This window comes from Blastopirellula marina DSM 3645, from assembly GCF_000153105.1.
Classification (GTDB): Bacteria; Planctomycetota; Planctomycetia; order Pirellulales; family Pirellulaceae; genus Blastopirellula; species Blastopirellula marina.
Genome location: NZ_CH672376.1, coordinates 3,363,148 through 3,478,490, shown reverse-complemented (window position 1 = coordinate 3,478,490; position 115,343 = coordinate 3,363,148). Strand labels below are relative to the sequence as shown.

General features: G+C 56.6%; 78 protein-coding genes (1 of these 78 running past the window's edge). 44 read left to right on the top strand and 34 right to left on the bottom strand.

The annotated features are described in order from the left end of the window. Positions 1-293, bottom strand: partial view of a dihydrodipicolinate synthase family protein gene (locus DSM3645_RS15950; RefSeq protein ID WP_081444849.1) — the beginning only. The gene continues 667 nt to the left of window position 1, outside the view; only the first 293 of its 960 coding nucleotides appear in the window; its start codon is at positions 291-293; its stop codon lies off the left edge, out of view. A 151-nt stretch (positions 294-444) separates the two neighbouring features. On the opposite strand from DSM3645_RS15950, the gene DSM3645_RS15945 reads away from it, so the two are divergent. From DSM3645_RS15945 to DSM3645_RS15910, 8 genes are all read left to right on the top strand, one after another. Then, positions 445-1,125, top strand: coding sequence for a GntR family transcriptional regulator (locus DSM3645_RS15945; protein ID WP_002653261.1), 681 nt, complete (start codon positions 445-447; stop codon positions 1,123-1,125). Between the two features lie 2 nt (positions 1,126-1,127). Then, positions 1,128-1,571 (top strand): hypothetical protein, encoded by a 444-nt coding sequence (locus tag DSM3645_RS15940; protein ID WP_002653260.1) that lies wholly within the window; start codon positions 1,128-1,130, stop codon positions 1,569-1,571. Between the two features lie 161 nt (positions 1,572-1,732). Next, complete coding sequence (locus DSM3645_RS15935) at positions 1,733-2,656, top strand: DUF1559 domain-containing protein (protein ID WP_002653259.1); 924 nt, start codon at positions 1,733-1,735, stop codon at positions 2,654-2,656. Between the two features lie 27 nt (positions 2,657-2,683). Beyond that, positions 2,684-3,853, top strand: coding sequence for a sialidase family protein (locus tag DSM3645_RS15930; protein ID WP_002653258.1), 1,170 nt, complete (start codon positions 2,684-2,686; stop codon positions 3,851-3,853). A gap of 68 nt (positions 3,854-3,921) precedes the next feature. Continuing rightward, positions 3,922-5,517: a sodium:solute symporter gene (locus tag DSM3645_RS15925; protein ID WP_116344419.1), complete on the top strand. Its 1,596-nt coding sequence runs from the start codon at positions 3,922-3,924 to the stop codon at positions 5,515-5,517. An 11-nt stretch (positions 5,518-5,528) separates the two neighbouring features. After that, positions 5,529-6,383, top strand: coding sequence for a sugar phosphate isomerase/epimerase family protein (locus DSM3645_RS15920; RefSeq protein ID WP_002653256.1), 855 nt, complete (start codon positions 5,529-5,531; stop codon positions 6,381-6,383). 56 nt (positions 6,384-6,439) lie between these two features. Further along, positions 6,440-7,456, top strand: a complete 1,017-nt coding sequence (locus DSM3645_RS15915) for a Gfo/Idh/MocA family protein (protein WP_002653255.1) — start codon at positions 6,440-6,442, stop codon at positions 7,454-7,456. A 314-nt stretch (positions 7,457-7,770) separates the two neighbouring features. Continuing rightward, a complete protein-coding gene (locus DSM3645_RS15910; RefSeq protein ID WP_202594951.1) occupies positions 7,771-8,619 on the top strand; it encodes an SGNH/GDSL hydrolase family protein in 849 nt (282 codons plus the stop codon). Positions 8,620-8,695: 76 nt separating this feature from the next. Here DSM3645_RS15910 and DSM3645_RS15905 read toward each other — a convergent pair whose 3' ends face one another. The 6 genes from DSM3645_RS15905 to DSM3645_RS28455 form a co-directional block, all read right to left on the bottom strand. Further along, positions 8,696-9,280, bottom strand: a complete 585-nt coding sequence (locus tag DSM3645_RS15905) for a sulfotransferase domain-containing protein (protein WP_002653253.1) — start codon at positions 9,278-9,280, stop codon at positions 8,696-8,698. Between the two features lie 36 nt (positions 9,281-9,316). Beyond that, complete coding sequence (locus DSM3645_RS15900) at positions 9,317-10,150, bottom strand: hypothetical protein (RefSeq protein ID WP_002653252.1); 834 nt, start codon at positions 10,148-10,150, stop codon at positions 9,317-9,319. A gap of 4 nt (positions 10,151-10,154) precedes the next feature. After that, entirely contained in the window at positions 10,155-10,340 is a 186-nt protein-coding gene (locus DSM3645_RS15895; protein ID WP_002653251.1) for a hypothetical protein, read from the bottom strand. Positions 10,341-10,369: 29 nt separating this feature from the next. Further along, positions 10,370-12,415, bottom strand: a complete 2,046-nt coding sequence (locus DSM3645_RS15890; RefSeq protein WP_002653250.1) for an alkaline phosphatase family protein — start codon at positions 12,413-12,415, stop codon at positions 10,370-10,372. After that, positions 12,412-14,562: an alkaline phosphatase family protein gene (locus tag DSM3645_RS15885; protein WP_002653249.1), complete on the bottom strand. Its 2,151-nt coding sequence runs from the start codon at positions 14,560-14,562 to the stop codon at positions 12,412-12,414. Before DSM3645_RS15885 ends, DSM3645_RS15890 begins: the two co-directional genes overlap by 4 nt. Positions 14,563-14,660: 98 nt before the next feature. Then, on the bottom strand, positions 14,661-16,796 hold the full coding sequence (locus DSM3645_RS28455) for an aryl-sulfate sulfotransferase (RefSeq protein ID WP_050769400.1): 2,136 nt from the start codon (positions 16,794-16,796) through the stop codon (positions 14,661-14,663). 289 nt (positions 16,797-17,085) lie between these two features. On the opposite strand from DSM3645_RS28455, the gene DSM3645_RS30945 reads away from it, so the two are divergent. After that, complete coding sequence (locus tag DSM3645_RS30945) at positions 17,086-17,643, top strand: hypothetical protein (RefSeq protein WP_002653247.1); 558 nt, start codon at positions 17,086-17,088, stop codon at positions 17,641-17,643. Here the strand turns inward: DSM3645_RS30945 and DSM3645_RS28450 are convergent. From DSM3645_RS28450 to DSM3645_RS15835, 7 genes are all read right to left on the bottom strand, one after another. Continuing rightward, complete coding sequence (locus DSM3645_RS28450; RefSeq protein WP_002653246.1) at positions 17,640-18,611, bottom strand: helix-turn-helix domain-containing protein; 972 nt, start codon at positions 18,609-18,611, stop codon at positions 17,640-17,642. The genes DSM3645_RS30945 and DSM3645_RS28450 overlap by 4 nt on opposite strands. A gap of 88 nt (positions 18,612-18,699) precedes the next feature. Then, on the bottom strand, positions 18,700-21,105 hold the full coding sequence (locus tag DSM3645_RS15860) for a serine/threonine protein kinase (RefSeq protein ID WP_131282622.1): 2,406 nt from the start codon (positions 21,103-21,105) through the stop codon (positions 18,700-18,702). Positions 21,106-21,230: 125 nt separating this feature from the next. Then, positions 21,231-21,791: an ECF-type sigma factor gene (locus DSM3645_RS15855; protein WP_002653244.1), complete on the bottom strand. Its 561-nt coding sequence runs from the start codon at positions 21,789-21,791 to the stop codon at positions 21,231-21,233. Between the two features lie 207 nt (positions 21,792-21,998). Continuing rightward, a complete protein-coding gene (locus DSM3645_RS15850; RefSeq protein WP_002653243.1) occupies positions 21,999-24,077 on the bottom strand; it encodes an alpha/beta hydrolase in 2,079 nt (692 codons plus the stop codon). Positions 24,078-24,290: 213 nt separating this feature from the next. Then, complete coding sequence (locus tag DSM3645_RS15845) at positions 24,291-25,430, bottom strand: dihydrodipicolinate synthase family protein (RefSeq protein WP_237564827.1); 1,140 nt, start codon at positions 25,428-25,430, stop codon at positions 24,291-24,293. Continuing rightward, positions 25,417-26,469, bottom strand: a complete 1,053-nt coding sequence (locus DSM3645_RS15840) for an NAD-dependent epimerase/dehydratase family protein (RefSeq protein WP_116344418.1) — start codon at positions 26,467-26,469, stop codon at positions 25,417-25,419. Before DSM3645_RS15840 ends, DSM3645_RS15845 begins: the two co-directional genes overlap by 14 nt. 196 nt (positions 26,470-26,665) lie before the next feature. Then, positions 26,666-27,829 (bottom strand): AraC family transcriptional regulator, encoded by a 1,164-nt coding sequence (locus DSM3645_RS15835; protein WP_002653240.1) that lies wholly within the window; start codon positions 27,827-27,829, stop codon positions 26,666-26,668. 545 nt (positions 27,830-28,374) lie between these two features. Between DSM3645_RS15835 and DSM3645_RS15830 the strand changes: the two genes are divergently transcribed. From DSM3645_RS15830 to DSM3645_RS15795, 8 genes are all read left to right on the top strand, one after another. Then, complete coding sequence (locus DSM3645_RS15830; RefSeq protein ID WP_161603358.1) at positions 28,375-30,933, top strand: tetratricopeptide repeat protein; 2,559 nt, start codon at positions 28,375-28,377, stop codon at positions 30,931-30,933. After that, the gene (locus tag DSM3645_RS15825; protein ID WP_116344417.1) at positions 30,930-31,766 is read left to right on the top strand and encodes a DUF4159 domain-containing protein; all 837 of its coding nucleotides are present in this window, start codon (positions 30,930-30,932) and stop codon (positions 31,764-31,766) included. Before DSM3645_RS15830 ends, DSM3645_RS15825 begins: the two co-directional genes overlap by 4 nt. A 62-nt stretch (positions 31,767-31,828) precedes the next feature. Further along, complete coding sequence (locus tag DSM3645_RS15820; protein ID WP_002653237.1) at positions 31,829-32,842, top strand: AAA family ATPase; 1,014 nt, start codon at positions 31,829-31,831, stop codon at positions 32,840-32,842. Between the two features lie 20 nt (positions 32,843-32,862). Beyond that, complete coding sequence (locus DSM3645_RS15815) at positions 32,863-33,825, top strand: DUF58 domain-containing protein (protein ID WP_002653236.1); 963 nt, start codon at positions 32,863-32,865, stop codon at positions 33,823-33,825. Then, positions 33,822-35,930: a BatA domain-containing protein gene (locus DSM3645_RS15810; RefSeq protein ID WP_002653235.1), complete on the top strand. Its 2,109-nt coding sequence runs from the start codon at positions 33,822-33,824 to the stop codon at positions 35,928-35,930. Before DSM3645_RS15815 ends, DSM3645_RS15810 begins: the two co-directional genes overlap by 4 nt. Further along, entirely contained in the window at positions 35,927-39,649 is a 3,723-nt protein-coding gene (locus tag DSM3645_RS30045; protein WP_040351889.1) for a DUF4175 family protein, read from the top strand. The genes DSM3645_RS15810 and DSM3645_RS30045 overlap by 4 nt, the downstream gene beginning before the upstream one ends. Further along, positions 39,646-42,024, top strand: coding sequence for a glutamine amidotransferase (locus DSM3645_RS15800; protein ID WP_002653233.1), 2,379 nt, complete (start codon positions 39,646-39,648; stop codon positions 42,022-42,024). Before DSM3645_RS30045 ends, DSM3645_RS15800 begins: the two co-directional genes overlap by 4 nt. A gap of 1 nt (position 42,025) precedes the next feature. Beyond that, positions 42,026-43,012: a hypothetical protein gene (locus DSM3645_RS15795; RefSeq protein ID WP_040351888.1), complete on the top strand. Its 987-nt coding sequence runs from the start codon at positions 42,026-42,028 to the stop codon at positions 43,010-43,012. 125 nt (positions 43,013-43,137) lie between these two features. Here the strand turns inward: DSM3645_RS15795 and DSM3645_RS15790 are convergent, their stop codons facing one another. Further along, complete coding sequence (locus DSM3645_RS15790) at positions 43,138-44,619, bottom strand: mechanosensitive ion channel family protein (protein WP_202594950.1); 1,482 nt, start codon at positions 44,617-44,619, stop codon at positions 43,138-43,140. A 562-nt stretch (positions 44,620-45,181) separates the two neighbouring features. Here DSM3645_RS15790 and DSM3645_RS15785 point away from each other — a divergent pair. From DSM3645_RS15785 to DSM3645_RS15745, 9 genes are read left to right on the top strand one after another with little or no spacing between them, the layout of a single operon-like run. Next, a complete protein-coding gene (locus DSM3645_RS15785; RefSeq protein WP_002653230.1) occupies positions 45,182-46,189 on the top strand; it encodes an AAA family ATPase in 1,008 nt (335 codons plus the stop codon). Next, positions 46,186-47,094 carry a DUF58 domain-containing protein gene (locus DSM3645_RS15780; RefSeq protein WP_002653229.1) on the top strand — a complete coding sequence of 303 codons (909 nt, stop codon included), beginning with the start codon at positions 46,186-46,188 and terminating at the stop codon, positions 47,092-47,094. Before DSM3645_RS15785 ends, DSM3645_RS15780 begins: the two co-directional genes overlap by 4 nt. A 41-nt stretch (positions 47,095-47,135) precedes the next feature. Next, positions 47,136-49,244 carry a vWA domain-containing protein gene (locus tag DSM3645_RS15775; RefSeq protein WP_002653228.1) on the top strand — a complete coding sequence of 703 codons (2,109 nt, stop codon included), beginning with the start codon at positions 47,136-47,138 and terminating at the stop codon, positions 49,242-49,244. Between the two features lie 27 nt (positions 49,245-49,271). Continuing rightward, on the top strand, positions 49,272-51,533 hold the full coding sequence (locus DSM3645_RS15770) for a VWA domain-containing protein (protein ID WP_002653227.1): 2,262 nt from the start codon (positions 49,272-49,274) through the stop codon (positions 51,531-51,533). A gap of 19 nt (positions 51,534-51,552) precedes the next feature. Further along, the gene (locus tag DSM3645_RS15765) at positions 51,553-54,342 is read left to right on the top strand and encodes a hypothetical protein (RefSeq protein ID WP_002653226.1); all 2,790 of its coding nucleotides are present in this window, start codon (positions 51,553-51,555) and stop codon (positions 54,340-54,342) included. Beyond that, the gene (locus tag DSM3645_RS15760; protein WP_050769397.1) at positions 54,339-55,067 is read left to right on the top strand and encodes a DUF4159 domain-containing protein; all 729 of its coding nucleotides are present in this window, start codon (positions 54,339-54,341) and stop codon (positions 55,065-55,067) included. Before DSM3645_RS15765 ends, DSM3645_RS15760 begins: the two co-directional genes overlap by 4 nt. A gap of 6 nt (positions 55,068-55,073) precedes the next feature. After that, the gene (locus tag DSM3645_RS15755; RefSeq protein ID WP_040351887.1) at positions 55,074-56,450 is read left to right on the top strand and encodes a multiheme c-type cytochrome; all 1,377 of its coding nucleotides are present in this window, start codon (positions 55,074-55,076) and stop codon (positions 56,448-56,450) included. Further along, complete coding sequence (locus DSM3645_RS15750) at positions 56,447-59,869, top strand: HEAT repeat domain-containing protein (RefSeq protein WP_081444847.1); 3,423 nt, start codon at positions 56,447-56,449, stop codon at positions 59,867-59,869. The genes DSM3645_RS15755 and DSM3645_RS15750 overlap by 4 nt, the downstream gene beginning before the upstream one ends. Before the next feature lie 41 nt (positions 59,870-59,910). Further along, positions 59,911-60,855, top strand: coding sequence for an SIMPL domain-containing protein (locus tag DSM3645_RS15745; protein WP_002653222.1), 945 nt, complete (start codon positions 59,911-59,913; stop codon positions 60,853-60,855). Positions 60,856-60,934: 79 nt separating this feature from the next. Here the strand turns inward: DSM3645_RS15745 and DSM3645_RS15740 are convergent, their stop codons facing one another. From DSM3645_RS15740 to DSM3645_RS28445, 4 genes are all read right to left on the bottom strand, one after another. Next, a complete protein-coding gene (locus tag DSM3645_RS15740; protein ID WP_002653221.1) occupies positions 60,935-61,345 on the bottom strand; it encodes a hypothetical protein in 411 nt (136 codons plus the stop codon). A 94-nt stretch (positions 61,346-61,439) separates the two neighbouring features. After that, positions 61,440-62,303 carry a DUF1559 domain-containing protein gene (locus DSM3645_RS15735; RefSeq protein ID WP_081444924.1) on the bottom strand — a complete coding sequence of 288 codons (864 nt, stop codon included), beginning with the start codon at positions 62,301-62,303 and terminating at the stop codon, positions 61,440-61,442. An 88-nt stretch (positions 62,304-62,391) separates the two neighbouring features. After that, entirely contained in the window at positions 62,392-63,696 is a 1,305-nt protein-coding gene (locus DSM3645_RS15730) for a metal-dependent hydrolase family protein (RefSeq protein WP_002653219.1), read from the bottom strand. Further along, on the bottom strand, positions 63,683-64,606 hold the full coding sequence (locus DSM3645_RS28445; protein WP_161603357.1) for an alpha/beta fold hydrolase: 924 nt from the start codon (positions 64,604-64,606) through the stop codon (positions 63,683-63,685). The genes DSM3645_RS15730 and DSM3645_RS28445 overlap by 14 nt, the downstream gene beginning before the upstream one ends. A 334-nt stretch (positions 64,607-64,940) precedes the next feature. Here DSM3645_RS28445 and DSM3645_RS15720 point away from each other — a divergent pair, with 334 nt between their 5' ends. Both DSM3645_RS15720 and DSM3645_RS28440 read left to right on the top strand, forming a co-directional pair. Further along, complete coding sequence (locus DSM3645_RS15720; RefSeq protein ID WP_002653217.1) at positions 64,941-65,648, top strand: GntR family transcriptional regulator; 708 nt, start codon at positions 64,941-64,943, stop codon at positions 65,646-65,648. Between the two features lie 61 nt (positions 65,649-65,709). Continuing rightward, complete coding sequence (locus DSM3645_RS28440; protein ID WP_002653216.1) at positions 65,710-72,180, top strand: ThuA domain-containing protein; 6,471 nt, start codon at positions 65,710-65,712, stop codon at positions 72,178-72,180. Between the two features lie 8 nt (positions 72,181-72,188). Here DSM3645_RS28440 and DSM3645_RS15705 read toward each other — a convergent pair whose 3' ends face one another. Both DSM3645_RS15705 and DSM3645_RS15700 read right to left on the bottom strand, forming a co-directional pair. After that, on the bottom strand, positions 72,189-72,698 hold the full coding sequence (locus DSM3645_RS15705; RefSeq protein WP_002653215.1) for a hypothetical protein: 510 nt from the start codon (positions 72,696-72,698) through the stop codon (positions 72,189-72,191). Further along, positions 72,695-73,648 carry a heme-binding domain-containing protein gene (locus tag DSM3645_RS15700; protein ID WP_202594949.1) on the bottom strand — a complete coding sequence of 318 codons (954 nt, stop codon included), beginning with the start codon at positions 73,646-73,648 and terminating at the stop codon, positions 72,695-72,697. The genes DSM3645_RS15705 and DSM3645_RS15700 overlap by 4 nt, the downstream gene beginning before the upstream one ends. A gap of 308 nt (positions 73,649-73,956) precedes the next feature. Here DSM3645_RS15700 and DSM3645_RS15695 point away from each other — a divergent pair, with 308 nt between their 5' ends. From DSM3645_RS15695 to DSM3645_RS15680, 4 genes are all read left to right on the top strand, one after another. Next, entirely contained in the window at positions 73,957-74,577 is a 621-nt protein-coding gene (locus DSM3645_RS15695; protein ID WP_002653213.1) for a sigma-70 family RNA polymerase sigma factor, read from the top strand. A 77-nt stretch (positions 74,578-74,654) separates the two neighbouring features. Further along, on the top strand, positions 74,655-77,063 hold the full coding sequence (locus DSM3645_RS28435; RefSeq protein ID WP_002653212.1) for a protein kinase domain-containing protein: 2,409 nt from the start codon (positions 74,655-74,657) through the stop codon (positions 77,061-77,063). Between the two features lie 241 nt (positions 77,064-77,304). Continuing rightward, complete coding sequence (locus DSM3645_RS15685) at positions 77,305-77,793, top strand: Dps family protein (protein ID WP_002653211.1); 489 nt, start codon at positions 77,305-77,307, stop codon at positions 77,791-77,793. Between the two features lie 48 nt (positions 77,794-77,841). Continuing rightward, complete coding sequence (locus DSM3645_RS15680) at positions 77,842-79,020, top strand: cupin domain-containing protein (protein WP_002653210.1); 1,179 nt, start codon at positions 77,842-77,844, stop codon at positions 79,018-79,020. A gap of 955 nt (positions 79,021-79,975) precedes the next feature. On the opposite strand, the gene DSM3645_RS15670 is transcribed toward DSM3645_RS15680, so the two are convergent. Together DSM3645_RS15670 and fdhD are read right to left on the bottom strand one after the other, a co-directional pair. Further along, complete coding sequence (locus DSM3645_RS15670) at positions 79,976-82,345, bottom strand: FdhF/YdeP family oxidoreductase (RefSeq protein ID WP_002653207.1); 2,370 nt, start codon at positions 82,343-82,345, stop codon at positions 79,976-79,978. Between the two features lie 42 nt (positions 82,346-82,387). Continuing rightward, positions 82,388-83,251, bottom strand: coding sequence for a formate dehydrogenase accessory sulfurtransferase FdhD (gene fdhD / locus DSM3645_RS15665; protein WP_002653206.1), 864 nt, complete (start codon positions 83,249-83,251; stop codon positions 82,388-82,390). 285 nt (positions 83,252-83,536) lie between these two features. Between fdhD and DSM3645_RS15660 the strand changes: the two genes are divergently transcribed. Together DSM3645_RS15660 and DSM3645_RS15655 are read left to right on the top strand one after the other, a co-directional pair. Then, the gene (locus DSM3645_RS15660; RefSeq protein WP_002653205.1) at positions 83,537-85,081 is read left to right on the top strand and encodes an HlyD family secretion protein; all 1,545 of its coding nucleotides are present in this window, start codon (positions 83,537-83,539) and stop codon (positions 85,079-85,081) included. Continuing rightward, complete coding sequence (locus DSM3645_RS15655) at positions 85,078-86,727, top strand: MDR family MFS transporter (protein ID WP_002653204.1); 1,650 nt, start codon at positions 85,078-85,080, stop codon at positions 86,725-86,727. The genes DSM3645_RS15660 and DSM3645_RS15655 overlap by 4 nt, the downstream gene beginning before the upstream one ends. 91 nt (positions 86,728-86,818) lie before the next feature. On the opposite strand, the gene DSM3645_RS15650 is transcribed toward DSM3645_RS15655, so the two are convergent. After that, positions 86,819-87,460 (bottom strand): bifunctional 4-hydroxy-2-oxoglutarate aldolase/2-dehydro-3-deoxy-phosphogluconate aldolase, encoded by a 642-nt coding sequence (locus DSM3645_RS15650; RefSeq protein ID WP_002653203.1) that lies wholly within the window; start codon positions 87,458-87,460, stop codon positions 86,819-86,821. A gap of 15 nt (positions 87,461-87,475) precedes the next feature. Next, positions 87,476-88,540: a 2-dehydro-3-deoxygalactonokinase gene (locus DSM3645_RS28430; RefSeq protein WP_081444845.1), complete on the bottom strand. Its 1,065-nt coding sequence runs from the start codon at positions 88,538-88,540 to the stop codon at positions 87,476-87,478. 453 nt (positions 88,541-88,993) lie between these two features. Between DSM3645_RS28430 and DSM3645_RS15635 the strand changes: the two genes are divergently transcribed. From DSM3645_RS15635 to DSM3645_RS15605, 8 genes are all read left to right on the top strand, one after another. Continuing rightward, the gene (locus DSM3645_RS15635; protein ID WP_002653201.1) at positions 88,994-89,425 is read left to right on the top strand and encodes a hypothetical protein; all 432 of its coding nucleotides are present in this window, start codon (positions 88,994-88,996) and stop codon (positions 89,423-89,425) included. Between the two features lie 65 nt (positions 89,426-89,490). Next, on the top strand, positions 89,491-90,477 hold the full coding sequence (locus tag DSM3645_RS15630) for a DUF1559 domain-containing protein (RefSeq protein ID WP_002653200.1): 987 nt from the start codon (positions 89,491-89,493) through the stop codon (positions 90,475-90,477). A 92-nt stretch (positions 90,478-90,569) separates the two neighbouring features. Beyond that, complete coding sequence (locus DSM3645_RS15625) at positions 90,570-92,183, top strand: sialidase family protein (protein WP_161603355.1); 1,614 nt, start codon at positions 90,570-90,572, stop codon at positions 92,181-92,183. A 33-nt stretch (positions 92,184-92,216) separates the two neighbouring features. Beyond that, a complete protein-coding gene (locus tag DSM3645_RS15620) occupies positions 92,217-93,545 on the top strand; it encodes an NRAMP family divalent metal transporter (protein WP_002653198.1) in 1,329 nt (442 codons plus the stop codon). Positions 93,546-94,072: 527 nt separating this feature from the next. After that, the gene (locus tag DSM3645_RS28425; protein ID WP_002653197.1) at positions 94,073-94,864 is read left to right on the top strand and encodes a GntR family transcriptional regulator; all 792 of its coding nucleotides are present in this window, start codon (positions 94,073-94,075) and stop codon (positions 94,862-94,864) included. Between the two features lie 99 nt (positions 94,865-94,963). Continuing rightward, positions 94,964-95,137 carry a hypothetical protein gene (locus DSM3645_RS30665; RefSeq protein WP_161603354.1) on the top strand — a complete coding sequence of 58 codons (174 nt, stop codon included), beginning with the start codon at positions 94,964-94,966 and terminating at the stop codon, positions 95,135-95,137. Continuing rightward, the gene (locus DSM3645_RS15610; protein WP_002653196.1) at positions 95,121-95,903 is read left to right on the top strand and encodes a glucose 1-dehydrogenase; all 783 of its coding nucleotides are present in this window, start codon (positions 95,121-95,123) and stop codon (positions 95,901-95,903) included. The genes DSM3645_RS30665 and DSM3645_RS15610 overlap by 17 nt, the downstream gene beginning before the upstream one ends. 82 nt (positions 95,904-95,985) lie before the next feature. Then, positions 95,986-98,358, top strand: a complete 2,373-nt coding sequence (locus tag DSM3645_RS15605) for a glycoside hydrolase family 15 protein (RefSeq protein ID WP_002653195.1) — start codon at positions 95,986-95,988, stop codon at positions 98,356-98,358. A 48-nt stretch (positions 98,359-98,406) separates the two neighbouring features. Here DSM3645_RS15605 and DSM3645_RS30940 read toward each other — a convergent pair whose 3' ends face one another. The 9 genes from DSM3645_RS30940 to DSM3645_RS15560 form a co-directional block, all read right to left on the bottom strand. Next, complete coding sequence (locus tag DSM3645_RS30940) at positions 98,407-99,747, bottom strand: ROK family protein (RefSeq protein ID WP_002653194.1); 1,341 nt, start codon at positions 99,745-99,747, stop codon at positions 98,407-98,409. 113 nt (positions 99,748-99,860) lie between these two features. Then, positions 99,861-100,484, bottom strand: a complete 624-nt coding sequence (locus DSM3645_RS15595; protein WP_002653193.1) for a rhomboid family intramembrane serine protease — start codon at positions 100,482-100,484, stop codon at positions 99,861-99,863. Beyond that, positions 100,472-101,248, bottom strand: a complete 777-nt coding sequence (locus DSM3645_RS15590; RefSeq protein WP_002653192.1) for a M90 family metallopeptidase — start codon at positions 101,246-101,248, stop codon at positions 100,472-100,474. The genes DSM3645_RS15595 and DSM3645_RS15590 overlap by 13 nt, the downstream gene beginning before the upstream one ends. 149 nt (positions 101,249-101,397) lie before the next feature. After that, entirely contained in the window at positions 101,398-103,008 is a 1,611-nt protein-coding gene (locus tag DSM3645_RS15585) for a peptide MFS transporter (RefSeq protein ID WP_002653191.1), read from the bottom strand. 65 nt (positions 103,009-103,073) lie between these two features. After that, positions 103,074-104,288 carry a mandelate racemase/muconate lactonizing enzyme family protein gene (locus tag DSM3645_RS15580; RefSeq protein ID WP_002653190.1) on the bottom strand — a complete coding sequence of 405 codons (1,215 nt, stop codon included), beginning with the start codon at positions 104,286-104,288 and terminating at the stop codon, positions 103,074-103,076. Positions 104,289-104,355: 67 nt separating this feature from the next. Beyond that, on the bottom strand, positions 104,356-105,753 hold the full coding sequence (locus DSM3645_RS15575) for a DUF1501 domain-containing protein (protein ID WP_040351884.1): 1,398 nt from the start codon (positions 105,751-105,753) through the stop codon (positions 104,356-104,358). A 50-nt stretch (positions 105,754-105,803) separates the two neighbouring features. Further along, entirely contained in the window at positions 105,804-108,797 is a 2,994-nt protein-coding gene (locus DSM3645_RS15570) for a DUF1553 domain-containing protein (protein WP_081444843.1), read from the bottom strand. 298 nt (positions 108,798-109,095) lie between these two features. Then, positions 109,096-109,512, bottom strand: coding sequence for a hypothetical protein (locus DSM3645_RS15565; protein ID WP_002653186.1), 417 nt, complete (start codon positions 109,510-109,512; stop codon positions 109,096-109,098). 106 nt (positions 109,513-109,618) lie between these two features. Further along, entirely contained in the window at positions 109,619-110,590 is a 972-nt protein-coding gene (locus tag DSM3645_RS15560) for a DUF1559 domain-containing protein (RefSeq protein ID WP_002653185.1), read from the bottom strand. Positions 110,591-111,135: 545 nt separating this feature from the next. Between DSM3645_RS15560 and DSM3645_RS15555 the strand changes: the two genes are divergently transcribed. Both DSM3645_RS15555 and DSM3645_RS15550 read left to right on the top strand, forming a co-directional pair. Then, the gene (locus tag DSM3645_RS15555; RefSeq protein WP_050769395.1) at positions 111,136-112,614 is read left to right on the top strand and encodes a sulfatase; all 1,479 of its coding nucleotides are present in this window, start codon (positions 111,136-111,138) and stop codon (positions 112,612-112,614) included. Positions 112,615-112,849: 235 nt separating this feature from the next. Then, positions 112,850-114,805, top strand: a complete 1,956-nt coding sequence (locus DSM3645_RS15550; protein ID WP_002653183.1) for an amylosucrase — start codon at positions 112,850-112,852, stop codon at positions 114,803-114,805. Positions 114,806-115,343 lie beyond the last annotated feature (538 nt).

The following is a 115,343-nucleotide window of genomic DNA, read 5'->3' as shown; positions in this document are numbered from 1 at the left end:
ACGCCATAGCCGCCGACGCCGACCATCACCGCCGCCGCGCCAGCGGCGCCTTCGGCGGCCGCAGTAACGATCGCGCGACGGTCCGACTCATCGAGCAGGATCATCTCGCCGGTCGACCCAAGGACGAACAGCCCGTCGCATCCTTGCGACGAGACGAGTTCGGCGAGGCGTCGCATCGCCGACGGATCTACTTCGCCAGGTTCCTTGCAGGGCGTGACCATAGCGGCGACCACATCGGGCGAATGCGGCGCGGGGAAAGGTAGGGGGGGACCAGAAGGGGAAATCTGCGTCATTCTCGATGCTCCAAAATGTGGCTAACAGGTGCATCTTAATCAGTCTTGGAGGACAATGGAATACTGTGTTGACATTTGGTATACCAGGTGATAGTCTGATTTTAACAAAGTACAAATCAGCGCCGACCGTCACAACGAAAGCAGGTTTTTCATGTGGGATAACGAGGTATACGACAAGCTGTCGGATCTGATCTTCTCGGGAGAATTTGAGACCGGAAGCAATCTGATCGAGCGAAATTTGGCGACGCGCCTGGGGGTCAGTCGAGTGCCGGTTCGGGAAACGCTGACCAAGCTCGTCGCTCAAGGAAGCCTGGAAGGGGGCCGAAAAGGAGAGGGGGTTCGCATGCGGCGTTATTCGGCCGACGAGATCCGCCAACTCTACGACTATCGAGCGACGATCGAAGGGGGCATCGCGCGAGCGGCGGCGTTGTCGGCAAGTCTTGCCGACGTGTTGCGGCTCTCAATCATTTGCGACGAAATGGAAGCGACGCTCGAAGAAGACAAGTCGGGTCGATGGGGATCGTTGGATCGACGATTTCACGAGGCCTTGGCCGAGTCGTGCCGCAACGATCGTTATGATCGAGCGCTGAAGAGCTTACTGCACGAGTGCTTCTACGTGTTTTACGTGCTCTCACGCAAACGAAGTCGCAGTGAGTTATCCGTCGAGGATTTGAAGTCTCACCAGCGACTCGCGCTCGCAGATCACCGTGCATTGGTGAAATTTATCGAGACGCATCAGCCGGACGAAGCCGAATCTCAGGCGCGGCTGCATATCCTGCGATCTGCAGATCGAGTCATTCGGGCGGCAATCGAAACAGATCTAGGAGAATAAGCATGGCTTACTTTCTGCAATCGATTCGCCCCGTCGCCAGCGGTTCGGCGTTGTTGCTGTTCTGCCTGATTTCCTTGGGATGCGGTTCGCAAACCGAGGGCCCGTTGCGATTTCGAGTTTCAGGCGACATCACCTTTCAAGGCAATCCGATACCGGCCGGTCTGATCACGTTTAGCCCTGACGCCGCTTTGGGGAATAGCGGTCCACAAGGTGTTGCCCGAATTCGAGACGGCCACTTTGACACCGGTTTCGATGGGGGAAAGGGGGTGCTCTCCGGCCCGCAAATCGTCAAAGTGATCGGCGCGGATGGAGAAACATACACCGACGACGCAGGGATTCAAGCGCCGGAAGGAAAGCCGCTGTTCGCTCCATGGGAAACGAAGCTAGAAGTGCTAAACGAAGACATAAAGATTGATTGGGAGGTGCCGCAGCTCCCCGTTCGTTAATGCGAACGACCATGCCCAAACAAACCAAGATAAACGGCGAAGAAGCATTGCCATCTGTTCAAAGCGCACGTCCATCCGCTGCTATTTTTAAGCGAGAATGCCGTCTTTGGCGACGAATCCGGCGACTCGTAAAATCCTTTTCATCGCTGGGAGAGTCATCCATGTTTAATCAGACTCGGCGTAGCGGCCCTACGGGGTTTACGCTCGTGGAACTACTAGTCGTGATTGCGATTATCGGCATCCTGATTGCGCTCTTGCTGCCGGCCGTGCAACAAGCGCGTGAAGCGGCTCGTCGAATGTCGTGTACGAACAATCTAAAGCAGCTTGGTCTTGCTATCCACAACTATCACGACGTCCATCTTACATTTCCTCCGGGAGGCAATAGCAGTACGACCTGGACTGGTAGGTCCAATCAACTATCCCTCCACACTTTTCTGTTGCCTTACATCGAACAAAAAACGGTGCAGGATACGATCGATTTTTCCGGGAACAGCTACCTTACCGAGAAAGACCATGCCGCGATAAGAGTCGACGCTTTTCTTTGTCCCAGCTCAACCAGAGAATACGACGAAACGGTATCCGGCGGAGCTTTGGCGTATGACAATCCCAGGCTCCATACGATGCACTATTACGGCGTGATGGGGCCCAAGGGGGTAAACGCAGAGTCAGGCGACAATTATGAAACTGAAGACGGCGTTTCTTCCAATGGAGGATTCGGTCGTCAAGGTGTTTTCTTCGATCTGAGTTCGATCAAATTTCGGGACATTACTGATGGGACATCCAGCACGTTCGCGCTGGGTGAACTCTCCTGGAACGACGCAGCGACCGTTTATCGGATGTGGGTCCGTGGGTGCGGCGGTTCGGCCTGTTCCTCGTGCAAAAACATCGTCGACGGAATCAATATCACGCCGGCCGTCTCCGGCAATTTCAATAATGTTAGTTTCGGCAGCCAGCATCCAGGCGGAACGCACTTTTTGATGTGCGACGGCGCCGTTCGTTTTGTTCCGGAAACCGTTGACTTTGGGGTCTACAAAGCGACCGCGAGTCGAAATGGACAAGAAGTCAAAACGGTATTGCAGCCCTAATAACACGTTTCTTAAAGAGATCAACTTATGATTCTAAAACCGTATTTCTTCGCGTTACTCGCGACGCTCACCTGCTACGCGCAGCCAGTATCGGCGCAGATTCCTTCTAAGTCGCCCGCGGCGCTATCAGAGCAGAAGGTGCTCGATTCCAAGTCGTTCGCCGCCGCCAAAGAGAACGCTTACCTAGCGTTTCCCGCTCTGACCGAGACCCGCGGCGGAGACATCTTGATTTCCTACAAGCGGGGACGTCGGCACTCTCAAGATAACGGGGCTCCGCTCGAGATCGTGCGTTTTGATCCGATCCAAAATCGAGTGAAATCGCGGCAGATCCTGGGAAGCGACCCTCAACTGATTTATCAGATGGGCGAATGGATTCGTTTTCCGAGCGGACGAATCGGCAGCTTTGTCGACATGCAAAAGATCGCGAAAGACAAGGGACAAAATCGACACCATCGCGTCGGCGTCTATTATGCCGTTAGTGATGACGAAGGGAAGACGTTCACCGAGATGAAGCCCTGGGGGCCGATCGATGGGGTGGAATATGGCTACGTGTTTGACGCTGTCGAGTCGTCTGAAAAGACGTACGTTTTAGCGATGACGTTTCCTGAATTGTCCGCGCGAAACTCGATGTTCGACGACCAAGGAAAGCGGATTTACGGCACGGTGGCGGTATTGTCGTACGACGAAGAGAAAGACGTTTGGTCGCATATCCGCGATCTCAATCAAGCGTTCGGCGATATCCTGATCAACGAAAGCTGCTTGATTGAATCGGGTGACGGATTCCTGGTGGGAACGCGCGGCTACGACGGCAAGTTTCGACTTCATCGCGTCGACCGAAATTTTCAGGAACAAAAGTCAAACGATTTAACAACGCAGTACGCCGAGTTCGAAAGTCATCTCGGTCGCCCTCGCTTCATCCGCAAGGATGGCGATCTTTATCTGCTGGGGCGTAATTTTATAAACGGCAAGATGGAACTGGCCCTTTTCCGGATCGATGAAGAATCGTTGACCGTCGAGCAGCGCGTGCGTCTCGATCCAGCGTCGGACGAGAAAATCACCGACGGTTACTATGCGATGCATTACTTCCTGAAGCGGGATGGCGAGGAATTGTTCAACGTCATCACTTATCGGCGTTCGGACAAAAGTTCCCATCCCGACCTGATTCGCTTGGAATTTGCCTGGAACGACGTCCGCTAACCTAATCCAGAAATGACGCCATAAGAACGTTCCACTCCAACTCTTAAGCCGGGGTAGTGTGCAGATTGATGTCAATTTATCCGCTAATTTTGGGTGTAGGCACGGCGACTGCAGGAGGTTTGGGCTGGGGCGATTGGAGCGTGATCGCGATCTACGGCCTAGTGGTGATCGCGATTGGCTGGTACGTCGGGCGACGCAACGAATCGGCTCAGGAATATTTCATTGGGTCGGGCCATACCAGCCCGATGTTGATCGGCGTTTCGTTGTTTGTGACGCTGCTCAGCACGATCTCTTACTTGTCGATGCCTGGCGAGATCATCGGCAAGGGCCCTGTTTATATGACACGGATATTTGCGTATCCGCTGGCCTATGTCTTCATCGGGTACGTCCTGTTGCCGATCTACATGCGGCAACGCGTCACCAGCGCCTACGAATTGCTAGAGACGAAGCTCGGCGGCAGCGTCCGCATGCTGGGCGCGGCGTTGTTTATCATTCTGCGCATTATTTGGATGTCGCTGTTGGTGTATCTCTCCGCCAAAACAATGACGGTGATGCTGGGAATCGGCGACGCATGGATACCGGCCCTGGTCGTTACGACTGGCCTAGCGACAGTCCTGTATACGTCGCTGGGCGGATTTCGCGCGGTCATTATTACCGACTTTTTACAAGCTTTGTTTTTGCTGGTTGGAGTATTGTGCGTGTTGGGAGTCATCACTTATCGCGTCGGAGGATTGCAATGGCTGCCGACCGGTTGGGAGCCGCACTGGGATCAGCAACCCCTTTATAGTTTCGATCCGTCGACGCGCGTCACCGTGTTCGGCACAATCCTCTCGACCTGGATGTTTTTAGTTTGCACGTCAGGCGGAGATCAAACTGCGATCCAACGCTTCATGTCTACCAAAGATGCGAGCAGTGCTCGCCGCGCATCGGCCTATCAAGCGATCGCCGCAACGATCGTCAGCTTAATGCTAGGTTTGGCCGGCTTTGCGATGCTCTCTTATTGCCGAATCTTTCATGCACGGATTCCGATTGATTTGTTATCGCCCGAAGGCGCCGATAACGTCTTTCCTTGGTTTATCGCCCACGAACTGCCGATGGGGATCGCGGGTCTCGTCGTTGCGGCGATGTTTGCGGCCGCGATGTCCAGCCTCGATTCAGGCGTCAACTCCATCGCGGCCGTAACGATCACCGACTTTTTCGACCGCTTCGATTGCAAACCGAGCACCGAACGAGGCCATTTGCGGCTCGCTCAAGGGATCGCGCTGGTCGTCGGCGTGCTGGTCGTGCTCGGAAGTTCGCAAGTGGGAAGCGTGCCTGGGAACATCACGGTGGTGACCAGCAAGACGGCGAATCTGCTGGCTCCGACTCTGTTTTGTCTCTTCTTTTTTGCGTTGTTCGTCCCTTTCGCCAACGCGTATGGCGTCTGGGCAGGCGCGATATGCGGCACGCTGGCGGCAATTTTATCGGCCTTTGCTGGGCCTATCTTTGGCGCCTCTTCCACAAACGGTGGCGATCCGATCAGTTTTCAATGGATCGCTCCCCTCTCGCTATCGACCAACATTGCGGTCGGAATGCTGGTGTCGTTCGTCACCAGCGGCCCGAAGCGGAGCGAATCCGCTGCGCTGTCGTCTGACGTTTCTACAACCGCGGCCTCCCAACGATAAGGGGAAGAAGTTTGTTAACCGGAATTAGCTATTGGTCGATGCCTGACGGACTGGCGGGAACTTGTGACATAGCGACGGCGCTGCAATTGGCGAAGCAGCATCAATTTGACGCGCTGGAGTTAGCAATCAGCCCCGGCGGAACTTTGCACGTCGACTTGTCGCAAGCCGAATGCGAACAAATTCGTCGTGAAATCGAAGACTCCGGCGTCATCGTCGAAACGATCGCAAGCGGTATGAGTTGGGGCTGCAATCCCGCTAGCCACGATGAGGGGATTCGCCGCCTGGCGATCGAACTGCATGAAAAAGCGCTGCAACGAGCCGCCTGGCTGGGATGTCAGGCGATGCTGTTTGTGCCGGCCATCGTCACGAGTCCCATCTCGCCGGGCGAACGCGTTCGCTACGATCACGCCTACCAACGCGCTGAGGTCGCGGTGCGCCGCCTGCTCGAAACGGCGGAAAAAGTGGGTGTCGATCTCTGCGTCGAAAACGTCTGGAACGGATTCCTCTATTCTCCGCTCGAGCTAAGGGACTTTGTCGATAGTTTCGCCAGCGATCGTTTGGGGGTCTATTTTGACGCAGGAAATTTGCTTGGCTATCAACAATATCCGCCGGACTGGATCCATCTGCTAGGCTCGCGAATAAAACGCGTGCATGTCAAAGGGTATCGCGATCAGTTTGATTTTTGCGGCAGTTATGAATTTTGCGAGTTAGACGAAGGAGACGTGCCGCTTGTCGAAACGATCGCTGCGCTGTGCGACATCGGTTACGACTCCACGATCGTCGCCGAGATGCTTCCGTTCAAAGAAGATCGATTGCGACGGACTGCCGCGGCGTTAAACGGGTTGGTGCGTCAGGTCGCCGCATAAACGTCTTTGAAATATTTGTTCTCTATCCCAAGTTAGTCCTAGGACGAAGCAGAAGCATGTTAAAAGTCGGCGTCGTTGGTTTAGGAATGATGGGCGCAACCCATCTGGACGTTTATCGAAAGCGAACGGACGTCTGCGTCGTCGCTGTGGCCGATCTCGATAAAGATCGCCGCTGCGGGCGGACAACCGCGGCGGGAAATATCGAAGGACAATCGCAAGGGGGATTTGATTTCTCCACCGTAAAGCAATACGCCGACGGATGCGATTTGATTGCCGACGCTGACGTCGATATTGTTGATCTCTGTTTGCCGACGCCGGCGCACGCTCGACTGGGGGCGCTGACATTGGAAGCTGGAAAGCATCTGATTATCGAGAAGCCGCTGGCGCGATCCTACGCCGAGGCGCTTTGCTTGGCTCAACAAGCGGAGAAATCGCCAGGGCTTTCGTTTTGCGCCATGTGCATGCGATTTTGGCCTGGCTGGGACTGGTTAAAAGAGGCGGTCGACAGTCAGCGCTATGGCGCCGTCCAATCGGCTTCATTTCGTCGGATTACGCAGTTCCCTGGCGGTCCGTTTTATAGCGACGGAAAAGCCTCAGGGGGAGCGCTGTTGGACCTGCATATCCATGACTCGGATTTCGTTCGCTATTTGTTTGGCATGCCGAAAGCCGTTTCTAGCAGCGGTTATTCGCGGCACACGACGCATATAGACCATGTCCTAACGCAATATCACTACGACAACATGGCGATCGTCTCGGCGGAAGGGGCTTGGTCGATGTCGCAGGGCTTCGGCTTTGAAATGGAGTATCTGGTCAATTTTGAACAGGCGACGGCAGTTTATCGTCTCTGCGATTCGCCAAAGGTTGAACTGACGACGCCCGACGCCGGCAAGCAATCAATCCCACTTAGCGCAGCAATGGGATACGAACTGGAGTTAGCGCACTTCATTGACTGTATCCAGCGCGGGATCCCTTCCGACCGCATTTCGCTGGCCGATGCCGCAGAGACGCTCCGTTTAAGCGAAGCTGAGGCCGAAAGCTGCCGGACGGGCCAATGCGTCCAGATCGAGATTTAGTCGCCGGTGTCGAGGAAATCAAGATCATCATCGGTAACAATGGTCGATCCATTTCAGCGTCTCGTCACGAGTTCTCAGTAGATTTGTTTGAGCCGCTTGAGCTCAACTTGCAGTCAACCGACCGTCATCTTTTGACGACTCGACAAACGATCTGTCGATTCGTCGAAGAACGGAAAGACCATCGCCTCGCAGCGGCGCCCTCCATTGCGGTTGCACCTCGGGCGAGGCCGATCAGTGCTAATTGTCGTATAATCGTCACTTCGCTTCCGATGTTCAACGATTTCGAGACGCAATTTTCAAGAAAGACGAGACGGATGATTCATCGTTTTCCTGTGATCAGATTCCATCTTCCTAAGCTGCTAATGCTGCTGGCCGCGATCGTTATCGTTTCCGGGCTCTCGCTTACGGCACAGGCCGAGCACGGCGGGAAGCTGCAGATTCTGTTGCTCGGCGATAGTACTACCGAAGGCTCCATTCCTCGTCTGATCAAGCCGGCGGCGCCTCAGTTAGAGCAAGTGATCGAACAATTGTTGGAAGCGGAAGGGGATCTTCCCCCGACGCATGTCATCAACAACGGCCAGAGCGGCGATACGATCGATCGATTCGTCAATTCAGGTCGATACGACAGGGAAGTTGCCGAACTACCGGGGATTGATTACATCTTCATTCGGTATGGCATCAACGATTACGCGCGTCGAGAGGATTTTGCGACGAACTTCCCCCTCGACTTTCACGGGTTGATCGCGCGGATTCGCAAGAATCACCCGGACGCCCAAATTGTTCTGATGACGGTGACTCCCTTCAGTAAAGCGGAGGTCAGCCAAGAGATCAACTCGCGCGTTCGCCAAGTGGCGGAGAAAGAACAGCTTCCGGTGTTCGACATCTATCCGCTGTACGGCAAAGCTCTCCAAGTGCACGGCGTCAATTCGCTGAGCTACCGGCGTTATTCTGTCGAGAAGGTGCCCTCGAACTATCATGCCTTTGTCGCCCCTTACGTTCATGGTGGACACGTCGTGGTCCTCGATAACGAACTTGACGGAATATTTGGGCATCTGCCAGGTTGGTACGGCGATCGCCATCCCAATCTCGCCGGGTACAACGTGATTGCCGTAGAAACGGCGAAGTACCTGACCGATGACCTGCGCAAGCGGAAAACGGAGTAAAAGGGGGAAGCAGCGGCGCTTGTGCCGCTTTCGACAAACCGACCACATGCAGTTACGTTTGTCTTGCCGCTCAATCTCAGACAGAAATATCGGAACTACGATTGCGATATAGGCCGGGATCGATCACGTCGACCATCGCCGGCAAATCCAATTCGCGATCGAGAAAACGCGTCACTTTCCCAATCTCTTCGTTCGGTGAAACGAAGAGATCGTTGTAGCTCACTTGCAGCACTTGTAGATGTTCTTGCGTCGGCAGCCATTGCAATAGCCGATCGAGATGGACGGAGAACGCCTGTTTGATATCCTCACGGCGCGCGGCTGGTCGACCCAGTCGCGTGAGCATCTTCTCTTGCGAATCGAGAATCTCGTCGATGTCGCGCCGCATGAAGAGGACGCGGCAAGAGTGCGTAGTCGGTAGATCGTAGAGGAGCGACGAGACCATTTTTACGACTTTGCCATCGGCGTGATCCAGCCAAGAGGGATCATCTCTCGTCTGTTTAACGCGTTCGTATTCGAAGTAGCCTTGGGGGTTGTCGGTATCGGCCGTACGGATTTCGTCGGTCAACGCCGGGATCCCTCCGCGATCAAGCATCTGCATCATCAGCGACGTGCCCGAGCGGGGAAGCCCCGAAACAATGGTAATTTCAGTCGAGTCGAACATGCTGTTTCACCTGAATCGCAGTGCGAGTAGCGAGGACTAAATATTGACATTCAGAAAGGGACGAGCGGCGAACGCGGCGACCATCGAAATCAAAAACCAATAGATCAGCCAGCTATCCGTTCCGCTGGTCCACGAGTCGCGATCGGGATAGACGATTTCAATGGATTGCACAGGCGAAGCGGCGCCAAAGGGAGCTTCGCGAGGATGCAGCAATACCTCGCTCCAGTTCCACGCCGGTCGCAGCAGACTGATCGGCATGTAGCCGTCGCCTACCGAGAATTGTTTGGTGAATTGTTGGTCGGCAAGCTCAAATGTGATTTCATGAGTCCCCGGCTGTAGCCCCCTTAATTGCCAACTGACGAAGTCGTCGGCGGGCGCACGTACGGGCCCCTTGGCGACCTCAAAGAACGGCGCCGCCGCGATTTGTACGTTGGCGACGCTATCAGGATCGTGCGCCGTATGGAGCGTGACAATCGCTTCTTCGCCAACTGCCAAGGGCTTCGCTTGGTACCACAGCGCCAATTGACCCAACAAGAGGCAAGTTGGAATCAACATGACCAACATCGGCGCCAGCGAAAGCCCCAGCAGTTGGCCGGCGCCGAGAAGCAGGCTTCCCTGGGCGCGCAGGCCGACTCGCAAATCATCCTTGAACAGCGATAAGGCCAGCAGATTGGCCTTGATTTGATTGCGCGTCCGTTTTATCGCCGATTGATGCGACGTGTACTTGAAGACGATCAGCATCGCGACGCCTGCGAGGGCGCCGATTACGGTGGTCGAAACCCACCCCGGCGTCCAACTGACTGGGCGCAGCACGAGTCCGGCGATCCCGTTCGCCCATTGATTTAACCAGACCACGATCTGCGTCAGCATAGAATCACTCAATGTAGCCCAGGCCTCGTAGTTGATCGGCGACCTGCTTTTCGGCGTCGGCCTCACCGATCCGTTTGATCTCGTTTTCGACAGCCGTCGCGATCAATTCATCAACGCTGCTATAGCCATTCTTGGCCGCGGCCTGTTTGGCGCGATCGTACAGATTGTTGTCGAGCATTACTTTCGCCATGTTCGTCTCCAGTCACAGTGCAGTTGGTTTTAGGTCGTAAAGACGCTGCGGCCCGTCATCGTGGCAGGCGTTTGGATCCCAAAGTCAGCCAGAATCGACGGCGCGATATCGGTCAGCGAAGGATTTGCGGAATGGATCGGTTTGTTGCAGCAGAGGATGCCGGGGACTTCTAGAGCGTCGGCGCAATGATCGGCGCTCCAGGCCGACGTGTTATCAAGCAGGACATCCGGCGTCAGCTCGCCCAGGCAGGTCTCCCACGAGGCCCGATAACCGCGGGCATAGCCGATGATCAGATCAGGCGCCAGCGCGGTCGCATTGCCAGCATAGATTTCGCTGGCCCGATAGACGTTGCGGATGACTTGTTTCCCGTTGAAGTCACGAACGGATTTCAGTCGCGCGATCAATTGTCGCGTCAGCTTTTCCTGCTCTTCGCCGGGTTCCACGATCCCGTCTCGCTCGCGACCTTTGAGGTTCAAATAGAGTCCATTGATGCCCAGACCATAGGCGCGCGTGCGCGACCAATCGGCGTCGGTCAGGATCGACGCGCACTCGCGCGGATTCAAATATCCAAAATCGCGCAGCCAAGAATTGACATTGAACTGGCGGCCAAAATTAGCGAATCCATGATCGCTCATGATGTAGATCGTCGCTTTGTCGCCGTAACGGTCGTAGATATCGCCGATAATTCCATCCAGTCGCTGATACAATTCTTTGACGTACTGAAATCGACTCGCCGCTTCGGGGGACGATCTTGTTGGATGTTGCGGATCTTCGTCGGCGTCCCACCAAAACATGTGCGATTGGAGATCGCTACTGGAGAAGTAGAAGAACAGCAAACCGTCGTCATAGTTTTCGACCGCATACTCAAACAGCGTGAGACGCTCTTCCAGAACGCTGGTCGCTTGGCGCCGGAACTCGTCGTCGTTGAAGACGCCGTTCGATCTCGCTTTGTGATCCTCTTGAAAACCGGTCGTGTAGAACAATCCAAGATCTTGCGAGACATCTTCGATAAAGTTCGACGGCTCCGATAGTTGAACTGCCGGATTTGACGGGTCGACATTGATCGGAGTCACATACAAGCGAAAATTGGGGCCCGATTCTTGTAGAAAGAACCGACAGATCCCGTTGGCATGCTGGCTGGGCAAAGGACGCGGAGTGGAGATGCTGAAATCCAGCTTCGTCCAGCGACTCCATTCGCCCGGTTTTAGCATGATTTTCTGTCCTTGTACTTCCAGGAGAACCGTGCTGGAGGCGCTATCTCGATGCACGTCGACGTCGACTGTAATCGGAGTCGGATGTTTGAGCATGCTGTTTTCAGGACCGATTAGCGTGACGCGAGCCGAGCCGTTTTCAAAGGCGATTTTCGATCGTTTTCCTCCACCTTCATCAAGGCCGCTCGCCGGCGAATCCTCGCTGAAGTATTGATACGTTCCATACGTCCCCTGCATGTCAGGCGTCCCCATTCCGCAGACGCAGCGATGATATCCGTACTGCGACGGACTGGGGGGATAGTTGGACGGCAAGTCGTAAAAGACGGATGTGATTCGCTGTTTGTCGAGAAAATCCCAGAAAGGAACCCCCTGGCGACGCAAGACCGTTTTGGGCGGCTCATGGTTGAACGGCCAAAAGTCTAGTTGCAGACGATGTTCCCCCAATTCGACAAAGCCGTCGCCGGGAAGCGTCTCCGCCGCCGAGTAGAAGGGGACGCACTGATCGTGTGGGTGACGATGGATAAAATCAAAAATCCCGTGCGAACCGGGGCCAGCGCCGTTGATAAAGTTCGCCCATGCGACGGGGCTTTGCGGCGGGCAACTGGTCGCCAAATTGCTGAAGCCGCCGACCGCCGCCATCCGCTTCATGTTCGGCATCTTTCCTGAATTCATGAGGCTGCGACAGAGTCGCGGATCCATTCCGTCCACACCGATCACAATCACTTTTTTGCCGAAGCTGCGCGAGACGCGATTGACCCCGCCCAACCAGTACGACGTGGCGCCAAGCGCGCCGACGCCGGCTGTTGCCGCCGCTCCTTGCAGAATCGCTCGTCGCGAAACGGAGTTGTTAGCGGATTGCGTCATGAGGCCACCTTTTGGGGAGTTTCGATCGGAGCAGGGGTGAACTCGGCGGTTGGAATTTGTGCTTCCTCAAACGTCAGCGGCTCGCCATCCATGTAGTCGGGAATGGGACAGCCGAACAGGTCGAGCACGGTGGGCGCGAGATCGAGTAATCGCGGCGTTTGCGTGCTGATCGCATGATTGCAAAACAGCACGCCTGGCACGACGGCGGGATCGACGCAGTGGTCGCCGCTCCAAGCCTTGGTGTTGTCGTGAAAGATTTCGCGGCTGGTTCGTCCGACCGCTGCGTCCCACGAAACGCGATAACCACTCTCGTAACCGACGATCAGATCGGGGGCGTTCTCTTTGTACGGTCCGCGATAGGCTTTCACCGCTTCGTAGACTCGGCGAACCGCTTTCACATCGGTCTGCGGATCGGTTGCTTGAGCAAGTTGCTGGGCGATTTGTGCACGCAACGCTTCGGCCTCTTCGCCCGGCGCGACCACTCCTTGCTCAAACTTACCGCGTAGATTGATAAAGATGCCGGTCAGTCCGATCGCGAAGGCTTTCGTTCGAGACCAATCGACGCCAGCGAGATAGTCTTCTCCGCGGCGCGCATCATCCACGACCAGATAGCCGTTTTCCTCCAACCAGCGATTGAGATCGACGCCGCGTCGAAAAGTATTGAAACCGTGATCCGACAGGACCATGAGCATGGTGTCGGTCCCTGCACACTTGTCGAGGGTGCGACCGACGAGCTCATCCATGCGAGCGTAAAGGTCTTCGACTGCGTCTTCGAGCACCGGCGGAATGATCGCCGGTCGAGCTGGGTGAGACTTGTCGTGGTATCGCCAGAACATGTGTTGCATTCGATCGACGCCGTCAAAGACGCAGACGCACAGCCCTTGGCGAACCTTGTCTAGGCTGTCGAAGAACATCGTTTCCCGTTCGACATCAATGTCCATGCACTGACGCAGAAAGTGTTCGTCGTTGAGAACTTGCTCGCTCAATCCCCATGTATCTTCCGCTAACCCTAATGTCGCATAGGGACCTTGGCGTTTGGCCAGATAGATCGGATAAACCGCCGGGTAGCCGATCGCCATCGCGGGATGCTCGGGATCAATATTGATCGGCGTGACATAAAGCTCGAAATCCGGTTCGGTGCTTAACAGCATAAATCGACAGACGCCGTGCACCGAAACGGCCCAACTGGCGCGAAACGAAACTTGGATCCAATCGGTGTATTCCCCTTGGGTGAGTCGATGCTTGGCGCCGCCGATGGTTAACCAGGCCGAATTTTTATCGATGATCCGCAGCTGGAACGGCAATTTCAACGCACCCTTGTCACGTGGGTTGCTGCTGGGCGGTCCCAACAGGTGACAATCCAGGCGGTCTCCATGGCGTTGGACGTAATGCACTTCACCGCCGGTCTTGAGCCGGTCTTCACGAGCTTGCGTCGTATATTGCGAGAAGGTTCCTTGCGTTCCCCGCAAGTCAGGCACGCACATCGCGGACAACTGCACCCCGCGAAGTTTTTCGGGCGGAAAAGTAATCGGCACGCGAATGATGGAGTTGAAGACGCCGTAGTCGCTTAGCAGACTCCAAAAGGGCTTGCTCTTACGTAGCATCCTCACATCTGGCTTTGAGTAGTTCCATCGGAGTGGACCAAGCCCGATGCTCTTGCTGGCGGAACGAATTTCTACCGAGCTGAGCTTCGGTTGATAGGTTGTTTCATCCGGCGTTAGAAAATCAAAGATGTTGTGCTTGCCAGGATTCACGCCGGTTTGAAACGTGGACCACGCGACAGGCGAAATCGGCGGCAACGTGCTTCGTAACGATTGGAAGCTCCCCGTTGCTTGGAGCTTGGCGAGATTCGGAAGCTTGCCGGCTGCAAGCATTTGCTGCGTGAGTTTGTGATCCAGACCGTCCAGCCCCAAGATGACGACGCGTTGAAATCGCGGTTTGCGCGGCGGTCGTTTCCGTAGCAGGACTCGCAAGACGCGTCGCAAAGGCCAAAGCAGGACCATCGAGATCGCCGAGACGACGGCGCCAAATACAGCCATAAAAGAGCCTGCCAAAGCGAATCCTGCGCCGGGCCCGATGTACGCGATCAGCGAAAACGAGATCATGCTGATGTGATGGTTCATGATTGGCAAAAAACCGAATGACATGAGACGCTCCCGAGATGCGAAAAAAATGACCCCACGGCACGACGATCGGGGCAACAACCAACGTGCCGCGGGGATCTGGGGATTCGATCACCGCGCACCTAGTTGGAAGGTCGCTGCCCTGGACCGCGTTGGCTTGGCTCACTGGCCGGGGCCATCTCTTCGGTTAACAACTTGCGCGGCGCCAGATCTTTACCAGCAAACGCGGCGTAGTCCATTCCGTAGCGATAGACGCGGAAGACGCCGCCGGGGCCGCCGCCGCGACCACCCGGTCCGCCGCGATCGGGGCGACCTTGTCGATCTCCGCCACGCGGGCGCATTCCGGGAGGGGGACCAAAGCCACCTAGCGGGCCGTTAGCTGGTCCGCCGGCGAATCGTTGTTCCATCTCTTGCAAGGTGGCCTTCTGTTTGTCGGTCCAAACGGCGGCGAGTTGTTGATCAACTTGGCGTTGCAGTTGCTGCAATTCTTCCGTTTGATCCTCGTTGAGATCTAGTCCTGCTAAAACGAAGCGAGGGATCACCTCACCGATCGTCGGCGGTTGAAATCCACGTCGCCCTCCAGGAGCGCCAGGTCCGCCGCCGGGAGCTCGAGGTCCGCCTGGACCAGCGAAGCCAAGCATCGGCGGCTGTTGCAACGATTTGCGCTGGTCGTCTGAAAGGAGGGTTTCTAGCTTGGCGTCAACCTTCGTTTGCAACTTGAGAATCGTCGATTGCTGTTCGTCAGAAATGGCCAAGTCACGTGCGAGAAACTCTGGGACCAGCTGGCCCGGCCGCATTTCTCCAGGCCCACCCATTCCGCCGCCGGGAACTTTGAGCACCCAGACAACTTCGTTATCCGGCGTTACTTCAAAGAGCATCGCTTGGGCGCCGGAGCAAACAAACGTATTGCCGTTGGACAAACGTTGCGCTCCCGAGATCATCATCGAGTAAAAATCGGATTTGGCCGGATCATGGAAGGTCCACTTCGCTTCCGTCGGGCCATAGGCCAAATATTCTTCTTTGTCGTACAGTCCCTGACGGTTGAGCGGCAAGACAATTTGGTCGACGCTGGAATACGCACCATCCTGACGTCCCAGACCGTTGTTAAAAACGAGCATATCGCCGGCGCCGGGAAGTCCATCCGCGATCCAGTGCGCACAATGCTGCGCGAAGAGTCGCTGATCGACGTTCGATCCTGATCGATAGACGCGGGGGTTCCCCCAGCGATAGAGCAAATCGCCGCCGCGGCCGCTCTTGCCGCCGGAATGCGCGGCGGCTTCCTTCGTCGTGGTGCTATGGTCAATGATCCAAACTTCGCTGAACTCATGCACGCTGATCATGATTTGATCCAATTTCTGGTTGTACGCCACCGAGTTGACGTGCATCCAGTCGCCGCCCCTTGGCCCGTGCCCATCGTGACCTGGACGTTGATCGTCGGGCTGCGGATCGCGACCTGATTCTCGCTGCTTTGCTTCCCCGCCGGCCGGCTTGTCTGCGGCCGTTCCGCCGCCGACATAGCCGAGCGAACGGAGTTTTGCGAGCTGGGCGGGATCTTGCATCATGCGGTCCATCATCGCGGTCGAGAAGTTGACGTCGATCAACTCGGGATGTTCAGAAACATCTCCATACCCAGGCTTCAACGGATCGGCGTCCTGCACCAAGTGATCCCAGGCGCGCCATCGCCAAACGATCTCACCGGTCGTTGGGCCGGTTGGCTTAATTTCAAGAATGCAGTCAGGCAAAAGTTGCTCGGTGACGAGCTCGGCGCGGCGGCCCATGGCGAGCGATTCTTCGGCGGTCTTGGGGTCGGAGGCGACGACCAAAACGTTGCCGTTGGGTAACGGGCAGATGTCGTGATGAGGACGCAGCTTGCTTCCTGCAAAGGAGTAGTCCCAAACCAATTCTCCGTCCCAATCAAATTCTTGAATTCGACCGCCGGCGCCTGGTCCGCCAAAGCCGCCGCCGCGCTGCGCGGCGGGGCGAAGTAGGTGACCGTTTTCTAACAGGTAGGCGCTCAATGCCGGCGTGAAATCGCTTTTCCATTGATGGACGACTCGCCCATCCATATCCACGAGATAGGTGCTCGTCGAATTCAACGGAGCGATTAATGAATAGCCGGGAAGCGCCGTCGGCTTGTGGAGCGAGACGCCGTCCCGGGGGGCTTTCAAAGGTGGATCGCTGGTCGTTTCGGCGTTGGCGCCGCGCGATAACAAGGCCAGCACGAGAAGAGTGATGACTGCAGGAGTACGGTAGGCCATGGGAAAAAGCGGCTCCCAGTTTGAGTGACAAGGGGAGAAGAATGACTCACAACCTCCAATGCGAGATTAACGCGTCGATCGTGCCAACGCTTTTGCGAAACTTGGCGCCGCCGAAATCGCCGAACTCTCCGAAATGTCGTTGAATGAGACTCTAGCGATGCAGTTTGAGACGCTGGATGCTACGCTCGGCATGGTGAATGTCCGATCTTAGTAAGTAGACGATCCATGCATTTCAATCTGATGCGTGGGGCTCCATTCGTAACTTCGCAAGATTGAAGCGAGATCCGACATGACAACCATCCAAGGCGCGCAGTCAGCGTCCATCTACAACTTACAGGCGACCGACGGCAGTCAAAAATCTTCCCGTCCAGCGGGGCTGCAACAACAGCTGGGCGACGTTTTAGAATCGGAAGGGCTCAGCTCGGAAGATCAGGCTTCGCTGGAAAACGATCTGGTTGACGCTTTATCGGCGTTGTTTGACTCCAGCGAAGGGCGCCCCGATGCGACCGCGGTCCAACAAACCATTGCCAGCGTGTTCGAAGAGTACGGATTAGATGCCGAGGAATTAGCAGGCCGTCTGGGATCTACCGAAGGTGCGCCTGCTGGTGGAGCGCCAGTCGGCGGGCCGCCGACCGGTGGAAGACCGCCTGGGGGGCCGCGCGGTGGCGGACCACCAGCAGGCGCGACGTCCGAAGAGAGCGCAGACGAGACCGATACGGAATCGACGTTGTTGGAAACTCTTCAGGATCTGCTGGAGCGACTATCCGAAAGTGACGACTCCGAAACGACCAGCAAGATCTCGGACCTGCTGGTATCCGGTTTATTGGGCCTAGACGAAGTCGCCTAGTCCTGCGGCCAGGACGAGAAGAGTAGATCGGATGTCGGCCCGCGCAGATTGCTGCGAAACTGTGCCGGCGAAACGCCAAATCTTCGTCGAAATGCGGAAGTTAACGACTGGATCGAACCATATCCGACACGACGAGCAATGTCCTTCAAGTTGGCGCCGGCCTTGACCAGATCGATGGCAATTTGCATCCGAATCGTGGTTAGCACATCCATGGGAGCTTCGCCGACCACCTCGCGAAATCGGCGCGCAAAGGTCGAGCGAGCCATGCAATTGACGGCCGCCAAGCGTTCGACCGACCAAGGGTATTCCGGCTGTCGCAGCATGGCTGCTAGGATCGGACTGATCGCTTCATCCTGAAACGCTTTCAGCCAGCCAGTCGAGTCAGCTCGCAGCGTCGTTAACTGCTCGCGCAGGATTTCCACAATCACCAAGGTCAGCATCAAGTTGACCACGGCGATCCCTCCTTGCCGATCGCCGATTAGCTCGGGAGTGATCAACGGCAGAATCCGTCCTAAGAGCCCATCATCTCCCCATTCAGCCGCACGAAAGATGCTGTGGGGAACGTTGCAAAGCCCCGGTAAAATCTCGATGCCGCTCGAATGGATCCGGCCTGATAGGATCCGGTTATAGCGCGGTTGCGGCTCTCCGAAGGGACTTTCGGCAGATTCGCCAAACGAGCGCAAGACCTGTCGAACGTTGCGAAAATCGACAATCAGATCGCCTGCGCTGAGAACTGCAGGGGATTGATCTGACAGTTCGACCTGGCAACGTCCCGAGACTACATAGTGAAACATCGGCGCTGCGAGTGTCAGCGTCAGCGGCGCAGCTGGCTGCAGATCCGAAACGTGCGTTACAAGACAACGCATTTTCAGGTGATTGATTAGTGACGCCGTAAGGTCAGGAATCACCTGATTGTCGATTGGATTTGGAGCGGCGCGATCGAAACCCTGGCCTGCAAATTCCTGCATATCTCTCTCGGCTGGTCCGGACAAACGTCAAAAGCGACCGTCGACAGTCAGAGTTCAATGCGAGATTGGGCTAGAAAAGGTGCCAACATTACCTGCGAGCGGGAGAAAGCGTTGGCGCATCGGTCGCGTTGCCGCCCATCAGCAAGGCTCGAGCGTGGGATTCAATCAGCTCGAATCGCCGATCTTGAGCCAACGGTCTGTCGTAGATCTTTTGAAACGCCTCGCGGTGAAGAATATTCATTTCCAAAAAGTCAAACCATGGAATTGTTCCCGATTCGGTTGAATCGACGACCCTATTGTCGAGCCAGCGATCGATAATCTGCTGCGACTTTTCCAAAGCTTCCAACGCCGCGTCGCGGTCGCCTAATTCATGCTGCGCGAGGGCCAAAACGGGCGACGCCAAATCGCTGAGCGGGTGGTCATGCTCGGCGTCGGCAAACTCTTGGAGCAGTTCGATTGCTCGTGCTGGCTGCCCACTGCGGTAGTAGGCCAGGCCGGTGACATAAATACCGATTTCGCGCATCATACCTGGGGGACCGCGAAAGCCGGGAGGTCCTCCGCCCGCAAAGGGCATCGGAAAGTGACCATGGTCTCGCGGGGGAGAAGGATGATCGTCCGCGAAGGGAAGCCCACGCATCCACGGGTGATCTTCCTCGCTTTGTAAAATTGCGTCCATCCGCTTGGTAAGCAAACGCGCTTCGTCGTCGCCCAACGGACGTAGGCAGAGGCCGCGAATATTAAACGCGACTTGGCCATGGTCGTCGGTCGTCGCCAATTGGCTCCGCAGTTCCCGACAGATATTCAAATAAGCGGTTTGATCGTTTGCGTGCAGACAAAGCTGCGGGACTCCCCACCAAGCCGGATTATTTGCAGGGGCTCCTAAAGAAAGCGCCCGAGCGTAGTCCGCCGCCGACGCATTGAAGGCGCCGACGCGAGCGTACAACGAACCTCGGCCAGACCAAGTCAGATAATGCTGCGGCTGCAACTGCGTCGCTCTCGTGTATTGAGCTTGCGCCAACGCCCAACGTTGCTCGTCCGTATTGGCCCGAGCGCTATCCAGCAAAACGTTCGCCTCTTTCAAATGCTCGACCGAAGCGACCGCTTCTTGGCGAAACTTTTCAGTTTCGCGCTGCGCCTGGGTGGCGACGATCGCTTGCCAGGTGCTGATCACCGTGCCGCCGATCAATGACAACAGAATCAGCAGGGTCGATACAAAGGCGACCTTGTTGCGCCGCGCGAATCGCGTCAGACGATACCAATGTGAGGGAGGACGCGCCACCACGGGCTGTTGATCAAGATATCGCTGGACGTCGCGCGCCAAATCCGAGGCCGTTTCGTACCGGCGGCGGCGATCCTTCTCGAGCGCCTTCATCACGATCCAATCAAGATCCCCTCGCAGTTCACTGGCGCGAGAGCGCAGGTTCAGCGCTCTGGGATCGCGGACCATCGCCGCCGCTTGATTACAGGCCGTGAGACGCGCACTGGGGCGCGGCGGGTCTTCTTCGCGAATCATCCGTCGCATCTCGTCAAACGTCGCGGTTTGCAGACGTTTTTGATCGAAAGGCGTTGTTTCTGTCAGCAGTTCGTACAGTAGAACGCCTAACGAATAGATGTCGCTTCGCGTATCGACATCCAGCGCATTCATTTCGGCTTGCTCGGGGCTCATGTACATCGGCGTGCCGATCATCTGGGCGAAGCGAGTATAGATCGTTTTCTCGGTCAAAGGCTCGTTGAGCGCCTTCGCCACGCCAAAATCGATCACCTTGGCGACTGGCGCGACGTCGTGCAGCGTCACCAACACGTTCGACGGTTTCAAGTCGCGATGAATAATCCCTTTTTGATGCGCGTGCTGAACGGCATGGCAAACGTCGACAAACAGTCGCAGACGTCCACCGACCGGCATGCTTTGCTGCTGACAAAACGTGGTGATATGGACGCCGCGCACCAGTTCCATCACAAAGTAAGGCTGATCCGCCGCCGTCGTCCCTGCATCGAAGATGCGCGCGATGTTCGGATGATCCATCATCGCCAAAGCTTGACGCTCGGCTTCAAATCGGGCGACAGAGTCGCGAGACAGCAGACCCGATTTCAACAGTTTGATCGCGACGCGACGGCGGACGGGGACTCTTTGCTCGGCGACGTAAACCTGACCAAATCCCCCTTCGCCCAATTTCTCCAGCAGCAAGTAGTTGTCAATAAATTCGTGCTCCGCCGCATCCGACTCGAGCGCGGGCCCCGAGTTGTCGCTTCCCCAGTTCGCGTTCAAAGCGATCGCCTTCGCGGCCGATTTGACTTGTTGCTGGAGATAGACGCGGTCGTCGGTTTCCTGGTCGAGCACGTTGACCGACCGGTCATGCGCGGCGATCAGCTGTTCGATCGACGCTTGCATGGCCAGATCGCCCTGGCATTGTTGAACGAGAAATTCGGCCCTCTCACGGTCGCTGGAATGCTCCAGCGCCGCTAAAAAGATCGACTTTTCTCGCTCGATGGTCATCGAAACGGCTGATTCTTCACGCAAGGAATTCGAACGGCGAAGAGACGGGCTGGCTCCTGCTGGAACCGTCCAATTAGCAATGCGAAAAGCAGGGAGAGGGAGTGCCAGAAAACATGCCGATCGTCTCAGTTTCGCTCGATTTCTCGCTGCAACCAGGCCCGAGCGAAACTCCAGTGGCGTTTGGCGGTGCGGGGAGAAACCCCCAAAGCAGCGGCCGCCTCGTCTACGGTGAGCCCGCCAAAATAACGTAGCATCACCAGCTTGTAGGAGTCAGGATCGGCGACTTCCAACTTCTGCAGCGCCTCGTCGAGGGCCAGAATTGATTCGCTCTGGTTTTGACGGTCGCCGATCAGGTTGTCGGGCAGTTCTACAATGGCGCGATCGCCTCCCCGCTTGATGCTGGCCCGCCGTCGCGCCTCCTCGATCAGAATGCGACGCATCGCTTCGGCGGCCGCCGCAAAAAAATGGCCACGATTTTCCCAGTTTCCTCCATTCCCGACGAGACGCAAATAGGCTTCGTGCACCAGTGCGGTTGGCTGTAATGTGTGATCGACGACTTCCTGCGCCATCTTGCTGCCGGCCAGCTTCCGCAATTCTTCATAGACGAGCGGCAACAACTGCTCCGCCGCAATCCGCTCTCCTTGATGGAGCGCATTCAGGATCTGAGTTACGTCACTCTTCGTCAAAATGGCGACCGGAAAAAAGAGTTGGGGTACGGAAACTTCGTCGCCTAGGGAGACAAGCGAAGTTTTCTCTGTGAAATTACCAAGCGTCTTATATCTAGGATAATCAGGCCGCGATGAAATTGGCAATTGGAGAGTCCGAATCGCCGCGATCGATAGTAACGACGAATCCTTCATACCCTTAAACTGACCGCTTCGGGGCGCCGCACATCAGGAGTCCATTTTGCCTGCCTTGGGGCCCCAGGGGTCAATTTGTTTCAACCCTTTCGATTTTAGATATCGATAGCAATCTGGCAGATCAAACTGTTGAAGGATGTCGGGCGTCATGGCTGAGAGCGGCCACTCGTAGTCCTCGGCGGCGGCGAGGTCCGTGTACGATGTCAGCGCGTGCTGCAGCGTGACCCGTTTGACGCTGGGGTGGAGAACCGCGGCGAACGTGGACGGGATGGCTCCCCAGCCGTTGGCGATCAGGTGAATCTCTTGATGATCGAATGTATTTAACCAGTTCAACACCGTCAGCACATCGAACGTCCGCTGACGTGGATAAGCGTCGCCGAACATGACTCCATGAATTGCGTAGAGAAAGTCGCAACCGTAGGCGCTGAGGTAGGAGTTCACATCGGCCGTATTGGGCTGTGATTCTCCTACGCCGCGGACATCGAGCGTGTAGACCGGCACGTTTGGATTTTCGCCGATAGTTTGGGCGAGCAACTCATTCTCGCGCAGCTCCGCATCCGCCGAGTGATGTGATACGTACAAGACGGCCTGCTTCGAGCCTTTGGCCGGGCGTGAGAAGTGCCAATCGTCACTGATCCGATAGACGATTGCCTGGACGCCGGGCTCGGACTCAACGGCATAGGACGCAAAATACTTGCGCGGATACTGGCGATCACGCCGATTGCGGAGAATTCGATAGTGCGGGTCGGTGGGCGGATTTCGATCGCCGAGCCAATGTTTTACCAACGTTTTTAGTTCATGAGCAGCGACTTCGCCTCGCTGTTGGGCGAGCGTCTGCGCCTTCTCTCGGGTAAACTGCTGAACCGTCTTTGAGTTCAGCTGACTGACCTGGCCTTCGGGAACGCACCAGAGAGTTTCGTCCTTTTCGATCGTCAAGTCAGGCTCGGCCGGTCCGTTGTCAATTCCGGTCACGCCGTTGAACCAGCCATACATTGCTTCGCGATTCTCTTGCGTGAATCCGTGACGCGTGGGGCCGACAAAAAGTCCAATGTTCTCTTCTTTTCCCAACTTTCCGTACAGACGTTTGAGTCGAACGTAAGCCGCTTCAGCGCCGCGAACGTCGAAGAAATCTTGTTCCTTGGCCAGAATAATCACCGGTTTGGGAGCCAGGGCGGCCAAAAAGTCCTCATGATCGAGTCCCAGCGCGAGCGCGTTGGGAGGACATTGTTCGGTATCGGCGGGCAACTCATTCTCCAGGTTTCGGACGAATGAGGTTACATAACAGGACGGAGCCGACATCGCCCAGCGTGGGTCGATCCCGCTGAGCAACGTGGTCATCGTGCCGCCGCCTGAGTTGCCTGTCACGCCGATCTGCGCCGGGTCGACTTCGTCGCGCGTCAGTAGATAGTCGAGCGCCCGCATGCCGTCCCAGGCGCGCCACATGCTGAACGATTCGCCCACCAAAAACTTTTGATTTCCGGCCAGCAGATGTTCTTGAACCCCGACGCCGACATGCGATTTGAGATGTTCATTGACATACTGAAGTCGCTCTCCTTGTCCGATGGGATCGAAGATCAAGCAGACATAGCCTTTTCTAGCGAGCCCTTGCGAGAACGACTGATAGGCTGCTTCGGCTTTGCCGTTGTGCGAATGTCCGCACGTGCCAACCACCGCGGGACGCGGCCCTTCGATATTCGTGGGGACGTACAGGTTAGACGTGACGAAAAAACCGGGGCGGCTTTCAAAGATCAATTTTTCAATGCGATATCCGTCCCGCTCGATAACTCCCGTGATCTGCGGTTTGAGCGGAGTCCGCTCTGGTTGGGGGCCCAAGCATTCTCGAACGCGTTCTTGGCACGACTTCACATACGCGATGGCGTCTTCCTTGGTTTCAATCGCGTCTAGCCGTGTGATACGTTTGTCGTGAAACGCGCGCATCCGGTCGACGTAGTACTCCTGCATCATCCGGGGAAACCGGTTGAGCGGCGCCATTTCTGTCGGCTGCGGCTGGGCGACAGCTCCGCTGGCCCACCACTGCTGTGCGATCGCTGCTCCTAGGGTGGCGACGGAGGCGGAATGGAGAAACTGACGACGCGATGTCCCGGACGGCATAAACGGCTCCAGAGAAGGAAAGGAGGGAGGGGGAGAGGAATGGAAGGCGGCAGCTAGGTGTGCGAGCGGTGGAAAGGCACGCAATGAATCGAAGCCGCTCCACTGCATCCGCCCATCTTCGATCCTAGTTTACTTCAATACTTCCCGCAATTTGACGATGCCGGACAAATTCTCTTTCCGCGCGATTTCTGCGTCGACGCCGGCGCGAACGGATCAGGCTAGCCATACATCGCGGTTTTCCGCCACAAAGAGATCATCGATCAAATGGGGATAGGCGGCGCGAACGCGATTGATCTCCTCGCGCTGACCGGGCGATAGTCCAACTTGGGGATCGAGACAATGGAGATTGGCCAACAGGCCTTGCTGCTGCAAAACATAGTGAACGCCGGGAATGCAGCCGTGAAAGTCATTTTTGGCGTCAAACAACGCCGCATTGCAATCGGTGACTTGGCCGGCCAGCGTCAATAACTCGGAAGCGACGTCCGGCTGATCCCAGGTCTGCTTGCATTTCTCTAAGAGTTCGACGGCTCTCTTGGTCCAACAGGCCCAATGCCCTAACAGTCCGCCGACAATTCGCAAGCTTTGCAGGCGGTCATTGTTGCGGAACGTATATCTTGTGAGCAGGTCCAGGACGATATTATCATCATTGCCGGTGTACAACACGATCTCGTCACCGCGGCCCGATTCCGCAACGGCCTGGAGGACATCCAGAGTTTTATAGCGGTCGAATGGGGCGATCTTAATTCCAATGAGATTAGGAATCAGGGCCAGACTCCGCCAAAAGTCGACCGACAGTTTTCGTCCCCCTACGGCAGTTTGCAGATAGAATCCAAATATCGGAATCTCATGGGCGATCGCTCGGCAATGTTCGACTAATGCCCGATCATCTAAGTCGGGAAGCGCCGAGAGCGAAATCATTCCGAGATGGTATCCGAGTTCACGCGCCAGCCGCGCTTCTTCGATCGCCTGGCGCGCAGCACCACAGACCCCGGCGATTAACACCGTTTTGCGTCCCTGCTTTTCGTCGCAAGCGCGGATCGTTTCCTGGGCAAGCTCTAGCACCGGTTGCAGCAAGGCATGCTTTGGTTGACGAATTTCAAATTGCGTCGTATGAACTCCCACGGCCAGGCCTTTGGCGCCGGCCGCATGGTAATAGCGGGATAGTCCACGTTGCTTGCGATCATCCAGCTTCAACTGATCGGTTAGCGCCAACGGATGCGCCGGAATTGCGATTCCGGCGCGGAGCGTTTCGACAACCCAATTTGCCGGCATCGGATAGCTCCCATTTTCCAGCGTCGCCTTCTTTTGTGAGGAGGGAAGGCTCGTCAGAGAGGATGCTTTAGAAGACTCCATCACGCACCTCAAAATGGGTGGGCTTGTTGAGTAGCCGACCATTTATATGGATCCAATGCGCCAGCCAGCGAATGATGGTATCGATGGACACGAGGGGTTTTCCCAATACGCGGCAGTATTGAGTTGAGTCGCTCAACAGAGCGTTGGGGGCTTCGGTTCCGGTGAACCGGACCGGCCGATTCAAGAGTCGCCCCAAAGTTTCTGCGACGGATCTTACCGAAACTTTCTCAGGACCTGTCAAATTCATGACGCGCGGCGGAGATTCGGCCAGGGCTAACGACCGCAATATCGCGTCGTTCGCATCCCCTTGCCAAATACAGTTGAGATAGCCTTGCGTCACATTGATCGGCTGTTCTGCAGCGAGTTGAAGGGCGATATCGGTCAACACGCCGTAGCGAAGATCGGTCGCATAGTTCAACCGAATCTGCGTAATGGCCGCGCCCGTTTGACGCGACCAATACTCAAAAATGCGCTCTCGTGCGACTGCGGCGTTGGCATATTCGCCGATGGGGCCCAGCGGCTGCGATTCGGCTGCGCCTTTGCCGGAGGACGGCATCAACGGGTAGACGTTTCCCGTCGACAGAGTGACGAACCTTGCGTTTGGATATCGCTCCATCGCATGTCCAGGAACCAACGTGTTGATCGCCCAAGTCTGCGCCGGGTTACTGCTCGTTCCGAACTTGCAACCGACCAGATAAACAATGTTTTGTGCATCGGGAAGGCGCGCCAGCGAATCGCGGTCGAGCAGGTCAACGCTTTCCGTACGGATGCCTGCCGTCTGCAGCATCTCACGGGAAGCCGGATCAGAAAACCGACTCGCGGCGACGATGCTGGTAGAACATTGAGCCTCATCGATCGCTCTCTGAGCCCGCAGGGCCAAAGAGGGCCCCATTTTTCCACCGGCGCCGAGAATCAACAGGTCCCCGTCCAGGCCGCGCATCATTTCCACCAATTCTGGCGATGGCCTGGTCAGAACCTCGTTCAGTTGCGACTCGTTCTCGATCGTATCGGGGATGGTGTTCCAAAGAGTCATTGGCATGGATGAATTGTTGGCGTATTTCGGGGAGGGGAAATGCAATTTCTTCCGAAGCATTGAAGAGGATCGAATGCGCGTACGAATGTGAATTCGCTATTCCAAATATTCTAGACGTCATCCCAATGGGACGTAGTCCATAAAAGGAACAAATGGGTGCACTTTTGCGACAACCCAGGGGACGAAGCACAACGTTCAGCGACTACCCCTCGTGGGTTGATTTGCGATAGGCGAGGGGAGTGGTTCCGACTCGCGATTGAAACACGCGACTGAAGTAACGGCTATTGGAGAATCCGGCGGCTTGGGCGATATTTTTGATCGACATATCGGTCCGGACCAACAGACGCCGAGACTCTTCGATCTTGATCCGGATCAGTTCGTCTTTTGGCGAACGCCCGAGGGTCGACTTCATGCGTCGCTCAAGAGTCCGCCGCTCCATCCCGGTGGCTTTGGTGATATCAGCCATCCGGATCCCCTGGCAGGCATTCTCGCGAAAGTACCGCAGTACGGCGGCAAACTCTTCGTCTTCGACCGCGAAACTATCCGTCGACCTGCGGGCAATGACGGCCTCCGCCGGAAACAAGACTGGCTCCGAGGGAGCTGGAGCCCCGTTCATCAGCGATTGCAGAAGTTCGGCCGCGTAATAGCCGATGCGTTCCGTATTGATATCGATGCTGCTCAAGGGGGGAGTCGAAAGTCCGCACAGGAATTCGTCATTGTCGACTCCCAATACCGATAGATCATTCGGGACATCCGCTTCGGCGCGACGACATGCGTCTAAGAGTTGTTGCCCGCGACTATCGTTGCAGGCCATGATCGCTACTGGCTTCTCTAATTTTCGAATCCAACGAACGAGTTGTCGCTGATCTTGCTCCCAAGTTCGTGGTTTCGCAATTTTGAGATCTTGCGGAAAAACTTCACAACGATATCCCTTTTGGACCACGAGATCGTGAAACAGCTTGGCGCGCAGATCCATCCAAATAAATTCCCCGGTGGGATATCCGCAAAAAGCGAACCGGGTAAATCCACGATCCAGGAAGTGATCCAGCGCTAGGCTGACGAGAGCGAGATTGTCGACTCCCACGCCAGGCATTTTCAGGTTGGGAACCGCGAAACGCAAGTCAACCGCGGGAACGCCGGTCTTTTGAATCGCCTGCGCCATTCGACGGTCCTCGACTCGCGCTAGGATCCCATCTCCATTCCAATTTGCTAGCCACGTGGGGACCGGTTCGTTGGCGCCACGCGGCTGAAAGTAGATCGACCAAGGCCCATGTTCCCTTTGAAAACGACTAATCCCGCGCAGCAAGCCGCGGCCATACTCTCGCGAGGTCTCGATTAACAGCGCTACCCGTAGTGAACTATTCAAAGAAACGCCTTTCTATTGCGCTCTTGCATTTCGCCAATCCTTTTTACAGTTGATGATTGGAGTGTCGCGACGTTGCCGGAGCTTAGCGGCCTAGGTTACTCTTCGGGAGATTGCTTCGAGTCGATAAACTCAATCAAGGTTAATCAACAATCAGATGCGCAGGAACGTTTCTCCTGCTTCACATCGAGGTTCCCTCATTCGGCCAGCTCCGCCGGTAGTCAACATTCCGCTGGTCCATGAGATAGCAGGATAGTGAGTCAACAGGTTGCAAAGGCAACATGTCTTGTCCCACTTAAACAGGCGCGCCGCTCTGCGGAAGTCCAGAGTCGCTTTCTTGATTTCCCCTCCCATCGGACGAGATCCTCGTTTTGCGCCCCTTTTTTATTGCCGGTCAGGCGCTGTTATGGGCGAATATTTCTTGTCTATCCCGAATCCAGCCTTCTACAATGGCGTCATCGTCGCGGTTCGTCCAAAAGTTCGCGAAGGAGCCGGTTTTGGAAAAGTTGAGCAGCAGTCGAGGGTCGAGATTTTTTCGGCTGTCCCGAATGTTCGGTTGGGGGTTGGCGGTAGCAGGACTCTCTTTCCTGTCGCAGAGTTGCGCGGCGGAAACGTTGGCCGAGGCCAAGGAATTGTTTCGCACCGGTCAATACGCGAAGTGCGTGGACGCAGCGGGTGCGGAAATCGCCGAGGGGACGTTCTCAGAAGAGTGGCGACTACTGAAACTGGAAAGCGAACTAATCCTAGGCCGCTATGCCGATGCGGTGCAGACGCTGGAAGAGGCGAAAAAGGTCAATACGTACAGTATTCGTCTTCGCTGGATCGAGCGTGACGTTCGCCGTTTTCAAGGAGAATCGGCCAAAGCGAAAGAAGTGCTCGCCGAGATCGCCGCCGAGGTCGAACGGTCGAGCGGCCGCTATCGCTCTCCTGAAGACATGGTCGTCATTGGGCAATTCTTCCTCGAAATTGGGGCCGATCCTAAACAGATTCGGACGACGCTCTTCAAGCAGGTTCAGCAACGTGCTCCCCGTTATGCAGGCGCCTACATCACCGCGGCGGAACTGGCGCTGGCCAAGAATGACTTTGCCTTGGCCGCCGAAGATTTTCAAAACGCCCTAAAAATTGATCCTGACAACCCACGGATCCTCTACGGCCTAGCGCGGTCGTTTGAGCCAAGCGATTCGAAAAAAGCGGAGCAGTATCTGAACGAGGCGCTCGCAATCAATCCGCATCATGTACCAAGCCTACTTTTGGCGGCGGAAGAACATCTTCAAGCCGAGCGCTACGAAGAGACTGAAAAATTGCTAGAGCAGGTGCTCAAGATCAATCCTGTCCAGCCGAAAGCCTGGGCGATTCGCGCCGTGTTGGCCCATTTAAGTAGCGATTCTGAACAAGAGACTCAGGCGCGGGCCAAGGCCCTCCAACATTGGACCGACAACCCCGACGTCGACTATCTGATCGGCAAGTTCCTCGCGCAGAAATATCGCTTTGCCGAAGCCGCCGCCGCGCAGCGCCAAGCGCTGACGTTCGACTCCGACTATCTACCGGCCAAAATGGAGCTGTCCAATGATCTGCTGCGCCTGGGAGAAGAAGAAGCAGGCTGGAAACTGGCCGAAGAGGTTTTTGACGCCGACAACTACAACGTGGTCGCGCATAATCTCTCGACCCTGCATGAGCATATGGCGAAATACCGCACGTTAATCAGCGACGGTTTCGTCGTGCGAATGGACGCCCAAGAAGCCGAGATCTATGGGCCGCGGGTACTGGAACTGTTGCGCGAAGCGAAACAGGTGCTCTGCGAAAAGTATGAGGTCGAACTGCCGGAAACGGTCGCGATCGAGATTTTTCCGCGCCAGCAGGACTTTGCGATCCGGACGTTTGGCTTGCCGGGCGGCGCCGGATTTTTGGGAGTCTGTTTTGGCAGCGTGATCACAATGAACTCACCAGCATCACAAGGGAATACCCCTTCTAATTGGGAGGCCGTCTTGTGGCACGAGTTTTGTCATGTCGTCACCTTGACCAAGACCCGTAATAAGATGCCGCGCTGGTTGAGCGAAGGTATTTCGGTCTATGAAGAAGGTTTGCGAGATCGCTCGTGGGGACAGTCGATGTCGCCTACCTATCGGAAAATGATCCTCAGCGACGACCTGACGCCGGTCAGCGAACTGAGCGGTGCGTTTCTCCGTCCTGCCAGCGCCGCTCATTTGATGTTCGCCTACTACGAATCGTCGCTCGTCGTGGAGTTTATCGTCGATCAATTTGGGATCGACGCGCTGCGTGCGATCCTTGACGACCTCGGAAAAGGGCTGCAAATCAACGACGCGATCGCGCGGCATGCGGCGCCCTTAGACGCGATCGACGCAGGCTTCGAGCAATATATTCAAGAGCGGGCCAATGCGTTCGCCGCTGGAGCCGATTTTGCGGAGGAAGAACTGCCGGCCAGGGCGGATGCGGCGACCTGGAAAGATTGGCTTGCGGAGCACCCCGACAACTTCAAGGGTTTGCAACAATATGCGCTGGCCCTGATCAACGAGGAAAAATGGCAAGAGGCGCAGGAGCCAATCGAGCGACTGCTGGAATTAGCGCCAAACTATGCCGGCGAGGGGAGCGGCCTGCCGTTGAAAGCGAAGATTTCTCGCGAAATGAGCGATACCCAACAGGAGATCGCAGTGTTAGAACAATTGGCGGAGCTCAGCGCCGATAGTGTCGCGGTCTATCGACGCTTGGCCCAACTGCATGAAGAGCAAAAGGACTGGGGGGCCGTCGTCGTCGATGCGAAGCGAATCCTAGCGGTTAATCCGCTGATCCCAGAACCGCATCGGTTACTAGCGCTGGCCGGCCAGCGCTGCGGCGACCGAGCTGCGGCGATCGACGGTTTGCAGGCGCTCTCACGGATGGATCCCTATGACCCCGCCGACATTCATTTTCAGGCCGCTCGATTGCTGGAACAAGCGGGACGGCTCGAAGAGGCTCGCAAACAAGTCTTATTGGCGCTGGCCGAAGCTCCCCGCTATCGCGAGGCGCACCAACTGCTGCTTTCGCTGACGGAGACCAGCGATGAAACGCCTGCCACAGACCCTGCGCCATCAACGGAAGAGGTCGAATGATCTTGAAAAAAACATGGATACGGTGGTCTCTGGCGATGGCCGTCGTCGCAATCATCGCAGGCGTCGTCTTTGCTCAGTTTGGGCCAGGCGCGCGATTGGGGGGCCGCCGGGGATTTCGCGGCAGTCCGCCGGAGTTCGGCGCGAAAAATGATTGGGAAATTGACGAGCATTTCCAGCATGACGCGTTCCGCTTTGCGCGGGTCAAATACAGCTCTTACGGTTGGCGCGACAAGTGGGCGGTCGACTTTCCCGAAAGTGATTTGAATCTCCCTCATCGCTTGCGCGAGCTGACTTCGATGGAAGTCCACCCTCAGAGCGTAATCGTCGAGCTGACCGACGAAAAACTGTCGGACTATCCGTTTCTCTATCTGGTCGAACCGGGCGACATGCTGCTATCAGACGACGAAGTCCGCGGGCTGCGTCGCTACCTACTGAACGGCGGCTTCCTGATGGTGGATGACTTTTGGGGAGAGCAAGAGTGGGACAACTTCTATCAGAACATCAAGCGAGTTTTTCCGGATCGTGAGCCGGAAGAACTGCCGCTGGAGCATGACATTTTTCATCTCGTCTACGACCTACAGGAAAAACCGATGATCATCAGCATCGGCGCTTGGATGGGGGGACGACGGACGGAGCGCCCTGATGCCCAAGAGGCGCACTATAAAGGCATCTTTGACGACAAAGGGCGGATGATGGCGATCATTTGCCATAACACCGACTTGGGAGACGGCTGGGAAGAAGAAGGAGTCGACCCGACCTACTTCAAAGAATACTCGGAGCGTTTCGCCTATCCCCTAGGAATCAACATCATTACCTACGCGATGACGCACTAAACCGGCTTTGCCGCAGTCGCGCGATCCTCCTCCTTTGACATCAGCGAGAAAGTCCATCCATCGTGAGTACCGAGACCGAAGCTTACGCCGCCGAACAACAGGCGGTCGAGCAGATCCGAGTCGGCCGTGAACGAATCCTGGCGGAGTTGTCAAAGGCAGTCATCGGACAACAGGAAGTGATCGACCAACTGCTGCTTTGTCTGTTCGCCGGCGGACACTGTTTGATTACCGGCGCGCCGGGCTTGGCGAAGACGCTGCTGGTGAATTCAATTTCGCAGATCTTTGATTTAGAGTTTCGACGGATTCAATTTACGCCAGACCTGATGCCGGCCGACATCACCGGCACTGAAATTCTCGAAGAGACGCACGATGGCAAGCGCAAGTTGCAGTTCGCCAGAGGCCCGATTTTCGCCAACGTGATTCTCGCTGATGAAATCAATCGAACGCCGCCGAAGACGCAAGCGGCGCTGTTGGAAGCGATGCAGGAACACCAGGTGACCGCGGCCGGCGTTCGCTATCCGCTGGAAGAGCCGTTCTTCGTGTTGGCGACGCAGAACCCGATCGAGATGGAGGGAACTTACCCGCTGCCGGAAGCGCAGCTCGATCGCTTCATGTTCAATATCTGGATGGACTATTTGCCCGAAGATGACGAAGTTGCGGTCGTCAGCCAAACGACCTCGCGCAGCAACGAGAAGATCAACTCGCTTTTCTCCGGAGAGGACGTGCTGCGATTTCATCGCGTCGTGAAAAAAGTACCGATCGCCGAAGACCTGGTTCGCTACGCGGTCCGACTTGCGGATGCGTCCAGGCCGGGACGCGCTTCGACGCCGGACTTTGTGAACGATTGGGTCACCTGGGGCGCCGGATTGCGTGCAGCCCAGTATCTGGTTTTGGGAGCGAAGGCGCGCGCCTTGCTTCTTGGTCGTCCGCATGTCGCTGTCGAAGATATCAAGGCGCTGGCGCATGTCACGTTGCGACACCGCATTCTCATCGGCTATCGCGCCGAAGCGGAAGGCGTGACGGTTGAAAAGGTGATCGATAAGTTGCTGAAAACCATTCCAGTGCCGGGGGCTTGATGAGCAGCGCATCCATTCCCATGGAAAACGGATCCAACACCGGCGCGGGACGAAAAAAATCTTCGTTCATCGATCCCGGTTCGTTAATGCGAATGAAGAACCTCGAACTCCGCGCGCGGGCGATTGTCGAAGGTTTTTTATCAGGACTGCATCGTTCGCCCTATCACGGGTTTTCGGTCGAGTTTACCGAATATCGCCAATACTCACCGGGGGATGATCCTCGCTTTCTCGATTGGAAGCTCTTTGCGCGGTCCGACCGTTATTTCATCAAATGCTTTGAGGACGAGACGAATCTGCGCTGCCATTTGCTGGTGGATCTGAGTCGTTCGATGACCTACGGCACCGTTGGCTACAACAAGGCCGACTATGCGAAGACGGCGGCGGCGACGATCGCCTACTTCCTCTCGCTGCAGCGTGACGCGGTCGGTTTGCTGACATTCGACGAGACGATCCTTGACCTGATACCTCCTCGGTTTCGTCCTGGGCAAATTCACCAACTGATGATGAGCTTGGAACGCGCACCCGCCGGCACGGCGACCAATATTGAGAAGCCGCTAGAGCAGGTCGCCGCGACCGTCGCCAAGCGGGGAGTGGTTGTCCTGATCTCGGATTTGCTTACGCCGATTGGATCGCTCCAAAAGAATCTTAGCTACCTACGGACGCGAGGGCACGAAGTCATTCTCCTTCGCGTGTTGGATCCACGAGAAATCGATTTCCGCTTCGATAAGCCGGCGATGTTTCACGACATCGAATCGGGACGCGACCTTTACATTGATCCCGACGCCGCACGAGAAAACTATCTGTCGGCGTTTCAAGAACATGCCGGCGCGGTGCAGACGATTTGCAATCAGCTGGGGATTGAATTGCATCAAATCTCGATCGATCGACCGCTCGAGTTGATCCTCTTTGATCTGCTTGCCGATCGCATGAAACGAGGTCGCGGCGCCGTTCGGCAAAGAAGGCCGGCAGGAGGCTCGTCATGAGTTTGCTGTACGGAGCATTTCTGCTGGGTGCGTTGACCATCGCGGCGCCGCTGTTGTTTCACTTGATCCGGCGGACGCCCAAAGCTCGGTACGAATTTAGTTCGCTGATGTTTCTTCAGCCTTCGCCGCCGCGGTTAACGCGCCGCAGTCGGTTGGATGAATGGTTGCTGCTGCTGTTGCGAGCGCTGGCGATCTTGCTGTTAGCGTTTGCCTTCACGCGCCCCTATTTCCGGACCCAGGCCGAATTATCACTCAGCGACGCGCCGCAGCGGCATGTGGCGATCCTGGTCGATCACAGCGCCAGCATGCGTCGAGGCGCGGTCTGGGACGATGCGATCACCGCGGCGAAGGAAGTAATCGACGGACTCGAACCGACCGACGAAGTCTCGTTGTTCGCCTTTGACGAAAAGCTGGAAATGCTCGTTGCGCCGGAGAGCTTGGCCGGGTTTGATCAAAACCAACGTCGTCAACTGGTTCGCAACAAACTGGCCGAACTATCGCCTACCTGGGGAGCGAGCGATTTAGGATCCGCTTTGCTCGGCGTGGCCGAGCGATTGGAATCCGCTGACGACCTGCACCAAACGCACGCCGCGCTGCAGATCGTTCTGGTAGGCGACGTGCAGGCCGGCTCGCAATTGGATGCGTTACAGACAAGCCAATGGCCCGAGTCGGTCCGTTTGGAGGTTCACAACGTCATTCCCGCTGACATCTCGAACGCTCGTGTCCGTCTTATCGCGTCGCAAGAGGAAGAGACCGACGGCGAGCGAGTTCCGCGCGTTCGCGTCCGAAACGTCGCCGGTTCCCAGATCGAACAGTTCGAGGTCGTCTGGAAAGACGGCGCCGAAGATCGATCGCGGCCTGTTTCGTTTTATGTGCCGCCAGGCGAAAGCCTGGTCTTGGACGTTCCGTTGGAGATCGGCAGCTCGTCGCCCGATCGCTTGCTGCTTCGCGGCGACGGACCGGGGCTCGACTTCGACAATACCTTTTATCAGGTCCCCGCAGTTCAGGAACAAATCAGCCTGGCCTATTTTGGCTCAGACGCAGCAGACGATCCTGAACAGATGCGGTTCTATCTCAGCCGAGCCTTCGACGAAACCCCTGCTCGCAAAATAGAAATCGCGGCAGTCGAGACCGAAGCAATGCCGAACTGGGAGATTGACGCGGCCCCCTACTTCGCAGTGATCGCTCACTCGCTGAGCCAGACGCAGCAAGATGGCGTCAACAAGTTTTTAGAGCAAGGAGGAGACGCGCTGGTCGTACTTAGCAGCGACGACATGGTCCGTGAAATGGGCGCCTGGTTAGGCGGGGTCCAACTTTTGCCGCCCAGCGACCAGAATAGCGCGGCGAAAGATTCATTCGCTCTGCTGGGATATGTTGATTTCCAGCATCCGCTGTTCGTTCCGTTCGCGGGCGCCCGCTACAACGATTTCACGAAGATTCGGTTCTGGCGGCATCGACAAGTTAACCTGGACGAGGTTAAAGGCGCCGCTGTCATCGCACGTTTCAGTGATGATACGCCTGCATTGTGGTCGATCCAGCGCGGCGAGGGAACGTTGTACGTGATGAGCGCCGGTTGGAGTCGCGCGGATAGTCAATTGGCGCTTTCCACCAAGTTTTTACCGTTGCTGTCACGTTGGTTGGAACTGGCCGCCAAAGGGCGTCTCGCGTCGCAATCGTACGTCGTCAATCAACCTGTACCGTTGCCGACAGCCCTAGGGAAACGAGTCGTGCAAACGCCGACTGGCGACAAGATAGAATTGGCTGAGCAAGATACCGTTTTCGCGGCGACCCTTGTTCCCGGCATCTACTCGCTGCTGGACGAAGGTCAGGAAACAAAGTTTGCGGTCAATGTCGCAGATAGCGAAAGCGAAACCGATCCGCTCGATCTCCAGCGGCTGGAGCAGTTTGATATCGCGCTAGGCGCTGCGCCGTCGCAAACCACGCAGCTCGATCGGATGCGACAGCTCCGCGATCTCGAACTTGAAAACCGTCAGAAGATCTGGAAGTGGCTCATCGTCGCCGTGCTGATCTTGTTGGGGGTCGAAACATGGCTCGCAGCTCGTAGAAGTCGTCAACCTGTTCAGGTCATGGGAGACCTCGCATGATGGATCGTCAGCTCAATGGCCAATTGCAAGGCGTCGCCCGGCGGTTACGTCTCTTTCGCATCTGGTGCGGCGTGGGGTTCGTCCTGCTTTCGATCGCGGCGCTATTAGGCGTCGTGTATGGGATCAGCAAATACTACGGCCTGGTGGTAGAAGGGATAATACCGCTCGCCATGATCACGGCGGTGGTCGGTTCGCTTGTCGCGATGATCGTCGGCATCGCCTCGGGGAGGAACGTGCGCCGCTTGGCGCAGCAGATTGAAACGCGGTTCCCGCAACTCAACTCGGCCTTATTGACCGCGGTCGAGCAGGACCCGCATGTTTCGACGCAAGGTTTGGGCTATTTACAACGCGCCGTTGTGGATAAGTCGCTGCACCATGCGCTGCGTCACGACTGGCGAAACTTGATCTCCCGCACGCAGATGGGGATGGCGCGCTGTTGGGCGGTGAGCGGCTGCGTGCTGTTAATCGTCGCTGTCGCCGCACTTCAATCGCTCAACGTCGACCTGATTGCGAAAAATCCTGACGCAACCCTCCAATTTGGCGACGTGGTGCTAAGCGGAACCGAATACGAAGCAAGCATTGAACCTGGCGACACCGAAGTCGAGAAGGGAGCTAGTCTGCTGGTGCTTGCGCGGTTCGCCGATCGCTTGCCGCCGGAAGCGACGCTTCGATATACGACGCAGGATGGCCAAGAGCATTCCGTCGCGATGTCGCAATCGCTGGATGATCCGTTGTTCGGCGGACGAATCGCCGCCGTCGCCGAGCCGCTCCGTTATCGGGTCGCCTTCGGCGATCAAGTCACGCCCGATTATGCAGTGACAGTCTTTGAGTATCCGCAGCTGCTGCAGGCAGACGCCAAGCTGGTCTTCCCCAGCTACACTGGCCAAGCCGAAAAGTTAGTGCAGGATACGCGCCGCGTTTCGGCAGTCGAAGGGACCGAGTTGACCATTTTGTGTCACGTCAACAAACCGCTGGTCAGCGCCCAGTTTGTCGAAGAGACGAAAGCCGGGGAAGAAATTCTCGCGCTCGAGATCGACCCAGCCGATCCGCTGACCTATGCGGTGACGTTTGTCGTCGATAGGTCCCGTCAACTGGCGCTGCGATTGACCGACGACGCAGGGCGAACCGACAAGCATCCGGCCGATTTTCGTGTCGTCATGATTGCGAATCGCCCTCCCGATATCAAGCTCGCTCAGCCGGCCCGCGACATGGAGGTGTCTCCGATCGAGGAAGTTGATTTGGCCGCTTCCGCTTGGGACGACTTTGGTCTCCAGCGCGTCGGCGTCAGCTATTCGATTCCCGGCAAGCTCGAGCGCGAAGTACTGCTCGGTGAAGAGTTTCCGACCAAAGATCGGATTCAGGCCGAGCATCTGCTGGCTTTTGAGGAGTTGGACGCCGAGCCGGATCAACTTCTTTCGTGGTACTTCTGGGCCGAAGACATTGGTCCCAGCGGCGAGAGTCGCCGAACGTCCAGCGATCTCTTCTTCGCCGAGGTTCGCCCCTTCGAGGAAATCTTTCGCCAAGGAGACCAACCCCCGGAAGGCTCGCAGCAACAGCAGCAACAACAAGGGGGCCGGAACGCCGAGCAGGCGCAAGAGCTGGCCGAACTGCAAAAGCAAATCATCAACGCGACCTGGAAAGTGATTCGTCGCGAGAGTCGCGACCAACCAACATCACAGTTTAGCGGCGACCTGCAACTGCTAGTCGAATCGCAACAAGAGGCGCTCGCTCTCGTCGCCGAATTAGAGCAAAATCTGCAAGATTCGCAGTCGCTCGAGCATGTCGGGCAGGTGAAAAAGTCGATGCTGCAAGCGATTTCTACCCTGGAAGCGGCGGCAGGCGGGCCCAAAATATCGGAACTTCAGCCGGCGCTTGGTCACGAACAAGCCGCCTATCAAAGTTTGCTCCGCCTGCGAGCACGCGAACACGAGGTCGTCGAGTCGAGCCAATCGCAGCAGTCCAGTCAGTCTCAGCAATCGCAGAGCAGTCGTTCGCAGCAACAACTACAGCAGTTGCAGCTGAAGGAAGACGAAAACCGCTATGCCCAACAAGAGCAGGCCCAAACCGAGCAACAGCAAGAGGCCCGCGAAGATCGGCAGATTCTGAACCGGTTGAAGGAACTTTCGCAGCGACAAAACGACCTCAACGAACGGATCAAAGAACAGCAAGGGGCGCTTGAAGCGGCCGAGACTGCGGAAGAGCGCGCCGAGGCCGAGCGACAGCTGAAACGCTTACGGGAAGAACAAGAGGAGATTCTCCGCGATACCGAAGAGTTGCAGCAGCGAATGGAGGAGCCTGAAAATCAGGAGCGGATGGCCGAGCAACGCCAGCAATTGGAAGAGGCGCGTGAAAACGTCCGACAGTCGGTTGATGCGTTGCAAGAACAGATGGTCACGCAGGCCGCAAACGCCGGAACTCGCGCTCAGAGCGAACTCAACGAGTTGCAAGATGAATTTCAAAAACGCTCATCCGGAGAATTTCAGCAACAGGTCCGCGATCTGCAACAGCAAGCGGAAGATCTGATGCAGGAAGAAGAAAAACTGGCGGAACAGCTCGAGCAACTCCGTAGCGGCGGCGAAGAAGAGGAAAACTCGCTGCGCGAATCGGGGCAACGTGAAGAGACGCAATCGCAACTTGGCGAGCAACAGCAGCGGCTGGAGCAGCTCTTGAATCAGATGCGAGAAACGATCGAAGAGGCCGAGGATTCGCAACCGCTGTTGGCCGAAAAACTTTACGAATCGATCCGCGACACCCGCAAGACAGATCCGCAGAAAGCGCTCGACGCCGCCGAGTCTTCGCTGCGGCGCGGATTTTTGGAAGACTCGATCCGACAGGAAGCGCAAGCGCGGGAGAGCATCGGTCAACTTGCCGAAGGAGTCCAGCAGGCCGCCGAGCAGATTCTCGGGGACGAGACCGAAACGCTGCGGCGAGCATTGCGTGAACTCGAGCAACTGAACGAAGACCTTGAAGGAGAGATCACCCGCGCCGCAGGACGCGAGCCGAACCAACCCGGCCAAAATCGAGAGGAACAGCCACCGCAAGAGACGCAACCATCCGGCGAACCAGGTGAACAACAACCGGGCCAACAACCGGGCCAACAACCGGGCCAACAACCGGGCCAACAACCGGGCCAACAACCGGGCCAACAACCGGGCCAACAACCGGGCCAACAACCGGGCCAACAACCAGGCCAACAACCGGGCCAACAACCAGGACAACAACCAGGACAACAACCAGGACAACAACCAGGACAACAACCAGGACAACAACCAGGACAACAACCAGGACAACAACCAGGACAAGGTCAGTCGGGCAGTCAGGACGCATCGCCTGGCGGCGGACTGGATCGGTTCTTACAGCAGGGGGGCTTTCAGCCGAATTCTCCTTTTTCCGGCGATGATTTCATCGACTGGTCCGATCGGCTTCGTGATGTCGAAGAGATCGTTGACGATCCGCAACTGCGAGCGGAAGCGGCTCGCATTCGGGATGAAGCCCGCGAGATTCGTCGTGAGATCAAGGGTCAGTCCGAAGCGCCGCAGTGGGACATCATCCAGGAAAAGATCTCCAAACCGTTGACCCGACTCCAAAACCGAGTCGCGGAAGAGCTGCTCAAGCGGACCGCCGACGACGCGAGGGTTCCGATCGACAAAGATCCTGTTCCTGCGCAATACGAGAATGCCGTTCGTCGCTATTACGAACGCTTGGGGAGCAGTGAATGAGCGATTGGATTCGCGAGCAGTTTATTCTTGAGTGGCCGAACGTTTGGGCGGATCAACACTGGTTGGTTCCTGCCTGGTTGCTCGGGGGCGCTCTGTTCTTACTGATCGTCTGGGCGTATCGCACGATCGCAGCGCCGTTGTGGTTGAAGCTAAGCTGCGCCGCACTGAAAACTCTGGCGATCGCCCTGTTGGCGATGATCTTGGTCGAGCCGATGCGGAGCGAATCGAAACCGGTTCCCGGCGCTAATCTGTTCGCGATTCTCGCCGACCGCTCGCAAAGTCTGCAGGTTTCCGATCGCGGTCAGTCAAAGACGCGGGCCGACCTTCTGAAGGCGCGGCTCGATCGCAGCGAAGCCTGGCAAGTTCGCTTGGGGCAAGAGTTTGACGTCCGTCGCTACGAGTTTGACGACCAACTCGCTCCGGTCGCCGATTTTCAAGAGTTCGCCGCCGCCGGCGAGTCTTCGTCGATGGTGAGTTCACTCTCCGCCGTAGCCGATCGTTACGCCGAGCGGCCGATCGCCGGCATCCTGCTCTTTACGGACGGCAATGCAACCGATCTTTCTGAGGCGAATATCGACTGGAGCCAATTTCCGCCGATCTTTCCTGTGATCCTGGGCGCCGAACAAACCGCCAACGATATCGGCGTGCGGCGGGTGACGGCAAGTCAAACCAACTTCGAGGCCGCTCCGGTCACTCTTACCGCCGAGATTGAAGGGGCTGGGTTCGCCGGCAAGTCGGTCGAGGTCGAACTGCTCGACGACAAGGGAGAGCGTCTGCAAACGCAAACGGTCAGCGATATTCGCGACGATCAAATCTTCTCGGTCCGGTTTCAGGTCAAGCCGACGCAGCGAGGAGTTCTCTTTTACCAGGTCCGCGCCTTCGCGAAATCGGAGACCGGATTGTTTGAAGATACGGGCAAAAGCTCCGAAGCGACGCTGCTCAACAACAATCGAATGGTGGTCGTCGACCGAGGTCAGGGCCCATACAAAGTGCTCTACGTGTCAGGGCGACCGAACTGGGAATTCAAGTTTTTGAATCGCGCGCTGGCCGGAGATGACGAGATTAAACTTGACGCATTGGTCCGCATCGCCAAACGAGAGCCCAAATTTCAATTTCGCGATAAGGACTCCAACGCCAACCGAATCTTCACCAACTCGGATGACGAACAGAAAGAGCAGGTCGAACAGTACGACGAAGCGGTGCTGCTGCGCGTAGGAAAGCTTGAACAGGGCGAGTTAACCGGCGGCTTTCCCAAATCGCCGGACGAATTGTTCGAGTATCACGCGCTGATCTTGGACGATCTAGAAGCGGACTTCTTTACGCAGGATCAAAAGTCGCTCGTTCAAGACTTCGTCAGCCTCCGCGGCGGCGGCTTTTTGATGCTCGGCGGAATCGAGTCGTTCAGCGAAGGGGGTTACCATCGCACGCCGATCGGCGAACTGCTGCCGATCTACCTAACGGCCGTCGCCAAACCGCCGCAACAAGCCGAGTTTGCGTTGGAGATGACCCGCGAAGGCTTGTTAGAACCGTGGGTACGCGTCCGCGCGACTGAGCAGGAAGAAGCGCAACGTCTGGAAGAGATGCCGCGACTACGCTCGCTGAATGCGGTCGGCGCGCTCAAGCCGGGGGCGACCCAGTTGTTGACGGCGCCGCTCGAACAAGGCGAGACGCGTCCCGTGCTGGTCACCCAGCGATTTGGAAAAGGACGAACGGCGGCGATGCTGATGGGCGACTTGTGGCGTTGGAAATTGCACCAAAAATCCCCCGACAACGAGGATCTCGAAAAAGCCTGGCGACAGACCGTTCGCTGGCTAGTGGGGGACGTTCCGCAGCGAGTGAAGGTCGAAGCGGTTCGCCAGCAAGCCGATCCCAGTCGTCCGATCGAGATCGCCGTTGAGGTTAACGACGAGAATTTCAAACCGCTCGACAACGCCAGCGTGACGATCGAGGTCAGCACGCCGGACGGGGAGACGCTGACGCTGACCGCCGCAGCGAAGGATGCTGTGTCTGGGCAATATGCGGCCAACTACGTTCCTCGCACGCCGGGCGCGTATCGCGCTCTGGTGACCGCTCGGAATCCCGACGGCAGCGAAATCCAACAAACGGCAACCGGTTGGGTATCGGAACCGGCCGGCGAAGAATTCCTGACCTTGAAACCGAATCGCGACTTTCTAGAAACGATCGCCCAGCAGTCAGGCGGGGAAGTCGTCGATCTAGCCGACCTGGACAATTTTGTGCGGACCTTGTCGGAACGAGACATTCCGATCGTCGAACCAAAAGTTCACGCGGTTTGGCACACTTGGGCTGTTTTTCTGCTGGCGGTTGGTCTGTTGGTATCGGAATGGGGAATTCGACGATGGAAAGGACTTGCCTAAGATGATGTGGTTTGTCGCCTGCTGTGCGCTGATGTCTGGCGCCGATTCGGAGCCGGCCCAGCCGACTCCTTCGACTGCCGTGATCGTGGTTGTCGGCGAACCGGGAGAAGCGCAGTACGCAGAAATGTTCGCCAACTGGGCCGATCGCTGGAAAGAAGCGACCGCCAAAGGGGAGAGTTCGTTCACGTGTATCGGTCTCACTTCCGCAGATCTCGCCAAGCAGGAAGATCGAGAGATCCTGCGCGAGACGCTCGCTGCGCTCGCAAAAGAACCTCCCGAGACATTGTGGGTCGTGCTGATTGGACACGGGACGTTTGACGGCAAGAAAGCGAAATTCAACCTCCGCGGCGCCGATATCACGGCGACCGAATTGGCCGAGCGTCTGGCGCCTCTTTCTTGTCGAACGGCCATCATTAACTGCGCCTCGGCTAGCGGTCCTTTTGTCAGTGAGCTCGCCCAAGCGAACCGGGTTGTCCTAGCGGCGACTCAAAGCGGATACGAGCAAAACTTCGCTCGCTTTGGCGGATACCTCTCCCAAGCAATCGGCGACGCTGCCGGCGATCTCGACAAAGATGGCCAAACATCGCTGCTGGAAGCCTGGCTCGCCGCCGCCCAACAAACGCAAGAGTACTATGACTCCGACGCGCGTTTAGCGACCGAACATTCGCTGCTCGACGACAACGGCGACGACAACGGCGACGGCAAAGGGACGCCGGCCGATTGGTTTCGCGGCATTCACCTTATCAAGAGGTCCAAAGACGCGACCTTGCCCGACGGTACTTTCGCCAACCAATTTATTCTTGTCCCTGGAGAAGATGCGCTGGTTCTCTCCGCAGAACAGCGCGAGCAACGTGACGCTCTTGAACGTCAACTCGCCGAACTCCGTCAACAGAAAGGGGAGCTTGCCGAAGGGGAATATCTCAATCGCCTGGAAGCGATACTCCTGCCGTTGGCGAAAATCTATCAATCGATGGAACAGCCGAAATAAAGCGTTGGATCGTGGCATCGCTGGAAAACGGGGCGACACGATAGTGACGCTCCCGCTCGGTGGTGAACCGCGGAGCGATCTCCTGGGGCCAGTGACAAACTTTATCGGCTCTGTCGTCGGATGTTTTACGAAGCCCCTGGGGGCTTGGTCGAAGCAGTGCTCGTGGGACCTTTCAGGAGATTCTCTTCGTCTTTCAGCGGCTGAACCTGGCGAGCCTGCTCTTTAATGACGCCGGCTTCACTGGATAGGCCACCTTCCGCTTTGGTCGCAGTCTCGTTGCGATCATTCGTGGGTGGTGGAGTGGGGACTCGCTCGACGCGGGGCGACTCTCCCGGCGTCCCGTTGAGCATCGTGACGGGGACTCCGTTAGGAAAGACGACCTCGCGCGCTTCGTCGGGCATTGAGATTCCCTGTTCCTGAAATGCCGACTTCACCAGCCGGATTACAGACGAACGCACCTTCAACCAACTATGTTCGCGGCCGTTGATCCAAAAGTAAACACGCAGGTTGATGGTCGTTCCACCTAAGCTATCGGCAAGCACGGACGGCTCGGGGTCATTTAGAACGGCCGGATGTTCTTCGAGCACTTTCCGCGCGATTTCTTGAGCCTCGTTGATCGAATCGTCATAACCGATGCCGACGACAAAATCTTCGCGCCGGTTAGCGTTGGCCGTGAAATTGCGAAGGTTGCTTTTGTAAACGGCCGCATTGGGGATTTGCACCAAGTTGCCGTCGAGCGTCATCAAGATCGTTGTACGGACATTCAACTGCTGCACGTACCCTGTCACGCCAACCACGTCGACCAGGTCGCCTGTTTCGAATGGCTGTTGCATACTTAAGAAGATGCTGGCCAGAAAGTTTTCGGTGATGTCCCGAAACGCGATTCCAAAGGCCAACCCGATCAGGCCGGTGCCGCCGACGACGGTCAGTGCGAGTTGCGTCAATCCAGAAACCCTGAGGACTACGTACGTGCCGCAAAGGAATGCGATTACGCCCAATCCGCGGGCAAGGACGTTTCGCAGCAGGGTCGCTCGAATTCGCTGGTGAAGTAGGTACCCCGCGAGGCGCGTAGCGAGCAGGCCGGCCCCAACCGAAAGGATCAAAATGCACAGTCCGAATGCAACGAAAGGGAGTGAGCGGATAATGTCTCGCCATAAGACCGTCAGACCGTTCCACGCAGGTTCGAAATCCCAGACCGACGGTTCCGGCACGTCCATGCGGTTGGCCACGGCGACGACATCTTGCGTGTTTCTGGCTAAATCGCCAGCCCATTTTTTGAGTTCATCGGTTTCCGCCTGACCGTTGAGAAAGACGACTCCTTCTTCGACCCGCACCAAGGGCTCCATGAACCAGCCGGTCGCGTTCAGCACGCTCTGGAGGCGCATGCGAATTTCTTCGTCACGTGCAATTGGTTTTACGTCGACTTTGGCGGGCGCGAGCGAAAGTTCTTCCTCATTGGGCGCCTTCTGTTGATTTGGCGCGTCGGTTGGACCGGTCGTTTCGGCCGGCGCTTGGGCGACGAGCGTCGCGGTCAGCATGCCTAGGGGAAGCACTAACAGCGCCGCAAGTAATTTTTGTCGATAACCAGTGGGGGCAGTTCGCCGCACAGGGATACTCTCTTTCTAAATCAGTCAATCGTTACCGTCGGCAGGCGTAAAGCGAGCGGACTACGCGGCGTCTGGGTCTACTCGATTCGCCGGATAGCGTGCGTCGATCTGACATCTTCTAAGTCACCATCTTAGCGTGAAAACGCAACCAGCGGACCGCTCTCCACATCGATCTATTCTAAAACGTCCACCAAGCCGGCGCTTGGATACTTCATCTCTCTACAGGAGTCTCTCGGCCTGACTTGGAAAGAATTGGCAAGCCGTTCGGTGACCGGAACCAAGTTCTTTCCAAAGTGGCAAATGAAGGCGAATTGTCCGTTTTTTATTTGAGTTCTTCAAAATGCGAAGTTGTCGAACCAAAAGTTTGCGGGGCCCCCTCCGGCGCGGTAATATGCCACCAGACGGGTTGCGGGAGACTCGTGAAGTGCGCAAGCGTTTCGCGTGAAATATTAGGTTCCGATCTTGTCACGCTTCTGATCCTTTTCATCAGCGCTAAACTGACACTTCGATCGATCCATTCGGCCTCCTATCTAATCTTCGGCCGTGGAATCAAGGAGAGACAATGAGTGAAGCTACGGTCTCCGCCGCAGCGGAAGCAGACGAAAAGCTAGGTGATTTTACGCAGCGCGTTCAGGCGATTCGTGAGAGTCTGCATCAGGTGGTGGTTGGTCAAGATGATTCGATCGATCAACTGTTGGTCTGTGCGTTGACTGGATCGCATGCGCTGCTGGTCGGCGTACCGGGACTGGCCAAGACCTTGATGGTCAAGGCGCTAGCGTCGGCGTTTGGCTGGAAGTTTTCACGGATTCAGTTCACTCCAGATTTAATGCCATCGGACGTGACCGGCTATGAACTGCTGGGCCGAGGAGAAGAGAACCAAGGTCCAACAATGGTCTTTCGGCCTGGTCCGGTTTTTTCCAACTTGGTGCTAGCGGACGAAATCAATCGTGCGGCGCCCAAGACGCAATCGGCGCTGCTGGAAGCGATGGCCGAGCAACAAGTCTCCGTAGGTGGGCAAACCTATCCGTTGGAGTCGCCGTTTTTGGTGGTCGCGACGCAAAACCCGATCGAGCAGGAAGGGACCTATCCGCTGCCCGAGGCGCAGCTTGACCGTTTTATGATGGAGATCCGGTTCGGCTATCCGACACCGGAGCAGGAAGAAGAGATCGTCTTGAAGACCACCTCGGGGCCGATGGTCATGCCGGCCGCGGCGCTCAACCGAGACGAATTTCTGGAACTGCGCGATCTAGTGCTGGCCGTACCGGTCCCCAAGAATGTCGCCAGCTATGCGGTGCGGTTGTGCGGTGGCAGTCGGCCCGAAGATGATCGAGCTCAGGCGATGGTCCGCGATTACGTCTCGTGGGGCGCCGGCCCCCGCGGCTCGCAAAATCTGGTGCTAGCCGCCAAAGCGTGTGCGCTGCTCGACGGAAGAACGGCGCCGACCGAAGAGGATGTTCGGCGCGTGGCAGGCCCGATTTTGCGGCATCGCATCATTCTCAACCATCGCGCGATCGGCGACTCGGTGACTGCGCTGCAGATCATTGAGGGACTGTTGAAAGACGTCGGATGACATCGCTTGCACAAGGATCGCGATTTTTCGATCGCCGCGCGCTTTCGGCGCTGGCGCACATGCGATTCACGACGGCGCATCGCGTCGAAGGTTCGTATAGCGGCCGACACAAATCGCGCCAACAAGGTGGCGCCGGCGAGTTTGTCGACTTCCGTGAGTACAGCGGTGGAGAAGACCTCCGGCGACTCGATTGGAAACTGCTCGCGCGTACCGGTAAAAGCTTTGTCCGGCTCCACCAGGAAGAAACCAACCTGGTCTGCATGTTGGCCATCGACGCGAGCGAAAGCATGGCTTTCTCGGGCAGTAAGTTGCGCACAGGTTCGAAGCTCGAATACGCTCAATTTCTGACAACGGCGCTCTCCTACATTATTAGTCTCGGCCAGGATCAAGTCGGACTCGCGGTGCTCAAGTCGCGTCTGGAAGATCATCTGTCGCCAGGCGGCACATCGGCGCACGTGATGCGGATCATGGAGCAGATCGAACAGATCAAAACCGTAGCGACCACACAATCGGCTCCAGGCTTACGAGAACTGTTCGAGCGCACGACTCAACGCGGCGTGCTGCTGTTCGTCTCCGACTTTTTGATGGAGGATTTGGACGAGACCTTCGCGGCGCTGCGACTATTTCGCCATCGTGGTCTCGAAGTTCTGACGCTGCACCTGATCCATCCCGAGGAAGAGACGTTGCCGCAAGGCAGCTCGTTTCGGTTTGAAGAGATGGAAAAAGGGGGATCGTTGAGTTGTACGCCGGATGAATTTCGGGACGATTACCAACGGCGATTTTCGGCCCATCAGGCGATGGTCCGGCAGATGACGTTGGCCGCTGGTTGCGACTATCGCCGCATCTCGACCTCGATTCCCTATTTGGAATCGCTCGGCGGATTTTTGATGGAACGCTCTGGATAACCCTACTCGCGACATCGCAACTTCGATCGGAACAGACACGTATGACCTTCGCGGCGCCATGGATCTTCGGTTTAGGCTTATTGGCCGTCGCCGCGCCGGTGCTTATTCATTGGCTTACGCGACCGCGACCGGTCGTCATGCGGCTTTCGACGTTGCGATTTGTCCGTGAAGCGGTGCAAAGTCGCAGCGCCGCTCATCGTCTGCGTGATTGGATCATCCTTGCGCTGCGTTGTGTCGCGATCTTGTTACTAACCGCCGCCTTCGCCGGGCCGCAGTGGGGCGAGCCGCCGCTGATTATCGATGACGGCGGAGACGCCGTTCGCGTTGTGGTGCTGGATGTGAGTCAAAGCATGGCCGCAACCGCTGGCAATACGCCTGGCGTTGAGCGTGCCCGGACGATCGCGGAACGTTATCTGCAATATCGGAGCGGACTGCGCACCAATCTAATCATCGCCGGCGCTCAGCCGCACGCCGTCTTCGAAAATGTCTCTACCAACTTCGAGGCGCTTCGCGAAGAGCTATCCCGCGCCGCAGCCCTTCCAGAGCGGATGGCGGTGGACGCGGCGCTTGAACTAGCGGCTCGTCAGCTTGCTCCACTGGATGAAAACGATCAGCGTCGGCGTGAACTGGTGGTGATTAGCGATTTTCAACGCAGCGGCTGGGGCGCAGCCAATTTTGACGCAATTGCCCCGGCGACGAAAATTCAGTTGGAGTCGACGGCGGCGGAAGAGACGCCAGACAACTTGGCGATTTTGAGCGCCGTTTGTCAACCAATAGGAGCGCGACAAGATCGAGTGCTGTTGACCGTGCGCGTCGGCAATTACAGTCCGACCAGTCGCAACTTGATCGTCGAGGCCGAAATCGGCGACGCCGCGTATCGTCTCTCCGGCGTCTGCGATCCACAGGACGAAGCGCTGTTGAAACAGGAGATTCCGATTCGAATGACCGGCTGGATTGCTGGACAGGTGCGGCTGGTCGATTCGGAAGATACGATACCCGGCGACGATTGGCGACCCGTCGTGGCGCGGCTGCGCGGCGAGCCGCAATATGTGCTGATTACGCAACAGACAGGGGAGGGGACGTCATCGAGTCATATTCTGGCCGTTGCTTTGGCGCCGGAAGACGATTGGGACTCAGCTTCCAGTCGACTGCATCGTATTCCGCCGCGCCTGCTCGACAATCAGTCGCTGACCGATGCGGACCTGATAGTGATCAATGATTGCGGCCAACTGTCGCCGGAACATTTGGAGGTGATCGCTCGACAACTGACGCGGGGACGCTCGCTATTGTATATCGCGAGTGACTCAATCGACGCCGTCAATCTAGCGCGGCTGGTCGAAGCAAGTCAGTTGGAGCTAGCGGTTCGCTTTGCTCCGCCGGCCCCAGGGGCCGATCGTCATGATCTACGACTGGTGACGTTTGAATCTCCGCGTCCGCCGCTCGCGAGCTTTGGCGATAGTTTGCCGGCGCTTATCGAACCGCTTCGATTTGGTGGAGGACTGAGCATTCAAGGGGGCTCGGTCGTCAATCCGGCGGCGGATGATTCGATCCGAGCGATGTATAGCGACGATACGCCGGCGATTGTGGTCGCGTCGACGGTCTCCGGCGGAACGCTAGCGATCGTGAACGCCGATTTGACTAGCTCGAACATCTGGAAGACCGGTGCATTGGTTCCCATTTTGGACGAGTTGGTGCAAGAGCTGCTCGCAACCGACTCAGGATCAGAAACGTATCTTTGCGGTGAAAAACTGGTGGCGCAAGTTGATACAGGTCGCGCGGCCGATACGCTCCGCATCGTACGCGACTCCGACGTACAGCCGGCGACAGACGAATCGTTGGGACGACTGCTTGACGAAGGCAACTCCGTGCTCTGGCAATGGGACGCGCCCGACGTCCAAGGCGTTTATCAAATCCAAGACAACCGCGAGACGCTGTTTGCGGCGGCGATCGCGATCCCTGCCGAAGAGGCCGACCTGGCGACATTGCCTGCCGATGTAGTGCTGGACCGACTGGTCACTGGACACGAAGTGCATTTTTCGGCGCCAGGCGCGAGCGCGGCTTGGGAACATGATTTGTGGAAGTGGTTCGCTGTTGGCGTGCTCGTTTGTCTGCTGGCCGAGGTAGCGACGTTAATGGTTTTTCGAACCTGATTTTCCGTCTGCTTAAGGTTTGTCCTCTTGATCCGTTTTGATCCTCACATTCCGCTCGCACTTTGGTTGCCGCTGGCGATAGCCGCCGCGGCGATTCTGGTGGTCTACGCGCGGCGCACCGCTAGCAAGCTTCCGCGGCGTCGGCTGGCCTGGGTGATGGGATGGATGGGCGTTTGCATGCTGATCCCGCTGGTGATTCTGCTAAATCCGATTTGGGTACGGCGCAGTCCTCCCCCGCCGGGCAAACCGTTGCTGACGGTGTTGATCGATCGTTCGGCAAGTATGGGGACTGCCGATGGAAACGCGACTGGTCAATCGCGTTTGGCGGTTGGACAAGCGATCGCTCAAAGCGTGGTTGACCAGCTAGGCGAGGATTACGAAATTCGACTTCGCGCGTTTGACCAGACGAGTTCGCCAACGGACCTGCAATCGCTCGCGCAGCTCACCCCTGTTGGCGGCGTAACCGATCTGGCCGGCAGTTTGAACCAAGTGTTGGGAGAAGATCGTCCTCCCGGTCAGGCGGTGCTCGTGTTGAGCGACGGGATTGATACGTCGGGCGCTTCGGCGGCTGCGCTGCGGAAGATTGGCGAGCGAGCCAATGCGCTCAGCACGCCGCTGTTTGTTCGTACGATCGGCACGCAAGCCGGAGTGCGCGACCTGCAGATTTCATTACGGCAGTCGCAAGAGTTGGCGTTCGCCGACCAAGAGGTCCCGATCACGGTGCGCCTGTCGCACAGCTACGGCAATCCTCAGACGACAGAGCTTTTGCTGCAGCGCAACGGCGAAACGGTCGAGTCCCGCGTTGTCTCACTCACCGATAACACGCCGATCGAAGAGCGGTTCTACGTCTCGCAAAAGCAGAGCGGGCTCTACAACTACGCCGTTTCCGCCAAACCGCTGGATAACGAAGTCACCGACTTAAACAACTCGTCTACGCTGCAACTGCGAGTGATCGATCAACCGGTGTCGATTTTGCTGTTGGAAGGAAAGCCGTATTGGGATTCGAAGTTTCTCATCCGCACGCTCTCTGCCGATCCATCGGTCGCATTGACCAGCGTCGTACAAATGGCGCCAGGCCGCTTTCTGCAGCGTCAAGTGCAACGTACCTCTGCAATGACAGCCGACGCCGAGTCAGCAGATCCAACAAATGTTTCCAGTGACCAGTGGAAGATTCACAAGGGTGCGTCCCAGGTGCTTTCCGACCCCGAGTTCCTATCGCAATTTCAAATTATCCTGCTCGGCCGCAGCACCGAAGCTTATCTGACCGACGAATCGTTGCGACAACTAAAAAGTTGGCTGACCACCAGCGAAGGCACGCTCGTCTGTTTTCGCGGAGCGCCGGCGTCGCAGTTGAATCAACAGTTGGAGGCGCTGATGCCGGTGGAGTGGTCGCCGGATCGAGAATCGCACTTCCGTCTGGCGCTGACCGACATGGGCGAATCGGCCCAATGGCTGCCGGAGACGGGCCAGAATTTAGCGTTGTTGCCATCGTTGGCCGTGTCAGCGAAGCCAGAGGATGTGAAGCCGCTGACCACCGTATTGGCCACCAGCTCGGGCGAAGCGGAAGCGGTTCCGCTGATCACCTTCCGGCCAACGGGACGAGGGCGAGTCGTCGTGCTTGAGGGCTCCGGCATGTGGCGCTGGGCGTTTCTACCGCCAGAGCATCAGCAACAAGACGCGGTCTATGCGCAACTGTGGCGCAGCTTGGTGCGGTGGTTGGTTTCGCATGCTGGCCTGTTGCCGAATCAACAGATCGCCCTCCGGACCGACGCTGTCACTCTCAGTTCCAGCCAGTCGGCGACGGCCACATTGCTGCTTCGACCCGACGTCTGGAAATCGACGCCCAACGTACAGCTGATCAGCGATTCGCTCGCTAAACCGCAGACCATCGTCCCGATTGGAGACGAAGAGAGCGGCGTTTTTCAGGTTAGTTTCGGCCGACTGCCGCCGGGACACTATACCGCGAGAGCATTGACCGGCGCCGAAACAGAAATGGCTGCGGAGACCAGTTTTGATGTCACCAGCAATTTGAAAGAGCGACTAGATGTGGTCGCGCGTCCGTTGGCGATGCAAGACTTGGCCCTACGGAGCGGCGCCAAAGCGTTGGAAGGGGATGCAGTCGATCAATTGCCAGAGATGCTTCATCAAGCGTTCGTCGAGCACCGTGATCGCAATCGGCCAGAACGAATCGTTCGTACCTCTGCGTGGGATCGCTGGTGGGTGCTAGTGTTGTCGTTTGGACTGTGGGGGTGTACGTGGGCCGTTCGCCGCATGTCAGGGCTCATCTAACACGAAGTACGGCTGACCTATGAATCCTCGACCTCCAATTCCTCCCGAATCAAGCGGCCAGGCGCTTCGCGTCAAGTTGCGGCAAGTGACGCGTCGCTATCGCGAAGTCGCGGCGCTGGCGGCAGCGGCGTGGGGATTGTTGGCTGCCTTGGGCGTGTTGCTGATATCGGTATGGCTCGATCTGGCGTTTGAGTTGACCTCGGTCTGGCGAGCAGCGGTTCCCGGAATCGCTGCGATAGTCGGTCTCACGCTTACCATTGTGTTAATCTATCAGCGATTCCGCTCTTTCACGCCAGCGAAAGCCGCGCGCTTGGTGGACGAAACCGCCCAGGCCCGCGGCATGGTGATTTCGGGTTGGGATTTGCAACAAGCGGATGCGGGGCGAACGCGCGGAAATTTTCGCGCGACAGCCGGGCTCGCCCAGTTGGCGATTGCTAACGCAGGTGTGTTGGCCAAACATATTTCACTACGTCAGGCGGTTCCCTGGAAACCGGCGGCGCGACCGTGGGGGATCGTGCTCGTAATGACTCTGCTCGTTGCCATGGTTGCGCTGTTCGCGTCGCAATTTGCAGCCGGACAGTGGCGACGGTTCGCACATCCGTGGGACGATGCGCCCCCGGCCTTTTACTTGCTGCTGAAGGTCACGCCGGGGGATGCTGACGTTCGCTACGGAGATTCGCTTGATATCTTTGTCGAATCGGCGACGACGCCGCTAGAAGATGTCGAGCTGGTGTTGGTTCGCGCCGAGCAAGAAGAGCGGGTCCCGATGTTCCGCGACAACGATGGCAGTTATCGCGCCGTGCTGACGCGGCTGATGGATCCGGCTGAATATTATGTGCGAGCGTTTCGTGCTCGCAGCGAAAAGCACCGCATTCGCATTTTAACGGCGCCAGAAATTGAATCCGTGCAGGTAGTGGTCACTCCGCCCGAATATGCCGGCGGGATCGGTCGCTACCGGGGCGCACTTCCCCGCGCCGGGGTCGCCGGTTTGCCAGGAACGCAGGTTCAGTTCACCGCGACCAGTCAACGTCCTCTGGCCGGCGGAACGCTTGCGGTGTTCTCGGGGGATCAGATCCAAACCATGGAACTGAAACCGTCGGCCGAGCACCCAGAGATGGTCGCCGGAATATGGACGATTCAAACCGCCGGCAGATTTGAACTGCGAGTCCGTGACATTGACGGCCAAGAGTCGCGTGAATCGGTCGCCGGTACGATCACGCTGATCGCGGATCAACGCCCGTTCGTACGGATCCTGAAACCGCAGCCAAAATCGCTGGCGACTCCGGCGGCGCATCTGCCGATCGAGCTTGCTGCTGAGGATGACTACGGCGTGTCACGGTTCTCGCTCTATCGCAGCTTGAACGGATCGCGACCACTACCGTTGGATATCCCCGTTTTGACGCCGGCGCCGACCAATAAAGTCGAAACGATCTATCTGCCGCTCGCGGCGTATGGTCTCGAGTCCGGCGACGAAATCAAACTGTTTGCTCGTGTCGAAGACAATCATCCTGATCCGGCGCAGAGTGCGGAAACGCCGGTCGTCACGGTGCGAATTATCTCGCAACAAGAGTTTGAACAGATGCTCCGACAGCGCGAGGGGCTTAACGTGTTGATGTCGAAATACCGTCAGGCCCAACGAATGCTGGAAAAGCTGCGACAGAAAGCGCGCGAGTTGCAAGAGAAGAACGCCAACAAGAAAGGACTGATCCCAAAAGAAGATAAGGCCGCGGCCGAAGAGCTTGCCAGACAACTTCGCGAAGCCGCCCAGGCGCTTGCCAAAGCGGCCAAGCATACGTTGCCCTACGATGTGGATCAACAACTGACTCCGAAATTGGCGGAGTTGATCCAACGGCTAGAGCAAGCGGCCGACAATCTGGAGCGAAGCTTGAAGCGTTTGGTCGACATGAGTCAAATTGCCGAACTCAACGCGGAACTCGCGGAATTATCGGCGCTCCTTGGTCAGCAGTCCGATCTGTATGGCGAGTCGGCGATGGCTCCGCTGGAGCAGTTAGAACAAGTCATGCCGATCCTGGTTGGCGTCTCCCGTTTCCAACAATTGGTCAAAGCGCAACGCGATCTGGCCGAACGGTTGGCCGCGATCCATGGGAAAGATGGCGAAGACAATCCGGCGCTGAAGGCCCGGATGCGGGATCTCCAAGCCGAACAGAAAGGCTTGCGCGTTGAACTTGATTCATTGCTGAACGACCTTCAGGACGCGGTCGAAAACTTGCCGGCGGGAGAGCGATTCGACAAGATGCGAAAGAACGTCACCGATTTTGTGACGCTGCTGCGCGAAAGTGACGCCGCCGCCGAAATGTCGCAGTGTGAACAAGGATTGGCCGAGTTTACCGGAACCAAAGCCCATCAACATGCGGTGCGGGCTGCCGAGATCTTAGAGCAATTTCAGAACGACTCGAACAACTCGGCTGAGCAGGCGCAACAATTTTTGGTAGCAATACCTGGACTAGGGCAAAGCCTGTCCAATACCGCCGGTCAAGTTCTGGGTGAGATGGGCCTGGGCGCGGGACAAGCGGGGCGCAGCGCCAGCAACCGTGGAAAAGTGGGCTTGTATGGCGATATGCCGAGCATGGCCGAGATGAATGAACCAGGATCAGCAGGAACCGCCGCAGTTGGCGGAGAGAATCCTGATCTCCCGACGATGCTTGATTTAATGACGCCGGGCGCTGCTTCCGGCGGCGGGCTGGGTGAAGTGCCGCTGCGATATCGACGCCGCGTCTCTGAATACTTCCGTCGCCTTTCTGCAGAAATACAGCAATCCGAAGAAATTCAGGAGGAGCCTTCCCCATGAAAATAGTATTTCCCTTGATGACGCTGTCGCTTGTCGCGCTATTGCTGGGGATCGCTCCACATAGTCGAGCCGCCGATAGCGCGACGGATACGCCTGTCGCTGGCGCGGCGATTCCCGACTCGGCGCAAACCGGCGGCGAAGCGGAAAGCATCGTTCAGGTCGCCAACCTCGTCTATGCCGGCGTACGTAGCAGCAAGTGCTTTTCCGATCATTTTTTGATCTTGGCCGAGCAAGAGACGGCGATTAGCACCAGTCGCCGCTTTCACGCGGTGAAACTTGCCAGTGAGCGCCTGTACGACTATCCGATGGTGATTATGACCGGCGAAGGCGCGTTCGAATTGCCGGAATCGGAGCGGCAAAGTTTGCGGCGGTATATCGAACGCGGCGGATTTCTCCTCGCTTCGGCCGGGTGTTCGTCCGAAGAATGGAATCGTTCGTTTCGCGCCGAAATGGCCGAGATCTTTCCCACACACGCGCTGACGCCGCTGAACCTAGAGCATCCGATCTTTCACACCGTCAGCGATATCACGGAACTGACTGCCAACCATGGATCGCCGCAACCGATCGAAGGTGTGAGCATCAGCGGGCGAATCGGCGTGATCTTTTCGCAAGATGGGTTGAACGATACCCGACATACGCAAGGCTGCTGCTGCTGTGGCGGCAATGAAATCCGCAATGCGGAAAAAATCAATGTCAATATCCTGGCCTATGCGTTGACCTACTAGAGTTCGATGTCCACGACCCAACAAATATCCGCTAAACCGCTCGATCAGCCGATTTCTCGCCTGGCGGGGATGTTGCTGGCCTGTGCGGTGGCGGTCGGGGGATGCAGCCGCGCGTCGAGCAAAGTAGAGCCGGTCACGGTGGTGGTGAGCGGCGATACGCATGGTTGGATCGTGCCGTGCGGATGCACTAGCAATCAGTCTGGCGGACTACTGCGCCGCGGCAGCTATCTAGCAGCATTACGGCGGCGCGGCCCAGTCCTCTATTTTGACTGCGGCGGCGCCGGCAGCGGTGACTCGCCGTATGATATCGCCAAGCTCGCCGCGATCATCCGCGGCGAACAAGAGATGGGCCTGGTGCTGCACAATATTGGCGCGGCGGAAGCATCCCTGGGCGCGGCGGACCTGCGGCAACTAGCAGAGTCGCTCGGCGGCGATGTTTTTCTTTCGGCGAATGTTCGTGACGCCGCGGGAGAACGGATCGGCGCCGCATGGGAGATCGTCGAACAGGGGGGACAGAAACTCCTGGTGACCGGCGTCCTCTCACCACAATTTGCGACGGCAGATTTGCAGGTCGGCGTCGCCAAAAATGAGATCCTCGCGGTTATCGCCGAAACCGCATCGCAGGGGCCCTTCACGGCGATCATCGTTCTGGCGTATGCGCCCGAAGCGGAGCTTCGCCAGCTTGTCGCACAGCTGCCAGAGGTAGACGCGGTGATCGGCGGACCGACTGGTCAGGCGATCGCTCCGCAGCGCGTGGGTCGTACTGTGTTGGCGGCGGCGACCAACAAGGGGAAATTTCTTATTGAGCTGACCCTCTCTAACAAACCAGGCGAACCGATTACCGGGTCGGCGATCGAGATGGAAGAGACGTACCCTGATCAGCCGCAACAGCAAGGAAATTTGCAGCGTTTTTACCAGCTGTTGGCGGAGCAAGATTTTATGCCGTCGCAAACATCGTTTGCCGCCGTGCTCCCTTATGCTCGCAATACGGCGGCGCGGATCGTCGGCAATCATTCATGTCAGAAATGCCATACCGACGAATACGAGGCTTGGTTGAAATCGCCCCACGCGCATGCTTGGCGGACACTGGAAGCGGACGGATCACATGTCGATTCGTATTGTCAGCAATGCCACGTCACTGGGTACGGAGCTGAAGGCGGGTTCGCCTCTCGCAAAACGTCAACCGCAATGGTGAACGTTGGCTGTGAAAGTTGCCATGGACCTTCTGAGATGCATGCCAAAGACCCTCAGACGCCTACCAGTTTCTTCGCAAACGCGGCGGCTGCGTGTACGGGATGTCATGACCGCGAGAATAGTCCCCATTTCGACTACTCCACTTACTGGCCGCAGATCGAGCACGGGGGAAGGAGCACTGACCAATGATCCAACCAAAGTCATCCATGTCCGGTTTGCGATTGTTAGGTGGAATGCTGTTGGCAATCACTTTAATGATGCTAGCTGCGGCGCCGGCTTGCGCGCAGAAAGACGATTCTGCGCTGGATCAGGAACTGATGAAATCGTTGGGGAATCCCCTCGGAGAGATCGTCGACGAAGCTCCCGCTGCATCAAGCGCACTGCCGCCGGATGCAGCGGCGATGCCTGAGGAGTCATCGGACGAAACGACTCGGCCAGCGTTGGACGAGCCGTTGCAGGGCGCGATCATCGGCTTGACCGCTGGAATGCAAAAGGCCCAGGTCGACCAGAAACCGGCTTTCGTCATTGCCAGCGGGAAAAGTTGCCCTTGGTGTTATCGCTTAAAGCAGGAGATGCGCAAGCTTGAAATCGCGCAAGTGCTGCAGCGCTGGACTCTGATTGAAGTGGATGTCGATGCTAGCCCCGAAGATGCCGAAAAATTGGGAGTCTCGGCGATTCCGGCGCTGCGCTTGTTGACCACCACCGGACAGGATGTCGCTCGGCACGACGGCTATCTCGCCGCCGCTGCGTTGCTTGCTTGGTTGGAAGAAAATCATGACGCCGCCGCCAACCGAACCGACAATCTTTTGCTTGGCGCGGATCCGCCGAACGCCGGAAGCGTACTGAAACTGATTCGACATTTAGACGATCGTGACCCGCTAGTCCGCCAGGCGGCGATCGGCCGGCTGCAGGTGGTTCCGGAACTCTCCGGTGAGCCGTTACTCAATGCATTTGAAGGGGGAAGTTTGGCCAAGCGCCTGGCGATTCTCGAGATTTTCGACCAGTGGAACGCTCCGATCGAAGCGATCGATCCTTGGCGCCCCGAAGCGATCGACGAGCAGGTATTTGCGCGTCTCCGCGAGTGGAACGCACAGCGTCAGCCGCAAGGCGCCGCCGTTAAGAAACTCTCGACGAAAGAGATGGACGCCGCGCAGTTGCAGATCGATCGCTTGCTGCAGGCGAGTCTGGCGGACGGGGCGGTGATCGCGGCGCGCCTGGCGCGGCATGCAGAGGCACTTTTACCGGAAGTTGTGCGCCGACTGCAAGATGCGCAAACCGACGAAGAGCGGACCAAGCTCCGGGCGCTGCGCTACCGCTTGGTGGCCAATGATGCATTGGTTCTCCGTTTTCCCGGCGGATTGGCGCGGTTAGCATCGTCAGACGCTTTGGTCCGACGTCAGGCGGCCCAGCAACTGGTTAGCTTGGCGACTGCCGCCGAACAACCTCTGCTGCTGGAGCTATTCAGCGACGCAGACCCGCTCATTCGCGAAACGGCCCTCCGCGGATTGCAGGAGATGGGGGGAGAGCGAGCGACCGAGTCGCTGGCAAAACTGCTGAAAGACCCCGAGCCGAATGTTCGCGCCGCGGTGCTGCAGCAATTGGCCGAAGGCGCATCGCCGGCAATGCTTGCGGATGTCGCCGCGTATGTGAAAATGGAAAAGGACGCGGATTTATTGGTGCACGCGATACGGTACCTACGCGAGATCTCGCAGCCGCAAAGCGCTCAGGCGCTGCTCGACCTGTTACCGCACGAGAACTGGCAGGTTCGCGCCGAAGCGGCCGAAGCGCTGAAGGAACTGGACTATGACGAACTTGGTGAAAATCCGGAGCTACTAGCTGACTTGAAAGCTGCGCTAATTTTCCGCCTGTCGGACGACGATCCATTTGTTGTAAGTCGAGCCGCCGAAGCATTGACGCAACAAATGAGCGCAGACGCGATTCAACCGCTCTTCGTCGCGGCGGAAAGGCATCCAGCCATCGCCGCCGAGATCCTCAAGAATCTCGCCTATCACGCGGATGAATACCCCAGCGTTTCGGCGCACTTTCGCAAATTGCTCGAGAATAAAGAGCCAGCGATGCGAATCGCCGCCGTAATGGGATTAACGCGCGCCGACGCGCAAACCTTGCTTGAGTGGTTGCCGTTGGCCCTGAACGATGAGAGCGCGAAGGTCCGCAGCGTTGGCGCCGCCGCGTTGTTTCAACAGATGGAAATAGAGCGAGACAGCGCCAAAGAGTTGATCCTCGACGGCGGCTCTGCCTCCGCTGCTGTTTCCCGAGGCTCTAGCCGATTCTTTGGCCTGGAAAACCCCTTCGGATTCGGAAATCGCAAAGGAAAAAATGGGGCCGACGAAGGTGCGAATCCAACGTCGTCGCATCCTTGGGAGGTCTGGCTGAGCCAATATTCCGCTGGCGAAAACCGGACCAAATACGGACCAAAGATCCTTAATCCGCTCACAAAGATGATGGAGAGCGAAGATCCTGAGGAGCGGATCACCGCGGCGCTGGTCTTGGTTCCCTTGGGTCATCAGCAGACGGCGTTGCCGGTCATTCTAGAGACGGTCCGGCAATCGCCAGAGTTGATCAATCGCGCGTTGGCGATTTTGCCGTGGATATCTTGGGAACAACGGCAGGATTTGTTTGCGACGCTGTATCCCATTGCCGAACAGCAGTTGCAGCAACAACTAGCGCTGCGAGCAGCAAGTTCGGCGCTCGACTCTCGGGCTGCGGATCTGTTGTGGCCCCTATTGGCGAAGGAAAACGTTGACCTAGAGATGGCCGCAGGGATTCACCTAAGCCTGATGAACGCCTATTTTGGCAAGTCCTATTGGTACGGCGGAGACCTCAGTACAAGCAAACGCAAAAAAATTGTAACAGCCGCTGAGAAGCATGCCGAAACCGGGAACGAAATGGAGTCGTTAGTGGCGCTGCAGTTGTTGGCGAAAGTTGACCAACAACTGGCCTTCCAACTTGCCGCCGAAATCGCTGAAGACTCTGCGCGGCCAGATCCGCTGCGCCGCAATGCATTTCAGATCAGTCTGCTGTTAACTCCGGAGGAAGAGCAAGTTGCAAGATTGCTTGCCGCGCTGAACAGCGGTCAGGCCGAGCGCAGGGAACTCGCGTTCGTGATGTTGATCGCGGGGTCCGAAGATCGTTCTCTGTCTCGCATTTATGATACGTTTGCGTTCAGTTGGCCTTACAACGAGTTGTCCATGAGCGGCCCCCCAGGGCCGATTATTCCGACGCTGCCTGGGAGCTTGAACATCGAGGACGTCCGGCCGTGGTCAAAGCATCCATCGGCCAAAATTCGCGCTTATGCTGGCTACGCACTTGCGCTGGCGGGCGAAGTGGAGGGACTCGATCCGTTGTTGGAGTACTGGCGGACTGAAGCGAATCGCGATTCGGTGACCAATGTTCTCGTCTACCGCGCGATCGCCAAATTGAATGCGGTCCAACACCTCGATATCCTTCGCACCATTTACAATCCAGAGCAGTTCGGCTATTCCGAAAATCAACGGTTCTATTGGACGATCCGCATCATGAGCGGAGACGAAGCGTTGGAACTGCGAAAGAAGATTCGTGATGAAGTTGGCATGTCAAATTTGCGTTAATCGCCGGAGGTCGTACCGGCTTTACGAGGAGAGCTTATCCGATGTTGAATCTGCGAAATTTAGCCCTCTGGGCATTCGCCATTTTGGCGATGGTTACGTCAATCGATCAAACCTGGGCCACGGAACCTGGGGTGATTAAGAGTGACGGGACTCATATCTTGAAACGGAACCCTGCGGAACTGAAGCTCTCGATCGAATTGTTGGGGCGGGGTAAAACGCTGAAAGAGGCGCTGAGCAAACTGAAAGAGAAGCAGACCGCCGCTCAAGACATAGTGCAAGCGTTGGGCGCCGAGATGGATAGTTTAACGTTTGATGACCCGACCACCACGAGCCGATCTTCCGAAATGATGGAAAAGATGCGCGAGGTGATTCGAAGTCGCGTCCGTAACAGCGGCGGGCCCACCCCCGAAGGTTTGAAGGTTCAGGAGACGATCACTGTCTCTTCCAAATTACAGATCCATTGGAAGTTGCAAGCGGAGGATGTCATCGCCAAGCTGGAGGAAGTAACGGCTCTGAGAAAGAAGATTGAAGAGTCTGATATTGCCGGTGTCGAAGGGGAAGAGATTTCGCTTGCCGACCAAGAGTTAATGGAAGAGGCCGAAGCCTTTGGATACAACTCGTTCTCTTCAGGCGAGGAGATCAAGCCAGGCACTCCCCAGATTTCGTATCGGGCGTCCATTACGTCTCAGGAGCGACGCGATGCGCTCAAAGCGGCGTTTGCCACCGCTCGCAGCAATGCCGCTGAATTGGCCGCCGCGGCCGGAATGAAGGTAACCGGCCTAAGAAGCATGGAAGCGAACAGCTCTGGATTGTCCCCCAATCTGCAGAACTATTACCGCTACGGCGGAGGTTATCGAGAAGAGAGTGATGCTGACGTCGAAACCGACCCGCTGCAAGCCGCCAGCCCGAAGTTCGCGGAGATTCCCTTTGTCTTTGTGATTTCAGCACAATTTAATGTTGTAGCGGAGGAAAGCGACGGCAACTAACGCTACCGCTGCTATGGCGAGATGGCGCCCTCGGTTGCATCTCTGTGACCGAGGGATGGCGAAAATAAAGTGCGTACGGTTACTGCAGATGGATGTCGCGAGTTTGCTCGCCGGGGACGATCTCGTAGGTTAGTTTCGACGTCTCTACCTTTTCATATTTCTTGGGGATCGACACCGGCGTTACGTTAGAAATAGCGACCGCCGGAGCTGTCGGATCGTTGGATGGCATCGAAGGCGCCGGCGGAACCATGATCGCGACGCCGGCAACGCCAGCGGGGACATCGACAACCTGGTAGGAGCCGTCGACTTGAATTTCGGCGGATCGAACGGCGGAACCGTTGTCGACGTTAAAGTAGATTCGTCCTGAGTTGAGCGAAGCGCCATTCAACGTGACGACGCCGCTTACCGTCGCACTATTGGGGGACGCGGCTGGGTCGCAACCCAAGGTCAGAAATAAAACGGCGATACAGCAAAAGCGATAGTAAATCATAGCGCTCCTCACTCGATCAGATCTGACGACGACCACAAAGTCTGTCGTCATAGGAAGATTGTTGGGGGTTCGACGCCGTATCGAGCAGGAAAGCTCAATACTCTCCGACGACTTCGCCATCGCCGCGTGTGCAAAGCGACCAGAACGTTGTTCCGCTGGTCGTATCGGGGACAAACTGCACGCTGGCGTCGGCGAGCAAGACGTTAATACCGCCGGGGTGACAGGAAGCGAGCGAGTTCAACGGATCGCAATCCGGCTTCTTCTTGGCGCGTTGAGGAACGAGCGTCGTACCAGTAATCATTGAGGTCGAACTGTACGTTCCCCCGCCGAATATCGGCGTCCATCGCACATCGTTCTGATTCAACGTATGCGCCCAGAGCGTGCCATAGGTAATGTCTTCAATCGCGCCGCCGCAGCGCTGCAGCGTTTCGCCAAACATGATCGTGTTCGAGGTTCCATCAGAGATCAGGTTTAACCCCTGCTGCGTGTTTTCGTCACGGAAGACCTGGTAGTTCATTTCGTAGTTACCGAGAGTCCAGTTTCCGTCCAGCACATGATCGGCCGAAGTCGCGTCAGAAGGACAGAGAAAGGGTGGAATCAGATGCCGCGCAGCGCGCTTTCCATCGACGGAAGTATCGATGCTCAAATTCGCTTGATCGTACAAAGCGCTTTGTTCCAGGTACGGCAAGATCCAGAAGAAGAGGGATCCTTTGTTGGTGACTCCATTGATAGAGACATTGCGCGACGCCCAGGGCAGATGGCGATAGGTATCGTGGAAATTGTGCGTCGCCAGACCAAGTTGCTTCATTTTGTTGACGCACTCGGTCCGCCGCGCCGCTTCGCGAGCTTGTTGAACCGCCGGCAACAATAGTGCGATCAACACGCCGATGATCGCAATCACGACAAGCAACTCCACCAAGGTAAAGCCTAGACGTTGGTTCCTCATGCGAGTACGCATCCGTAATCTCCCTGAAAGATGAAAAGAAGAGGCATCAGATAAGTCATAGAGAAGAGTTGGAATTTTCGAGTTGTCCAAGTGCTGAGAATCAACGTTCCTGCAGCGGGTACGCACACTCTCGGTCGTTGGGTTGATACTTGTAAGCGCCTGCTTTGATTTCGCCGCCTTGGATGACCGCTAAAAATCGCTCGCGATGTTGCAGTAGCGAGATGTTGGCCAATACGTCTCCGTCGACCACAAGGACATCGGCCAATTTGCCGGTCTCAAGCGTCCCTAAGTCATCGCCGCGCCCCATGATTTCGGCCCCGGTCTTAGTGGCGCACATCAACGTCTCCAGTGGAGTGAAGCCGACATAATCGACGAAGAAGCTCAGTTCTTTGGCATAGTCGCCATGCGGATTCCAGGCAAAACCATAGTCGCCCCCCATCCCCAACCGACCTCCCGCCTTTAAGATACGACGAGCCGATTCGGCTCCTCCTTCCAAGGTTTCCAAATGTCCGTCGATGACCGCCTGAGGCATGCCGATCGCTGGCCCATTTTTGACGCTGGCCATTTCGAAGTAGAGCGCCGGCACCACCGGCACATCGCGCTCAAGCAGCATTTCGAGCGCTTCGTCATCCATGAACGTGCCATGTTCTAGGGCGTCGTAGCCGGCCCGCAGCGCGTTCTTGATTCCTTCGGTAGCGCGGCAGTGACCGGTGACCTTCAGGCCATGGTTATGTGCGGTTTCCACAACGGCGTACATTTCTTCAAAGGTCATGCAGAGCGTGTGGTGGTCATTCGCGTCAGGCGACGCAGCGTCTCCCGTCGGATAGGTTTTCACCCATTCGACTCCATCCTTGACCAGTTTTCGCACCGCCGCGCGAGCTTCGTCGGCGCCGTTGACTAGCAGGACCAGCCCTTCCATCCCAATCTTGCGATAGTCCGGGTTCCAATCCATCAAGCCGCCGATGCCGCAGATTTCGCGTCCGCTGGCGACTAATCGTGGACCAGGAATCAGATCGTTTTCGATCGCCTTTTTTAGCCAATGGTCGACATTGAACAGACTGCCGCCGCTGCGGGCTGCGGTATAGCCTGACTCCAGCGCTAACTTGGCGTTGTAGGTCGCCAAGATGGTGACGTATTCGACCGGAAATTTGATATCTAGGTCTTCCAGCGCCTCGACGTTGAAATAGGTCGGGTGAAAGTGGGCTTCGACCAAGCCCGGCATGATGGTTCCGCCGCGAGCATCGAGCGTTTCGATCGGACCTTGATCCGGCGCTCCCTCGGCCGAGCCGACATACGAGATGCGGCCATTCTCGATCAACACGGCGCCGTCCTGAATCGGCGGCGCTCCCGTGCCATCGATGATCTGACCGTTACGGATCAGCAGCGCAGCTTCAGAAATCTTCATGAACTTTCTCCTGTGATACGCGATGAAGCGTCGCGCTACGTTCTACTTCCAGCGACTCGAGGAAGTTGTGAACGGCGTCGCTAATTTTTTGGGGTTGGGCGCTATGCATGAGATGACTTACCCCCGGCAGATTTACGGTCGTGCAGTCGGCGATACTGGACTTCAAAACGGCGGCATCTTCGAGAGCCAACATGCCGCCGGCTTCGATGTCGGCTTGGAGGAGAAGGACAGGGCAACGAATGCGCGACAGGATCTCTGCGCGGTCGTATCCTGCGAGCCATGTGCCGGCGACAATCGGCTCCAAAACGGCGGGATCCAATTGCGACAGACATTTGGCCGTAAATCGCAGCGCCGCCGGGTCGCGCAGGTCTCCCTGTCTTACGGCCGCTTTACTGACGGGATCGACGTATTCCAATTGGGCGACATCGCAGGCGAGTTGTTCTAGCGGTTTGGTTGATCCGGCTAAGCTTAGTGCGGCGGTGAAGTAGCTGTGTAACGGCGTACTGAAAATTCGCGATCCCATCGTTTCAAACGGCGGGTCTTCCAAAATAACCGCTCGAACCAGATCGGGCGCTTCCGCCGCGGCGGCCGCGGCGACCATTGCGCCCAAGGAGTGTCCATAGATCACCGCAGGCTCGTCGGTCTGATCGACCAGCGTCCGAATTGCGTCCTCGACGTAATCGATCACGCGATATTGGGAAACGGCCGGGTCGGTCCGCCCATGTCCGCGAAAATCGGGCGCAATAATCCGGCAACGCGTTCCCAATGACGCGACCAGTGGAAGAAAGGTCTGCCAGCGACGAGTCACTCCGTGCAGCATCAACAACGGAGTCCCGGCTGAGTGGCTGTTCGCAATGTTGTAGGTCACGGGACCTAGGCTGATTCGCTGTTCAGATACCGACGAAGACAAGGGAGCACCCTCTGGGAAAGGAGGCAAGGAAACGAATGGGAGCGGAAACGTATTCCCTCGCATTTTGTTAGTCAGCGAATGATCGTTGACCGAGAATAACGAAGTTTTCCGTTATCAAGAATCTGCGGTTGTTTTTCCTTGCTTCGTGGCCCGAATTTCTTATTCTGTATTCTGCATGCAGAATGCAGTCGACAAAAAGAGAGCTTACCCGCTCTCTTGGCAGGCATCAAGAAAATTCTGAAAAGATCACAAAGATCGTACGGAGGTTCTTTCAAGTGCTCGCGTCGAAGGCAACAAGGGCAAGTCGTCCTGACAAAATCAAGGAGCCAAGAACATGGAAATGAGCACCATTCGTGAGAAACCGATAGCGCGGACCTCGCTGACGGAATCGGTCTATGAGTCCCTGCTCAGCGCGATCATCTCAGGAACTCTGCCGAGTGGGTCGATCCTGACGACGGTGACTCTTTCCGCGCAGCTGGGCGTGAGTCGTACGCCGATTCAAGAGGCGCTGAATCGCCTAGCGGCCGATGGTTTGGTCGAGTGCGAAACGGGTCGTCGTGCGAAGGTGGCGCGGTTTAATCGCGATGACGTCATCGAGATCTATCGCTTGCGTCAGCTCTTGGAAGGAGAAGCGTCCGCTCGAGCCGCGGTTCGGATTGCTGCTGCAGAAACGATGGAATTTCGACAGCGATTAGTCGACCTGCATAGCGCGGCCGAGGGCGAAGATCGGGACGCATGGTGTGCACAAGCCCTCGAGTGCGACCTTTGGTTTCATCGACGCCTAGCCGAGTTAGCCGGTAGCCAACGGTTGGCCAGCGATATTCAACGCTATCGGTTGTTGATTCGCAGTTTTTGTCGACTCGTCGGCTCGGTTGACAACCTGCAACAAGCGATTCGCGAACATTTGATTGTCGTCGATGCGCTAGAAACAAACTCACCCGAAGCGGCTCGTGTGGCGATGGTCGACCATATCGCGTCGCGTCTCGACGCCGTGCTCGACGAACTATTCCCTGCCGAGACGCAGTCCAAACCAGATCAGTAACCTCCAAAGTTGCGTCTTGCCCCGTCTCTCGATCCACTCGCTGCGACAGAAAAGAACCATCATGAAATTCAAACCGCTGATCTTCGTGCTGAGCCTGCTGTTGGGCTTACCTTGTTGGGTCCACCAAATCACCGCAGCGGACAACCCGCTAAAAAAAGTTGTGTTGATCGCCGGCAAAAAGAGTCATGGCCCGGTCGGAAACGGCGTCCACGATTATCCGTGGTCGGTGAAATTGTTGAAGGTGATGCTCGACAATTCCAATATCGCCGAACAAGTTCGAGTCGAATATCATCTAGAAGGTTGGCCGCAAGATCCGCGTACGTTGGATGACGCCGATACGATCATGGTGATTTCGGATGGTCGAGACGGCGACAAATATGAGGAAGCGCCGCACTTCCAGAACCCGCAACACGTCGCGGCGATTCAAAAGCAGATCGATCGCGGTTGCGGGTTTCTCACGTTCCATTTCTCGACGTTCGCCCCCGATAAGTACGCCGCCCAAATCCTCGATTGGAGCGGCGGCTACTTTGACTGGGAAGACAACGGCGAGCGCCGATGGTATTCGGCGATTGAAACGCAAAACGCTGCGATGGAATTGAGCTCGGCGGACCATCCGATTGCACGGGGAGTCAAGCCGTTTACCTTGCGGGAAGAGTTTTACTACAACCTGCGCTTTGATCCAGACGACGCAAGCTTGCAATCGATCGCCAGCGTACCGACGTTGCCCGGTCGAGAGCCCAACGGAAAGGTCGTCGCGTGGGCGCGTGAGCGGAAAAACGGCGGTCGCGGCTTTGGAACGACGTGCGGCCATTTCTACGAAAACTGGAACGATCCGCAGTTTCGCAAGCTGATACTCAATGCAATCGCTTGGTCTGCGCATGTCGAAGTCCCCGCCGCCGGCGTGGAAGCCAAGTTCTACACGCATGCCGAGATCGACGCGGCGTTGGCGAGCGTGGTGGGATCGGCACGCGCCGTGAGCGACGATCGCCCGATTCGCGCGCTGATTTTGACCGGCTGGCAATATCCAGGGCATCATTGGCAAGAAACGACGCCGGCGCTGGTGCAGGCGCTAGAGCATGATGCGCGCCTGCAGGTAGACGTCTCTCGCGATATCGAGGTCTTGGCCACCGAAAAAATCAATCAATACGACATGCTGGTTTTAAACTACTGCAACTGGGAACGTCCTGGTCTCAGCGACAAAGCCAAGTCCAACTTCGTGAAGTATCTCCAAGATGGAGGCGGGCTGTCGATCATTCATTTCGCCAATGGAGCGTTTCACTTTTCCTTGCCCAAAGCGGGCGATTCCGACTGGCCCGAGTTCCGCAAAATCTGTCGCCGCGTTTGGAATCACCAGGGGAAGAGCGGTCATGACAGCTATGGTCCATTCCAGGTTGAGATCGCCGATGCGAAGCATCCGATCACGCAAGGCATGGTCGATTTTCGGACGACCGACGAACTCTATTTTCGGCAGGAGGGGAGCGAGCCGATCGAAGTTCTGGTGACCGCTCATTCGCAAGTCACCGGAAATGACGAGCCGCTCGCTTTCGTCTATGAGTATGGCCAAGGACGCGTCTTTCAAACGGTGCTGGGGCACTCGGCCGATTCGATTCGGACCCCAGCCGTCGCCGACTTGATCCGTCGCGCCGCTGCGTGGACCGCCAAACGACCGCAACGCGCAATCCGTCCGGCAAAAGAGAGTAGTGCGTCCAAGGGGACGATAAATGCCCCTCAAGTCGCGGCGAGATTTGGTCAGGCTTTGTCAGGCAGTGCATTGGTGGACGCAAAACCGGCCTATCGACAAGCGCCATTGACGGTCGAATGTTGGGCACGAGTCGATAAGAAAACGAACTTCAATATCTTACTCGCGAATGAAACGAAAGCTTCTCCGACTCATTGGGAGCTCTTCACCCGACCAGGCAGCGGTCATTTCACCGCCTATATGCCGGGAATGCGGCCGGACCATGTCGAATCAAAGGTCGACATTTGCGACGGCAAGTGGCACTATCTGGCGATGATTTTCGAGCCGCAACGCGTCCGGTTGTATGTCGACGGCAAACAGGCAAGCGACCAAGCGGTCGAGTTTCAAGGGGGGAAACCGCTCGCGGGCCCGCTGGCGATCGGATCTTTGGTCGAACGCAATCTTGGCTGCGAAGGAGCAGTGGATGAGGTCCGTCTTTCAAAGGGGATTCGCCTGATTCAGCAGATTCCGGACGCTCCATTTATGACCGATCAGCAAACGATTGGGCTGTGGCACTTGGACCAAGCGGACGAGAACAAGCAATATCCGGATCAGTCCGAATGGAAGAACCACGCGACGCTGAGCGCGAAGCTAACGCCGGTGGCGCAGCCCAAGGTGGTGAATCATTTTGGCGAAGAGGCGCTCGGTTTTCGCTGGACTGAGGCCGACTCGGTCGACAATCGTTGGAACGAAATGGAAATCGGCCCCTTTTTGGCGAGTACGATTCCGTTGCCTGATCAATCGCCGGTCTGCAAAGGGCTGTCGATTCGACTGGGCGATCAGCAGCAAGCGACGGTTTGCTACGATACCGCGACGCTCGCATTGCGAGCTGGTTGGACCGGCGACTTCCTGCGGTTCAATCCGGCACGCTTTGGTTTGATCAGCTCACCGCAAATCGCTGGCAAGTTGGTATTCGCTTCCCAACAGGCGCAAGGTTGGGGGCAGCCGGTTCAATGGAGCGGTCACTACAGCCATGGGGATCGAGTGGTGTTGGCCTACCGTGTTAACGGAATTGAGGTGCTGGAATCCCCTTGGGTCGAATCGCACGAAAATCGAGTCGCTTTTACCCGCAGCTTACAAGTCGGCCCGACCGCTGCGCCGTTAACGATGAACGTTGGCAAGTTTGGGGAAAATGCCCAACGGTTGAACGTTGACGGCGCATCGATCGTGCTGACGAAGATCGGAGCTCAAGCGGTGGCGGTCGCAGTGACGGGCGATCCAGGATTCCAACTCTCGACGGACGCCTCGGGAACTGTCATCCTGACTGTCGGCGCTGCAGCTGCGTCTCAAACCGCAAAGCTGCTCCTCTGGGCGGGCGATCAGGCGGATATCGGAAAATTCGCCGCGCTGGTGAAAGCAACCAGAGCGCCGGAGTCCCTTGCCAAGCTCGCGCAACCAGCAAAACCACATTGGACGGCGGAAATCATCACGCGCGGAGTGCGGGGAAAAGAGCAGGGCGCTTATCAAATGGATACGTTGACGATTCCGTTTGATAACCCGTATCGCGCGCTGATGTTTATTGGCGATCACGATTTCTTCTCGAACGGAGACCTCGCCGTATGCACGGTGCACGGTGATGTCTGGCGCGTGAGCGGCGTGAATGATTCGCTAGAGCGATTGACCTGGAGGCGCTTTGCAACGGGTCTGTTTCAACCGCTTGGCTTAAAAGTGATCGATGACATCGTACACGTCTTAGGAAGAGATCAAATCACGCAGCTGCACGATCGGAATGAGGATGGCGAAGCCGACTACTACCAGAATTTCAACAATCAATACGCGACCTCACCTGGCGGGCACGACTATGTGACTTGCCTCGAAACGGATCCTGCGGGCAACTTTTATCTGATCCATGCGCAACAAGGGGTTTTGCGAATATCGCCCAGTGGTCAACAGTTGGACGTGGTCGCGACCGGATTGCGAAATCCCAACGGCTTGGCGGTTGGGCCGCAAGGGACGATTACGGCCTCGCCGCAAGAAGGAAATTGGACGCCGGCCTCCTGCATCGTGGAGATCAAGCAGAATGGTTACTACGGCTACGGCGGACCGAAAATCAGCGCCAAGCGTCCCCTGGGATACGATCCGCCGCTCTGTTGGATTCCTCGCTTGCGTGACAACTCGAGCGGCAGTCAAACCTGGGTAGCGGGGAATCGCTGGGGCTTGCCGGCCGGTGAACTGCTGCATTTTTCCTACGGGAAATGCCAGATGATGCTGGCCGCGCGCGAGACCGTGAACGGGCTAGTGCAGGGAGGAACGGTTGAGTTCCCCTTTCGATTTGACTCTGGGGTGATGCGTGGATGTTTCAATCCGCACGATGGTCAGCTCTACGTTTCGGGCCTGAAAGGCTGGACCACCGCTGCGGCGCAGGATGGCTGTTTGCAGCGAGTTCGCTATACCGGCGCAACGGTCACCATGCCGATCGCGGTGAAGACGATGCAGAACGGGCTCGAACTCCAGTTCTCAGACTTGCTTGATCGAGAAACGGCCGAAGACCCGAGCAACTATCGCTTGCAACAGTGGAACTACAAATACTCGGCCAACTACGGATCGGCCGACTATCGTGCGAGTGATTCGCGTCAGGAAGGTCGAGACGACGTGCTGGTTTCTTCAGCGACGCTATTGCCTGACGGTCGGACCTTGTTTCTGGAAATGCCGTCGATCCAGCCGGTCGATCAACTAACCATTGACTATACGCTGTTGTCCGCCGGTGGCGAATCGTTGCGACAATCGATCGCTTACACGATCCACGCACTGGGCGAAGAACGAATGGATCCCGCGAAACTGACGCGCCGCCGAGTACAGGGGCGTTTGACAGCGGACGAAGAATCACATCTTCAACAAGGTCTTCTCTTTCGTTTTGCGCAGCAGGATCGAACCGACGCTCGAAACGCCCGCTTGGCCGCTTTGTATGTGCCGCAAGGGGAGCCGGCGACTCCGTTTCTGAAACCGGGGCCGTTTACGGTTACCGGCAGTGGATATCTCCAGATTGCGCTGAAAGGGGAATACCAGTTTCAGCTGGAAGGGAGCGGCGCTGCACGCCTGCGGATCAACGGCAGTGACATCCTTCGTGGTGAAAACGTGGACTTGTCGGTCGTCGAACCGGTTAGCGTTTCGTTGCACCAAGGATATAACACGATTGAAATTCAATACACGAGCCCGATCGCTGGAGATGCGACGTTCCGCGTCGGTTGGAGCGGAGAGCATTTCATCTCGGAGCCGATTCCGCCAGATCTGCTGGCGTTCGATCGTCGTGAAGCGGATTTTGCGGATGCGGAGCTATTGCGACAAGGACGCGAATTAACCGCGACCCAGCATTGCTTTCGTTGCCACGCACCGCCAAGCGGCGTCAGCGCAGATCAATTCGCGATGCCAGAATTCAATCGAACGCTTCCCGAGTTGACCGAATTGGGAGCTCGATTGCAGCACGGTTGGGTCGCCCAATGGTTGCTTGACCCCACAGTGCTGCGCGATCAGACGACGATGCCGAAATTACTGGATGCCGCACAAGCGGAAGATCGTCAGCAAGCGGCTGACCTTGTCGCATTTTTGTGCGGCGAACCGACCGGCGTGGATCGTCCGGCTGACGCAGACGACTTGATTACGGCGGGGGAAGTTCTCTATGAGGATCTTGGCTGTATCGCGTGTCATCGCATGACTGAACCGGATCAAGAGGATGAATTTGATCGACTCTCCCTCTTTTTCGTGCAGGCCAAATACCGTCCTGAATCGCTGAAAGCATTCCTACAACAACCAAGCCGACATTTCGCCGGGACGCGGATGCCTGACTTTCAGTTGAGTGAGAGCGAAGCGACGCGATTGGCGGCATTTGTGCGATCGGCCAGTCAAGGGGAAGTCGCCTCATTAGATCTGCCGTCGGGCAGCGCCACCAGAGGCGCTGCTGCGTTTCGAGAAATCGGCTGCGCGAATTGTCATGCGACGAAGAGCAATGATCGCGATCGCAAAATCGACGTTGGGGTGATCTCAGCGGCGATGTCCAACAGCGGTTGTTTGGCGGAATCAGCGGCGAACCGGGGCTCCGCGCCAAAGTATCCATTCGATCCAGCGCAGTTGGCTGCGCTGCGAGCCTTCTTGCAGACCGATGGCAATTCGCTTACCCAGCGTTCACGAGCAGAAACTTCGCAGCGGTTGGTAAAGTCTTACAACTGCCAAGCATGTCACGGTCGCGACGGAGATCGCAGTCCGCGCGGGATGATTATTCTGGACGAAGGAAGTCGTGGACTGCCGCCTGAGACGCTGCCAAATTTGACCTGGACAGGCGACAAGTTGCAAACCGCGTGGTTGCAACGGTTATTTCGCGGCGATGTCCCGTATCACTCGCGTAATTGGTTGCAGGCGCGGATGCCCGCTTTTGCGGCTGACGCCGAGTTGTTGGCGCAAGGACTTGCGGCGGAGCATGGGCATCGACCGATCTCCGTAGAAACCACGCCAATTCGCGCGGACCTGGTGGAGACCGGTCAGCGACTATCGACCAAGGGAGGGCTAGATTGTCGCCAGTGTCATGGAGTGGGAGACCAGATGCCGCTGGGAGATGAAAAGACGAAGATCGCCCAGGGGATCAACTTTTCGCATGTTCGCGAACGGCTACGGCATGATTTTTATTCGCGGTTTGTACTCGATCCGCCGCGCTATGATGTGCAGACAAAGATGCCAAAACTATCGGCGGATGGAAAAACTACAAACATCCGACACATCGCTGGCGGAGATGCGGAGAAACAGTTTGAAGCGCTTTGGCACTTCATCCAAAGTAGTCCGCCTGTCGATGCTGCGCCGAGGTAGCTTCTCAGTTACGGCAAGACGGCCGCTTTGAGAGATGTAATGTATCGTTGGCGCTGATCGGCTTGGCTGGGCGTTAGATCGGTAGCTGGTCGCAGGGGAGAACCATCCAATTGGAGGTACGTTAACTCGGCTTCGGCGCCAGGTTGCTGACTCCAATAGACCATCTCGACACTCTTTACTTTGCCGGGAATCTTGGCGCCAAACCAGTTTGGATCGGCTTGCTGGCGCCAGGTTACTAGCGCAAACTTCGCATCGACAGGAATCTTCGCATCATCGGTCGACATCGCGTGTTCAAGCGCCGGGTCATTGCCGTACAGCGTTGACATGTAACTACGGTGACGATCGATTTGCGTGGTGATCGCGTTCCACTCCAGCGGATTCTCCAGGAGATCGCCAACCAGGGCGGCAGCTTGATTGGTCGCCGGTGATTCGCGCCGGCTCCCCGAAGAACAGCCGACGAGTACGAGCAAGGTGAAGATCAAGGACTGGGTAGTCGTCAAACGACTAAAGGTTTTCATCGGCTTGTCTCTAGAGGTATGGTGAAGACGAAGTCACGGCTTTTGACCGGCGTATGGCAGCGAATGCATTCGCCTGTGAACTGAGCGTTTTCACCGTATGGCGTTAACTCGGCGCCGAGCCAACGCGCCCAGCCCCAGCCGTTTGTATCCGCATACTTCGCCGCGCCTTTAACCATAAATTCGATCTGTTTGAATTCGCCTGCTTGAACGTTTCCGCTGCCGTCCGAATCTTGCGCCCAAGCAACCTTGGCGAACGCGGCCCCATCGGGCCAGGGGTTGGTGGTTCGTTGACGGATCGCATCGACAGCGATCGCATTACCCAAGACGACGCGCATCGTTTGGTTGTCCCAACGATCGGTAGTGCTGATCGCTGTCCAGGTTTTGTAGTCGGAGAAAAATGGTATACCGTTGGGAGCAGGAGATACTTCGGGTCGCGCGTTCGAGTGCGACCATGCCATCCATTGATCCAAGGTCGCATTTCTTTCAGCAGCGCCGGCGATCGGTTGTGGGCTGGTCGAAATCAGATAATCCTTCAGCGTCGCCAGGTCATCGGCGGAGACCATCTTGTCGGGATGCGACCAGCGATAAGCGCGAAGCGGCATCGCCCCCAGTTCGATTTGATTGATCGCTTCAAACAAGATCCCTTGTTGTTTCGCCGCAGGGAGTTCGCCCAACTCAGAGAAGTTCAGATACCGACGACCTTCCCGAACGTCATGCGCAACGAGCCAACTAGCGGGCGCAAGCTGATCGAACCAGGCGAGCTTGGTCTCGTTCGAGTGACAATCGTAACAAGACTTCCGTAAGATATCTCGGACTCGCGAAGGAACGGCGATCTCGGCGACGACCGGCGGATTACACAACTGGGGGCGGAACAACTGCAAAAACAGAAACAAAACGCCCAGCGATCCGCCGACGATCCAAGCCGATCTCCGCCGCTTTGACGTTTTCATCTTTAAGCTCATTTCAGCCCACTTTCCGCCGATTCATGGCCCTCTTTCCAGGAGCAAGAAGCAGGCAAGGAACTTCCCCATATTTGTCATTGTTTCGCACTCTCAAAAGCCGCATATTCTCCTAAGCGTCAGCGGTGGACAGACGCAGTCTTTCCCCGAAATTTGTCGGTTATTTGGCGATTTCTTGGTACTGCCGATAGCAAGATTTACGGCGTCGTGGTAGCTTTCCGAAAGGCGGAACTTGCTTCTCCGTCTCCCGCAGATTCGTACTACCGAGCCCCTTTTGGCTATCTTCCGGAAGAATATCGATGACCGGTGATCAGACGACGATGGCGGTGCAACAGTATCTGCACGAACTGGCGCAAATGCAGGGACGATCGATGGCCGAGCCGGTGATTCGCGATCTCATTGCGCGGTCGGTTCAGCGGTTGCACATGCTTTGCCAAAGCATGCTTGTCCGCAGCTACCCACGCTTGATGCAACCTCCGTTGAATCTGCAGGCCGATGAGATGCTCAGCTCGGTAGTCGATCGGCTGATGAAAGCGATGCGCGAAGTGCGTCCCGGCAATGTTCGTCAATTCTTCGCATTGGCGAATCAACATATGCGTTGGGAACTGAATGACTTGGCGCGGCGCCTTGACAACAACGCATTAGCGGTTGAACTGAACGAAGCATTTGTTGCGGCGCCTGAAAGCAGCGGGTCGCAACTCAGCGTCACGGCCATCCGAATTTTAGCGGCGATCGACGATCTTCCGGAGGCGGAACGGGAGGTGTTTAGCCTCGTCCGAATTCAAGGAATGCAGCAAACAGAAGCAGCCGAGATCTTGGAAATATCGACCAAGACGGTGCAGCGACGGCTGAACCGCGCGATCATGATGTTAAGCGAAGTTCTTATCGACTTAGATCCCGGCGCAGTCCCGTCGGAATAGCGTTTCACGTGTTAGGAAACGGAATGAGCGTTCTCTACCGCTAGAATTCCGGCGGCCAGTAAAGACGGACAACCTTTATGACCATCGACGAACGAATCTATTCGCTGCTCGATGATATTCTGGAATCGGGACAGAGTCCCGAAGAGGCGTGCGCCGAATACCCTGAATTATTGCCGGTTGTCAAAACCCAACTCGAGAAATATCGTCGCGTCGAAGCCCATCTGGAATCGCTTCTTCCCGAGCCGCCCACGGAACTGCCGCTCGATTCAAAAACGCTCGCCGCCAAATGGGACGAACTGCCGACGATCCCCGGCTACGAAGTGCAAGAGGTGCTGGGACGCGGCGGCATGGGAATCGTTTATAAGGCGCGACAAGTCAATCTCAACCGTCCTGTCGCGCTGAAAATGCTGCTGACCGGTGCGTATGCAAGTCGCGTAGAGATCTTGCGTTTCATACGCGAAGCGGAATCGGTTGCAGCCCTGCATCACGCCAATGTGACGCAGATCTATGACGTGGGTGAGGTCGACGGGCTACCCTATTTTACGATGGAGTATGTCAGCGGCGGCAATCTCGCGCAAAAGTGCGGCAATCAGCCGCAACCGTTGCGATGGGCGGCCGAGGTGGTCGCCGTGTTGGCCCGTGCGCTGCACGCGGCCCATCAAGCCGGAATCATCCATCGTGATTTGAAGCCTGCCAATATTCTGCTGACCGATGCCGAACAGCCGAAGATTACCGACTTTGGCCTGGCCCGGCGGCTCGACGCCGACTTTACGTTGACGCTCACAGGCGCACGTATGGGAACTCCTTCGTACATGGCGCCAGAGCAAGTGCTAGGAAAAAAGAGTACGATCGGCGCGGCGATCGATATCTATGCTTTAGGAGCCATATTGTACGAATTGATCTCGGGACGACCGCCGTTTCGTGCCAATTCAGTGGCCGAGTTGGAACGCCAATTGGTGTTTGACGAACCCAACCCGCCGCGACGTTTGAACAACAACGTTCCGCCAGATCTAGAGACGATCTGCCTGAAATGCCTGCAGAAAGATCCTTACCGACGTTACGCTTCGGCGCAAGAGTTGGCGGAAGATCTGGAGCGATTTTTACGATACGAGCCGATCCTGGCCCGGCCGGTCAGCCAGTTCGAATACGTCTGGCGATGGGTGCGTCGCAATCCGGCGGTCGCCGGTCTGTTGATCTGCTTGATTGCGTTTGCTGGACTCCTAGCAGGAGAAATCTTGCGAGAATGGTCGCTCGCCAATGGCCGCGACGCCGAGAAGTCTCGCCTGACGGCGCGGATGCAATCGGCGATTCAACTCGAACAACAAGGTCGCTACCCAGAGGCGCGGGCGATACTGGGGCGATTGGGAGATGGCGGTTTCGAGGATTTACGGCAACGCATCAATCAGTCGCTCGATGATTTGAATTATGTCGAGGAACTTGATTTGGTAGGGCTCCATCGTAGCTCGGTCCTGGATAATCATTACGATCTGCGTTTTAATTTGGCCAAAGCCGATGCGACGTACGAACATCTTTTCGCCAAGATGGGAGTCGCCAAGCCGTTTGACGATCCGCCGGCGGTCGCCGCACGAATACGGGACGCCGATATCAAACAGCCGCTGATTTCGGCCTTGGACGACTGGTCCGTTTGTACGAGCGATGCTGCGCGACGAGACTGGATTCTCGACGTGGTTCGTCGCGCCGATGTGGATACGACCGGTTGGCGCGATCGCGTGCGAGATCCGCGCGGTTGGAACGACGCGGAGAATCTCGACCAACTATCGCGAATTGAGTCGATGGCGAATTTGTCGGTGGACTTGTTGCGTGCGATCGCCGATCGGATGGACGAAGCGAACATCGACTCCATTGATTTTCGGAAGAGAGTACAGCAGGCGCATCCTGCCGATTTTTTGGCCAATTTCGCGCTGGCTGATGCGCTACGCGAGTCAGATCCGCATGAATCTGTTCGGTACTACCAAGCGGCGCTGGCGATTCGTCCCGTTTCGGCGCCGGTTCACAATAACTTGGCGCTCGCATTGGCGGCGGTGCAGCGCGAGGATGAAGCGATCGCCTACTTAGAATCGGCGTTGCAAATCGACGCGCGGTTTGTTCCGGCGCTCGTCAACCGCGGAATCCTGATGCGGTCGCAAGGTCGCTTCAAGGAGGCGTTTCGCACATTCCGGCAAGTGCTGGTGTTGGCTCCCAACGACGCATTCACCTGCTATCAGATCGGCCTGACGCATCTAGCGGTCAGCGAAACGATCCAGGCGATCTTAGCGTTTGAAAGAGCGGTCCAGTGCGATTCGAAGTTCACGATTGCGCAGTTCGCCTTCGTGGACGCAATGATCGTAGCCGGCCAGTCGCAGGCGGCCGCCGATCGGATTCAACTACTGCTGTCAACGTCGACCGACCCCGCCGACATCCTCAGCTTGAGACAGCGATTGGACAATTTGACCAAGTCTCGCGAAGATGCCGCAGCGAAGCCGTAACTCTGGTTCGCAAAACTGCGATACTTGCTTCGTGCCGCAACCGCTTAGCACGCTTTCTCTCCTCGCAATTGTCTAGCCGAATTGCACCGCAATCGACGTTCTCATTGATTGTCAGTCGGTCTGTCCCCTACTTTCGCTCAGTAGTTTAGAAGCCGACCTAAACCTGTGCCTACGTACTGCTGTGGCAAGCGTTGTGCCGGCTTCCGCTCACTACTTCCGGCTTTTCCTAAGGGAGATTAACGTGCAAAAAATCTTGATGCAAGAGGCGACGACAGCCAATGAAATCGTTGCGGCGAAGGTCAATGACCTATTGGCGGACGTCTTCGTTCTGTTCGTGAAGACGAAGAACTTTCATTGGCACGTTCATGGTCCTCTTTTTCGCGAATATCACCTGATGTTCGACGACCACGCCGCGCAAATCTTCGCCATGATCGACGATCTGGCCGAGCGCTGTCGCAAACTGGGGCAACCGACCCTCCGTTCGCTCGAAGAAATCACGCGGCGACGTCAACTGACGGAAAACAACGAGACCGATGTTCGGCCGACGGATATGATCGCCGAGCTACGCAGCGATAACGAACGGCTCTGCCGCCGTTTGGAAGAGACGCACGCTGTTTGCGATCAATACAACGATGTGGCGACGGCTAGTTTGATCGAAAACTGGATCGATGAAACGGAGCGCCGCGTCTGGTTTCTAGCCGAGACAATGCGAGACGTTCCGCGAGCCTAAATGGCGCGAGTCATTCGAAATTTCATTTCCCCTATCTGGAGTTGGTCCATGTCTGAATTTCCACGACGTGAGTTCTTTGCCGGGGCCGCCGGTTTGGCGATCGGCGCCGCCGCCGCGTTGGGAGGAGCTGTGAAAAAGCAGGAAGAAGCGTTGGGCGGAGATCCCTCGTTTCTGAACAACATTCCGGCGCCGCTACTTTCAGGGAAAGACCTGCCTACGTTCAAATTCGCTTTAGAAAAGTCACAAGGGAAAGTCATCGGCGGCAGCTTTGGCAAAGAAGCGACCGTGGAGCAATTGCCGATTTCGACCGGGATCGCCGGCGTATCGATGCGCCTGGAGCCGGGCGCGATGCGTGAACTGCATTGGCACGCGACGGCCGCCGAGTGGGCGTTTGTGCTCGAAGGGAACGTCCGGACAACGGTCATTCAACCGGATGGTTACGCCGAGACGAATGATTTCGAGCCAGGCGACGTTTGGTTCTTTCCCCGCGGTCACGGTCATATGCTGGAATGTGTGGGGAATAAGCCGTGCCATTTCATTCTGATCTTCGACAACGGCTACTTCTCCGAGTTTGGCACTTTCAGCATCAGCGATTGGATGGGGCACGTGCCGACGCCGCTGTTGGCCAAAAATTTTGGGATGCCGGAATCAACGTTCAAAGATTTCCCCAAAGGCGAGGTCTATTTCGCACGCGGCCAGCAACCTCCGCAAACGCCGGCGGCGCCGCTACAAGGTTTGCAGATTCCACCGCTGACGCACAAGCACCAACTTCTGGCGGGACCTCCGCACTCCGAGTTTGAAGGGGGCCGCGAATGGCGCGTCGACAAAGATCGATTTCCCATCTCTACAACTGTCACCGGCGTTTACCTCGAACTGGAACCCAAAGGCATGCGTGAACTTCACTGGCATCCGAGCGCCGACGAATGGCAATACGTGATCGACGGCGATGTCAGCGTCACCATGTTTGGCTCGCACGGCCGATTCCGAACCGAAACTTTGGAAACAGGAGACGCCGGATATATCCCGCAAGGCTATGGTCACTCAATCGAAAACATTGGCGACAAGAAGGCCAAAATCCTGATTGGATTTAACTCCGGCGCCTACGAGAAGATCGATCTTTCGCAATGGATCGCCGGAAATCCCAGCGACGTCTTGGCGACGAACTTTAGCCGACCGCCGGCGCTGTTTGACAAGTTTCCCAAGCAAGATGTCTTCATTGCTGAATAGCTCGATTTGCAACCGTGATTTTGAGTTCGCCAGGTGACGTTGAGTGACGTCGCTTGGCTTTTTCGATGAATGTCTCGGCAACGCTTCGGCGCTGGCGAAGATCAGTCGCTCGCAGTGCAATACCAAACGTGCTTTCGCCCCCAAGATCCCACCGCCGCCAAGCCTTTCTAGACGCCTGATTGATCAGAAACGAAAGTCGACCCGCTCTGTGCAGTTTCGGGAGCAGCGCCGGAAAACTCGGTTCGGATCTCTCCAGCTTAGCAAATGCAAATTGTCAAAGAACCTACGCTCCTCCAGATCGCCAAACGTCCGACTCCCGCCGCTGGCCCTGCCGGATGAACATCTCGTCACTGACCGGACCGCTCGCACTTTTTTTTCGCTCATCTTCGCGATCTTGCCCCAGTGTTAATCTGGGAAGTCTGCCCCAGCCCAGAACCGGACTGTTGGACCGGACTGTTGGACCGGACTGTTGGACCGGACTGTTGGACCGGACTGTTGGACTGGACTGTTGGACTGGACCGTTGGACTGGACCGTTGGACTGGACCGTTGGACTGGACCGTTGGACTGGACCGTTGGACTGGACCGTTGGACTGGACCGTTGGACTGGACCGTTGGACTGGACCGTTGGACTGGACCGTTGGACTGGACCGTTGGACTGGACCGTTGGACTGGACCGTTGGACTGGACCGTTGGACTGGACCGTTGGACTGGACCGCTGAAAATTATTCGTGCAGTTGCTCGATCTTGCTTGGGCGTCAGAATGGGGGGGTAATTCCCGAGGGTTGGACCGGACCGCAAATGAGTAGTTTGAATCTCACGGTCCCCTGCAGCGGCGCGCAAGGAATTGCGCGTACCGTGATCGCCGGCTCAGGCTGCGCTCTATTTCGCCAAGCAGGAATCGACCATGTATCCGTGCGCATTGTCAAGCGACAAGTTGACTGGAGAGAAGGGACGCTACGCCGGAGTCGCCGCCAGCGTGATCACCAGGCTCTTAAAAGCTGGGCAATTGCTCACCATGTCTGTCGCATCGATCGGCGCGAGCACGTTCGCCTCGGGATAATACATCGCGGCGCAGCCAGCAGGAATCGGGTACTCGACCACGGTAAATTGATAAGCGGTTCGCGTTTGGCCAGCGAAATGACTGGTGACATTTACCTTTTGCTGAGCGATCAAGCCCAGTTGACGCAAGTCAGCGGCATTCACGAGCACGACGCGACGCGTATTGTGAAGCCCGCGATAGCGATCATGCAACCCGTATATCGTCGTGTTGAACTGATCATGGCTCCGGATCGTCGTCAGCAAAAGCTGATTGGGTTCCAGCTTGCGCTCGGGCGCCGGGTTCACGGTAAACAGCGCCTTGCCGGTCGCCGTCGGAAATTTGCGTTCGCGCGGCGGATTGGGGAGATAGAAGCCGCCTGGCTTGCGGACATCTCGGTTGTAGTGGGCGCAACCGGGGATAACTTTGGCGATGCCGGCGCGAATATAGTCATAGTTTTGGCCCCAAGCGAGCCAGTCGACGGTCGCTTTGGCGCCTAGCGCCGCTGCAGCGATGCGGCAGACGATTTCGGTCTCACCCAGCAAAAGGGAGGACGCTGGAGTAAACCGCCCACGCGACCACTGCACGACTCCCATGGAGTTTTCGGTGCTGGTAAATTGCTCCTGCACTACGTTATGGATCGAGCGAAAATCGATTTCGGTCCGCCCCAAACAAGGGAGCAGCAGCGCTTGTTCGCCGGTCACCAGGTCGGCGCGATTTAGCTTGGTCCCGATTCGCACCGTCAGCTCAACGCGCTGCAGCGCGTCGGCCGTGAACTGCGTGTCAGAAAGGGCCATCAAATAGTTGCCGCCCAAAGAAATAAACGTTTTGATCCTTCCGCGGTGCATCGCCTTCGCCGTTCGCTGTGCATCGAGTCCGTGGCGACGCGGCGGTTCAAATTGAAACGCATCACGCAGGCGATCCAGGAATTCAGGCGCCGGTCGCTCCCATACTCCCATCGTGCGATCTCCTTGCACATTCGAATGGCCGCGGACACAACACGCGCCGGCGCCCGGCATTCCCATCGCTCCGCGAAGCAGTAACAGATTGACCAATTCCTGGACGTTTCCGGCGCCGTTCTGGTGTTGCGTGACTCCCAAGCACCAGCAAATCACGATGCGTTCGGTCTCGCAGACCCAATCGGCGGCCAGACTCATTTGCGCGCGCGAGACGCCTGACAGCTGCTCAAGATCTTCCCAGGGGGCTTGGCGAACGCTGTTTCGCAGATCGTCGATGTTGGTCGTGTATTTATGTACAAAGCCCCAATTGATGGCCGCGCCCGGTTGGACGTCGTCACGTTCGACCAGCGTCTTCAAGATCCCCTTGAACAGCGGGACGTCGCCGTTAATTTTGACTTGTAAGAAAAGGTCGGCGAGCTTCGTTCCGACTCCGAGCATGCCGAGCGTTTCTTGAGGATTCATAAACGAGATCAGACCGGCTTCTGGCAGCGGATTTACCGCGATGATCTTCGCTCCTTTGCGTTTCGCATGCTGCAGCGCCGTCAATTGTCGCGGATGATTGGTTCCGGGGTTCTGACCGACTACAAAGATCAATTCGGCGTTTTCCAGGTCTTCGAGCGTAACCGTCCCTTTGCCAAAACCAAGCGTGTTGGTCAGCGCCGCCCCGCTCGACTCATGGCACATGTTCGAGCAGTCCGGCAGATTGTTCGTTCCAAATTGGCGCGCGAACAATTGATAAGCAAAGGCCGCTTCATTAACCGCTTTACCGGAAGTATAGAACGACGCTTCATCGGGCGACCGTTGCGAGTTCAGCGAAGTCGCGATCATGTCGAAGGCTTCGCCCCAGGGGATCGGTTGGTAATGCGTTGCGCCAGCGCGCAGCACCATCGGTTCGGTTAGGCGGCCTTGTTGTTCCAACCAATAATCGGAGTAGGTCGATAGCTCGGCGACACTGTACTGTGCAAAGAAGTCGGCCGTGATTCGCCGGCTATCGGATTCATGGGCGACCGCTTTGGCGCCGTTCTCGCAAAAGTCAAAAGCGGACCGTTTTCCATCGGGATCAGGCCAAGCACAGCCTGGACAGTCAAAGCCATCCTTCTGATTCAGTTGCAGCAAAGGCAGCGTCCCGCGAACGATGCCGGCTTCACTGATCGCGTACTTGAAACTGTTAACGACGGCCGGTAGTCCGGTCGCTTTTCGCTCGGGGCGCCGTTGACGAAGTTGGGGTTCCGCTCGCGTGGGTATCAGGCGAATGGGCCCATGGCCGTTGTCGGCCAGAACATTGTGCAAAACGCCGCCGTCATTGGTCAATTCTGAATGCTGGATCACTTAACGCTCCTCGTGGAATGGTTGAGCTGGGTTGGGGTTGCGTTAGGCAGTGAATTCGCGGAGGCGCTCGCCGCCGCAGTAGATGTTGAAACGGTCGGAGCGGACAAAGCCGATTAGGGTCATCTCGTGCTGGGCCGCCAATTGCACGGCCAGACTAGAAGGAGCGCCGATCGCCGCGATGATGGGGATGCCGGCCATCAATGCTTTTTGCACCAGTTCAAAACTGGCGCGACCACTGACGAATACCATGCTGTCGCGAAAACGATCTGCGCCGGCTCGCAATTCGCCGCCGATCAGTTTATCCATCGCGTTGTGCCGGCCGACGTCTTCCGACATGCGCAACAGCTGACCAGCGCTATTAAATAGTGCACAGGCATGCAAACCGCCTGTTCGTTCGAAAACGGCTTGGGCGATTCGTAGCCGCTCCGGCGCGTGGCGAACAACGTCGCCGGCAAAGACTGGATACTCGCTTGTCAGGGGATGAGGAACGACGGTTTTCACTGCGTCGATCGAGGATTTACCGCATACGCCGCAACTAGAGCTGGTATAGAAGTGCCGCTGCAGCTTGCTGAGATCGATCGTTGCGTCGGCTTGTAATCGGACGCGGATCACGTTGCTATGTCGGCAAGCATGGATCGCTTCGATTTGGTCGGCTGTTTGAATGATTCCTTCGGTCAGCAAAAAACCGGCCGCTAAGGACTCGTCTTCGCCTGGGGTACGCATGGTGACCGAGATCGGCTGTTGTTTGCGCCGACCTTCCAGTTGGTAAATGATGCGAATCTCCAGCGGTTCTTCGGTCGCCAGGACGTCGGCAGCAGGTTGCATGATTGCACCGCAAACGCGAATCACCGTGACAGGAGAGACCGATCGGTCGCTCGGCATGTTTTCTTCGGAGTGAGCAATCATGCGATTTCAACTTTCTAAGGAAATCGGGGCGTTCACTGCTCTGCGAACTCCGCAAGACGGCTCGCGGGGAAACAATCGCGCGAAGCAAGACAACCTGCTATTACTAGGCGGAATCGCTGGACATCGGAGAAGAAAGGGCCTTTGTCCGACGCCCACGCCTAACTTTACATGCTTCCCGGAAGCGGCGATCTCTGCTCACCCCACCAGCTGACAGGGAAAGAGACGCCGATGCTTGGATGCTCCCAGTCCAGGATCGCATCCACGTCCTTCGTCGAGGCCATCGATATGGAAATTTCGGAGAAGCCTGCTTCAGAACAGGAAGCGGCAAAGCAACAAACGGCGGATGAAAAGCGGGTTGTCGCTTCTATGCCTAAAGGCGAAATTCCAACGTCCGTTCCGTTCTGGACGCGGCGCAGTTTTTGGGTGCGGTCGGTCGCGATCGCGACGGCCCTGATCGTTTGCGCTTGGTTGGGCGGCCCTTGGATCTTGCGGTCGCTGAAAACGGTTTCGACAGACGACGCCTATGTGGATGGTCACGTCACTTTTGTGGCGCCGCGCGTCTCTGGCCAAGTGCTGAATGTACTAGTCGACGACAACGTGCGGGTGCAGAAAGGGGATCTGCTGCTGCAGATTGATCCAGAGCCCTATGAAACCGATGTCGCGCTCAAAGAGGCCCAAGTGCGAGTCGCCGAGGCGAACCTCTCGACCGCCGAAGCACAGGTGGAAGGGATCGTCGCGCAAACGCGCAGCAACCGATTTGCGTTGGAACATGCGATGGAAAGCGTACGCAACCAAATCGCGGTGCTGCGATCGAATGTTGCGCAAGCGAAGGTGGAAGAGGCGAGCCTGGTATTGGCCCAACGCAACTTTGATCGGAATCGCAAATTAGCGACCGACAATGTCATCGCCCAATCTGAATTTGACGTCTATACCGCCCAATTGGCCGAAGCCGAGAGTCGTGTTGACAGCGCAAAAGAAGTGGTTCAACAAACGCGATCGGCGTTGGGGTTGCCGATCAACGAGGCGAATCCGCTCGATATGCCTGCCGATTTAGATCAAAACTTTTCGGTCGTTCGTGAAACGTTGGCCAACCTGATGCAAAGCATCGCCGAGATCGGCTATCGTCCCAAGTCGTGGGATTTGACTCCCAATCAAGCGATTGACGACTTCTTTCATCTGAACGTCAGCGGCGATCTCGACACGATCTACAAGCAGCTGATCGCTGACGCTCCGGCAATCAAACAAGCCGCAGCGGCGCTGTTGCAAGCGCAGCGTCAGCTGGATCTGGCCAAGCTAAATTTGCGGTATTGCAATATCGTCAGCGACATCGATGGGGTCGTCACGCGACGGAACGTGAACCCAGGCAACTTCGTCCAAAGCGGCGAAAGCGTGTTGGCCGTCCGGTCTTTGACCGAAATCTGGGTGAACGCCAATTTCAAGGAAACCCAACTCAACAATTTACGCATTGGTCAACGCGTTGATCTCCATGTCGACATGTATGGTCGCGAGCGTCAATTTCATGGGCGAATCAGCGGCTTTACGATGGGGACCGGGCAGACCTTGGAATTGCTGCCGCCGCAAAATGCGACCGGCAATTTTGTGAAGATCGTGCAGCGGTTGCCGGTGCGGATTGATCTGTTGGAATATGATCCAGACGAAGCTCCCCTCTTCGCCGGTTTGTCGGTCACGCCTTACGTGTTTTACCAAGAGCCGGCGTCAGGGCCAAATGCAGGAAAATTGCTGCAAACGCCGGCTGAGTTGCCGGTGCGAAAAAGAGAATCGCCGCACGCGGAAACGAGGACGGCGCTTTGCACGGGAGAAGTGCAATGATCGGCGCACTACGTTTCTTCTTGCTGGGCGCCAAGACCGACGTTCCACGGGCGGCCGCATCCGCGACGATGTTTCGCTCGGTCAATCCTTGGGTGATCGCAGCGATCGTGGTCATCCCCACGTTCATGGAAGTGCTCGACACGACGATCGCGAATGTGGCGCTGCGCTATATCGCCGGTGGACTTTCGGCGGCGGTGATCGACAGCGAGTGGGTCATCACCAGCTATCTGGCCGCCAATGCGACCATTTTGCCGATCTCGGGTTGGCTGTCGTCACGGCTCGGGCGGCGGAACTACTTTATCGGCTCGATCGTGGTCTTTACTTTCGCGTCCGCATTATGCGGCTTTGCGACCAGTTTAGAGCAGCTGATATGTTTTCGAATACTACAGGGACTGGCCGGCGGAGGACTTCAGCCGTCCAGCCAGGGCGTGTTGTTGGATGCGTTTCCGCAGGAAAAACAGGGGTCGGCGATGACCGTGTTTGGCGTCGCGGCGTTGATTGCGCCAGTGATAGGTCCAACGCTCGGCGGTTATCTCACGGTCAATTTTGACTGGCGCTGGATCTTCTATATCAACATTCCCATCGGAGCGTTCGCCGCTTTGGCGGCGTGGACGGTGCTGGAAGATCCTCCCTATTTGAAGTTGGAAACGGCGGAGCATCGCAAAGCAGGCTGGCGCCTGGATGGCATTGGGCTGGGCGTATTGGCGATCACCGTCTCGGCGTGGGAAGTATTGATGAGCAAAGGGCAAGAGTGGGATTGGTTTGGCGATCCCTTTTGGCGAGTCCAGACGTTGGCAATCGCATTTGCCGTCGGGCTGGCGTTTCTGTTTTGGTACGAGATGCGGATCGCCGATCCCGTCGTTAATTTTCGACCGCTGGCCGAACGTAACTTTTTGATCTCTACGCTGGTTATTTTTTCTTCCTTCGGCGTGCTGTACGCCGCTAGTACGACATTGCCCAATCTGCTGCAGACGTTATTTGGCTATGACGCATTTGCTTCGGGTTTGGTGCTATCGCCGTCAGGTATTTTTGCCGTCGCGACGATCTTGATCGTCGGTCCTCTAATTACGCGGGGATGGGATGCGCGGATCTTTGTCGCCTGCGGCTTGGTCTTGATTGCCCTGGGATGCTATTGGATGTCGCTCATGACGCTGGCGATTGGCCCTTGGCAAGCGGTCTGGCCGCGGGTCGTAATGATCATTGGGCTGTCGATGATTTTCGCTCCGCTGAACGTCGCCGCGTTTTTGTACATTCCACGAAATTTACGAGGCGCTGCCGTCGGTTTATTCGCTTTGCTGCGAAACGAAGGAGGGAGCGTCGGCACGTCGGTCGCGCAGACCATTGAGGTTCGCCGCGAGCAATTTCATACCAGTCGGATCGGCGAGTTTCTCGATCCTTTAAATCCGGCGGTCAATCAATACTTGAACGATGCGCACGCCTATTTCTATCGGCTCTGCGGCGATTCGGCGCTTGCCGATAAGATGGCGCTGCAGACGTTGTCCAACGAACGAGCCCGACAAGCGGCCTCGCTGGCGTATTTTGACGACTTTTTTATCTTCGCCGTTGTCGCCCTGCTGTTGATCGGGCTGGTTCTGTTGATGAAGCGGAGCGTCGCCGCAAAGTCGCATCTGCCGGGGGCGGAATAGTTCAGCGATTGGTTCTTCTGTCGAACGACAAGGCTCGAAGCCAAGAGAGGACAGTCTCTGTTGAGATTTCAGAAACATCGATCAACGGGAGCTAAGCGACCGCCCGATAGGCGGCGACGAAGCGAGTCGTTTGTTCCTGAATCCAGTCCCAGTCTTGGGCGGCAATTCGTTGGGCGTCGAACAAGGGGCCGCCAATCCCGAAGGCGATAGCGCCGGCCCGATGAAAACTGGCCAAGCTTTCGACGGTGACGCCGCCGGTTGGCATCAGCGAGATTTGCGGCAGTGGACCGCGCAGGCTTTGCAAATAGGTGGGGCCCAACGCGTCGGCGGGAAAGATCTTAACGATCGCTGCGCCCAACTTCCATGCTTGGAACACTTCGCTGGGGGTCATCGCGCCGACAAAGGCCGGAACATCGGCGTCGCGGCAGACCTGAATCACATCACCGTCGACGATAGGAGTCACGATGAATGTCGCGCCGCATTGGATCGCTAGACGAGCATCCTCGACCGTACAGACGGTTCCGGCGCCGACATTGACCCGATCACCAAATTCATGCCGAAGCCGTTCAATCTGACTGGTCGCAGCGGGCGAATTCAGCGTTATTTCAACCGTGGTCAGTCCACCGGCCGCGGCGGATCGGACCGCTTGTTGCGAAGCTGCGAGATCGAATCCGCGTAAGATTCCAACCAACGGCAACTTCTGAAATCGTTCCCAGTCGAATAAGCCAGTCATGCGGCGGTTGGTCGCTTACGTGGAGGTTGGTTTGACGGAAGCAGGGGAGGGGATCGCGCTGGAACAGACAAGTGGATCCAAGTCGTGGTTTCGCGCCGCGCGATTGATTTCCTGAAATGCTTTCCACTGTCCGAGTGCGGAAAGATGGTCCACATCGCGTGGCGGAATGACCGTAACGACTCTCCCCAATCCCAGCACGTCCAACGCTTGTCGATAGAGGGGATGAAACGTTGCGTTAGCGCACAATACGATCGAACTATCGGCGTTTCGCAGTCGTGCGAGCGACGCAAGCTCATCACCGATAATGATTCCGCTTAACAGGGCGGCGCTCTCCGCAGCCGCATCCCCATGCAAGAGTTGTTTTGCGCGGACTTGGAACAAGACGCTGGTGAGTTCGCCGCGTCGCGCCATCTCGACTCCATCACAAAACGCCGTTTGTTCGGACGCCGTTGGCTGGGATGCGATCGATCGCTCGAGCGGCAGAGAATGCCGCAACGAGCTTTGCTCTTGCAGCAACTGATACAACTCTCCGGTCATGTAGGTACGGAAGTCAACGATCGTTCCGTGTTGAATGCATAGATGCTTGGAATGCGTGCCAGGCAAAATTAGCCAAGTGGTCGCCGACGCATGATGAAGAGCGGGAGTGAGAACCCCCAAACCGACGGCTTCCATCTCTTCGCCGCGCATGACGTCGCAATCGGCGCGAACGCCAGAGAAGAGAAAGAGCGGATGGCCCGCTAGCGGATCGAGTCGTCGCCACGGCAGGTTAGAACCATCGAGGCGAAACGGGAGCGTCGCGTAGGGAAGATCGCTCCAACCCATCGAGGAACTGGCCATCCCGGAGATCAAGATCGGCGTCAGTTCGGCGTCGATCGCGATCTGTGACGTGATCGCGTCGACATGACGGCGCAGGACTTTCGCGTAGAGGGCGCCGCGATCGACTTGCGTTGCGCGTTTCGCCAAATTGGCGGCTCCTTCCGACGACGTTCGTTCGAAAACGATCGCTCCCGATGCAGGTTGCACAAGGCGCAAACGAAAGTGACTTGTCCCCCAGTCGCAATTGAAAAAATATGGAGCCATCGAGACCGCGCGGTAAGGGAAGTCAACATCGCCAACTCGGTCGATAACGCTGCGAAAAGGTCACCCGCCGACCGGTCGAAATGCTCGAATGAATACATGTATACAGGCAAAAAGTTTGGCGGTCAAGCTTTCCTTGGATCGCTGGTCATCCCCAAGTTGGAAGGGCTGTTTGGGCGACTGACGTTGTTGTTTGGTGCTGTTACTACTCTATTTCAGGGCAGATTAGATCTACCGTAAAAATGGTTTTTTTTGAAATTGTGTTGACGAGGACGTGGACCTACCTGTATACAGGTAAGGGCGACGGGTTGCCGCAGTCGCTCCGATGACGCTAAGAGCGATCGGTATTCGCATCCCCATGCCCCCCGGGTTTGATAGGAATTACGATCGAATTTGGGGGGGCAGCCTTGTTTTCAATTTCGCCACGCGTTTTCCATCTTTTTTTGAGCTCTTCTCATGCAACGCGTCGTTAACACCCTTTCCCATCGGACGCTGCCGACAAAGATCAGTGGTTGGCCGTTGGTGGTCATTTTTTTGTTCGCCGTTGGCTGCGGCCAACCGGATGTGGGCTCGGACGTGCAAGGGAAGGTCACTTTTGACGGTAAATCGGTTGACGGCGGCGTCGTGCTGTTCAATCCGCTAAACGCCGACTTGCCGCCGATTCGGGCCAATATTCAGTCGGATGGCGCCTACCAATTAAAGGCCGAGCCTGCCGAGTACAAAGTGATCGTCAAATGGTACGAGAAACAATCGAGTGACATCCAGGCAGAGGATCCTCGTTACCAGGAGCCAAAGCTGTTGACCCCCAAAGAATATACGAGTCTGCAAACGACCCCATTGCAGTTCAAAGTGGTGAAAGAAAAAGAAGTAATCGATTTGGATCTGTAGTCGCCACGTTGCTTTCATCTTCTCCTCGGTTTAGTTCCTATCGTTCATCTGCTTAGGAGTTTCCCATGCGGAACGACTGTCGCTCTCGAAAACAAAAATTTGGCTTTACATTGGTGGAACTGTTGGTGGTGATCGCCATCATCGGAGTCTTAATTGCGCTGCTGTTGCCTGCGGTGCAGCAAGCGCGGGAAGCGGCTCGGCGGATGCAGTGCACGAATAATCTGAAACAAATCGGGCTGGGCGTGCATAACTTTCACGACACCTTCGGCGTGATTCCGGCCAACACGTTTCCGCAACGTGCTTCGACCTCGCCGACCCCTGCGAGTGAATGGTTGTATAGTCGATTCAGCGGTTGGGTCGTTCTATTGCCCTATATCGAGCAAGGTGCGCTGCACGATTCGTACAATCGTTATCAAGACTTTGAACATGCGGACAACAAGTCTGTCGAACAGAACACGCAGCCGATATCGGCCTATTTTTGTCCTTCGCTACGTTCAGGCGAAAAGACCGACACTTCGTTTTCGTCCGCGCGGCAAGATCGCCATAAAGGAGACTACGCTTTTGTCGGCGGCGGAGAATTGCCAGACGGATCCTATAGTCATGTCCATGCCGACCTGAACTCGACCAAGAGCAATGGGATGTTCGTCATGCCGCGTTACGAGTCGAGCGGCAAGCTATGGACCAAGCCGGGGCAATTGACGTTCGCGTCGGTGACGGATGGACTAACCAATACGTTCGCTGTCGGCGAAAAGCGAACGCAGGAATATCGTAATGCCTCCAACACGCTGATTGACGGCGTTAGTAAGACAACCAGTGACGGTCCGCAGTATTTATGGGGTCACTTTACGTCGCGCAACACTGCGTCGCCGATGAACCAACCGATACTCGGGACTTGGGGAAACAACGACGCCAACTTCGCGAGTCAACATCCAGGCGGCTGCAACTTTCTGCTGGGAGACGGTTCGGTCCGTTTTATCCCGGAAACGATCAACTTTGACCTCTATAATCAGTTGGCTGCTCGCAACAGCGGCAAGCCGAAAACCCTGCCGTAAACCTGACCCTTCTTCAGATTGTCATCCTTCTTCGAGCACCGCTCTCGTGTTCTCGAATGGAGATTGACCGCCCCCCCTCGACGAGAATCCTCATGCAACCACGAACCTGTCTTTTTCAAACTGTCTGTCTCTTGGCCTGCTGGGGGACGTTTTCTACTTTGGCCCTCGCCGAAGAGAGCGAGTCATCAGCGGCCGCGATCGCTCCGACCGCCAATTTTGCGCCTGGATCCGAATACGACGATTCGGCCCGAATGTTTCAAGGAATCTCTGGTCTTGAGCGATCTCCCGGCGGGCGACTATGGGCGACCTGGTACGGCGGTGGAGTGACGGAAGATCGCCATAATTACATCCTGCTAGTTTCCAGCGATGACGAAGGAAAAACCTGGTCCGAGAACAAAGTGGTGATCGATCCTGATAAGGAAGGACCGGTTCGCGCGTTCGATCCTTGTCCGTGGGTCGATCCCTCCGGAAAACTCTGGCTCTTCTGGTGTCAGGCGACGCGCGGCGGCGGCGGAGATCCGCATACCTTTGCGATGACGACTGAGAACCCCGATGACGCGCAGCCGAAATGGTCGGCGCCGCAGCTAGTTCACAACGGCGTCATGATGTGCAAGCCGACAGCGCTGGCCAACGGTGATTGGCTGTTGCCGACGGCAATTTGGGGTCGTGACCATAGCTGTCGCGTGGTCGCATCTACCGATCAAGGGAAGACCTGGTCGCTGCGCGGGACGGCCAATGTGCCGGCAGCGAAAGATCGCAATTGCGATGAGCCGATGATCGTCCAGCGGAAAAATGGGGAGCTCTGGCAGTTGGTTCGCACTAGCTACGGTATCGGCGAAAGCCATTCGACCGATGGGGGAAAAACCTGGACGGCGGTCACTCCTTGGAACATCCGACACACGGCCTCCCGATTTTTCATCCGACGTCTCCAGTCAGGAAACCTATTGCTGGTCAAGCACGGACCGCTGCACGAAAAGACGGGTCGCTCGCATTTGACCGCCTACCTCTCGAAAGATGATGGTCAATCGTGGGAGGGAGGCCTACTGCTTGATGAACGATCCGGCGTATCGTATCCCGATGGCGCTGAGTCGCAGGACGGGGTCGTCTATCTAACCTACGACTATGATCGACAAGGTCAAAAGTACATCTATATGACAACCTTCACCGAAGCGGACGTACTGGCGAAGAAGCCGGTCAGCGACCACGTGCGGCAGCGCTTGGTGATCAATCAGGCGACAGGCCTAAATACGCGAAAAGCCGCGAAGGCGAAACCGGTGAAAATTGAGTTTGCGTCCAACGACGACGGAGCGCCGCTCAGCACCGCATCGGCTGCGGAGATTCAACCCCAGATTGGCGAGATTCAACCGCTAGAGTTGGGCGTCCAATTGTTCACCGATCGCAATTACAAGTTGCACGATCTGCCAAAGACGCTATCGGGAAAACGGTTTGTTCAATCGTCGATCGAAAAGAGTTCGGTGAAGTGCACAGCCGCCGGCGTCGTACTGGTGGTCACTCCTTCGGAGGGACGCAATCAGGACAGTCTGTCGGACGACCTGCTGAAGCAAGGGTTCACGAAGGTGAAGTTGTCCGAGTTTCTCTTGTTTTCGGAAACGAATGCGCCCGGCAATGTTTGCACGACCTATCAGAAGAATCTGAAAGAGGGAGAAACGCTGGAATTGGGCAAATGGGGCGTCATCTTGTTTTGATGCGGCGTCTCTATTTTTGAAAGTTCGCCAGCGATGATTGTCCCCGATCCGATGCGTCCTTCTCCCTTGACTACCGAAACGCCGCCACCAAAGCGCTCGCTGCTGAACCGATTCTGGAGCGTTGTGCTTGCCGTCGGCCCAGGCATTTTTTGCATCGGCTATACGGTCGGGACCGGCAGCGTCACCACGATGTGCAAAGCAGGTTCGATGCTAGGTCTCGACCTGCTCTGGTTGCTGCTCCTCTGTTCCCTTTTTATGGGCATCTTAATGGAGGCGTTCGGTCGCTATGCGGTCGTGACCGGTGAAACGGCCATCCATAGCTTTCGTACGCACCTCCAAGGCGGTCCGTTGATCGCTGTTCTGGTGGTCGCAGGGATCGTGATGGCCCAGTATGGCGCGATCATGGGAATCCTGGGTCTTTGCTCTTCGATGATTAGTGATGTGGCGCATCAGCGTTTCCCCGACATGGCGCTGTCGGACTATTGGACGCGCGTGCTGATTGCGATAGGAATTGTCAGTGCGCTCTATGCGCTGGTCTGGGTGGGGACTTACACCTTTTTTGAGAAGGTGCTGGTCTTTTTTGTCACCCTGATGGGGATCACATTTCTGGGCTCGATGTTCATTGTGTTGCCGGCGCCGAGCGACTTTATTGCCGGCTTGATGTTTCACTTGCCCACCGAAAAGGGAGCGTTTGTTTTGGTCCCGGCGATCGTCGGCACCACCATGGCCGCGGCGACGTTTGTGGTTCGCCCTTTGTTGGTCAAAGCCAAAGGGTGGGATATTCATCACTTGCGCGATCAATCGCGCGACAGCATCACCGCAGCGGTCTTGATGTTTATCGTCAGTCTGGCGGTGATGGCCAGTGCTACCGGCGCATTGCATCAACAGGGACAAGTCGTCGAACAAGTCATGGATATGGTGAAGTCGCTCGAGCCGGCCGCCGGGAAACTGGCGATGATGCTGTTTTTTGCGGGTACGCTGAGCGCTGGTCTTTCTTCGTTGTTTCCCATCATCATGGTTGCGCCGCTGCTGATCGCCGACTATCGCAACGGCAAGCTAGAGACGACCACTCCGATGTTTCGCATTTTATCGGCGGTCGCCTGTCTGATTGGTTTGACGGTTCCGTTGTTGGGGTTCAATCCGGTCCAAGCGCAGATCGTCAGTCAAATCGGCGGAGTCTTCGTCCTGCCGCTCTGCATCGGCGCGATGATCGTTTTGGTGAACCGCAAAGATCTGATGGGCGAGCACCGCGCCGGCCATCTGCTGAACGCCGGTCTAGCCGCCGCGTTCCTCTTTTCGTTGCTCATCACCTATACCGGCTGCGTCACGATTATTGGCCAATTGAAGCTGCTCATGAATTGAACCGCCGACATCTTGATCGCTGTATACCAGGCGACGGAAAGTGAACTCTCGGTTCCCATGTCCTGCTTGCAAAGTCGCACGAAGTAGAAGATCCATGCTCGCGCTGGGTACGTTAATGCCTGAAAATTTGCCAGAATCGCATTCTGAAGATAAATGGGAACTTGAAAAGATTTGCTTGACGCAGTGCGTCAAGCCTATGTATACAGAATGCTAATGCGGTATGCAGGCATTAACCAGCGGTTGCTCCCTCCCCCGTTTTAACGGCGAAGCGCAGGGCCTCGAAGCTCGAATCCTTCCCTCGCTTTGTAGTACTCCCAGGAGAGGCGGAGTTCGCAAGCCGTAGTACGTTGGTATGCATGGAGGATGCGGCAGGATGATCTACCAAGAGAATCCACGGTTGCCTAGCGCAACGACAAATCGGAGCGCGTCTCAAAATTTGGCTAACCGCGCCGCTCGAAATCCTGTTACTATTCCGTAACGGTATTTTCCAACGTTCAAATTCGCTGCTTTTTACCGGCATAAATCGCATGTCTTCCGTTTCGCTCAGTGCGGTCGCTTATCAGCGCATCTTGCAATGCATGTTGGATCATTCCTTGTCGGGCGATCGCCGCATTTCGGAATCGGAACTTGCCCGCAAGTTGGGGATTAGCCGAACGCCGATTCGAGAGGCGATTTGCCGGCTAGAAAGCGAAGGCCTTCTGTATCAGGTCGTGGGCAGCGGCACCTATATCGCCCGACCCGATCGGAAGAAACTGCTGGACGCATTCGACGTGCGCGAAGCGCTGGAGTGCCAAGCCGTTGTCAAAGCGACGAAACGGATGAGCGTCAGAGAACGCACCGAGTTAAAACTGCAATGCGACAATATGCATGCGGCCATTTCGGCGCTGCGTGACTCGGGCGAGAAGGTCATGACCGGCGACGCGCTCAAGCAGTTTCTCGTCTCCGATCTCAAGTTTCACTTGCTGCTGTTGCGCGCGGCGAATAACCAATTCGCGATGAAGATTGTCACCGATAGCCGCATTCGAGATTACGTCTTCGGCGATTCGACGCACGAACGCACGTTGCGGCACTTGGCCTGGGTTTGGCTGCTGCATGCACGCGTCTCGCGCGAAGTACAGCGAAAGAATGCGCGTAAGGCGCAGTACTGGATGCGGCGGCATATCCGGCAAAGTCGCAATGACGCGCTGGTAGCGCTGCAGAAGAGTCGAACAGCAGGCAGTCCCCGCCAACCGGCTCCGCCGGAACTGACCAACTTGCTGCAATCAGTCTGTGAAGAATTGGCCGTGATCAGCACGCCGCCTGCGGAGTCCAGTGAATAGCTGGAACGTTTTCTGCTGCTGCAAGCGATGGGCCGTCTGCAATCGCTATTCCGACTTCGCGTTCTCCGTCGCTAGTTCTTTGGCGAACCGGAAATCGCTGTGGCGCGAAAAGAAGAGCGGAACACGGCGGTCACCATTTGGTTGAAGCTGCTAGAAGCTGACTGCGTTCCCCCGCTGCGCCCTATAATAAGAGGAACCGCCGCGGTCGGCGCTACAGCGCTGGAAACGAATTTTACGCCAACCACCCAAGGAATGTATGGAAATCCGACTTGATGGAAAACGAGCCCTCGTGACCGGCGGAAGCTCTGGGATTGGCGCTGCGATCGCCGTAGAGTTGGGCGCCGCCGGGGCCAAAGTGGTGGTCAATTATCGTTCGCACGCCGATGCTGCGGCAGAGATTGTGCGTCAAATCACCGACGTCGGCGGCCAAGCGACTGCGGTTCAAGCGGATGTCTCCGATCAGTCGGCCGTGGTGAAGATGTTTGAACAGATGGATGACGTCTATGGTGGAATCGACATCCTAATTAACAACGCCGGCATCGACGGCAAGCGGGTAATGAGTTGGGAAATCGATCCCGAAGATTGGCGGAAGGTGATTGACGTCAATATGCTGGGGTCTTTTTATTGCGCTCAACAAGCGTTGAAACGGATGATACCGGCCAGCAGCGGCGTGGTGATTAGCGTCAGTTCGGTCCATGAAGAGATTGCCTGGTCGGGTTATAGCGCTTACGCCGCGAGTAAGTCGGGCGTCGCGATGATGACCAAAACATTGGCGCAAGAAGCGGCGCCGTACGGAGTTCGCGTTTTGGCGATTGCACCTGGCGCGATCAAAACCGCAATTAACAAGCCGGTCTGGAGCGATCCCGAGCAACGAAAAGACTTGCTCACCAAGATTCCGCTCAATCGGATCGGCGAGCCGAAAGAAATTGCCGAGATGACGGTGGTTTTGGCGTCCGACGTCGCATCCTATATAACCGGCCGCACCATCTTTATTGACGGCGGCATGACCGACTATCCCAGCTTCGCCGAAGGAGGATAATCGGCGATGATGGGTTGCGCACCTGCCGCCGCTTTGTTCATCGACGACCGAATCTGCACCTCTTCCGCTTGGATTTTCCCCTATGAACGATCGCATCGCGCCTGGCGCGCCCGGAATTGAACCTCGTTGGACGTCGAGCGCCAAAGATGGCATCGGAACCGCGTACCATACGAGCAGCCGAGTCTGGTTCACGCTTAGCCATGGGATCATCAACGAGATCTACTATCCGCATGTCGATTCGCCCAACACGCGTGACATGCAGTTGTTGATCACCGATGGCGAGACGTTTTTCCACGAAGAAAAGCGCGATCTAACGCATCGTATTGAACGCCCAGAACCGCACGCGCTCCTCTATCGTTTGACAAATACGGCGCCGGACGAGCGTTATCGTATTGTCAAAGAAGTGATCAGTGAGCCGCACTCCAACGTCGTGCTGATGAACGTCAGGGTCGAAATCCTAGACACGTCGTTAAACGGCAAATTGAAGATCTATGTCCTGCTCGCGCCGCATCTCAACGATACCGGAGAGCACAATTCGGCCGAATGCATAAATCTGGGGGGCAAACGCTTGTTGCATGCTCATCGAGACTTCGCGCATCTTGTGTTGGGTTGCGACACCGACTTCTCGCGAACGTCGGTTGGCTTTGTGGGGGTCAGCGATGGTTGGCGCGATCTGGCCGACAACTTCCAAATGGACTGGGAGTACCAACGTGCCGAAGATGGCAACATCGCGGTGATGGGAGAAATCGATCTCTCGAAAGGGCTTGAATTTAACGTCGGCGTCGGCATGGGCTATACCTGCAAAAGCGCCGCGACGCAGTTAGTGCAGGCCTTTATCTATCCCTTCGAGGTGCAGCGGAAAAGGTACGTCGAGCAATGGAAGCGGACGACCTACGATAATCCGATGCCGTTAAAAGACCCACAGACAGCCAATCTGGTGCAACTTAGCCAATGCATTTTGATGGCCCACGAAGACAAAATGTTCGCCGGCGCGACCGTCGCGTCGATGAGCATTCCTTGGGGCGAAACGAAAGACGATAGCGACTCTGGCGGCTATCACCTGGTTTGGGCGCGCGATATGGTGCAGACCACGACAGCGCTGCTCGCCTGTGGCGAAAAAGAATCGCCGCTGCGCGCGTTGACCTGGTTGTCATGCGTTCAAAGCGAAGATGGCGGGATGCCTCAAAACAGCAAGATCGACGGCACCGCCTATTGGAAAGGAGTGCAGCTTGACGAAATCGCAGCGCCGGTAATTCTCGCTTGGCGTTTGCAGCAGGTCGCCGCACTGGAGAAGTTTGATCCCACAATCATGGTTCGCCGCGCCGTCCGCTACCTCATTTTGCATGGTCCGGTATCAGCGCAGGAGCGCTGGGAAGAGAACGAAGGTTATTCGCCGTCGACGTTGGCCGCGGTGATTTCCGCGATCATTTGCGCGGCCGACTTCGCCGATCTGCGGAAAGATCGAGAGATCGCCCAGTTTTTGCGCGACTATGGAGACTGGGCCGCGGCGTCGTTGGAGACTTGGACTGTCACCGACCGCGGTGAGCTTGTGCCGGAAAAGCCGCGTCATTATGTCCGCATCACTCCGGCCAGTCCGCAGCCAGGCTGCATTTCGCCCGATCCGAATACGGCCATCATTCAAGTCGCCAACGGCGGCGGACAGCACCCCGCGCGCAATGTGGTGGATGGCGGCTTTTTGCAACTCGTGCGGATGGGCATTCGTGCGGCCGACGATCCGATTATCGTCGACTCAGTCGCTGTGATCGACGCTGTTCTCAAACGGGATCTGCCGCAAGGCCCCGGCTGGCGACGGTATAACCATGACGGCTATGGCCAACATCTCGACGGACGCGCCTTCGACGGAACCGGAGAAGGTCGCTGCTGGCCGCTGCTATCGGGAGAACGCGGTCACTACGAATTAGCGGCCGGCCGTGATCCTTCTCTCTACATCCAAGCGATCGAGGGCTTTGCGAACGCTGGGGGAATGTTGACAGAACAAGTGTGGGACACCGCAGACCTGCCGGAAAAAGAAATGTTCTTCGGCGAGCCTTCTGGATCGGCGATGCCGCTATGTTGGGCGCATGCCGAATATATTTCGCTGGTTCGCAGTCGCAGCGAAGGCGTCGTATTCGATCGGATTGAGTCGGTCTATCAGCGGTATGCGGTCAACAAGACGCAGAACCGCGTCGAAATCTGGACGCTCGCCCATCAGCCGGCCGAGATTCGAGCCGGAAAGCCGTTGCGAGTCATCGTCGATACGGCGGCCGTCATCCACTGGAGCACCGATCAGTGGAAGACGCGACAGGATCTGGCAGCGCAGGAAAACTCGTTAGGTCTCTTTACCGTGGACTTGCCGATCGAGCAACTTCCGCCAGCAGGCGTCGTCGTCTTCACCATCCACTGGGTTGAAGAAGATCGCTGGGAAGAACACGATTTCACCGTTCATATCCAATAAGAGCGGCGGGGCGCCAAGATCGCCGCGCCTTCTTCCCAGGATGAAAATTTACGCGTCGACCTTCAATCCCAACGCGAGCAGCGCATGTTTCGTTTCTTTGCAAGAGCGATGACGAATGCCTTGGATGCCTAGGCTGCGAGCGATATCGACAAACATCGAGCGGTCATCGACATAGGCGATCTGATTCGGTTTCGCTTGGGCGACATCCATCGCCTGGCGATACATTTCGACATCCGGCTTACGCAAATGGACGAAGCAGGAAGACATGAAGCAGTCGAACAACTCGCCAAGCTGGAATTCTTTAATTCGATGCTCGGTCAATTCGCGCCCCTCATTGCTGATCGCGATCACGTGTAAGTGATTCAGCTTCTTGAGTTCCAGCATAAACTCCAGCGTGTCGGGAAGTTTCTGCGACTGGGCGAACACGAAGTCTTGAAAATCCTTTCGCGAAAAAGAGCGTTCTTCAAAGAAGATGACGCGATCCAGATAGTCGTCTAGACTCAATCTGCCGACTTCGTACTTGTCAAAAGTAAACTGATGCCGCTCGTCGATTTGCGCATAGTCAAGATCGAACTTTTCCGCCGCTAACATCCGAGATTTTCGATCCCAACCATTGGTTAGCAACACGCCGCCGATGTCCAGAAATAAAGTGGTGATCTGTTGCGCATTGTCGCTAGTGCGGCGGATGACCCGCGTCTTCTCAACCACGTCGCCGACGCGCACCGAGGAAGTCCCAATCGATTGATCCCACAAGCGAAAGCCACCCAGAAAAGCATTACTGTTGGCGCCAAGCGTGGCGTTTTCCGGCAGATCCTCGACCAGACGACCATTTCCGCCGCCAAGAATCACATATTCGGCTTCCAGCGCCGCCGAGAGTCGTTGGACCACATCCAGCACCGCCGTTCGCCATTTTTTCTTGCCGAGCCGCTCGAGCCCGCGAACGCCGAGATAGTCTTCGAACGTTTTGCTGTTTTTGTAGGGGAGATGCGCCAGCTCCATCGGCTGCAGAATACCATCCACGATCATCGCCGAGCCGAGCCCCGTTCCTAATCCCAAGAAGAGCATTCGCCCGCCGTGGTAGTCTCCCATCGCTTGCATCGCGGCGTCGTTGGTCAACTTGGTCGGTTTGCCGAACGCCTTCTCGAAATCGAATCCGACCCAGCCGTCGCCCAGGTTATGGGGCTCTTTCTGAATTTTTCCTCGCACGACCGGCGTCGGAACGCCGATCGAGACGACGTCGAACTCGAGATCGGTCGTTAACTCTTTGATGCCAGCGACCATCTGCTCAGGCGTCAAATTCGGCCCCGAATCGAAGGATCGCTTCGTTTCGAGCTCAGTCGTGAGCAATTTGACATGGGTTCCGCCGACGTCGATGGTCAAGATTATCATGCTGTCCCTTCCCTGCGTATCTCGAAAAAGCTTCCAGATTCTAACGAAATATGGTAGGGAGACGCCATCGGTAATCGCGTGGTGAAAAAAAAGAGGGGGCCGGTTGTGACGGTTTACGCCAGCCAGAAAATTCCCGCCGCCATCCCCAGCGAGAAGGCGATCACGTGGGCCATATCGGCCGGCAAGCTGCTCCCCGACGCTCCCCACAATAGGAGGTTAACGACTACGCGTAGCAGCAAGAATAGAGTAACCAGAGAGATTGCCGCCGCGGGCCAATGGTCGAGCAGAAGTAAGGCGCCTAAGCATCCGTAGTAACCCGCCGAGGGCCCGACATCTTGTGTTGAATGGAGGACGTCTCCTAACGAAAGCTGAAAATAGCGCATCGCCGGCACGATCAACAACGATTCGCAGCAGAGCGTCAGTAAGTGTATGCCCAGAAACAAAGAGGCCGCTCGGAGGCTGCCCAATTTCGATTCCAAGCTTCCCAGAAACAAGCCGGTCGCGATCAACGAAACGTAAAATCGCCAACCCCCGACGGTGAAAAAAAGGGACGTGAAGATTCGCCGCCACTGCAGGGCTGACAGATGCCGGGGAGCATATCCCCAATGGTTGAGATCACTCGGCGCGATCTCGGCACGGTGCGTGTTGGTCCAGATTGCGGCCACGATAAGCGTGGCGAGAACGGCCAGCGTGAACGGAATCCCCGATGCGGCGGCGACGATATTCAATGCGTCCATCGCAGCGGATCTTGTTGATAGTAGCTCTGGAGCGACATAAACAGATCGTGGTCTGCGGCGGCCAGGTGCTTCGGAGCTTGGAAAAACGCTTCCGTCAAAACGGCGAAGAACTCGGCTTCATTGGTCGCGCCGTAGCAATCGACCAGCGGCCGATGCCCGGACTGGCAATCTTGAACTTGCCGCTGATAGGCGCGCTGAAAGTTGTGGATCCAGCTCTGCGCTTGTTCGTCGGAATTCATCGGCGGTATGCCGTCGGCGCTGCGACCGTTGAGCATATCCAGCTGATGCGCGAACTCGTGAACCACCAGATTGCGCGCATGGTTGGGACTTCGCGCCCCTTCCAACACGTCAGGCAAGGACAACACGACGGGGCCGCGATACCAGGCCTCGCCGAGTCGATCCGATTGCGATTCGATGACTACGCCGCCGGCGGAAGCGACCGGCGAAGTAGCCCGGTAGGCCGAAGGATAGATCAAGACCGACATGACGTTGTCAAAATATTCTTCCCCCAGTCCCAGCGTCATCAGCCCTACCTGGGCTGCGATCGCGACCTTGTGCAGTTCATCCACCTGAACCCCGTTGCAGCCTTCCCAATTTTTTTCAGCGACGAGAATCGCAATCGAATGTTGCAGCTTCTCTTGTTCTGCCGGGGTGAGCGCAGGGTACTGCCACAAGTGGGTTTCGACAAAGGTGCGCCAATCGGATGAAAACGGTTGGCTTTTGATGCGGTCGCGCGACCGCTGTTTGAACCAGGAAAAAAACATCCGCCGAGTCCGAGTTGGGAGATTGGGAATCAATGAAGGAGCGATCCTATGATCCCCACCCAATCTCGGTCCGTAAAGCAGGGCTTGCTGGGAAACCACGCCCAACATCTTACTTGAGACGACGGGAAGTGGACGTTTCCAGCGTCTTTTTACTGCGCCCCGTGCATCTTGCGGGACAGCAGCGGCGTGACCAAGAAAAGAAAAACTGCACAAATCGCGGCGGCGGACGCTAGCCAAGTAAAGAGCGTTCCGTAGGCGACCAAAGTCTCTTCGATCGGGATCGCCGCTAGATTGCTTCCCTTTTGCGGCAACGCCATCCACGAGGCGAACATCGCGGCCAAATAGTTGGCGCCGGAGATCGCTAGCATCGAGGTCCCCATCATCATGCCGACGATCTTGGGGAGCGAAAGCGAAGTGATCGTCGAGTAACTGACCGAAACAATGATCAAGTCGGCGACGCCAAAGCAGATATAGGCGGCGACTAGCCATACCATGTTGATCGAGCCGTGATCGCTAAACGCGCCGGTCGCCCAGGCCAGCACTCCGAATCCGGCCGCCATAAAGACCATCGTAAACGCGTACTTCGACGGCGTTGGGGGATTCCGGTTGATCCGCGACAGCGCCGGCCAGAGCCAAGCGAACAGCGGCGCCAATAGGACGATGGTCGCCGGCACGATGCTTTGCAATTGCGACGCTTGGATCTCGCCGCCCCAAAAATGGCGATCGACGTTGCGATCGGCGAACAGGTTCAGCGAGCCGCCAGCTTGTTCAAACAAAGTCGCGAAAAAGGTGAGCGCAAGCTGAAACGCCAGCAACACCAACATCCGATCTCGTTCGATTCGATTGCAATAGAAGAACGAGACGACCAGCACGTAGGTCACCACGATCAGCGAAAAACCTCCCAGCAAATACCCGACGATCATCGTCTTCTGAACGAAGAGCCAGAACAGGCCGATCGCCGCGAGCGAGCAAATGCCGATGACATGCAACGTATTCAACGGGCCCAAGACTCGCTTTTTCAAATCGGCATGGGGAGGAGGTTCGGCGACTCCTTTGAGAAATCGCTGTCCTCCTAAGAAGACCATCAGCCCGATCAGCATGCCGACGCCGGCCGTTCCAAATCCATAAGCCCAGCCAAACGTCTCGCCAAGATAACCGCATACGCCAGCCGAGAGCGCGGCGCCCAGCATGATTCCCATTTGAAACAGCGTGTACGCCGAGGATCGCCGAGGATCATCCGCCGGGTAAAGCTGGCTGACGATCGTCGCGATATTCGGTTTCAAAAACCCGATGCCGACGATCAACAGCGCCAAAGAGAGATAGAAGACCTGCAGCGCCGCTTCGTCGCGCACCACCGACGCGACGCCGTCCGGCGAAATGACCGTATGAGCAGCAGCGCCTTCAAACGCCATCCCAAAATGCCCCAGGCACATCAGAATCGCGCCAAAAATCACCGAGAGTCGCTGCCCCAGGTATCGATCCGCCAACATGCCGCCGATGACCGGCGTCGCGTAACCAAGCGCCACATACGAACCGTACAAGCCGAGGGCGACTTCGTCCGAAAACAGAAAGTGTTTCGTCAGATAGAAGACCAGCAACGCTCGCATGCCGTAGAAGCTGAACCGCTCCCACATTTCGGTCATGAACAGGACGTAGAGTCCAATCGGATGTCCCCACAGCTCTCGCGATGGTGGAGGATCGAGACTACGGGGCGAATCGTGGATGAGCGGAGCCTCTTTCTCGACGTTCGTGGGATTCATCGCAGTGTTGGCTCTAGAAAAGTTTCGCTGGGCGAGTCGCCGCTTTAATAAAGGACCAATTCGCGCTACTTGGAGGTGGCGCGATATTGATTTTTGTCGCTCTGGAATAGTTCAGATCGCCAACCGGCGCCGATGCCTGCTTGTTGCGGTATCGGGATGCGCCCTTGTTCAATCTTCACTTCCGTATCGATCAACTTGGGATAGAGCATTCGCACATGAGCACGCACGCTCTCTTGCCAGGCGACGTTGTTGGAAGCGACGGCGACTTGCACGCCGGAAAGGAGCGTCAACGGTCCGGTGCAATCGTGCATCACGACCGGCAGATTGTAGAACTGCGCTAGGCGAGTAATGTTCCGCGTTTGCGAGATCCCGCCGACCCAAGTCGGATCGATCATCACATAATCGGCGGCACGTTTCTCGAGGACCAGCCGAAAGTCATCCGGTCCGCTGAACATCTCGCTAACGGCCAGCGGGATGCCGGCCTTCTCGCGGAAGTCGGCCAACGTATCGATCGCATCGACCCGCAGCAGGTCCTCGGCCCACAGGATATCGAACTCACGCAATTGCTGGGCGATTCGGATCGCCATCGGCAATTGGAAAAATCCGTGCCCGTCAATGATCAGTTCGATCTTGTCGCCCAGCTCTTCGCGAATCTTACGGAACGGCTCGACGCCGGTCTTCGCATCCTCGAGCGAAACGTGCAGGGGGCCATTTGATTTGTGCGCTGCGAAGTCATAAGACCATGTTTTGAGCGCGTCGTAACCTTCGCTTAACAACTCTTGGGCAAGTGCGACCGGCTCGTGAATAATCGACCAATAGTCGTTGAGCGGGCCTTGATTGCCCATCGGTCCATGTCCCGGCCAAATATGACCCGACGAATCAGCCGACTTGCCGCCGTACGAAGGTCCGCCGCAACTATTGTAGGTCCGAATCGAATCCTGAACGCAACCGCCCAGCAGTTGCCAGATCGGCAGATTCGTCGCTTTGCCAAAGATATCCCACAGCGCTAGATCGATGGCCGAAATGGCCCGCAACTCGGCGCCGCGCGAACCAAAGTTGGTCGTCCGCTCATAGAGAAACCGCCAATGCTTTTCGATCTCCAGCGGATTTTTGCCGAGCAGATAATGATGCATCCAGTCATGAATCAAACTAGCGACCGATTCGGGCGCGTAGTAGGTCTCTCCACAGCCGACCAGTCCATCGCTGGTATGAATTCTCAACAGCAAAAGCCCCGGCATGATCTGCTCGGGAATCGCCGTTTCGATCTTTACGATCTCCATGTTTTTTCCATTTCGACAAGCGTCCCTTGATAAGTTCGGCGCGCTTGCACTGCGTTGAGACGTTTGTTTACGCGATGATGTTTTTCACGACGTGACCATGCACGTCGGTCAGACGAAAATTTCGTCCTGAGTATTCGTAGGTCAGCTTTTGATGGTCGATCCCCATCAAGTGCAAGATCGTCGCATGCAGGTCATGGACGTGAACTTTGTCATGCACCGCGCGAAATCCAAATTCGTCGGTGGCCCCATGCCGAACGCCACCTTTGACGCCGCCGCCGGCCATCCACATCGAGAAGCCGAAGGGATTGTGATCGCGACCGCTGCCTCCTTCGGATGTCGGTGTCCGGCCGAACTCGCCACCCCAAACCACGAGCGTTTCTTCTAACAGGCCGCGGTTTTTAAGATCGGTCAATAGCTGTGCAATTGGGCGATCAATGTCGCCGCACAGTTTCGCGTTCTTTTCCAGATGATTCGCATGCGTATCCCACGGTTGCCCATTGCCATAATAGACCTGCACCATACGGACTCCATGTTCCGTCAAACGGCGAGCCAATAGGCAGGATTCGGCAAATTTGCCGGGCCCATACGCTTCGCGCGTCGACTCCGTCTCGCGCGAGATGTCGAAGGCCTGCATCGCTTCAAACTGCATGCGATACGCCAACTCCATGGTGGTGATGCGCGACTCCAGGTCCATCTGACGCGAACGGTTGGTCAGATGCTGGCGATTGATCGCCGAAATCAACTCTAACTGCTCCTTTTGGACCATGGCCGAGAGTTCAGAATTGCGCAAATGGGGGATCATCGCCTCCGGCGTCGCTTGCTTGGTGTCGATGTAGGTCCCTTGGAATTCGCCCGGCAGAAAACCGTTGCCCCAAAGTTTGGGACCCACCACCGGATACCCAGGGCAAAGGGCCAGGTAGCCCGGCAAATCTTTGTTTTCGGTTCCTAGTCCATAGGTCAGCCAGGATCCCATGCTCGGCCGTGTCGGCGTTAGCGTTCCCAGATTCATCATGCAGAGAGCCGGCGCATGATTGGGAAAGTCCGTGTGCATCGAGTTGATGATGGCCATGTCGTCCGCATGCTTCGACAACTCGGGAAAGAGTTCCGAGAACATCAAACCCGACTCGCCGGCCGGAGCAAACTTGACATTGGACGCCAAAATTCCGCCGGTTTTTCGCTCGGTCCGAATGTCGGTCCCGGCGGGCCGCTGGCCATCGTATTTTTGCAGATGCGGCTTGGGATCGAAGGTGTCAATCTGCGAAGGTCCGCCGCTCATGAAGAGAAAGATGACGCGCTTCGCCTTCGCTGGGAAGTGCGGAACGGCGCTCGACAAAGTCTCACTTCCGGCCGCCGCTTGTTGCGCGAACAGCCCGGCGAGTCCCAGCATGCCAAAACCGCCGCCGACTTGTTGCAACATCGAGCGTCGCGAAAGGAGGGGAGAGTTGGTCAATGGGAGATTGTTCATAAGTCGCTCCGACGGTGCGGGGTAAAATGGCGAACATTAAGCCGCGGCTTTTAGTCAACAAACAGCATCTCGTTACTGCAAAGCAAAGCATGGCAATACAACACCCAAAGGTTGTTCTGGCCATATCCGACAGGCGATTTCCCCTCGTATTGCCCATGACGCTGATGCGCCGTCGCATCGCGAATTGTCGCCGCCAAGCTGCTTGTCTCGTACAACGGCCAATAAGCGGCAGGCGTCAGATCGAGAATCGACGTCGAGTAATCGACATAGTTCGTCGTATCGTCGCCGGCCTTCGAGTCTTGATGGAGTTGCACAATTTCGGCAGCCGTGAAAGCGCGATCAAAGATCGCCATCGCAGCGATCTGTCCATGGAAATTGGCAAATCGATCAGAACGTCCCCCGAGGTAGAGTTCGCCAATCTTGGCGTCAAACGACGCGGGTGCGCTTCCCACGAACTCCGGCTCGGGATCGCCGTTCAAATAGCCTCGCACTTGATCGCCGTCACGGACCAGAGTTACGTGATACCACTGGTCCGGCGTCAGCGTGGTTCGCCCAACAAAGTGTCGTTTGTCACGGTTGCCGGTAAAGAACAACAACTTCCCGGCGGAATTTGCCGGACTTGTGCCGGCGATTCCCAAATGATCGCCGTCCGCCGAGATCGAAGCAGACTCGCCGCGCGAAAAGAAATAACCCGTGATCGGGCGATCCGTCACCGGCAACTCGTTGCGAATCCAAAAATCGACCGAGTAGGCCGCTCCCAGATTCGGCACGTCCGCTCGAACCCGCGCACCAGCGAAGCGGGGAGGGGAATAGGAAGGAGTCGATGGATTGTCCGTGGGAGTCTGTTCACGACGAAGATACTGCTTGGCGACGGCGACTTCCTCCGCCGTCGGATTGCGACCAAACAGGGTTTGATGGATCGACGCGATTCGTGCGTCAAGATCGCCGGCGCTCGTCTGTTGGGCCAAGCGAACCGCCTGACGTTTGGCGAACGGCGAGTTCATCATGAATAGTTGCTGCAGGGCCGTCATCGTTTCGACACGACCTTCGGCATGGATGGTCGGATCCGGAAAGTCGTACATCTGCAGGTACTGGCTGAGCGATTTTCGCGATATCTTGGCGTAGATCGCGCGGCGGCGAAACTGCGGCTCGTCGATGTCGCCGGAGAGGCCGCCCATGGTCAGATCGAGTCCGCCGCCGGCCGCTAGCACCGAATCGTGATACGACTCGGCGTCGAGTCTCTGCCGATTAAAGTGACTCAGCAGTCGGTTTTCAGGATCGATCTCTGTCGCGATTGGCGAAGTTGGCCCCTCGGAAGCTTGGCGATACGTGGCCGATAGCATGATTTCGCGATGCAGCCGTTTGAGCGACCACCTTTGATCCATGAAGCGCACCGCCAAATCATCCAACAATTGCGGATGACTTGGCGCCGATCCGGTTGCGCCGAAATTACTCGGCGTGTCGACCAGTCCCTCGCCAAAATGCCACATCCAGATTCGATTCACCAACACCCGAGCGGTCAGCGGATTTTCCCGCGCGACAATCGCGTCGGCCAGTTCTAGGCGTCCGCTTCCATTCTCAAACGGCTGTGGTTCGCCTGGGGTCAGCACTTCGACAAAGCGGCGACGCACGGTCTCGCCGGGTGTCGAAATATTGCCGCGAATAAACAGGGGCAAGTCGCGCGGCTGATTGGGATGAAAGACGATTTGTTGATGTGTTTCATTGAGCGGTTCGATCCGAACTTGCTCTTCCGTCACCACATCGGCGACCGGAATTACAAAGCCCGGCGTTGAAGCCTTGATTTGCTTAATCTGCGCTGCTTTCTCAGCAATCAACGCCGTTTGCTCTTTGATTTGATTTTCGATCGCCAGCTTCTTGGTTGGTGCGGCGTTCGTCTGATCTGTCTTCCATTCCTTAATCGTGGTTTTGATCGCCGTGATTTCCGCATCCAGGGCGGCGACTTCATCGCGGGCGGGTTGAGATTCGGCGATTTCTTCATCCGAGATCAGCGGTTGGGTCGTTTGTCGCACCGACGCAAATACGCCGGCCAAGGCATAGTAGTCTTTCGCCGCGATCGGGTCATACTTGTGGTCATGACATCGCGCACAGGCGACCGTCAATCCCAGCAGCCCGCGACTGACAACGTCGACACGATCTTCCCATTCGTCGGCGTAGACGCCTTCGAGCGAGATTTGAGCCAACATCAACTCTTTGTGATTTTGGGGCGAAAGACCAATCAGTCCCAGCGCCGGCAGATCGTCGCGGCCCGTCTGGTCCAGAAAATCTGTCGCCAATTGACGACGTAAGAACTGGTCGTACGGCACGTCCTGGTTGATCGCCGCAACCACCCAATCACGATAGCGATAAGCGTTGGGGTAGGGGCCATTGTGCGGGCCCATGTTGACGTTGTCCTCGGCATATCGCACGACGTCTAACCAATGCCGCGCCCAACGTTCGCCATAATGCGGCGAGTCGAGCAACTTGTCGATCAGCTTCTCGTAAGCGTGCGGATCTGGGTCCGCAGCAAACTGTTCGATTTCGGCGTAGGTTGGCGGCAATCCGACCAGATCAAAATAGGCCCGACGGATCAGCGTGCGGCGATCGGCTGCCGGCGCGGGGGTCAGTCCCTCGGCTTCGAGCTTCGCCAACACGAAGTAATCAAGTTTGCCGTGCGGCCAGTCGTTCTCCTTCACTTCCGGCGCAGGATAAGCGTGCGGAGGTTGGAACGACCAAAAGTCGCGCCGCGAATCGATATCAAAATCTTTGCGAACGACTTGCGGCGCATCTTCTGTACGCGGATCAGGCGCACCCATTTCGATCCACTTTTCAAAGTCGGCGATCACTTCGGCCGGCAGTTTCCCCTTCGGCGGCATTTGATAGCCGAGCGGATCGTAGTGCAGCGTTTCGATCAGCAAGCTTTCTTCGGGTTTGCCCGGCACGATTGACGCGCCGGAATCACCGCCAAGATGCAGCGCTTCTTTGGAATCCAGTTGCAATCCACCTTGCAAAGGAGTCGAGTCGGCCGCATGGGCATTCGTAGCAATGCTTCACTAGCATCGGACGAATTTTTTGCTCGAAAAATCGAATTCCAGCAGCCTGATCGTCATCGGCGAAAAGACCAGCGGCGAACAGCTGACTCGTGAGCAGCGTTAAAAAACAGAGCGTCCTGCGCATTGGAGTTCGCATGCTTGCTCTTCTCGTAGGAAGTGGAATTGGCGGGCGTTTGGCGGGCGCGGCAGGGGAGCTTTTCATGATTGCATTTGAGGATCCGATATTGCGAACTCCGATGCACGACCAGTTTTTAACTCATTGGCGTCGAAAGCGAACCGTTCTTACGATTCACTAGGGACTTTTCAATTCAAACTTCAACTCTTGCGTGTCCGGAAAAGCGATGTCCACGGCGATCTCGGTTTCGGTATTGAACTGCTTCGGAATAAACGACTCAGTGGCGGGAACTTTCTCTCCAGAGGCTCCTACCGAAAACTTGCCGGGAACTTCACGCATCGCGGTAATTTCCACCGATTTTTTGCCTGGCTGAATCTTTACTTCAAACTTGCCGTCATTGATCGCTGCGGCGACATTCTTTCGGCCATTCTCCGTCGTTCGAAATATGACTAGTCCATCGTTGATGGGGTCGCCGTTCCAGGTCGCTTCCCCAGAAACAACAAAATAGCCTTCCGAATCCAATTGTTCGCCGCAACCTGTCAGAGTCATGGCCACTGCCGCCACGATTCCCAAAACCACTAAATTCACTTTCATCACCCCACTCGCTCACAAAGAATAGACGTATTCAAGAAAAGAACGATGTCGTCGTGAAGCGGCCTGGTCGCAATTCACGAGGCCGCTCGATTTGGTAGAGAACGGACTACCAATCGCCGATCACGTTGGAATCGGCCTTGTTTCCCAGATTTTGAAAGAGCGGAGTATCGATCGTTTCTGGTGCGAACCGGACCGAAGCGTCGGCCAGCACGACTTGAACGCCGCCGGGATGATAACTGCGTGTGAAGTTATATTGTTCACCGCGTGTCGATGAGGTCGACATGCAAGGAGCCTGCAATACGGTGGTCGACTTGCAGCTATGCGGTCGATCAGGCAGCGTGGTATTCGGCGGTTCGGCGGTCGTGAAGCCCGTGCCGCCCCAACTTGCGCCTCCCCAGTACTGCCCTAAATCACCATGACCAGCAACGTTATCCATGGGGCGTGCAATTCCTTCACCGGCCATGATCGTATTGGTCGTACCATCGGTCACGTCGCGCAAATTCGTTTTCGATTCGAGGAAGAACATTCCTTGACCCGCCGTTGCAGTCGTGACTCCTGTCGTTCCTGAACCGCTCAGACAGACGCCATAGGTTCCTTGGAAACCATTCGCCTGATTTGCGCCGGCGCCGCCATACTCAGGATTCGACGGGCAAACCAGCGACGATACCTTGATTGTCATGAGCGAAGCAGGAGAAATGTTGTTGACGAACTGGGTATGGTCGGCCTCATAACCATCGTAAAGCGCGTTCTGCTCTAGCATCGGTAGGATGCGATGGAACCAGGTATCGCGGCAATGCGACTGGCCGCCCGACACGCCGCTCGGTCCCGGCGGACTGTCGAGCGTACGATAGGCGTACGGAAACTTCAGATGCGTATCGTGATAGTTGTGCATCGCCAATCCGAGTTGCTTCAAGTTATTGGAGCAACTGATCCGCCGCGCCGCTTCGCGGGCCTGCTGCACTGCCGGAAGCAATAACGCGATTAAAACGCCGATGATTGCAATCACCACGAGCAACTCGACCAGCGTAAAGCCTGATCGACGCCGTCTGGTGGGAGTCGAAATGAAAAACGTTGCCATCGAATACTCCAACAAGAAAAGGAAAATGAGCGCTAGGACTATTGAATTTGAATAAACAGCCTTATCGATTTTTGGGGGGCAATGATTGGGTCTCGCTCTGTGCGAACCTGGGAAAATCGGCCCAGAGAACACTGTTCCGCATGATGGAACGACATGTTCATTCATGTGACACGATGATTCTAGGGCCGCAAACAAGTCATGTCAACGAAATTTGTGCAGATCAACGGCAGGAAAGCTGCCCCAACCATATTGGTGGTATTTACGCGATTCCTCAAAGCAAGGGAGAGGATCTCGCGTAACGAACAATGAACACACAAGGAAGCTCCCATATGTATGTATAGAGGGGCCGAAGTCGCCCCAGGCGGCGTGCGCTCGTTCTACGAGCGATCTGTTTCGAGCGGCGCCTGCTTTGCCACACTGCGGGTAGTATTGAGCTCCTCCGCTCAACTCCGTCGACGCAATGGGAGACCAGTCGCTATCTCATTTACACTAGAGTAATTACCCAAGCAGATCGGACGCCATTTTCTGTGAAGAAAGACGAGTTCATGTCGCGATGTTTTCGCTACTCCACGATGTTCGCCTGGCTGGCGATCTGCATCGTTTCTCTGAACCTCTCACTGGCGGTCGCCGCTCAGCAGCCGCCGAATATCGTCTTGATCTTCGCTGACGATCAAGGCTGGAGGGATATCGGCTATCAAGGCCGCGGATTTATTGAGACGCCAAACCTCGATCGACTGGCCGGCGAAGGGATGGTCTTTACTTCTGGATATGCGTCCGCAGGCAACTGCGCGCCAAGTCGCGCCTGTTTGATCTCGGGCAACTACACGCCGCGGCATGACGTCTATGCGGTCGGCAGCACCGATCGAGGCAAGCAGCGTGAGATGCGTCTTGTTCCGGCGCCCAACAAAAGTGGTCTCGCGAAAGAAAACGTCACGATGGCCGAAGCGTTGCAAGCGGCCGGCTATGTGACTGGGCATTTCGGCAAATGGCATCTCGCCGGTCCCGAAGGCGCACTCCCCAGCGAGCAAGGATTTGACGTGACCTTCGACTCGTTTGGGGAAGGGGAGTTGCGAGAAGGTTCTGAAGGAAACAAGAAAGGGCCGCCAGACGATCCCAAAGGCGTGTTTACGCTTACCCGCAAAGCGTGCGAATTTATCGAAGCGAATCAAGATCGCCCGTTCTTCTGTTATTTGGCCCATCATGCGATCCATGGACCGTTGCAAGGACGCGCCGAGACGCTAGAGAAGTTCAAAGCAAAAACGCGTCGCAAGCTTGACCCGGGGGCGATGTACGCGGCCTGTACGTATGACTTGGATGCGAGCGTCGGCATGTTGCTTGCGAAGCTGGATGAATTGAAACTGGCCGACAAGACGTTGGTTGCGTTCACTAGCGACAACGGCGCCACGCAGGCCGCTTCACAAGAGCCGCTGCGCGGCAGCAAAGGGGGTTACTACGAAGGGGGAATTCGCGAACCGCTGATCATTCGCTGGCCCGGCGTCACCCAGCCGAGCAGCACGTCGGATGTGCCGGTGATCAATGTCGACTTCTATCCCACCTTTTTAGCGGCCGCCGGTGCGCCAGTTCCGGCCGGCAAAATTCTTGACGGAGAGTCATTGCTACCGCTCCTCTCTGGCGCAGGCCCGCTGAAGCGAACCGGCATCTTTTGGCACTTTCCTGGCTATCTGGATCGACCGGTGATTCGGGGGCGCGAATTGGATGTCCAAACCGGCTTTCGGTCGCGGCCGGTCAGCGTCATCCGCAAGGGCGATTGGAAGCTGCATCTCTTTCACGAAGAGTGGCTCCTTGACGGGGGGCGCGAAAACCTGGCCGCCAATCACGCCGTGGAACTTTACAATCTGGCCGCTGACATCGGCGAGCGTCATGATTTGGCGACGGTGGAAACGGCCAAGCGAGACGAACTCTTGAATGATCTGCTGGCTTGGCTCGCCGCGTCGGAAGCGAAGATTCCGACGCAACCGAACCCAAAATTTGACCCGGCAACCCGAAAAGATGCCGGTAAATAGCCGAAGCGGCGTTCACCTGTCGGATACTCTGCGATACTGTAGTAACGATCCTAGCGTCGTATTCGATTGATTTTGCGGCGCTGGTTCGCTCTGAGGGATGCTGCAGGCAATGGTGAAAGTGTCTAGTATTTGCGGTTAAGTCGCCCCCCGAGATCCCCCTGCAACAAAGTTGCACGGAATTATTCGACTTGTCGCACCCGGCAGGCGAGCTAGATTTGCTTCGATGGAGAAACCTATGCACTCGACGCCCCCGGCCAGCGATCATACGCGTGAAGCGACCGCACTGCGGCGCTTACTCCCGCGACTCAAGAAGACCTTCGCCGATCGGATCGAACCGAACGAGTGGGAAACTTACACGCGCCGCATCGACGAACACTTTCCCGAGTTGTTCCGGCAGCTCTATGCGCTGTACGGCCATCAATATGACTTCTACTTCCATCTGGAAGGGATTCTCACGTCGATCACCGAGATGTGGCTCGATCGGCCGTCCGAACTGAAGGCGCTCGACGCGCTGCGCGAAGCCGACCCGCAGTGGTATCAATCACAGCGCATGACCGGCGCGATGTGCTATGTCGATTTGTTCGCCGAAAACCTGCAAGGCGTTCGCGACAACATTCCCTATCTGACCGAGATGGGGATCACCTATCTGCACCTGATGCCGGTGTTTCGGTCTCCCAAAGGGGATAACGACGGCGGCTATGCGGTTAGCAGCTATCGCGAAGTGAATCCGGCGCTCGGCAACATGGAAGAGCTGGCCGACCTGGCCTCGGAGCTGCGGCATCGCGGGATCTCGCTCTGTCTCGATTTCGTGCTCAACCATACGTCGGACGAACACGAATGGGCTCGCAAAGCGCTGCTGGGCGATCTGGAGTGCCAGGAATACTATCGCATGTATCCCGATCGCTCGATGCCGGAAGCGTTCGAGAAAAGCATGGGCGCGATCTTTCCCGAAGAGCACCCTGGCGCGTTTACCTATCGCAGTCAATTGCGGAAATGGATTTGGACGACCTTCCACAACTATCAGTGGGACCTGAATTACGAGAATCCGGCCCTCTTTAATCGCATGATCGAAGAGGCCCTGTTTCTGGCCAATCAAGGGGTCGAGATCTTGCGTATGGATGCCGTCGCGTTTCTCTGGAAACGTCTCGGCACGACCTGTCAAAACCTGCCCGAGGCGCACTCGATCTTGCGCGCCATGAACGCCGCCGTCCGGATCGCCGCGCCGGCGATGGTCTTCAAGTCAGAAGCGATCGTCCATCCCGACGACGTGCGCTCGTACATCAGCGAGAAAGAATGCCAACTCTCGTACAATCCGCAACTGATGGCGCTCCTGTGGAATTCGTTGGCGACGCGGGAAACCCGTACGCTGCGTGACGCGCTCGAAAAGCGTTTTCGCATCGATCCCGGTTGCGAGTGGGTCAACTACGTGCGCTGCCATGACGATATCGGCTGGGCGTTTTCCAATGAAGATGTCGAAGGCGCCGGCTTCGACGCCAGCTCGCATCGCCGGTTTCTGACCGACTTCTATTGCGGCAAGTTTGAAGGCTCCTTCGCTCGCGGTTTGCCCTTTCAAGAAGATCCAATCACCGGCGACGCCCGCGTCTCTGGCACCTGTGCTTCCTTGGCAGGCCTCGAAAAAGCGATCGCGGAAAAAAGTGACAAAGAGATCGACCTGGCGATCAAGCGAATCCATCTGCTGCACGGCGTGATCATGACGATCGGCGGTATTCCGTTGATCTACCTGGGAGACGGCATCGCATCGCTCAACGACTACGCGTACGAGCAAGATGTTGACAAGCTAGGGGACACGCGCTGGGTTCATCGCGGTAAGTTCGATTGGGATCGAGCCAAAGAGCGGCACGATCCCGAATCGATCGTGGGCCGCGTTTATGAAGACATCTTGCGTCTGGTTCATCTCCGCGGACAAACCCGCGCCTTGAACCGCGCCCAAACCGAATTTGTCGACGCCGGTAACATTCATGTGCTCGGCTACTTCCGCAACGCCGTCGATTCGTCGGTGCTCGTGTTGGCGAACTTCTCCGAAGAAGAACAGCAGATCGAAGGCCGTCATCTGCGAATGCTCGGACTCCGCAAAACGGTCATCGATATCCTCTCAGGACAAACCGTCACCGCGACCCACGAACTAAAGATGGGCCCGTATCAAATGTTAGTCCTCATGCGCCCCAGCTAAGGCCGGCGCACGATCGATCTTGCCGCTTCGGAACTCACTGGTCTTAGCCCGCAGCGCGAGCCATGAAGTTGCGCTATCGAGAACCGATGGAACACTAGCCCGTTGCGCGAGCGAGGGAATGCGGCTGGCGATTCGAAAACGGATTGAAGCGGCGAGCCGCATTCCCTCGCTGGGGCAATGGGCTAGTGTGATGGTTTTTCGCATGATTCCTACCGTGTGTTGCCGCTCGTCATCCGTGGCTCTGCCGCGTTCTATTCTTCTCTTCACCAAAATTGCACAACTTAAGAAACGGCTGAGGGGCACTGTCCAACGACCTTGTTTCGCGTGCCACTGGCCTTTTTCAGCCAAAGTCTTCTCTTTCTACCACTCCCAAACTCGGCAGCGATGGAATCACTCCGACTTCCATTCTCTGACGCTACCGCGTGGTTGATTTACCTTCCAGCGGATGGACGACCAGCCGCAACAATTCCAACCGTCTCTCTGCGTCACTTCATTATGACCCCAGCCGCGACCTCTTCCTTTCTCGCGCTGAAACAGA

Coding starts and splice junctions, on each gene's coding strand:
- DSM3645_RS15560 (WP_002653185.1), bottom strand. CDS start 110,590: ATGGCAACGTTTTTCATTTCGACTCCCACCAGACGGCGTCGATCAGGC.
- DSM3645_RS15800 (WP_002653233.1), top strand. CDS start 39,646: ATGAGCGATTGGATTCGCGAGCAGTTTATTCTTGAGTGGCCGAACGTT.
- DSM3645_RS15765 (WP_002653226.1), top strand. CDS start 51,553: ATGAATCCTCGACCTCCAATTCCTCCCGAATCAAGCGGCCAGGCGCTT.
- DSM3645_RS15720 (WP_002653217.1), top strand. CDS start 64,941: ATGGAAATGAGCACCATTCGTGAGAAACCGATAGCGCGGACCTCGCTG.
- DSM3645_RS15630 (WP_002653200.1), top strand. CDS start 89,491: ATGCGGAACGACTGTCGCTCTCGAAAACAAAAATTTGGCTTTACATTG.
- DSM3645_RS15730 (WP_002653219.1), bottom strand. CDS start 63,696: ATGAAGATTTCTGAAGCTGCGCTGCTGATCCGTAACGGTCAGATCATC.
- DSM3645_RS15575 (WP_040351884.1), bottom strand. CDS start 105,753: ATGAACAATCTCCCATTGACCAACTCTCCCCTCCTTTCGCGACGCTCG.
- DSM3645_RS15625 (WP_161603355.1), top strand. CDS start 90,570: ATGCAACCACGAACCTGTCTTTTTCAAACTGTCTGTCTCTTGGCCTGC.
- DSM3645_RS15940 (WP_002653260.1), top strand. CDS start 1,128: ATGGCTTACTTTCTGCAATCGATTCGCCCCGTCGCCAGCGGTTCGGCG.
- DSM3645_RS15700 (WP_202594949.1), bottom strand. CDS start 73,648: ATGAAAACGTCAAAGCGGCGGAGATCGGCTTGGATCGTCGGCGGATCG.
- DSM3645_RS15915 (WP_002653255.1), top strand. CDS start 6,440: ATGTTAAAAGTCGGCGTCGTTGGTTTAGGAATGATGGGCGCAACCCAT.
- DSM3645_RS15890 (WP_002653250.1), bottom strand. CDS start 12,415: ATGACGCAATCCGCTAACAACTCCGTTTCGCGACGAGCGATTCTGCAA.
- DSM3645_RS28455 (WP_050769400.1), bottom strand. CDS start 16,796: ATGGCCTACCGTACTCCTGCAGTCATCACTCTTCTCGTGCTGGCCTTG.
- DSM3645_RS15795 (WP_040351888.1), top strand. CDS start 42,026: ATGATGTGGTTTGTCGCCTGCTGTGCGCTGATGTCTGGCGCCGATTCG.
- DSM3645_RS15810 (WP_002653235.1), top strand. CDS start 33,822: ATGAGTTTGCTGTACGGAGCATTTCTGCTGGGTGCGTTGACCATCGCG.
- DSM3645_RS15850 (WP_002653243.1), bottom strand. CDS start 24,077: ATGCCGTCCGGGACATCGCGTCGTCAGTTTCTCCATTCCGCCTCCGTC.
- DSM3645_RS15780 (WP_002653229.1), top strand. CDS start 46,186: ATGACATCGCTTGCACAAGGATCGCGATTTTTCGATCGCCGCGCGCTT.
- DSM3645_RS30045 (WP_040351889.1), top strand. CDS start 35,927: ATGATGGATCGTCAGCTCAATGGCCAATTGCAAGGCGTCGCCCGGCGG.
- DSM3645_RS15945 (WP_002653261.1), top strand. CDS start 445: ATGTGGGATAACGAGGTATACGACAAGCTGTCGGATCTGATCTTCTCG.
- DSM3645_RS15815 (WP_002653236.1), top strand. CDS start 32,863: ATGGAAAACGGATCCAACACCGGCGCGGGACGAAAAAAATCTTCGTTC.
- DSM3645_RS15585 (WP_002653191.1), bottom strand. CDS start 103,008: ATGAATCCCACGAACGTCGAGAAAGAGGCTCCGCTCATCCACGATTCG.
- DSM3645_RS15830 (WP_161603358.1), top strand. CDS start 28,375: ATGTTCGGTTGGGGGTTGGCGGTAGCAGGACTCTCTTTCCTGTCGCAG.
- DSM3645_RS15745 (WP_002653222.1), top strand. CDS start 59,911: ATGTTGAATCTGCGAAATTTAGCCCTCTGGGCATTCGCCATTTTGGCG.
- DSM3645_RS15620 (WP_002653198.1), top strand. CDS start 92,217: ATGATTGTCCCCGATCCGATGCGTCCTTCTCCCTTGACTACCGAAACG.
- DSM3645_RS15735 (WP_081444924.1), bottom strand. CDS start 62,303: ATGCGTACTCGCATGAGGAACCAACGTCTAGGCTTTACCTTGGTGGAG.
- DSM3645_RS15825 (WP_116344417.1), top strand. CDS start 30,930: ATGATCTTGAAAAAAACATGGATACGGTGGTCTCTGGCGATGGCCGTC.
- DSM3645_RS15660 (WP_002653205.1), top strand. CDS start 83,537: ATGGAAATTTCGGAGAAGCCTGCTTCAGAACAGGAAGCGGCAAAGCAA.
- DSM3645_RS15680 (WP_002653210.1), top strand. CDS start 77,842: ATGTCTGAATTTCCACGACGTGAGTTCTTTGCCGGGGCCGCCGGTTTG.
- DSM3645_RS30945 (WP_002653247.1), top strand. CDS start 17,086: ATGACAACCATCCAAGGCGCGCAGTCAGCGTCCATCTACAACTTACAG.
- DSM3645_RS15860 (WP_131282622.1), bottom strand. CDS start 21,105: ATGACCATCGAGCGAGAAAAGTCGATCTTTTTAGCGGCGCTGGAGCAT.
- DSM3645_RS15740 (WP_002653221.1), bottom strand. CDS start 61,345: ATGATTTACTATCGCTTTTGCTGTATCGCCGTTTTATTTCTGACCTTG.
- DSM3645_RS30940 (WP_002653194.1), bottom strand. CDS start 99,747: ATGATAATCTTGACCATCGACGTCGGCGGAACCCATGTCAAATTGCTC.
- DSM3645_RS15590 (WP_002653192.1), bottom strand. CDS start 101,248: ATGTTTTTTTCCTGGTTCAAACAGCGGTCGCGCGACCGCATCAAAAGC.
- DSM3645_RS15930 (WP_002653258.1), top strand. CDS start 2,684: ATGATTCTAAAACCGTATTTCTTCGCGTTACTCGCGACGCTCACCTGC.
- DSM3645_RS15565 (WP_002653186.1), bottom strand. CDS start 109,512: ATGAAAGTGAATTTAGTGGTTTTGGGAATCGTGGCGGCAGTGGCCATG.
- DSM3645_RS28425 (WP_002653197.1), top strand. CDS start 94,073: ATGTCTTCCGTTTCGCTCAGTGCGGTCGCTTATCAGCGCATCTTGCAA.
- DSM3645_RS15695 (WP_002653213.1), top strand. CDS start 73,957: ATGACCGGTGATCAGACGACGATGGCGGTGCAACAGTATCTGCACGAA.
- DSM3645_RS15925 (WP_116344419.1), top strand. CDS start 3,922: ATGTCAATTTATCCGCTAATTTTGGGTGTAGGCACGGCGACTGCAGGA.
- DSM3645_RS15775 (WP_002653228.1), top strand. CDS start 47,136: ATGACCTTCGCGGCGCCATGGATCTTCGGTTTAGGCTTATTGGCCGTC.
- DSM3645_RS15605 (WP_002653195.1), top strand. CDS start 95,986: ATGAACGATCGCATCGCGCCTGGCGCGCCCGGAATTGAACCTCGTTGG.
- DSM3645_RS15905 (WP_002653253.1), bottom strand. CDS start 9,280: ATGTTCGACTCGACTGAAATTACCATTGTTTCGGGGCTTCCCCGCTCG.
- DSM3645_RS15935 (WP_002653259.1), top strand. CDS start 1,733: ATGTTTAATCAGACTCGGCGTAGCGGCCCTACGGGGTTTACGCTCGTG.
- DSM3645_RS15845 (WP_237564827.1), bottom strand. CDS start 25,430: ATGGAGTCTTCTAAAGCATCCTCTCTGACGAGCCTTCCCTCCTCACAA.
- DSM3645_RS15635 (WP_002653201.1), top strand. CDS start 88,994: ATGCAACGCGTCGTTAACACCCTTTCCCATCGGACGCTGCCGACAAAG.
- DSM3645_RS15610 (WP_002653196.1), top strand. CDS start 95,121: ATGGAAATCCGACTTGATGGAAAACGAGCCCTCGTGACCGGCGGAAGC.
- DSM3645_RS15885 (WP_002653249.1), bottom strand. CDS start 14,562: ATGTCATTCGGTTTTTTGCCAATCATGAACCATCACATCAGCATGATC.
- DSM3645_RS15595 (WP_002653193.1), bottom strand. CDS start 100,484: ATGGACGCATTGAATATCGTCGCCGCCGCATCGGGGATTCCGTTCACG.
- DSM3645_RS15895 (WP_002653251.1), bottom strand. CDS start 10,340: ATGGCGAAAGTAATGCTCGACAACAATCTGTACGATCGCGCCAAACAG.
- DSM3645_RS15650 (WP_002653203.1), bottom strand. CDS start 87,460: ATGACTGGCTTATTCGACTGGGAACGATTTCAGAAGTTGCCGTTGGTT.
- DSM3645_RS28435 (WP_002653212.1), top strand. CDS start 74,655: ATGACCATCGACGAACGAATCTATTCGCTGCTCGATGATATTCTGGAA.
- DSM3645_RS28430 (WP_081444845.1), bottom strand. CDS start 88,540: ATGGCTCCATATTTTTTCAATTGCGACTGGGGGACAAGTCACTTTCGT.
- DSM3645_RS28440 (WP_002653216.1), top strand. CDS start 65,710: ATGAAATTCAAACCGCTGATCTTCGTGCTGAGCCTGCTGTTGGGCTTA.
- DSM3645_RS15840 (WP_116344418.1), bottom strand. CDS start 26,469: ATGCCAATGACTCTTTGGAACACCATCCCCGATACGATCGAGAACGAG.
- DSM3645_RS15655 (WP_002653204.1), top strand. CDS start 85,078: ATGATCGGCGCACTACGTTTCTTCTTGCTGGGCGCCAAGACCGACGTT.
- DSM3645_RS15705 (WP_002653215.1), bottom strand. CDS start 72,698: ATGAAAACCTTTAGTCGTTTGACGACTACCCAGTCCTTGATCTTCACC.
- DSM3645_RS15550 (WP_002653183.1), top strand. CDS start 112,850: ATGCACTCGACGCCCCCGGCCAGCGATCATACGCGTGAAGCGACCGCA.
- DSM3645_RS15580 (WP_002653190.1), bottom strand. CDS start 104,288: ATGGAGATCGTAAAGATCGAAACGGCGATTCCCGAGCAGATCATGCCG.
- DSM3645_RS28450 (WP_002653246.1), bottom strand. CDS start 18,611: ATGCAGGAATTTGCAGGCCAGGGTTTCGATCGCGCCGCTCCAAATCCA.
- DSM3645_RS15555 (WP_050769395.1), top strand. CDS start 111,136: ATGTCGCGATGTTTTCGCTACTCCACGATGTTCGCCTGGCTGGCGATC.
- DSM3645_RS15785 (WP_002653230.1), top strand. CDS start 45,182: ATGAGTGAAGCTACGGTCTCCGCCGCAGCGGAAGCAGACGAAAAGCTA.
- fdhD (WP_002653206.1), bottom strand. CDS start 83,251: ATGATTGCTCACTCCGAAGAAAACATGCCGAGCGACCGATCGGTCTCT.
- DSM3645_RS15910 (WP_202594951.1), top strand. CDS start 7,771: ATGATTCATCGTTTTCCTGTGATCAGATTCCATCTTCCTAAGCTGCTA.
- DSM3645_RS15900 (WP_002653252.1), bottom strand. CDS start 10,150: ATGCTGACGCAGATCGTGGTCTGGTTAAATCAATGGGCGAACGGGATC.
- DSM3645_RS15760 (WP_050769397.1), top strand. CDS start 54,339: ATGAAAATAGTATTTCCCTTGATGACGCTGTCGCTTGTCGCGCTATTG.
- DSM3645_RS15750 (WP_081444847.1), top strand. CDS start 56,447: ATGATCCAACCAAAGTCATCCATGTCCGGTTTGCGATTGTTAGGTGGA.
- DSM3645_RS15755 (WP_040351887.1), top strand. CDS start 55,074: ATGTCCACGACCCAACAAATATCCGCTAAACCGCTCGATCAGCCGATT.